Source organism: Streptomyces sp. M-16, from assembly GCF_052114405.1.
In the GTDB taxonomy this organism is placed as follows: Bacteria; Actinomycetota; Actinomycetes; order Streptomycetales; family Streptomycetaceae; genus Streptomyces.
Genome location: NZ_JBFRER010000004.1, coordinates 113,355 through 198,784 on the forward strand (window position 1 = coordinate 113,355; position 85,430 = coordinate 198,784).

74 protein-coding genes, 5 tRNA genes and 2 pseudogenes (1 of these 81 only partly in view) are annotated in these 85,430 nt (G+C 71.7%); 25 read left to right on the forward strand and 56 right to left on the reverse strand.

The genetic code is table 11. The annotated features are described in order from the left end of the window. Nucleotides 1–1,360, reverse strand: partial view of a proline--tRNA ligase gene (gene proS / locus AB4039_RS03225; protein WP_030227399.1) — the 5' portion only. 53 nt of this gene lie to the left of the window's left edge; 1,360 of the gene's 1,413 nt are visible here — the first part of the coding sequence; the start codon lies at nt 1,358–1,360; the stop codon falls past the left edge of the window. Between the two features lie 131 nt (nt 1,361–1,491). Between proS and AB4039_RS03230 the strand changes: the two genes are divergently transcribed. Next, entirely contained in the window at nt 1,492–2,172 is a 681-nt protein-coding gene (locus AB4039_RS03230) for a methyltransferase type 11 (protein WP_266842594.1), read from the forward strand. Nucleotides 2,173–2,206: 34 nt separating this feature from the next. Here AB4039_RS03230 and ftsH read toward each other — a convergent pair whose 3' ends face one another. The 6 genes from ftsH to nsdA form a co-directional block, all read right to left on the reverse strand. Continuing rightward, nucleotides 2,207–4,123 (reverse strand): ATP-dependent zinc metalloprotease FtsH, encoded by a 1,917-nt coding sequence (gene ftsH / locus AB4039_RS03235; protein ID WP_266842593.1) that lies wholly within the window; start codon nt 4,121–4,123, stop codon nt 2,207–2,209. A gap of 136 nt (nt 4,124–4,259) precedes the next feature. Continuing rightward, nucleotides 4,260–5,831: a signal recognition particle protein gene (gene ffh / locus AB4039_RS03240; RefSeq protein ID WP_266842592.1), complete on the reverse strand. Its 1,572-nt coding sequence runs from the start codon at nt 5,829–5,831 to the stop codon at nt 4,260–4,262. 229 nt (nt 5,832–6,060) lie between these two features. Continuing rightward, nucleotides 6,061–8,505: a [protein-PII] uridylyltransferase gene (locus AB4039_RS03245; protein ID WP_266842591.1), complete on the reverse strand. Its 2,445-nt coding sequence runs from the start codon at nt 8,503–8,505 to the stop codon at nt 6,061–6,063. Between the two features lie 17 nt (nt 8,506–8,522). Further along, nucleotides 8,523–8,861, reverse strand: a complete 339-nt coding sequence (locus tag AB4039_RS03250) for a P-II family nitrogen regulator (RefSeq protein WP_030227390.1) — start codon at nt 8,859–8,861, stop codon at nt 8,523–8,525. Then, nucleotides 8,858–10,204, reverse strand: coding sequence for an ammonium transporter (locus AB4039_RS03255; RefSeq protein ID WP_266842590.1), 1,347 nt, complete (start codon nt 10,202–10,204; stop codon nt 8,858–8,860). The genes AB4039_RS03250 and AB4039_RS03255 overlap by 4 nt, the downstream gene beginning before the upstream one ends. A gap of 229 nt (nt 10,205–10,433) precedes the next feature. Continuing rightward, nucleotides 10,434–11,930: a transcriptional repressor NsdA gene (gene nsdA, locus AB4039_RS03260; protein ID WP_266842588.1), complete on the reverse strand. Its 1,497-nt coding sequence runs from the start codon at nt 11,928–11,930 to the stop codon at nt 10,434–10,436. Nucleotides 11,931–12,338: 408 nt separating this feature from the next. On the opposite strand from nsdA, the gene AB4039_RS03265 reads away from it, so the two are divergent. Beyond that, entirely contained in the window at nt 12,339–13,007 is a 669-nt protein-coding gene (locus AB4039_RS03265) for a bifunctional DNA primase/polymerase (protein WP_266842586.1), read from the forward strand. A gap of 87 nt (nt 13,008–13,094) precedes the next feature. Here the strand turns inward: AB4039_RS03265 and ftsY are convergent, their stop codons facing one another. After that, nucleotides 13,095–14,312, reverse strand: a complete 1,218-nt coding sequence (gene ftsY / locus AB4039_RS03270) for a signal recognition particle-docking protein FtsY (protein WP_266842584.1) — start codon at nt 14,310–14,312, stop codon at nt 13,095–13,097. 144 nt (nt 14,313–14,456) lie between these two features. On the opposite strand from ftsY, the gene AB4039_RS03275 reads away from it, so the two are divergent. Both AB4039_RS03275 and AB4039_RS03280 read left to right on the forward strand, forming a co-directional pair. After that, nucleotides 14,457–15,908 (forward strand): cytosine permease, encoded by a 1,452-nt coding sequence (locus AB4039_RS03275; protein ID WP_266842582.1) that lies wholly within the window; start codon nt 14,457–14,459, stop codon nt 15,906–15,908. Nucleotides 15,909–15,971: 63 nt separating this feature from the next. Next, nucleotides 15,972–16,958 carry an LLM class flavin-dependent oxidoreductase gene (locus tag AB4039_RS03280; protein ID WP_442269919.1) on the forward strand — a complete coding sequence of 329 codons (987 nt, stop codon included), beginning with the start codon at nt 15,972–15,974 and terminating at the stop codon, nt 16,956–16,958. Between the two features lie 45 nt (nt 16,959–17,003). Here AB4039_RS03280 and AB4039_RS03285 read toward each other — a convergent pair whose 3' ends face one another. From AB4039_RS03285 to AB4039_RS03300, 4 genes are all read right to left on the reverse strand, one after another. Beyond that, a complete protein-coding gene (locus tag AB4039_RS03285) occupies nt 17,004–18,437 on the reverse strand; it encodes a sugar porter family MFS transporter (RefSeq protein WP_442269920.1) in 1,434 nt (477 codons plus the stop codon). A gap of 188 nt (nt 18,438–18,625) precedes the next feature. Further along, a complete protein-coding gene (locus AB4039_RS03290; RefSeq protein ID WP_442269921.1) occupies nt 18,626–22,504 on the reverse strand; it encodes an AAA family ATPase in 3,879 nt (1,292 codons plus the stop codon). A gap of 223 nt (nt 22,505–22,727) precedes the next feature. After that, a complete protein-coding gene (locus tag AB4039_RS03295) occupies nt 22,728–22,943 on the reverse strand; it encodes a hypothetical protein (protein ID WP_030227372.1) in 216 nt (71 codons plus the stop codon). A gap of 349 nt (nt 22,944–23,292) precedes the next feature. After that, complete coding sequence (locus AB4039_RS03300; protein ID WP_266842576.1) at nt 23,293–23,574, reverse strand: acylphosphatase; 282 nt, start codon at nt 23,572–23,574, stop codon at nt 23,293–23,295. Between the two features lie 130 nt (nt 23,575–23,704). On the opposite strand from AB4039_RS03300, the gene AB4039_RS03305 reads away from it, so the two are divergent. Beyond that, nucleotides 23,705–24,592 (forward strand): CAP domain-containing protein, encoded by an 888-nt coding sequence (locus AB4039_RS03305; protein ID WP_442269922.1) that lies wholly within the window; start codon nt 23,705–23,707, stop codon nt 24,590–24,592. Between the two features lie 60 nt (nt 24,593–24,652). On the opposite strand, the gene AB4039_RS03310 is transcribed toward AB4039_RS03305, so the two are convergent. Then, entirely contained in the window at nt 24,653–25,264 is a 612-nt protein-coding gene (locus AB4039_RS03310; RefSeq protein WP_266842573.1) for a flavodoxin family protein, read from the reverse strand. A 136-nt stretch (nt 25,265–25,400) separates the two neighbouring features. Here AB4039_RS03310 and AB4039_RS03315 point away from each other — a divergent pair, with 136 nt between their 5' ends. Next, the gene (locus AB4039_RS03315) at nt 25,401–25,805 is read left to right on the forward strand and encodes a winged helix-turn-helix transcriptional regulator (RefSeq protein ID WP_442269923.1); all 405 of its coding nucleotides are present in this window, start codon (nt 25,401–25,403) and stop codon (nt 25,803–25,805) included. On the opposite strand, the gene mutM is transcribed toward AB4039_RS03315, so the two are convergent. From mutM to AB4039_RS03360, 9 genes are all read right to left on the reverse strand, one after another. Next, nucleotides 25,778–26,647, reverse strand: a complete 870-nt coding sequence (gene mutM, locus AB4039_RS03320) for a bifunctional DNA-formamidopyrimidine glycosylase/DNA-(apurinic or apyrimidinic site) lyase (protein ID WP_266842570.1) — start codon at nt 26,645–26,647, stop codon at nt 25,778–25,780. The genes AB4039_RS03315 and mutM overlap by 28 nt on opposite strands. A 134-nt stretch (nt 26,648–26,781) precedes the next feature. Continuing rightward, nucleotides 26,782–27,633, reverse strand: coding sequence for a ribonuclease III (gene rnc / locus AB4039_RS03325; protein ID WP_266842568.1), 852 nt, complete (start codon nt 27,631–27,633; stop codon nt 26,782–26,784). Between the two features lie 19 nt (nt 27,634–27,652). Further along, the gene (gene rpmF / locus AB4039_RS03330) at nt 27,653–27,826 is read right to left on the reverse strand and encodes a 50S ribosomal protein L32 (protein ID WP_003965982.1); all 174 of its coding nucleotides are present in this window, start codon (nt 27,824–27,826) and stop codon (nt 27,653–27,655) included. Between the two features lie 2 nt (nt 27,827–27,828). Beyond that, nucleotides 27,829–28,476 carry a YceD family protein gene (locus AB4039_RS03335; protein ID WP_266844066.1) on the reverse strand — a complete coding sequence of 216 codons (648 nt, stop codon included), beginning with the start codon at nt 28,474–28,476 and terminating at the stop codon, nt 27,829–27,831. A 144-nt stretch (nt 28,477–28,620) separates the two neighbouring features. After that, the gene (locus AB4039_RS03340; RefSeq protein WP_442269924.1) at nt 28,621–29,688 is read right to left on the reverse strand and encodes a cell division initiation protein; all 1,068 of its coding nucleotides are present in this window, start codon (nt 29,686–29,688) and stop codon (nt 28,621–28,623) included. Between the two features lie 127 nt (nt 29,689–29,815). Next, nucleotides 29,816–30,295, reverse strand: a complete 480-nt coding sequence (coaD, locus tag AB4039_RS03345; RefSeq protein WP_030227352.1) for a pantetheine-phosphate adenylyltransferase — start codon at nt 30,293–30,295, stop codon at nt 29,816–29,818. A gap of 14 nt (nt 30,296–30,309) precedes the next feature. Further along, nucleotides 30,310–30,888 (reverse strand): 16S rRNA (guanine(966)-N(2))-methyltransferase RsmD, encoded by a 579-nt coding sequence (rsmD, locus tag AB4039_RS03350; RefSeq protein ID WP_266842565.1) that lies wholly within the window; start codon nt 30,886–30,888, stop codon nt 30,310–30,312. A gap of 46 nt (nt 30,889–30,934) precedes the next feature. Next, a complete protein-coding gene (recG, locus tag AB4039_RS03355) occupies nt 30,935–33,130 on the reverse strand; it encodes an ATP-dependent DNA helicase RecG (protein WP_266842564.1) in 2,196 nt (731 codons plus the stop codon). A 26-nt stretch (nt 33,131–33,156) separates the two neighbouring features. Beyond that, entirely contained in the window at nt 33,157–34,815 is a 1,659-nt protein-coding gene (locus AB4039_RS03360) for a DAK2 domain-containing protein (RefSeq protein ID WP_266842562.1), read from the reverse strand. A gap of 241 nt (nt 34,816–35,056) precedes the next feature. On the opposite strand from AB4039_RS03360, the gene rpmB reads away from it, so the two are divergent. After that, nucleotides 35,057–35,242: a 50S ribosomal protein L28 gene (rpmB, locus tag AB4039_RS03365; protein WP_007266795.1), complete on the forward strand. Its 186-nt coding sequence runs from the start codon at nt 35,057–35,059 to the stop codon at nt 35,240–35,242. Nucleotides 35,243–35,366: 124 nt separating this feature from the next. Here the strand turns inward: rpmB and thiD are convergent, their stop codons facing one another. Further along, entirely contained in the window at nt 35,367–36,176 is an 810-nt protein-coding gene (gene thiD / locus AB4039_RS03370; protein ID WP_266842560.1) for a bifunctional hydroxymethylpyrimidine kinase/phosphomethylpyrimidine kinase, read from the reverse strand. Continuing rightward, on the reverse strand, nt 36,173–37,156 hold the full coding sequence (locus AB4039_RS03375) for a thiamine-phosphate kinase (protein ID WP_266842558.1): 984 nt from the start codon (nt 37,154–37,156) through the stop codon (nt 36,173–36,175). The genes thiD and AB4039_RS03375 overlap by 4 nt, the downstream gene beginning before the upstream one ends. Nucleotides 37,157–37,398: 242 nt before the next feature. On the opposite strand from AB4039_RS03375, the gene AB4039_RS03380 reads away from it, so the two are divergent. Beyond that, nucleotides 37,399–37,632, forward strand: coding sequence for an Lrp/AsnC ligand binding domain-containing protein (locus tag AB4039_RS03380; RefSeq protein ID WP_030227340.1), 234 nt, complete (start codon nt 37,399–37,401; stop codon nt 37,630–37,632). Nucleotides 37,633–37,655: 23 nt separating this feature from the next. Further along, nucleotides 37,656–38,138, forward strand: coding sequence for a DUF3515 domain-containing protein (locus AB4039_RS03385; RefSeq protein ID WP_266844064.1), 483 nt, complete (start codon nt 37,656–37,658; stop codon nt 38,136–38,138). Between the two features lie 93 nt (nt 38,139–38,231). On the opposite strand, the gene AB4039_RS03390 is transcribed toward AB4039_RS03385, so the two are convergent. Genes AB4039_RS03390 through AB4039_RS03400 form a run of 3 tightly spaced genes read right to left on the reverse strand, consistent with a single transcriptional unit; the run spans nt 38,232 to nt 41,188 of the window. After that, nucleotides 38,232–39,389, reverse strand: coding sequence for a D-alanine--D-alanine ligase family protein (locus tag AB4039_RS03390; RefSeq protein ID WP_442269925.1), 1,158 nt, complete (start codon nt 39,387–39,389; stop codon nt 38,232–38,234). A 39-nt stretch (nt 39,390–39,428) separates the two neighbouring features. Further along, on the reverse strand, nt 39,429–40,439 hold the full coding sequence (locus tag AB4039_RS03395; protein WP_266842555.1) for an NAD(P)H-dependent glycerol-3-phosphate dehydrogenase: 1,011 nt from the start codon (nt 40,437–40,439) through the stop codon (nt 39,429–39,431). Then, nucleotides 40,436–41,188: a lysophospholipid acyltransferase family protein gene (locus tag AB4039_RS03400; protein WP_266842554.1), complete on the reverse strand. Its 753-nt coding sequence runs from the start codon at nt 41,186–41,188 to the stop codon at nt 40,436–40,438. Before AB4039_RS03400 ends, AB4039_RS03395 begins: the two co-directional genes overlap by 4 nt. Nucleotides 41,189–41,377: 189 nt before the next feature. Between AB4039_RS03400 and cofC the strand changes: the two are divergent. Beyond that, nucleotides 41,378–42,028, forward strand: a pseudogene (gene cofC, locus AB4039_RS03405) (2-phospho-L-lactate guanylyltransferase); the annotation flags it as partial. A gap of 304 nt (nt 42,029–42,332) precedes the next feature. On the opposite strand, the gene AB4039_RS03410 reads toward cofC, so the two are convergent. The 4 genes from AB4039_RS03410 to leuC all read right to left on the reverse strand — a co-directional run bounded on the left by AB4039_RS03410 (nt 42,333) and on the right by leuC (nt 45,559). Continuing rightward, a complete protein-coding gene (locus tag AB4039_RS03410; protein WP_266842552.1) occupies nt 42,333–43,028 on the reverse strand; it encodes an HU family DNA-binding protein in 696 nt (231 codons plus the stop codon). Between the two features lie 144 nt (nt 43,029–43,172). Next, nucleotides 43,173–43,400, reverse strand: a complete 228-nt coding sequence (locus AB4039_RS03415; RefSeq protein WP_030227330.1) for a hypothetical protein — start codon at nt 43,398–43,400, stop codon at nt 43,173–43,175. Between the two features lie 137 nt (nt 43,401–43,537). Then, nucleotides 43,538–44,131 carry a 3-isopropylmalate dehydratase small subunit gene (leuD, locus tag AB4039_RS03420; RefSeq protein WP_030227329.1) on the reverse strand — a complete coding sequence of 198 codons (594 nt, stop codon included), beginning with the start codon at nt 44,129–44,131 and terminating at the stop codon, nt 43,538–43,540. A 3-nt stretch (nt 44,132–44,134) separates the two neighbouring features. Further along, nucleotides 44,135–45,559, reverse strand: a complete 1,425-nt coding sequence (gene leuC / locus AB4039_RS03425; RefSeq protein ID WP_266842549.1) for a 3-isopropylmalate dehydratase large subunit — start codon at nt 45,557–45,559, stop codon at nt 44,135–44,137. Between the two features lie 186 nt (nt 45,560–45,745). Between leuC and ndgR the strand changes: the two genes are divergently transcribed. Beyond that, nucleotides 45,746–46,462 (forward strand): IclR family transcriptional regulator NdgR, encoded by a 717-nt coding sequence (gene ndgR / locus AB4039_RS03430; RefSeq protein ID WP_007266782.1) that lies wholly within the window; start codon nt 45,746–45,748, stop codon nt 46,460–46,462. A 179-nt stretch (nt 46,463–46,641) separates the two neighbouring features. Here the strand turns inward: ndgR and AB4039_RS03435 are convergent. From AB4039_RS03435 to AB4039_RS03480, 10 genes are all read right to left on the reverse strand, one after another. Further along, nucleotides 46,642–46,714: transfer RNA gene (locus AB4039_RS03435), tRNA-Glu, on the reverse strand. Nucleotides 46,715–46,735: 21 nt separating this feature from the next. Continuing rightward, a tRNA-Gln gene (locus tag AB4039_RS03440) sits at nt 46,736–46,807 on the reverse strand. Between the two features lie 24 nt (nt 46,808–46,831). After that, nucleotides 46,832–46,904 (reverse strand) — tRNA-Glu (locus tag AB4039_RS03445). Nucleotides 46,905–46,965: 61 nt separating this feature from the next. Next, nucleotides 46,966–47,038 (reverse strand) — tRNA-Glu (locus AB4039_RS03450). Between the two features lie 27 nt (nt 47,039–47,065). Further along, nucleotides 47,066–47,137, reverse strand: a tRNA-Gln gene (locus AB4039_RS03455). An 87-nt stretch (nt 47,138–47,224) separates the two neighbouring features. Beyond that, the gene (locus tag AB4039_RS03460; RefSeq protein WP_266842547.1) at nt 47,225–47,953 is read right to left on the reverse strand and encodes an HAD family hydrolase; all 729 of its coding nucleotides are present in this window, start codon (nt 47,951–47,953) and stop codon (nt 47,225–47,227) included. Nucleotides 47,954–47,963: 10 nt separating this feature from the next. Beyond that, nucleotides 47,964–48,635, reverse strand: coding sequence for a DUF4241 domain-containing protein (locus tag AB4039_RS03465; protein WP_266844063.1), 672 nt, complete (start codon nt 48,633–48,635; stop codon nt 47,964–47,966). A gap of 113 nt (nt 48,636–48,748) precedes the next feature. Further along, nucleotides 48,749–50,224 (reverse strand): glutamate--tRNA ligase, encoded by a 1,476-nt coding sequence (gltX, locus tag AB4039_RS03470; RefSeq protein ID WP_266842545.1) that lies wholly within the window; start codon nt 50,222–50,224, stop codon nt 48,749–48,751. Continuing rightward, entirely contained in the window at nt 50,217–51,017 is an 801-nt protein-coding gene (locus AB4039_RS03475; protein ID WP_266842543.1) for a fumarylacetoacetate hydrolase family protein, read from the reverse strand. The genes gltX and AB4039_RS03475 overlap by 8 nt, the downstream gene beginning before the upstream one ends. Nucleotides 51,018–51,115: 98 nt before the next feature. Then, nucleotides 51,116–51,301 carry a hypothetical protein gene (locus AB4039_RS03480; protein ID WP_266842541.1) on the reverse strand — a complete coding sequence of 62 codons (186 nt, stop codon included), beginning with the start codon at nt 51,299–51,301 and terminating at the stop codon, nt 51,116–51,118. Nucleotides 51,302–51,880: 579 nt separating this feature from the next. Between AB4039_RS03480 and AB4039_RS03485 the strand changes: the two genes are divergently transcribed. From AB4039_RS03485 to AB4039_RS03525, 9 genes are all read left to right on the forward strand, one after another. Then, nucleotides 51,881–55,654, forward strand: coding sequence for a nitrate- and nitrite sensing domain-containing protein (locus AB4039_RS03485; RefSeq protein WP_442269926.1), 3,774 nt, complete (start codon nt 51,881–51,883; stop codon nt 55,652–55,654). A 9-nt stretch (nt 55,655–55,663) separates the two neighbouring features. Next, the gene (locus AB4039_RS03490; protein ID WP_008739864.1) at nt 55,664–56,077 is read left to right on the forward strand and encodes a roadblock/LC7 domain-containing protein; all 414 of its coding nucleotides are present in this window, start codon (nt 55,664–55,666) and stop codon (nt 56,075–56,077) included. 151 nt (nt 56,078–56,228) lie between these two features. Continuing rightward, nucleotides 56,229–56,621 (forward strand): DUF742 domain-containing protein, encoded by a 393-nt coding sequence (locus AB4039_RS03495; protein ID WP_030227311.1) that lies wholly within the window; start codon nt 56,229–56,231, stop codon nt 56,619–56,621. Further along, entirely contained in the window at nt 56,602–57,186 is a 585-nt protein-coding gene (locus tag AB4039_RS03500; protein WP_100660867.1) for a GTP-binding protein, read from the forward strand. The genes AB4039_RS03495 and AB4039_RS03500 overlap by 20 nt, the downstream gene beginning before the upstream one ends. Before the next feature lie 291 nt (nt 57,187–57,477). After that, nucleotides 57,478–60,675 carry a nitrate- and nitrite sensing domain-containing protein gene (locus AB4039_RS03505; protein WP_266842536.1) on the forward strand — a complete coding sequence of 1,066 codons (3,198 nt, stop codon included), beginning with the start codon at nt 57,478–57,480 and terminating at the stop codon, nt 60,673–60,675. 10 nt (nt 60,676–60,685) lie between these two features. Beyond that, nucleotides 60,686–61,099 carry a roadblock/LC7 domain-containing protein gene (locus tag AB4039_RS03510; RefSeq protein ID WP_030037347.1) on the forward strand — a complete coding sequence of 138 codons (414 nt, stop codon included), beginning with the start codon at nt 60,686–60,688 and terminating at the stop codon, nt 61,097–61,099. 93 nt (nt 61,100–61,192) lie between these two features. Continuing rightward, nucleotides 61,193–61,750: a DUF742 domain-containing protein gene (locus AB4039_RS03515; RefSeq protein WP_442269927.1), complete on the forward strand. Its 558-nt coding sequence runs from the start codon at nt 61,193–61,195 to the stop codon at nt 61,748–61,750. Beyond that, complete coding sequence (locus AB4039_RS03520; protein ID WP_136214583.1) at nt 61,731–62,315, forward strand: GTP-binding protein; 585 nt, start codon at nt 61,731–61,733, stop codon at nt 62,313–62,315. The genes AB4039_RS03515 and AB4039_RS03520 overlap by 20 nt, the downstream gene beginning before the upstream one ends. A gap of 153 nt (nt 62,316–62,468) precedes the next feature. Then, a complete protein-coding gene (locus AB4039_RS03525) occupies nt 62,469–63,221 on the forward strand; it encodes a methyltransferase domain-containing protein (protein WP_442269928.1) in 753 nt (250 codons plus the stop codon). 7 nt (nt 63,222–63,228) lie between these two features. On the opposite strand, the gene AB4039_RS03530 is transcribed toward AB4039_RS03525, so the two are convergent. Beyond that, a complete protein-coding gene (locus AB4039_RS03530; RefSeq protein ID WP_442269929.1) occupies nt 63,229–64,317 on the reverse strand; it encodes a glycosyltransferase in 1,089 nt (362 codons plus the stop codon). A 198-nt stretch (nt 64,318–64,515) separates the two neighbouring features. Between AB4039_RS03530 and AB4039_RS03535 the strand changes: the two genes are divergently transcribed. After that, nucleotides 64,516–65,331, forward strand: coding sequence for a hypothetical protein (locus AB4039_RS03535; protein WP_442269930.1), 816 nt, complete (start codon nt 64,516–64,518; stop codon nt 65,329–65,331). 164 nt (nt 65,332–65,495) lie between these two features. Here AB4039_RS03535 and AB4039_RS03540 read toward each other — a convergent pair whose 3' ends face one another. After that, on the reverse strand, nt 65,496–65,696 hold the full coding sequence (locus AB4039_RS03540) for an acyl-CoA carboxylase subunit epsilon (protein WP_266842527.1): 201 nt from the start codon (nt 65,694–65,696) through the stop codon (nt 65,496–65,498). 23 nt (nt 65,697–65,719) lie between these two features. Then, entirely contained in the window at nt 65,720–67,303 is a 1,584-nt protein-coding gene (locus tag AB4039_RS03545; RefSeq protein ID WP_266842525.1) for an acyl-CoA carboxylase subunit beta, read from the reverse strand. 258 nt (nt 67,304–67,561) lie between these two features. Here AB4039_RS03545 and AB4039_RS03550 point away from each other — a divergent pair, with 258 nt between their 5' ends. Continuing rightward, nucleotides 67,562–68,164 (forward strand): YceI family protein, encoded by a 603-nt coding sequence (locus AB4039_RS03550; protein ID WP_266842523.1) that lies wholly within the window; start codon nt 67,562–67,564, stop codon nt 68,162–68,164. 31 nt (nt 68,165–68,195) lie between these two features. Here the strand turns inward: AB4039_RS03550 and AB4039_RS03555 are convergent, their stop codons facing one another. From AB4039_RS03555 to ureA, 6 genes are all read right to left on the reverse strand, one after another. Then, entirely contained in the window at nt 68,196–69,542 is a 1,347-nt protein-coding gene (locus tag AB4039_RS03555) for a hypothetical protein (RefSeq protein ID WP_266842521.1), read from the reverse strand. Nucleotides 69,543–69,654: 112 nt separating this feature from the next. Continuing rightward, nucleotides 69,655–71,277, reverse strand: coding sequence for a citramalate synthase (gene cimA / locus AB4039_RS03560; protein WP_266842519.1), 1,623 nt, complete (start codon nt 71,275–71,277; stop codon nt 69,655–69,657). A gap of 326 nt (nt 71,278–71,603) precedes the next feature. Then, entirely contained in the window at nt 71,604–72,224 is a 621-nt protein-coding gene (locus tag AB4039_RS03565) for a TetR/AcrR family transcriptional regulator (RefSeq protein ID WP_266842518.1), read from the reverse strand. Nucleotides 72,225–72,262: 38 nt separating this feature from the next. Continuing rightward, nucleotides 72,263–73,303: an agmatine deiminase family protein gene (locus AB4039_RS03570; RefSeq protein ID WP_442269931.1), complete on the reverse strand. Its 1,041-nt coding sequence runs from the start codon at nt 73,301–73,303 to the stop codon at nt 72,263–72,265. A gap of 20 nt (nt 73,304–73,323) precedes the next feature. After that, nucleotides 73,324–75,006, reverse strand: a complete 1,683-nt coding sequence (locus tag AB4039_RS03575; RefSeq protein WP_266844061.1) for an urease subunit alpha — start codon at nt 75,004–75,006, stop codon at nt 73,324–73,326. A gap of 56 nt (nt 75,007–75,062) precedes the next feature. Next, a complete protein-coding gene (gene ureA / locus AB4039_RS03580; protein ID WP_442269932.1) occupies nt 75,063–75,782 on the reverse strand; it encodes an urease subunit gamma in 720 nt (239 codons plus the stop codon). 157 nt (nt 75,783–75,939) lie between these two features. Between ureA and AB4039_RS03585 the strand changes: the two genes are divergently transcribed. Continuing rightward, complete coding sequence (locus AB4039_RS03585) at nt 75,940–77,370, forward strand: cytosine permease (protein WP_442269933.1); 1,431 nt, start codon at nt 75,940–75,942, stop codon at nt 77,368–77,370. A 92-nt stretch (nt 77,371–77,462) separates the two neighbouring features. Here AB4039_RS03585 and AB4039_RS03590 read toward each other — a convergent pair whose 3' ends face one another. The 4 genes from AB4039_RS03590 to AB4039_RS03605 form a co-directional block, all read right to left on the reverse strand. After that, on the reverse strand, nt 77,463–78,563 hold the full coding sequence (locus tag AB4039_RS03590) for a branched-chain amino acid aminotransferase (RefSeq protein WP_266842510.1): 1,101 nt from the start codon (nt 78,561–78,563) through the stop codon (nt 77,463–77,465). Between the two features lie 228 nt (nt 78,564–78,791). After that, on the reverse strand, nt 78,792–79,832 hold the full coding sequence (locus AB4039_RS03595) for a 3-isopropylmalate dehydrogenase (protein ID WP_266842508.1): 1,041 nt from the start codon (nt 79,830–79,832) through the stop codon (nt 78,792–78,794). Between the two features lie 253 nt (nt 79,833–80,085). Continuing rightward, nucleotides 80,086–80,217, reverse strand: coding sequence for a hypothetical protein (locus tag AB4039_RS03600; protein ID WP_256462237.1), 132 nt, complete (start codon nt 80,215–80,217; stop codon nt 80,086–80,088). 260 nt (nt 80,218–80,477) lie between these two features. Next, on the reverse strand, nt 80,478–81,446 hold the full coding sequence (locus AB4039_RS03605; protein ID WP_442269934.1) for a LysR family transcriptional regulator: 969 nt from the start codon (nt 81,444–81,446) through the stop codon (nt 80,478–80,480). Nucleotides 81,447–81,525: 79 nt separating this feature from the next. On the opposite strand from AB4039_RS03605, the gene AB4039_RS03610 reads away from it, so the two are divergent. Both AB4039_RS03610 and AB4039_RS03615 read left to right on the forward strand, forming a co-directional pair. Further along, nucleotides 81,526–82,539, forward strand: coding sequence for an MDR family NADP-dependent oxidoreductase (locus AB4039_RS03610; protein WP_266842505.1), 1,014 nt, complete (start codon nt 81,526–81,528; stop codon nt 82,537–82,539). 119 nt (nt 82,540–82,658) lie between these two features. Then, on the forward strand, nt 82,659–84,689 hold the full coding sequence (locus tag AB4039_RS03615; protein WP_442269935.1) for a phosphocholine-specific phospholipase C: 2,031 nt from the start codon (nt 82,659–82,661) through the stop codon (nt 84,687–84,689). A gap of 15 nt (nt 84,690–84,704) precedes the next feature. Here the strand turns inward: AB4039_RS03615 and AB4039_RS03620 are convergent, their stop codons facing one another. Together AB4039_RS03620 and AB4039_RS03625 are read right to left on the reverse strand one after the other, a co-directional pair. Then, nucleotides 84,705–85,241, reverse strand: coding sequence for a GNAT family N-acetyltransferase (locus AB4039_RS03620; RefSeq protein WP_442269936.1), 537 nt, complete (start codon nt 85,239–85,241; stop codon nt 84,705–84,707). Beyond that, a pseudogene (locus tag AB4039_RS03625) lies at nt 85,238–85,430 on the reverse strand (SMI1/KNR4 family protein); the annotation flags it as partial. The gene AB4039_RS03620 and the pseudogene AB4039_RS03625, both read right to left, overlap by 4 nt.

Here is an 85,430-nt window from a genome sequence, read left to right on the forward strand (position 1 = left end):
GAACCGACCCGTCCGCCGCGATCAGGCAGCGCACGGAGACGGCCTGCTCGGCCAGCTTCGCCTCGCCCTCGGGGCCCAGGTCGGCCCACGGGATGCGCGCCCAGCCGCCGGCGACGGCGGCCTCGGCGGCCTCCTCGATGGTCGAGACGTCCGACGTACGGGCCTCGCGGCGCTCGCGGGACTCGCGCAGCAGCTGCGCCTGGTCCTCGTCGAGGACCTTGGGCAGCAGGTCGGCGAGGGCGTCGATCTGCACCGGGGTCTTCCCGCCCGGGATCCGGCGGGCCAGCATCGCGGTGCCGGCCTCCAGGTCGCGGGGGCCGATCTCGATGCGGACCGGTACGCCCTTGAGCTCCCAGTCCACGGCGCGACGGCCGAAGGGGGTGTCGACGCGGTCGTCGACCTGGACGCGGATGCCGGCGGCCTTCAGCTGCGCGCCCAGCTCGCGGACCTTCGCCACGGCCTCGTCGCCCTTGATCGCCATGACGACGACCTGGACGTGCGCGAGGCGCGGCGGGACACGGAGGCCGTTGTCGTCGCCGTGGGACATGATCAGGCCGCCGACCATGCGGGTCGAGACGCCCCACGAGGTCTGCCAGACCAGCTCCTGCTTGCCTTCCTTCGACAGGTATTGGGTGTTGAAGGCCTTGGCGAAGTTGGTGCCGAGCTCGTGGCTCGTGCCCAGCTGGAGCGCCTTGCCGTCGCCCATCATGCCTTCGAGGGTGAGGGTGTTGATGGCGCCTGCGAAGCGCTCCTTGGCGGTCTTGCGGCCGAGCACGACGTCGATGCCGAGCACGTTCGTCATGAAGTCGCCGTAGACGTCGCGGTGGATGCGGGCGGCGTAGTCGCGGGCGTCCTCGTACGTCGCGTGGGCGGTGTGGCCCTCCTGCCAGAGGAACTCGCTCGTACGGAGGAACACGCGGGGGCGCATCTCCCAGCGGACCACGTTGGCCCACTGGTTGATCAGCAGGGGCAGGTCCCGGTAGCTCTGGACCCACTTGGAGAAGTAGTCGTTGATGATCGTCTCGGAGGTGGGCCGGACGACGACCGGCTCCTCCAGCTCCTTGCCGCCGCCGTGGGTGACGACCGCGAGCTCGGGGGCGAAGCCCTCGACGTGCTCGGCTTCCTTCGTCAGGTACGACTGCGGGATGAACAGCGGGAAGTACGCGTTCTGGGCACCCGCGTCCTTGATGCGGGCATCCATCTCCTGCTGCATCCGCTCCCACAGGCCGTAGCCGTACGGTCGGATGACCATCGTGCCGCGGACCGGACCGTTGTCGGCCAGCTCGGCCTTGTTGATCAGATCCTGGTACCAGCGGGGGAAATCCTCCGCCTGCGGGGTGAGAACGGGTGCCTTTGCCATGGCGCGAATGGTACGGCGCCGGGCGCACCGAGCGTGAATCGGGTGGCGCACTCCTCTGGACGCGGGGGCGAATGGGGAGTTCCCTGGCAACGGGGGCAAGGGGGCGAGACGGAATCAGGAGCGCTCTTTCGATGACACCGACGCCGACGGCGACGCTCGTCGCCCGGGACTGGGCGGAGATCCAGGAACGGATGCTGGTACCGCTGTACGAGGCGGTCTACGACCGGCTGGAGGTCGGGCCGGGCGACCGGCTGCTGGGCCTCGGCTGCGGGGCCGGGCTGCCCCTGCTGCTGGCCGCGGGCCGGGGCGCCGCGGCCACGGGCGTGGAGGCGGATCCGGCCCGCCGGGAGCTGGCCCGGGAGCGGCTGCTGGAGGTGGTGGCGACTCCCCCCGTGCCGGCGGCGCGGCCGTACGACGTGCTGCTGGCGCTCTCGCCGGGGCCGGGCGCCCTGGCGGCGGCCCTGCCGGCGGTCCGGCGGGGCGGCGCGGTGGTGCTGGCCGACTGGGGCCCGGCGGAGCGCTGCACGGTCCCGGCGGTGCTGGGCGGCGGCCCGGCGGCCCGGGACCTGGACGAGCTGGTGGCGGAGGCGGGCCTGGTGCCCGACGGGTCGGGGCGGGTGTTCTGCCCCTTCGGGTACGCGGACGTGGACAGCGCCGTACGGGGTCTGCTGTCCACGGGGCTCTACGACGCGGCGGCCGATCCCGCGCTGGCGGAGAAGGAGCTCTCCGAGGCGCTTCACCCGTACGAGCGGACCGACGGAGCCGTCTGGCTTCCGAACATCTTCCGCTACGTCGTCGCCCGGGTGGCGTGACGGCGGCCGCCGGGCGGCCGCGGGCCGCCCGGCGCTACTTCTCCAGACGGGGGATCCCGGCCGCGGCGTACGCCGCCTTCTCGTCCAGGGTCTCGTGGGCGAGCAGGGCCTCGGCCAGGGCGTCGAGCCGCGGGCGGTTCTCGCGCAGGACGCGGCAGGCCTCCTCGTAGCACTCGTCGACGATCCGGCGCATCTCGTGGTCGACGGCGTCGAGGGTGGCGGGTGCGGCGGCGAGGCCGTAGGGGCTCTGCCCGTCGGAGGGGATGGCGGTCAGACGTCCGACGCGCTCGCTCATGCCCCAGCGGCCGGCCATGCCGCGGGCGATGCCGGTGACCTGTTCCAGGTCGCTCTCGGAGCCCGTGGTGATGACGTCGTAGACGACGTGCTCGGCGGCCATGCCGCCCAGTGCGCCGATGATGCGGCCGCGGAGGTACTCCTCGGTGTAGGCGTACCGGTCGGCGTCCGGGGCCGAGAGGGTGACGCCGAGGGCGCGTCCGCGGGGGACGATGGTGATCTTGCGGACGGGGTCGGCGCCGGGGCGGAGCATGCCGAGCAGGGCGTGCCCGCTCTCGTGGTACGCGGTGCGGCGGCGCTCCTCGTCGGGCATCACCAGGGATCGCTCCGCACCCAGCTGGATCTTCTCCAGGGCCTCGGACAGGTCGGCCGGGGTGACCTGGTCGCGCCGTCGTTTGACGGCCAGCAGGGCGGCCTCGTTGGCGAGGTTGGCGAGTTCGGCGCCCGTCATGCCCGGGGTGGTCCGGGCCACCCGGATCAGGTCCACGTCGGGGGCGAGCGGGATGTCGCGGGTGTGGATGCGCAGGATGGCCGCCCGTCCGTCCCGGTCGGGCGGGGAGACGACCACCGTGCGGTCGAAGCGGCCGGGGCGGGTCAGTGCCGGGTCCAGGACGTCGGCCCGGTTGGTGGCGGCCAGCACGATCACGCCCTCGGCGCCGGAGAAGCCGTCCATCTCGGTGAGGATCTGGTTCAGGGTCTGTTCGCGTTCGTCGTGGCCGCCCATGCCGGCCCCCGCTCCCCGGGCCCGGCCGATGGTGTCGATCTCGTCGATGAAGATGATCGCGGGGGCCACCTTGCGCGCCTCCGCGAACAGTTCGCGCACCCGTGATGCGCCCACGCCGACGATCATCTCGATGAACTCGGAGGCGGAGGCGGAGAAGAAGGGCACGCCCGCCTCGCCGGCGACGGCCCGCGCCAGCAGGGTCTTGCCGGTGCCGGGCGGGCCGGACAGCAGGACGCCGCGCGGCATCCGGGCGCCCATCCGGCGGTACTGTCCGGGGTTCTTCAGGAAGTCGACGACATCGTTCAGCTCGCCCTCGACCTCGTCGATGCCCGCCACGTCCTCGAAGGTGGTGCGCTTGGCGCCCGCCAGCTCCACCGGCTTGGGCGGGGCCTTGCGGCCGAGGGCGCCCATGCCGCCCATCCCCGAGCCCATCCGCCGGGCGATGACCACCCACAGGAGGACCAGGAGCAGCATGGGGGCGAGGGAGAGCAGCAGATTGGCGAGGAAGCTGCGCTGTACGACGACCGGCGAGGCGGTCACGGTCACGTTGTGCTTGGTGAGGTTGGCCCACAGCTGGTCGTCGGCGAACGCGGGGCGCTGGGTGGTGAACTTGGTGTACTCGCCCTTGCCGTCGGGGAGCGGCTGCCCGGCCTTGAGCTCGCCCTGGATGGCGTCGCCCTTGGAGTAGATCTTCGAGACGTTGCCCGCGGCGACCTGCTTGCTGAACTCCGTGTACGAGACGACCGGCTCGTCGCCCTCGTTGAAGAAGGACAGGACCACGTTGGCGATCAGGTAGACGATCAGCGCGGTGAGGATCAGCCCGCGCCAGCCGCCGGGCATCCGCTTCCTGGGCGGCGGCGCGGGCGGGGCGCCTTCCGAACGCCAGGGGGTGTCGGCCCGGTCGCGCGGCGGTACGGGGGTGGGGCTGGGCACGGGTGCCTCCTTATGCCGTCCTCCCGGCCGACCTTAGGCGACAAACAGGACATATGCCCCCGCGGGAAACGGGAGGGCCCCGGCCGTGCGTGCACGGCCGGGGCCCTCTTCGCGTACCGGGTACGCCTGCCCGGTCCTACTTCATGAACTTCTTGAACTCGTCCGGCAGGTCGAAGTCCTGGCCGCCCTGGCCGCCCGCGGGAAGCCCGAACGGGTTGCCGGCGGCGGCGGGCTCGATCGCCTGCGGACCCTGCTCGCGCCGGGCCGCGGCCGCGGCCTCCTCTTCCTTGCGCTTCATCGGGTTGCCGCTCTTGCGCTTGCCCTTGGCCTGCTTGACCTGCTTCTTCTGCCGGCCGGGGCCGCCGCCCATCCCGGGGATGCCGGGCATGCCCGGCATGCCGCCGCCCTGGGCCATGCGGGACATCATCTTGCGGGCGTCGAAGAACCGCTCGACGAGGTTCTTGACGGCGCTGACCTCGACGCCGGAACCCTTGGCGATGCGGGCGCGGCGCGATCCGTTGATGATGTGCGGGTCCTGGCGCTCGGCCGGGGTCATCGACTTGATGATCGCGGCGGTGCGGTCCACGTCGCGCTCGTCGATGTTGTTGATCTGGTCCTTGATCTGCCCCATGCCCGGCAGCATGCCGAGGAGCTTGGAGATGGAGCCCATCTTGCGGACCTGCTCCATCTGGGCCAGGAAGTCGTCGAGCGTGAACTCCTTGGGGCCCTTGGCGAGCTTGGCCGCCATCTTCTCGGCCTCGGCCTGCGAGAAGGTCTTCTCGGCCTGCTCGATGAGGGTGAGCATGTCACCCATGTCGAGGATCCGGCCCGCCATGCGGTCGGGGTGGAAGGCGTCGAACTCGTCGAGCTTCTCGCCGTTCGAGGCGAACATGATCTGCTTGCCGGTGACGTGCGCGATGGAGAGCGCGGCGCCGCCGCGGGCGTCGCCGTCGAGCTTGGAGAGCACCACGCCGTCGAAGCCGACGCCGTCGCGGAAGGCCTCCGCGGTGTTGACCGCGTCCTGGCCGATCATGGCGTCGACGACGAAGAGGATCTCGTCGGGGCTGACGGCGTCGCGGATGTCCGCGGCCTGCTGCATCAGCTCCTGGTCGATGCCGAGGCGGCCGGCGGTGTCGACGATGACGATGTCGTGCTGCTTGGTGCGGGCGTACTCGACGGAGTCCTTGGCCACCTGGACCGGGTCTCCGACGCCGTTGCCGGGCTGGGGCGCGTAGACCGCGACACCGGCGCGCTCGGCGACCACGGAGAGCTGGTTGACGGCGTTGGGGCGCTGGAGGTCGCACGCGACGAGGAGCGGGGTGTGGCCCTGCCCCTTGAGCCAGAGGCCGAGCTTTCCGGCGAGGGTGGTCTTACCGGCACCCTGGAGACCGGCCAGCATGATCACGGTGGGCGCGGTCTTGGCGAAGCGCAGCCGGCGGGTCTCGCCGCCGAGGATGGAGACCAGCTCGTCATTGACGATCTTGAGGACCTGCTGGCCGGGGTTCAGCGCCTTGCTGACCTCCTCGCCACGGGCCCTCTCCTTGACGTTCGCGATGAAGGAGCGGACGACGGGAAGCGCGACGTCGGCCTCGAGGAGGGCGATACGGATTTCCCGCGCCGCAGCGTCGATGTCCTGCTCGGAGAGGCGGCCTTTGCCCCGGAGGGACTTGAAGGTCGCGCTGAGGCGGTCGGAAAGCGTATCGAACACGGTGGTCGCGATTCCTCGGGTCGGGGGCGTGGTGGTCGTCCCCCAGGGTATCGGGCCACGCCGCCTGTCCGGCCCTGCGGGAGGCAATCCCCTGCCCGCCCCCGCTCCGGCTCCCCGGGGGCGGAGCGGGGGCGGACCCCCGGGAAGCCCGACGGGACCCGGGCCGGGAGCCGGGACAGGGCCCGGGACGGGACCCGGACAGGGCCCGGGACCGGCCCGGGACAGGGACCTAGGACAGGGCCGTCTCCACCGCGGCGGCCAGGGCCGCGGCGTCCGCTCGGGACAGGGGCTTGCCGTCGGTGTCGACCACGTACAGGGTGTCCACCGCGTTGGCGCCCAGCGTCGAGACGTGGGCGCTGCGCACCCGGACCCCGAGGGACTCCAGGGCGTGCCCGATGCGGTGCAGCAGCCCCACCGCGTCGGGCGCCCGCACCTCCAGCACGGTGGCCAGCGAGGAGACGCCGGGGACGACGGTGACCCGGGGCGGCGGCGGGACCACCCCGCGCCGCCTCGGGTACGCCGCCTCGCGGTCGGCCAGCCGCGCCGGGACGTCCAGTGAGCCGTCCAGCGCCCGGACCAGGTCGGTCCGCAGCCGGGCGGCCTCCGGCAGGGCCCCGTACTCGGCGGCCACCCGCCAGCGCAGCACCAGGGCCTCCCCCAGCCGGTCCGGCAGCTCCAGGAAGCGCAGCTCGGCCGCCCGCACGGTCAGCCGGTGCAGCGCCAGGACCCCGGCCGCCGCCGGGAGCACCCCCGGCTGGTCGGGGACGGCGACGACGAGCTCGACCCCGACGGCTTCGTCCTCCTCCCGGCGCGCGTGCAGCGCGAGCACCGGCTCCCCGGTGCGCAGGGCCTCCACCGCCAGGCGTTCCTGTTCGGTGGTCGGGATGTCCAGCTCGGAGGCGTCGGGCGGGGAGCCGCTGAGGACGGCGGCGACCCGGGCCACGAGGTCGGCCACGAGGGAGCCCCGCCAGGTGCTCCAGGCGGCGGGGCCCGTCGCGAGCGCGTCGGCCTCGGTGAGGGCGTGCAGGATCTCCAGCGTGCCCGTCGAGCCGACGGCCGCCGCCACGGCCCTCACGGTGGCGGGGTCGTCGAGGTCGCGCCGGGTCGCGGTGTCGACCAGCAGCAGGTGATGGCGCACGAGGGTGCCGAGCACGGCGACGTCCTCGGGGTCGAAGCCCACCCGGGCGGCCATGTCGCGGGCGATGGTCTCGCCGGCCACCGAGTGGTCCCCCGGCCAGCCCTTGCCGATGTCGTGCAGCAGGGCCGCCATCAGCAGCAGGTCGGGCCGGCTCACCCGGCGGGTCAGCGCCGAGGCCCGCACGGCCGTCTCGATCAGGTGCCGGTCCACCGTCCAGGTGTGCACGGGATTGCGCTGGGGCCGGCAGCGCACCCGCTCCCAGTCGGGGAGCAGCCGGGTGATCAGCCCCTCGGCCTCCAGCGCCTCCCAGACGGCCACCGTGGGCTCCCCGGCACCCAGCAGGGTGAGCAGCTGTTCCCGGGCCTCCGCCGGCCAGGGCACGGGCAGCGGCCGGGCCCGGTCCGCGAGGCGGCGTACGGCGTGCAGCGAGACGGGCAGGCCCGCCTGGGCGGCTGCCGCACCGAAGCGCAGGGGCAGGACGGGGTCCCGCTCGGGCCGGGCGGCCAGGGCCAGCACGGCCTCCCCGTCGGACTCCACGACGCCCTCGGCCAGCGGTGCCCGTTCGGCGGCGGGCGCGCCACGGGTGCCGAGGAGTCCGCGCAGCCGGGGCCGGGCGGTCCGGGCCCGCAGCACCCGGCCGACCTCGCGCCAGGTGACGTCGCCCGCGTACGAGATCACCCGGGCGGCCTCGTACACCTCGCGGAGCAGGGCGTCGGCGTCGAGCAGCCCCAGCCGGGCGGCGACCTGGGGCTGCTCCTGGAGGGAGAGCCGGTCGGTGGCCCGGCCGGTGACCAGGTGCAGCGCGTCCCGGGCGTCGAGCAGCCGCCGCCGGGCGTCGGCCAGTCCCTCGCGCGGGGCGTCGGCCAGCCAGGACGCGGCGACGGCCCGCAGGGCGGTGACGTCGCGCAGTCCGCCGCGGGCCTCCTTCAGGTCGGGTTCCAGCAGGAAGCGCAGCTCCCCGGCCCGCTCGGCGCGTTCCCGGCACAGGTCGTGCAGCTGCGGGAGCCGTTTGACGGCCTGGTTGCGCCAGTCGGCCAGGACCGAGGTGCGCAGCCCCGCGAGCAGCCCGGCGTCCCCGGCGACGAGCCGTGCGTCCAGCAGGCCGAGGTGGGCCTTGAGGTCCTCGGCGGCGGTCTTCCGGGCCTCGCCCGGGGTGCGCACCGAGTGGTCCAGGGCCAGGCCGAGGTCCCACACGGGGTACCAGAGGCGATCGGCGAGCGCACCGAGCGCCCGGGGTTCCGCCTTGCCGTCGTGCAGCAGCAGCAGGTCGAGATCGCTGCGCGGGGAGAGTTCCGCCCGGCCGTAGCCGCCGACGGCGACGAGGGCGGCGCCCCGTACGCCGGTCTCCCGCGCGGCCGCCGCGAACAGCGCGGACAGCCAGTGGTCGGACAGCGCGGACAGCGCGGAACGCCGCGAGGGCCCGGACCGCGACTCCTCCTGGAGGAGTCGCAGCCGGGCCGCGGCGTACCCGCTGGGTCCCGAGCCGTCCGGGCGGTCGTCGCCGGTGCCGTCGGTGGTCTCTTCGACGCTCGTCACCCAGGAGCTCCCGTCACCTAGAGCGCGTCAGCGCCGCGCTCGCCGGTGCGGACCCGTACGACCGAGTCCACGGGGACGCTCCACACCTTTCCGTCGCCGATCTTGTCGGTGCGGGCCGCCCGTACGACGACGTCGATCACGTCCTCGGCATCCACGTCGTCGACGAGCACCTCGATGCGGATCTTCGGTACGAGGTCCACGGTGTACTCGGCGCCCCGGTAGACCTCGGTGTGGCCGCGCTGGCGGCCGTAGCCGCTGGCCTCGGAGACGGTGAGCCCCTGGACCCCGAAGGCCTGGAGGGCTTCCTTGATCTCGTCCAGCTTGTAGGGCTTGACGATCGCGGTGATCAGCTTCATGCGTCGACCTTCTTGCTCGCTGCGGCAACGGGGGCGGGGGACGCGGCGGCGCGGGAGGAGATCCCGCCGCCGGCCCCGCTGAAGTCGTAGGCGGTCTCGGCGTGCTCGCTCTGGTCGATGCCCGAGACCTCCACGTCCTCGGATACCCGCATCCCGATGGTCTTGTCGAGGAGGAAGGCCAGGACGGCGGAGACGACGAGGGAGTAGGCGAGGACGGAGAAGACGCCGACGGCCTGCTTGCCGAGCTGGGCCAGGCCCCCGCCGTAGAAGAGCCCGGCCGCGTCGGACTGGACCCCGCCGGTCGCGAAGAGGCCGACCAGGAGGGAGCCCGCGATGCCGCCGACGAGGTGGACGCCGACGACGTCGAGGGAGTCGTCGTAGCCGAACCGGTACTTCAGGCCCACGGCCATGGCGCACAGCACACCGGCGATGGCGCCGATGGCGATGGCGCCGAGCGGGGAGCAGGAACCGCCGGAGGGGGTGATGGCGACGAGGCCGGCGACCGCGCCGGAGGCGGCGCCGAGGGTGGTGAAGGAGCCGTGGCGCAGCTTCTCGTAGCCGAGCCAGGCGAGCATCGCGGCGGCGGTGGCGACCTGGGTGTTGACGAACATGACCGCGCCGACGCCGTCGTCGTTGCCGAGCCAGGATCCGGCGTTGAAGCCGAACCAGCCGAACCACAGCAGGCCGGCGCCGAGCATCACGAGGGGAAGGCTGTGGGGGCGCATCGGGTCCCGCTTGAAGCCGACGCGCTTGCCGATGACCAGGATGACGCCGAGGGCCGCGGCGCCGGCGTTGATGTGGACGGCGGTGCCGCCCGCGAAGTCGATGACGCCGAGCTCGAAGAGCCAGCCGCCGGCGCCCCAGACCCAGTGGGCGACGGGGAAGTAGACGACGGTGACCCACAGGGCGGAGAACAGCACCCAGGCGCTGAACTTCACGCGGTCGGCGAGGGCGCCGCTGATCAGGGCCGGGGTGATGACGGCGAACATCAGCTGGAAGACGGCGAAGACGTAGACCGGGATGGTGTAGCCGTCCCACAGCTCGGTGATGCCGATGCCGCTGAGGCCGACGTAGTCGGAGTTCCAGCCGATGAGCGAGCCGGAGTCGGTGCCGAAGGCGAGGCTGAAGCCGAAGAGGACCCACAGGATCGTGACGATCCCGAGGCTGATGAAGCTCATCATCAGCATGTTGAGGCTGCTCTTGACGCGGACCATGCCTCCGTAGAAGAAGGCGAGCCCCGGGGTCATCAGCATGACCAGGGCGGAGCAGATGAGCATGAACCCGGTGTTCGCGGCAGAGAGCGTCGGGGCGTCTGCCGCGAGGGTCGTGATGGCTGATGCCATCGGCGTCTCCTCGTCGTCGGTACGTTCGCGTGCGGGCGAGCGTGAAAACCTGAGCGGCGCAAGGCGTAGGCCGGGGGGCTGGCCTGGGGACTGGCCGGTTATTGGCCCTGAGATTCGCGCAGGCCGGTTTCCGGCGGCGCCGCTGGGTGTTTCGCCCCGATGACGAAGAGGTCGGGCGTGTTACGCGTCAATGAACAGAACTCGAAGGGTCCTGGATCGGTGGGGAGGGCTAGACCGCCTCGGCGGCCTCGGGAAGCCGGGACGCGAGCAGGTCGGTGAGCCGGACCACCTCGGCGACGTCGCCGTATTCACGGGCGGCGCTGTCCACGGTCTTGCGGAGCCGGGTGTTCACCCGTTCGGAGCGCACCTTTCGCGCCACGTCGAGGGCGCGGTCCACGAGGACGGTGGCCTGCTCGGGTTCCTTCTGGAGCAGGTGGACGGTGGCCATGCCGATGAGGTTCAGGGCGTACGAGCGCTGGTGTTCGTCGTCCTTGGAGAACAGCTCGACGGCCCGCGCCATGACCGGTTCGGCGAGGGAAGCGTAGGTGGGACTGCGTCCGGCGACGTAGGCCAGGTCCCGGAAGGAGTGGGAGTTCTCGCCGTTGAGCTCGGCCTCGGAGAAGAAGCGGATCCAGTCGGGCTCGGGCTCGCCGTCGAAGCCGACGTCGGAGAAGGCGTCCTCGGCCATCCGCACGGCCCGCTTGCAGCGGCTCGGCTGGCCCATGTTGGCGTAGGCGCGGGCCTCCATCGCATACAGCATCGCCTGGGTGCGCGGCCCGGCGCAGTCGCGGCTGCCGTACTGGGCGAGGTGGACGAGCTCCAGCGCGTCCTCGGGGCGGCCCAGGTGGATCATCTGGCGGCTCATGCTGGAGAGGATGTACGAGCCGAGCGGCTTGTCGCCGCCCTCCTTCGCGGCGTGCAGCGCGAGGACGAAGTACTTCTGGGCGGTCGGGTGCAGGCCGATGTCGTAGCTCATCCAGCCGGCGAGTTCGGAGAGTTCGGCAGCCACCTTGAAGAGCCGCTTCATGACCGGGGCCGGGTGGTTCTCCTGGAGCAGGTCGGTGACCTCGTGGAGCTGCCCGACCACGGCCTTGCGGCGCAGTCCGCCACCGCACTGGGCGTCCCACTGGCGGAACATCACGGTGGTGGCTTCGAGGAGGCCGAGTTCCGGTTCGGTCAGCCGGGGCGGCCGCTGCCCGGGGCCGCGGCCCGCGGTCCCGCCGTCGGCGCGCACGCCGGGGTCGGCGGCCGGGGAGGGGACGAGCCAGCGCTGCATGGGCTCGATGAGGGCGGGGCCGGCGGAGAGGGCGAGCGAGGTCCCGAGGAAGCCCCGGCGGGCCAGCATGAGGTCGCTGCGGGAGAACTCGCTGAGCAGTTCCACGGTCTGCGGGCCCGCCCAGGGCAGGTCGACACCGGAGACGGAGGGGGTCTGGTGGGCGGTGCGCAGGCCCAGCTGCTCGATGGCGACGACGGAGCCGAACCGCTCGGAGAACAGCTCGGAGAGGATGCGGGGCACGGGCTCGCGGGGCTGTTCGCCGTCGAGCCAGCGGCGCACCCGGGAGGTGTCGGTGCTGATGTGGTGGGCGCCCATCTGCCGGGCGCGGCGGTTCACCTGGCGGGCGAGTTCGCCCTTGGACCAGCCGCTGCGGACGAACCACGAGGTCAGCTGGACGTTCCTGTCCTCGGCGGCATCGCCACTCGTTCCGCTTGCGCCGCTGCCGCTCACTGGAACGCCCCCATCCGCATCGCTTTCTTCAGCACAAACCCTGGCCGGGGCGGGCGGCGCCGCCTGGGACCTTCACAGGTCCTCCACAGTTTGCCTCCGGCATACCCACGACTGGGCTCGCCTTCCGGGTTCGTGCACCGAAAGTAATCCTACGATCACCCCTGCCGCGAGGTCGACTCCGGAAACGCCACCATTCGCCACCCCTTCGAATGAACTCCCCACCGGCCAGGCGCGATTCACTTGACACCACGGCGAAACAGAACGGTTGGACGGGAGTGCGCAGGGGGCGCGCGCGGCGAGGAGTGCGCCGGGCGGCCCCGGTGGAAGGCGTACCGCACCCGCCCGGCCGACCGGTCCCGCCGACGTCGTAACCACCGGCGCGTCCGACCCGTTGGAGGGGGCATGGGCATGGGCTTCACGATCGGCGGCAGCCGCGGCACCAAGGAGTTCCGTTCCGGCGTCCGGCGCCGCGGCCGGACCTCGGAGTGCACGACCGTGGCGGAGTACACGGGACTGTGGGGGTGGGACGCCGTCCCCGGCGCCCGCGCCGCGGCTCCGGCCCGGGACTGCTCCTGCGGTCATGCGAACTGCGTCGCTCCGGGGGCGCATCCCCTGGACTTCGCTCCCACCGTCCCCGGGGGCGCCACCCTGGACGAGGTCACCGAGATCTGGGGCGAGTACCCCGGGGCGGCGATCCTGCTGCCCGTGGGCCGCGCCTTCGACCTGATCGAGGTCTCGGCCGAGGCCGGGCGGCGGGCACTGGTCCGGATGGAACGCATGGGCCTTCCGCTGGGGCCCGTCACGGTGACCCCGGACGGCCGCGCGCAGTTCTTCGTCGCCCCGGGCGCCGCCGCCGAGCTGCCGCAGCTGCTGTACCGGATGGGCTGGGACGACGCCGATCTGGACCTGCGCGCCCTGGGCCGCGGCTCCTTCCTGACCGCCCCGCCCAGCGACCACGCGGGCCTGGGCCCGGCCGGCTGGCTGCGCCGGCCCGCGCTGGACTGCGCGGGCGGTCCGCCGCAGGCCCGTCTGCTGCTGGGGACCCTGGCCTACACCTGCCACCGCTTCCGGCGCTGAGGCCCCCCTCGGACACCGGCGCCCCCGCATCCGGCGCGGATGCGGGGGCACTGGTACGCGTGACGGGGCCGGGCCCGGGGCCGGTCCTCAGTCGCCGATCAGGGCGTCCACGAAGGCTTCCGGCTCGAAGGGGGCCAGGTCGTCCGGGCCCTCGCCGAGGCCGACGAGCTTGACCGGGACGCCCAGCGCCCGCTGGACGGCGACGACGATGCCGCCCTTGGCGGTGCCGTCCAGCTTGGTCAGGACGATGCCGGTGATGTCCACGACCTCGGCGAAGACGCGCGCCTGGGTCAGACCGTTCTGGCCGGTGGTGGCGTCGAGGACCAGCAGGACCTCGTCCAGCGGGCCGTGCTTCTCGACGACGCGCTTGACCTTGCCGAGCTCGTCCATGAGACCGGTCTTGGTGTGCAGGCGGCCGGCGGTGTCGATGAGGACCACGTCCGCGCCCTCGGCGATGCCCTCCTTGACCGCGTCGTAGGCGATGGAGGCGGGGTCGCCGCCCTCGGGGCCGCGCACGGTGCGCGCCCCGACCCGCTCGCCCCAGGTCTGCAGCTGGTCGGCGGCGGCGGCGCGGAAGGTGTCGGCTGCGCCGAGCACCACGCTGCGGCCGTCGGCGACGAGCACGCGGGCCAGCTTGCCGGTGGTGGTGGTCTTGCCGGTGCCGTTGACACCGACGACCATGACGACGGCGGGGGTGTCCACGCCGCTCTCGGTCTTCACTGCGCGGTCGAAGTCCGTGCCGACCAGGGTCAGCAGCTCCTCCTTCAGCAGCGCGCGCAGATCGGCGGGGGTACGGGTGCCGAGCACCTTGACCCGCTCCCGGAGCCGGTCCACCAGCTCCTGGGTCGGCGCGACGCCGACGTCGGCGATGAGGAGGGTCTCCTCGATCTCCTCCCAGGTGTCCTCGTCGAGGTGCTCGCGCGAGAGCAGCGTGAGCAGCCCCTTGCCGAGCGAGTTCTGGGAACGGGCGAGCCGTGCGCGCAGCCGGACCAGGCGGCCGGCGGTGGGCTCGGGCACCTCGATCTCGGGTGCGGCCGGAGCCTCGGGCTCCGCCGCCGGCTCCTCGACCGGAGCCTCGGCCTCCGCCGTCGGGAGCCCGACCTCCTCGATGGTGCGGCGCGGTTCTTCCGCCGTCTCTACGGCGTCCTCCCCCACCTGCGGTTCGGCAGGCGGGGCAGTGATGGTCGGCGTGCTCTGCGGCGCCGTGGGGGGCAGCTGCTTCTTCTTGCGGCTGCTGACCACGAGCCCGCTGATCACACCGACCGCGACCAGGGCGATGACTACAGCAAGGATCAGGATTTCCATAACCCCCCCAGTATCGGCCACGGGTCGCCCCGGTCCCCGGACCTTGGACGTTCCCACCGGACCGAAAGCCGTCATTTGTGGTTTTAACGGCAGATCCATGATGATGAACGACTTGCCCCATGCCCCGCCCCCAGGGAGTACCGCGTGCCTGCCGAAGAGAACGCCGTCGACGGCGCAGTCGAGAGCCGGGGCCTGGAACCCGTACCCGACGCAGAACGCGGCGGCCGGGTCCGCGAGCTCTTCCCCACCTGGGTCGCCGCCAACATCAGCGTGCTGCTGCTCACCATGGGCGCGGGCCTGGTGATCTTCAACAAGCTCAACATCTGGCAGGTGCTGGTCGTCGCGGTCGCCGCGCCCGTCGTCTCGTACGGCATGGTCGGCTTGATATCCATCGCCGGGAAGCGCGGCGGGGCCCCCGGCATGGCGCTCTCGCGGGCCGTCTTCGGCCAGCGCGGCAACCTCTTCCCCGGCGCCCTGATCTGGGTGGCCCGGTGGGGCTGGGAGACCATCAACGCCGTCAGCGGCGCCTACGCCGTCCTGACCGTCCTCGACCTGCTCTTCGGCGTCAGGGCCAACACCCCGCTGATCGTGGTCACCCTGCTCTTCTTCGTGGGCTGCACCTTCGTGGTCTCGGGGCTCGGCATCAACGCCCTGCGCGTCTGCTCGAAGTGGTCGACGTACCTCTTCGGCGCGTTCAGCGTGCTGGTCCTGGGCTACCTGCTCTTCACCACCGACTGGGCCGCCGTCTTCGCCAAGCCGGCCGGCTCCACGACGATGATGGTCGCGGGCATCGGCACCATCGCGGCCGGCGGCATCAGCTGGGTCCCCTCGGGCCCCGACTTCACCCGCTACCTGCCCCGCGAAGCCTCCTCCAAGGGGCTGGTCGGCGCGACGATCGGCGGCGCGGGGGTGGTCGTGCTGCCGATGGTGCTGATGGGCGCGGTGATGGCCGTCGGCACCCCGGACCTGGCGGGCGCCCAGGACCCGGTCTCCTTCATCGGCGAGCTGCTGCCGACCTGGATCGCGGTCCCGTACCTGCTCATCGCCCTCGTCGGCATGCTGCTGATCAACTCGATGTCCATGTACTCCGCCGGCTTCACCGCGCAGACCCTGGGCATCAGGGTCCCGCGCGCCGCCGCGGTCAGCGTCAACGCCGTCATCAGCCTGGTCTTCGGCTTCCTGCTGATGGTGGTCGCGACCGGCTTCTTCGGCTCGTTCATCTCCTTCCTGACCCTGCTGGCCGTGGCCTTCTCCGCCTGGATCGGCGTGTTCGGCGTGGACATGCTGCGCCGCACCTCCTACGACGGGCCGGCACTGCTGGACACCACGCCGAGCAGCGCCTACTGGTACAGGGGCGGCTTCGCCTGGCAGGCCATGACGGCCTGGGGCGCGGCCCTGGTGGCCGGGCTGCTGTTCACCAGGGTGGACTGGTTCAGCGGGCCGCTCGCCTCCACCTGGATCGGGGAGAACGGCCTCGGCTGGGTGACCGGCATCCTGACCTCCGGCCTGCTCTACGCGGCCTTGCCCCGCACCCCGGCCCCGGCCGCGCGGGCCGCCGCCGAGGAGTCCGCGCCCGTCGGATCCCTGTCCAACTGACGCTGCGTCAGCTACCGTCCCCCTTCGCCCGCCCACCCACCTCCCGCGAAGGGGGACTCTTCCATGCCCATCACCGTGGTCCGGTTCAATCTCGTGGACCCGCACGGCACCCCCGAGACCCTCTCGGCCCGTTACCGGGCCGCCCTGGAGATGGCGAGGTACGCGGACGACCTCGGTATCGACACCGTCCAGACCGAGGAGCACCACGGCACCGCCAACAACTGGCTGCCCTCCCCCTTCGCCTTCGCGGGCGCCGTGTTCGGCGCCACCCGCCGGATCGCGGTCACGGTGTCGGCGATCATCGGCCCGCTCCACGACCCGCTCAAGGTCGCCGAGGACATCGCCGTACTGGACCTGCTCAGCGGCGGCCGGCTGGTGACGGTGGCGGGCATCGGGTACCGGCCCGAGGAGTACGAGCAGCACGGCGTGGAGTGGGGCCGGCGCGGCCGGCTCCAGGACGAGCTGCTGGAGACCCTGCTGAAGGCCTGGACCGGCGAGCCGTTCACCTTCCGCGGCCGGACCGTACGGGTGACCCCGCGCCCCTTCACCCGGCCGCACCCGCTGCTGCTGGTCGGGGGCAGTTCCGAGGCCGCGGCCCGGCGCGCGGCCCGGCTCGGGCTGCCGTTCTTCCCCAGCGCGCACCTGCCGGAGCTGGAGGAGTACTACCGGGCCCGGCTGGCGGAGTACGGCACGGAGGGGTTCTGCATGATGCCCGCCGCCGAGACCCCGCTGCTGCACGTCGCCGAGGACCCGGACCGGGTCTGGGCGGAGTACGGGCAGCACTTCCTGCACGAGGCGGCCACGTACGCCTCCTGGCAGTCCAAGGACATCCGCAGCGCGGTCAGGTCGGGCGCGCGCTCGGTTGAGGAGCTGCGCGCGGAGGGCGTGTACCGGGTCCTGACCCCGGACGAGGCGGTGGCGTACGCGAGGGGCGCGGGCGAGGCGGGGAACCTGGTGCTGCACCCGCTGTGCGGGGGGATGCCGCTGGACGAGGGCAGGCGCAGCCTGCGGCTGCTGTGCGAACGGGTACTGCCCCGGCTCAAGGGCTGAGCCGGGGCAGCGCCCGTGGAGGAGAGGGGTGGTGGCGGGGGATGGTTACCCCATCTCCTCCAACGCCTTGCCCTTGGTCTCCGGCACCCACTTGAGGATGAAGGGGATCGAGAGCAGGGCGAAGAACGTGTAGATCAGGTAGGCGCCGGACAGGTTCCAGTCCGAGAGGCTCGGGAACGACACCGTGATCACCCAGTTGGCGATCCACTGTGCGGACGCGGCCACGCCGAGGGCCGCGGCGCGGATGCGGCCCGGGAACATCTCGCCGAGCAGCACCCAGACGACCACGCCCCAGGACAGGGCGAAGAAGAGGACGAAGCAGTTGGCCGCGATGAGGGCGACCAGCCCCTGGGTGTGCGGCAGGGCGATCTGGCCGCCGCTGGTGTCCTTGTAGGAGAAGGCCCAGGCGGCGCACCCGAGGGAGATCGCCATGCCGGCGGAGCCGATGAGGGCCAGCGGCTTGCGGCCGATGCGGTCGACCAGCAGCATCGCGATCACCGTACCGATGATGTTCACGACGGAGGTCTCGAAGGAGTACAGGAACGAGGAGCTCGGGTCGATGCCGACCGACTGCCACAGCGACGAGCTGTAGTAGAAGATCACGTTGATGCCGACGAGCTGCTGGAAGACCGACAGGCCGATGCCGATCCAGACGATCGGCAGGAAGCCGAAGCGGCCGCCGAGCAGGTCCGTGAACCTCGGCTTGTGCTCCGAGTGGATGGCGCTGTCGATCTCGCGGACCCGGGCGTCGGCGTCGATCTTGTCGCCCTCCACCTCGCGCAGCACCGTCTTGGCCTTCTCCATGCGGCCGACCGAGACGAGGAAGCGCGGGGACTCGGGGATCGCGAAGGACAGCAGGCCGTAGAGGACGGCCGGGACCACCATGACGCCGAGCATCCACTGCCAGGCTTCCAGGCCGCCGATCTCGCCGCGCTGGTCGCCGTCGGCGAGGTTGAGGATGCCCCAGTTGACCAGCTGCGAGACGGCGATGCCGATGACGATCGCGGCCTGCTGGAAGGAGGCGAGCCGGCCGCGGTAGGCGGGGGGCGAGACCTCGGCGATGTAGGCGGGGCCGATGACCGAGGCCATGCCGATGCCGAAGCCGCCGATGATGCGCCACATGGCGAGGTCCCAGAGGGCGAACGGCAGGGCGGAACCGATGGCGCTCGCGGTGAAGAGGACCGAGGCGATCTGCATGCAGCGGATGCGGCCGATCCGGTCGGCGATGCGGCCGGCCGTGGCCGCGCCGAAGGCGCAGCCGATCAGCGCTGCCGCGATCACCTGGGCGAGGACGGCGGACCCGACGTCGAAGCGGTCCCGGATCGCCTCGACCGCGCCGTTGATGACGGAGCTGTCGTATCCGAAGAGGAATCCGCCCATGGCCGCGGCCGCGGTGATGAAGATGACGTGCCCGAGGTGCTCGGGGTGCGAGGGGCTCTGCCCGCCGGGCGCCGGTGTCTTCGCTGTGCTGCTGGTCAAGGTGTGCTCCGTGGGGGTTTCGTCCGTTCTCCTAGTGGCGCACAGGTCAAGATCGGGCACCACCCGAAGAGCGGGAGACAGCGGAGCGAGCCTATGCGTTCATTTCCTGAAGTCAATAGTTGGTGTGAAGGTTGGGTTAAGCGGCCTGTCAGACCATTGACTTCACTTCTTGAAGATTGAAGGGGGGTTCAGCGCAGCCGCTGACTGATCACCTTCGAGACGCCGTCGCCCTGCATCGAGACGCCGTAGAGCGCGTCCGCGACCTCCATCGTCCGCTTCTGGTGCGTGATGACGATCAGCTGCGAGCTCTCCTGGAGCTCCACCATGATCCGGATCAGCCGCTGGAGGTTGGTGTCGTCCAGAGCCGCCTCGACCTCGTCCATCACGTAGAACGGGCTGGGCCGCGCCTTGAAGATGGAGACCAGCAGCGCCACGGCCGTCAGCGAGCGCTCGCCGCCCGACAGCAGTGACAGCCGCTTGACCTTCTTGCCCGGCGGGCGGGCCTCGACGTCCACGCCGGTCGCCAGCATGTCGTCCGGGTCGGTGAGCACGAGCCGGCCCTCGCCGCCGGGGAACAGCCGCGAGAACACGCCCTCGAACTCGCGGGCGGTGTCGTGGTAGGCCTCGGTGAAGACCTGCTCCACCCGCCGGTCCACCTCCTTCACCACTTGAAGGAGATCGGCCCGCGTCTTGCGCAGGTCGTCGAGCTGCTCGCTGAGGAACTGGTGCCGCTCCTCCAGCGCCGCGAACTCCTCCAGCGCGAGCGGGTTGACCTTGCCGAGCTGCTGGTAGGCGCGCTCAGCCGCCTTCAGGCGCTTCTCCTGCTGCGCCCGGACGAACGGACCGGGACGGTTGCGGGGGTCCTGCGGATCCTCCGGAAGGACCTCGCCCTCGGCCGGCGGGGACGGCGGAACCGGCTGGTCCGGCCCGTACTCCGTAACCAGAGCGGCCGGCTCCACGCCCAGCTCCTCCAGCGCCCGGGTCTCCAGCTGCTCGATCCGCAGCCGCTTCTCGGCGCCCAGCACCTCTCCCCGGTGCACGGAGTCGGTGAGCTTGTCGAGCTCGGCCTTCAGGTCACGGCCCCGGCCGCGAGCCTCGCCGAGCTCCCGCTCGCGCAGCCCCTTGGCCTCCTCGGCCGCCGTGCGCTCCCGGTCCGCGCGGCCGATGGACACCGCCAGGTGGGCCAGCAGCTGCCGCGCGCCCTCGGCGACGGCCCGGCCCACCTCGGCCTCGTGGCGCAGCCGCTGCCGGCGCCGCTCGGCTCGGGTCCGGGCCTCGCGTTCCGCACGGGCCGCGCGGTCCAGCCCGTCCGCGCGCCCGGCCAGCGCCTTGACCCGCTCCTCGTGGGTACGCAGGTGCAGGCGGGCCTCCATCTCGGTCTGCCGGGCGTTCGCCCCGTCGGCCGCGAGCCGGTCCCGCGCCGAGGTGTCGGGTTCCCGCTCCACGGGCATCTCCTCCACCGCCGCGAGCCGCTCCGCGCACTCCGCCACCTCCACCCGGGCCCGTTCCAGCGCCTCCTCGGCCTTGGCCGCGGCCAGGGCGCTGCGTTCGGCTTCGCCGAGGGCCCCCTTCGCCTGACCGGCCAGCCGCCCGAGCTGCTGCGCGACCCCGGCACGGGCCTGCTCCCCGGCGCGGCGCCGCTCGGCGAGCTCCTCGGCGAGGGCGGCTGCCGCGTCGCGGCGGGCCCGGGCGTCCGCCTCGGCCCCGGTCAGCTCCCGGCACTCCCCGTCCAGCCGTTCCAGCTCCACCGCCGCCTCGTCGACGGCGGCCTGCACCTCGATCAGGCTGGGCGCGCCCGCGGAACCGCCGTGCGCGAGGTGCGCCCCGAGGACGTCCCCGTCGGCGGTCACCGCGACCAGGCCGGGGTGACCGGCCACCACCGCTTCGGCCTCCTCCAGGGTCCCGACCACGACGTGGTCCCGCAGCACCCAGGCCACGGCCCGGCGCACCTCGGCGTCCCCGCCCACCAGCGCGGCGGCCTCCCGCCACGCGGGCCCGCCCGCGGTCAGGACCGGAACGTGCGGCTCCCTCGCCCCTGCCTCGGTCCCATGGCCGACGGCAGCGGAGGGGGCCGGGTGGGTGACGTCGTACGGACCCCGGTCCTGCACGGGCAGGGCGGTACCGCCGCCCGGCGCGGGGGCGCGGTCCGGGACCGCTGCGTCCGGGGCCTGGCCCGGGACCGCTGCGTCCAGGCCCTCGCCGGGGACCACTGCGTCCAGGGCCTGACCCTGGACCGCTGCGTCCAGGGCCTGACCCTGGACCGCTGCGTCCAGGGCCTGGCCCGGAACGGCGGTCGCTCCGCCGCAGGCCCGCCCCGGACCCGGGATGACGGCCGCTGCCCGGCCCGGACCCGGGGCCGGTGCCACCAGGAACGTGGCGCGGCCCCCGTCGGCGGCCCGCAGGTGGCGGATGGCCAGAGCCGCCGCCGCCGGGGAGGCCACGGCCACCGCGTCGGCCGCGGCCCCGAGCGCCGCCGCCACCGCGACCTCGTACCCGGGAGCAACCGTCACCCGCTCGGCGGCCGGCCCCAGCAGTCCGGCCAGCCGTTCGCGCGCCGCGAGCAGCGCCCCCGTCCCGTCCTTGCGCCGCAGCCCCAGCGCGAGCGCCTCCCGCCGCGCCGACACGGCGGCCCGGGACCGTTCCGCCGAGGTCAGAGCCTCCCGGGCGGCGGCCAGCGCGGCCTGCGCCCCGGTCAACGCGGTCCGGGCCGCGTCGTACTCGGCCTCCACCGCCGGGTCTTCGAGCCCACCGACCTCCTCCGCCAGCGCCTCGTACTCCGCCCGGGCGGCCTCCGCCCGGACCCGCGCCTCGTCCCGGGCGGCCACGAGCCGGTCGATCTCGGCCTCGGCGGCTCCGGCCCGGGAGCGGGCCGCGCCCAGGCGCCCGTTCAGCCGGGCCAGTTCCTCCCGCCGGTCGGCGATGGCCCGGGCCGCGTCCCGCAGCCGCCGTTCCTCCTCGGCGAGGGCCCGCTCCAGCCCGGCCCGGTGCTCGGCGGTGTCCTCCAGCGCGCGCTCGGCGGCCTCCAGAGCGGCGGTCAGCTCCGCCTCCTGCTCCCGGATCCGGGTGGCCTCCCGTTCCAGTTCCTCGGGGTCGCGGCCGCGCCGCTCGTCCTCCACCGGCGCCGACGCGCTCCTGATCCGCGCCACCGCCAGGGATTCGGTCCCCCGCACCCGCTCGGCCAGCTGCGAGAGCTCGTGCCAGGTCTGCTGTGCCCGCTGAAGCCGGGGCGCGAGGCGGCGTACCGATTCCTCCAGGGCCGCCTCCTGCCGCAGCGCCCCGGCCAGGTCCCGTTCGGCGGACTCCTTGCGCTCCTTGAGCGCGGCCTCGTCGGCGATCTCCGCGTCGAGGGCGCCGCGCAGGGCCACCAGGTCGTCGGCGAGCAGCCGCAGCCGTGCGTCGCGCAGGTCGGCCTGGATCACGGCGGCCCGCCGGGCCACCGCGGCCTGCCGGCCCAGGGGCTTGAGCTGGCGCCGCAGTTCGTCCGTCAGGTCCTGCACCCGCGCGAGGTTGGCCTGCATCGCGTCGAGTTTGCGCAGCGCCTTCTCCTTGCGCTTGCGATGCTTGAGTACGCCCGCGGCTTCCTCGATGAAGGCGCGCCGGCCCATCGGGTCGGCGTGCAGGACGGAGTCGAGCCGGCCCTGCCCGACGATGACGTGCATCTCGCGGCCGATGCCGGAGTCGGAGAGCAGCTCCTGGATGTCGAGGAGCCGGCAGGTGTCCCCGTTGATCTGGTACTCGCTGCTGCCGCCGCGGAACATGATCCGCGTGATGGTGACCTCGGCGTACTCGATCGGCAGCGCGCCGTCGGAGTTGTCGATGGTGAGGGAGACCTCGGCCCGCCCGAGCGGGGGGCGGCCCGTGGTCCCGGCGAAGATGACGTCCTCCATCTTCCCGCCGCGCAGGGATTTGGCCCCCTGCTCCCCCATGACCCAGGACAGCGCGTCCACCACGTTGGACTTGCCCGATCCGTTCGGTCCCACCACGCAGGTGATGCCCGGTTCGAAGCGCAGGGTGGTCGCGGAGGCAAAGGATTTGAAGCCACGCAGGGTCAGGGACTTGAGGTGCACGCCGCCGGACTCTACCTTTCACGTTCGGTTTCGCCCATGAAGGTGCAGGGCACATCAGACGTTAAAGGAATGGGCCCCCCACCTGGCCCAATGCGGGCTCGCGGCGGGACGGCGGCGGAGAAGGGACGCGGAGCGGGGCGGCGCGTCGGTGAAAGAAAGAAGGGACGCCTGAGCGTCCCTTGCAGATCATGCGGGGCTGGAGTGGAACGACGAGTAGAGCGGATCAGGTGAGCGCAGGCTCCGCCTGGGGTACGTCGAGGTCAATGCTGTCCAGCAGCGAGTCTCCGTGCTGAGCGGCGGCAGCGTTCAGTGCGTCGTTCTCGGACTGGATCCGTCCGAGCTCGGACTCGAGGTCCTGGACGCGCTGCTGAAGCCGTCGCATCTCGGCGAGGAGTCGCGGGTCGGAACCGCCGACGTAACCGAGAAGCGCCTTTGCCATGATGGATGGTCCTCCACACTGAGTGACCGACCGAAGCGGTGTGGGTCGTGAGGGAATCGCACCCGCGGATGTCCGGCAGCGACTGTCAGTCACTGCGCTTACTACTGCCAGCACTGCCAAACAGCTCAGGTGCGCGGGGCTTCCAGCGTCTCACCAAAAAGTTTGACGGTCAACACGATCACGCCCCGTATCGGCGGGCGGTCCGGCCGGCTCGGGCGGCGGGGAGGTCGGCCTCCGTTCCGAGCCTTCCACGAATCGATCTCCCCGGCAACGCCGCGACGGTGAATGCGCAGTTCCGACCGTGTGCGGTCCATCCGGCGATGCGATCAGTCCATGATCGGTCGATCGGTCACCGGATCTCGAAGCCGTCGTAGCCACCGCGCGGTGTGCCCCAGATCTCTGTCACCCCGTCCACCCTCCCGGGCGTGTCGGCGGAGCGGAGCCAGTCCAGCAGCCGGTGGCAATTCTCACGTTGACCTTCCGCCACCACCTGCACTCGGCCGTCGTCGAGATTGAGCGCGAAGCCGACCATTCCTCCGACCTCCAGAGCATTGGCCCTGGTGAACCAGCGGAAGCCCACTCCCTGTACTCGGCCGCGTACCCAGGCGGTCAGCCGGACGTCTTCATTCATGCATGAACGCTAACGGGGCAAACGATTCCGGAGCACATCGCCCCCCTGGGCTCATCGGCTACAGTCCCCCACCAATGCTTCACCCGTTCGGGTGCGCAGGGTCGATCTTGTGAGGGAAGGCAAGCCGCCGATGGGACGCCACCGACTCCACGCCACGCCGCGCCGCGGCGTCCGGCGCCGCACCGTCGTGCTGGGCGGGGTGCTCGGCGTGTCCGTGGCGGTGGCCCTCGGCACGGCGGCCGTCACGACCGGCTTCGTGCCAGTCGGCGGCTCCTTCCCCTACGTGGGCACGGACTCCGGGAGCCGGACGGAGGCCGGGGCGCAGCCGTCGGCGAGCCCCGAGCGGCAGGCGCCGGAGCAGCAGGGCGGTCTGGCCAACCTGTCCGGCCGCGCCTCCTCCGCCCCCGAGACGGGCGCCCCCTCGGCCTCCCCCTCCCCTTCGGTCTCGGTTTCCCCGTCGGCCTCACCCTCGACGGCCCCCTCCCCGTCGGCCTCACCCTCGACGGCCCCCTCCCCTACGGCCCCGGCCAAGGAGCCGGAGAAGAGCGCCGCCCCGCAGACCACGAAGCCCGCGCCCCCGAAGACGACCGCGCCGAAGCCGCCGGCCCCCAAGCCCTCCGCGACGACGCCCGACGACGGGCACTCCGCGGAGGAGGCCGCCGTCCTCACGCTGGTGAACCAGGAGCGGGCCCAGGCCGGGTGCGTCCCGGTCCGCGCGAACCCGCCGCTGGCCTCGCTGGCCGCGGCCTTCAGCAAGGACATGGCCGTGCGGGGCTTCTTCGACCACACCGACCCGGACGGGAACACCCCCTGGAACCGGGCCGACAAGGCCGGGATCTCCGGCCTCGGCGGCGAGAACATCGCGCGCGGCCAGGGTGACGCCAAGTCCGTGATGGAGGCCTGGATGAACAGCCCGGGCCACAAGGCGAACATCCTCAATTGCGAATACCGGACCCTGGGCGTGGGCGTCCACTTCGGCGCCGGCGGCCCCTGGTGGACCCAGGACTTCGGCTTCTGACGGTCCCGCCCGCCCGGATTCCGGGCGGGCCTGCGGGCGGAGCGCCCTCCCCGGTGCCGGTCAGACGCCGGACGCCGCCAGCGCTGCCCGGCCGGCCAGGACCACGCGGGCGTGCTCGGCGACCCGGCGGCCGAGGTGCTCGGCGGTCGCGATGTCGGCCTTGTGCACGCCCTCCGGGCCCTCGTCGGAGTTGGTCTGGGCGGCCGCGCCGGAGGAGAAGCCGAGGCGGTTGAGGTCGAACTCGGTACCGGCGGTGGAGTTCCAGCCCGGCTTCAGGCCCAGGTTGACCCAGCTCATGCCGTGCTGGGAGGCCAGCATCTGGAAGAACTGCAGGGTGTTCAGCTTGTCTCCGGCCTTGGAGGCGGAGTTGGTGAAGCCCGCGGCGATCTTGTCCTGCCACACGTCGCCGAACCAGCGCTTCGAGGTGGCCTCGGCGAAGACGTGGAAGGCGCCGGAGGCGGTGCCCATGTAGGTCGGGGAGCCGAAGACGATCGCGTCGGAGCCGTCCAGCAGTTCCCACTCGGCGTCGGTGATCGCGTCGACCTTGATCAGGTGGACCGTGGCACCCGTGGCGGCGGCGCCCTCCCGCACGGCCTCGGCGACGACGGCGGTGTGCCCGTAGCCGGAGTGGTAGGCGATCGAGACGACGGGGGCGGACGCGGTGCTGGACATGGTGGTTCTCCTCAAGAGCGGGTGCGGGTGCACCGCCGTGCGCCGGGCACGGGGCGGTGCGACGAGAGAAAGAGAACCACTAACTTTTCGAAAGCGCAAGCCGACAGTTAGCGCTGCCTGGGAGTACGCTGTCCCCATGGAGACCCCTGTCTGTACCGACGCCACCACGGCCGACCTGCCGTTCGACGTCTTCGCGCGCGCCTGCCCGTCCCGGGAAACCCTGGAACACGTCACGGGCCGCTGGGGCAGCCTCACCGTCGGCGCCCTGCGCGACGGCCCCTGCCGCTTCAACGAGCTGCGCCGCCGGGTCGAGGGCGTGAGCGAGAAGATGCTCTCCCAGACCCTGCACGCCCTGGAGCGCGACGGCATCGTCCACCGCGAGGCCCAGCCCACCAACCCGCCCCGGGTCGACTACGAGCTCACCCCGCTCGGCTGCGAGGTCGCCGACCGCCTGCTCTCCTTGATCCACTTCCTGGAGGGCAGCATGGACGAGGTCCTCACCTCCCGGCAGTCCTACGACACCGCGCGCGGCGGCCGCTGACAGCGCGGACAGAAGTAGCTCGACCGGTTCATCCACGCCCGCCGCCGGATCGGTGTGCCGCAGCGCCGGCAGGGCTCGCCCTCGCGCCCGTACGCGTCGAGGGACCGGTCGAAGTAACCGGATTCGCCGTTCACGTTGACGTACAGGCTGTCGAAGCTGGTCCCGCCGACGTCCAGCGCGGCGTTCATGACCTCCCGCGCCCTGGCCAGGAGTTCCGCGCTCCGGGGGCGGGTGAGGGTGGCGGTGGGGCGCTCGTAGTGCAGCTTCGCGCGCCACAGGGCCTCGTCGGCGTAGATGTTGCCGACCCCGCTGATCAGGGACTGGTCCAGCAGCGCCCGCTTGAGCGTGGTGCGCTTGGCACGCAGCGCCAGGTGGTAGGCCCCCTCGTCGAAGAGCGGGTCGAGCGGGTCGCGGGCGATGTGCGCGATGACGTCGGGCAGCCCCTCGGCGCTGCCGGGGACGGTCTCGTGCAGCGAGAGCCCGCCGAAGGTCCGCTGGTCGACGAAGCGCAGCTCGGTCCCGGCGTCGTCGTCGAAGCGGATCCGGATCCGCAGGTGCTTCTCGTCGGGGGCGCCGGCCGGCTGCACCAGCAGCTGCCCGCTCATCCCGAGGTGCCCGAGGACGGACAGGTCCCCCTCCTGAAGCGGCAGCCAGAGGTACTTGCCGCGGCGCCTCGGCACACCGATGGTCTGCCCGGCCAGGCGCGCCGCGAAGTCGGCTCCGCCCGCCGGGTGGCGGCGTACGGCCCTGGGGTGGAGCACCTCCACGGACTCGACGGTCCGCCCGGCCACCCAGCGCTCCAGGCCGCGCCGTACCACTTCGACCTCGGGCAGCTCGGGCACGGTTCTCCTCCGGGTTCGACGCGGATCCGCTGGCTGCGGCCGAGCCTACCGGCCCTTGCCACGGCCCCCGGAAACGGGTCCGCCCCGCCCCCCGCCGAAGCGGAGGGCGGGGCGGGAACGTCCCGAAGGAAGGGTCAGGCGCCGGGCGCCGGGTCGACGGGCGTCGGCGCCCCGCCGTCCCCGGCCTCGGTCCCGGCCGGAGCCGGGTCCTGCGCCGGAGCGGCCGCGGCCACGGCCGCTGCCGCGATCCGCTCGTCCGCGGCGGCACGGATCCCGCGCCACGCGGACTCCGCCGCCTGCTGTTCCGCTTCCTTCTTGCTGCGGCCGGTGCCGGTGCCGTACGAGACACCACCGACGCGAGCGGCAGCGGTGAAGGTTTTCTCGTGGTCCGGTCCGGTCTCGGTGACCAGGTACTCGGGCACGCCGAGCCCTTCGGCCGCCGTGAGCTCCTGGAGACTGGTCTTCCAGTCCAGGCCGGCCCCGAGGTTGGAGGACTTCTCGATGAGCGGGTCGAAGAGCCGGTGGACCAGCTCCGAGGCCGCGTCGAGGCCCTGGTCGAGGTAGACCGCGCCGATCACCGCTTCAAGGGTGTCGGCGAGGATGGAGGCCTTGTCCCGGCCACCCGTGCCCTCTTCACCGCGGCCGAGCCGGATGAAGGAGCCGAGATCGAGGCCGCGCCCGACCTCCGCCAGTGCGCGAGAGTTGACCACCGCGGCCCGCAGTTTGGCCAGCTGGCCTTCCGGCAGATCGGGGTGGGTGGTGTACAGCGTGTCCGTGACCACCAGGCCCAGCACGGAGTCCCCGAGGAACTCCAGGCGTTCGTTGGTGGGCAGACCGCCGTTCTCGTACGCGTACGAACGGTGGGTCAGCGCACGCACCAGAAGGGCGGACTCGAGTCGATACCCGAGCCGCCCTTCCAGAAGCGTGTGGGACGAGGCCGCGTTGTTACTGTCTGCCTGCTTCTCAGCGTTGGACAGCTCAGACATTGCGCCTCTCACCAGCCGCTCAGACCTCGAGGACCTGGCGCTTGTTGTAGGTGCCGCAGCTCGGGCACGCAATGTGCTGGAGCTTCGGCTCCTGGCAACGCTCGCACGAAACCAGGGTGGGGACCGCAGCCTTCCACTGCGACCGGCGGTGGCGCGTGTTGCTGCGCGACATCTTCCGCTTCGGAACAGCCACGGCTACTTCTCCTGCTTCTCGGCGGCGCCCTGAACTCCGTCAGAGGCAGTGCCGCTCATGTTGTCCTTCTCATCGCCCTGATCGGTGACGAGTCCCTGCAGTGCCGCCCAACGGATGTCGACGGCGTCATGGTGGTGGTCCGGGTCGTCGTTCAGGCTGGTCCCGCAATCGGGGCACAGTCCGAGACAGTCCTCCCGGCACACCGGCTGCATCGGCAGTGCGAGCACCACCGCATCCCGCAGCACGGGTTCGAGGTCGAACAAACCGTCCTCGAGGAAAAGCGCGTCCTCGTCGTCCTCGGCGTCGTCGGCCGGCTCCGCCTTGGAGCGGGTCCGGTCGTCGGCGTCAGGGTACGAGAACATCTCCTGGAAGTCCGCCTTGAGCTCACGCTCGACGGCCTCCAGACACCTTACGCACTCCCCCACGGCCGATGCACGGGCGGTGCCTGTGACAAGCACCCCTTCCATGACCGACTCCAGGCGGAGGCTGAGCTTCAGCGGGGCGCCTTCCGGCACTCCGATGACTCCGACGAGACCGAAGTCCGCCGGGGTCTCGATCTCGCGGGAGAGCCGCTGCATGGCACCAGGACGCCGACCCAGCTCGTGCGTGTCGAACACGAGGGGGTTGCGGTGGTCGAGGCGGGTATTCAGGGCCGTTCCTGCTTTCACAGATCGCTGAAGATCGAGTTCCTGCCACGTGAGCGAAGAGACGCTTACGGGCAGCATGGATCGCGGTGCATACGCGCGACCGAAGAGCCAGGATACCCGGCGCTTCGCTCTGAGCCCAATCCGGGGCTAGCGCCCCTGTTCGTACTGGCGCAGCTGATCCAGATTGATCATGCTCGTGTCGAAGAAGCTGGTCTCGTCCAGAGCGGGCTGCTGCGGCACCTGCTGCTGGGGGTGGCGGTCCTGGGGCTGCTGGTAGGCGCCGTACGGGTCGGGCTGCTGTTGCTGCTGGTAGACCGCGTACGGGTCGGGCTGCTGCGGGACCCCGTAGGAGTGGCCCGTGTACGGGTCCTGGTAGGCGTACGCGTCCTGCTGCTGGGCGGCCGGCTGCTGCGGGTAGGGGTACGCGTCGTACTGCGGCGCGGGCTGTGCCTGCGGGGGGAGTTGCGCCCGCACCGGGCCGGGTTCCGGCTCGGCCAGGCCGGCCAGGAAGTCCGCGTCGCTCGACGGGCGGGCCCCGGTGAGGCCGGCCGCGTCCTGGGCGGCCATGTGCGCGCCGAGGTCGTCCGTCGGGACCCTGCCCAGCAGCTTCTGGCGGCCCCGGCCGACGGCATCCAGGGTCTTGGCCAGCACCGCCTCGAAGGTCGCCAGCTTGGTGTCCACGTACGCGTCCGCCTGCCGGCGCTGCTCCTGCGGGTCGTGGCTGCGCTCGGGGGCGTCCGCGTCGGCGAAGCCCTGCTCGTCGAGGCCCGGACCGCGCCCCAGGAGCTTCTCGCGGCCTCGGTCCACGGAGCCGATGGTCTTGCTGAGGACGACCTCGAAGTTGGCGAGCTTGCTGTCGACGTAGTCGTCCGCCTCGGCCCGGACCTCCTCGGCCTCGCGGCGCGCGTCCGCCAGGATCCGGTCCGCCTCGGCCTGCGAGCGGCGGGCGATCTCGGTGTCGGAGATCAGCGAACCCCGCTGGGCGTGCGCGGACTCGATGATCCGGTCCGCCTCCCGGCGGGCCTCCTCGACCATCTGCTCGCGCCCGCCGATCAGTTCGGCGGCCTGGGCGAGGGCGCCGGGCAGGGCCTGGCGCACCTCTTCGAGACGCTCCAGGAGCTCCGCACGGTTGATCACGCAGGACGCCGACATGGGCATGGACCGGGCGCCGCCGACGGCCGCGACGATCTCGTCGAGCTTCTTCTGTACGTCCATGGGGGCTCGCACTCTCTCTGCCTCGGACGGGTCCTGTGCCGGACGGGACCACTGACGGAGACGACTGTAGGGCCACCGGCCGGACGCGCGGCGCGGACCGGGGAAGCCCGGTCCGGCCGCCGCCGCCTCACTTCGCGCGCAGCCGCTCGATCAGCGCCGCGTGCACGTGCGCGGGGAGCAGGTGGGTGACGTCGCCGCCCCAGGTCGCGACCTCCTTGACCAGGGAGGACGACAGGAAGCTGTAGGTGGGGATGGTCGGGACGAACAGCGTCTCGACGCCCGACAGGCCGCGGTTCATCTGGGCCATCTGGAGTTCGTAGTCGAAGTCGCTGACCGCGCGCAGGCCCTTGACGATGGCCGGGATGTCCCGCTGCTTGCAGAAGTCGACGAGCAGGCCGTGGAAGGCCTCGACCTCGACGTTGCCGTAGTCGGCGGTCGCCTCGCGGATCAGCTCGATCCGCTCCTCCACGGTGAACAGGCCCTGCTTCGACTGGTTGATCATCACGGCGACGTGCACCACGTCGTACAGCCTGGCGGCGCGCCCGATGACGTCGAGGTGTCCGTTGTGGATGGGATCGAAGGACCCCGGACAGACCGCGCGGCGCAACTGAACTCCCTCGTTCATGAGTCTTCGCTGGTGGAGGCGGCGCGACCGTACCAAAGGGTGCCCTCGCCGTACTTCCGCGAACGGAGCGGCTCGAAGCCCTCGGGCCACGGGAACGCTCCGCTCCTCGTGCTCCGCTCCACGGTGACGAGCGCATCGTCGGTGAGCCAGCCATTGGACCGGAGTGTGAGGAGGATCTCCCCAAGATCGCCGTGCTCGACGGCGTACGGCGGGTCCAGGAAGACGATGTCGTACGGGTCCCCCTGCGCGGTCGCCGCCACGACCTGCTCGGCCTTGCCGGCCCGGAATTCGGCGCCGGGCAGGCCCAGCGTCCTGATGTTGTCCCGGATGGCCTTGGAGGCCTTGGCGTCGGCCTCGACCAGCAGGGCGTGGGCCGCGCCCCGGGAGAGGGCCTCCAGGCCCACGGCGCCGGAGCCGCCGTAGAGGTCGAGCACCCGGGAGCCCTCCACCCCGTGCAGGGACTCCCACGTGGAGAAGAGCCCTTCGCGCATCCGGTCGGAGGTCGGGCGGGTGCCGGTGCCGGGCGGCACGGCCAGCCTCCGCCCGCCGGCGGTGCCGGCGATCACGCGGGTCATCTGGGGTCCTTCGGTGCTCGGGGGTTCGTTCGACGCTCCCCCATTGTCAGCCCTTCTCCAGGTACTGCTCCCGCTCGGTGTCCAGCAGGGCGTCCAGGGCGGTGCGCAGGCCGGGGAGACCGGTCAGCTCGGGATCGCCGGCGACGACGCGGGTGGCCTCCTCGCGGGCCTGGGCGATGACCTCCTCGTCCTCGATGACGGCGAGCATGCGCAGCGAGGAGCGCACGCCCGACTGGGCCTGGCCGAGGACGTCGCCCTCGCGGCGCTGCTCCAGGTCGATCCGGGAGAGTTCGAAGCCGTCGAGGGTGGCGGCGACGGCGCCGAGCCGGGCACGCGCCGGGCTGGCCTCGTGCATCTCGCTGACCAGCAGGCACAGGCCCGGGGCGGAGCCGCGGCCGACGCGGCCGCGCAGCTGGTGGAGCTGGGAGACGCCGAAGCGGTCGGCGTCCATGATCACCATGACGGTGGAGTTGGGGACGTTGACGCCGACCTCGATGACGGTGGTGGCGACGAGCACCTTGACCTCGCCGGCGGCGAAGCGGCGCATGACGTCGTCCTTGTCGGCGGGGTCCATCCGCCCGTGCAGGACCTCGACGCGGAGCCCGGCGAGCGGTCCCTTCGCGAGCTGCTCGGCGATCTCCAGCACGGCGAGCGGGGGGCGCTTGTCGCCGTCCTCCTCGGCGGCCTTCTTCTTCTTGGGCTCGTCCTCGCCGTCCCCGATCCGGGGGCAGACCACGTAGGCCTGGTGGCCGTTCTCGACTTCCTCACGGACGCGTTCCCAGGCCCGGGTGAGGAAGTGGGGCTTGTCCTTGGCGGGCACGACGTGGGTGGCGATCGGGGAGCGGCCGGCGGGCAGCTGGTCGAGGACGGAGGTCTCCAGGTCGCCGAAGACGGTCATCGCGACGGTGCGCGGAATGGGGGTGGCGGTCATGACGAGCAGGTGCGGGGGCTGCTTGCCCTTCGACCGCAGCGCGTCGCGCTGTTCGACGCCGAAGCGGTGCTGTTCGTCGACCACGACGAGGCCGAGGTCGTGGAACTGGACCTTGTCCTCGATGAGCGCGTGGGTGCCGATGACGATGCCCGCCTCGCCGGTGACCAGGTCGAGCAGGGCCCGGCGGCGGGCGGGCACGCCCATGGAGCCGGTGAGCAGCACCACCTTGGTGCCCTGGTCGGAGCCGCCGAGCATGCCGCCCTCGGCGAGCTCGCCCATCATCTCGGTGATGGACCGGTGGTGCTGCTGGGCGAGCACTTCGGTGGGCGCGAGCATCGCGGCCTGCCCGCCGCTGTCGACCACGGCGAGCATGGCCCGCAGGGCGACCATTGTCTTCCCACTGCCGACCTCGCCCTGGAGGAGGCGGTGCATGGGGTGGCTGGTGGCGAGGTCGTCGAAGATCTCCCGGGACACGTTCTGCTGGCCGTCGGTGAGGGTGAAGGGGAGCTTCGCGTCGAAGGAGTCGAGGAGGCCGCCCGGGGCGGGGCGGCGGGGGACGGCGGGGAGCTGGGAGTCGGCGTGGCGGCGGCGGGCGAGGGCGACCTGGAGGACGAAGGCCTCGTCCCACTTCAGGCGTTGGCGCGCGTCCTCGATGTCGGCCTTGGTGGTGGGGCGGTGGATCTTGAGGAGGGCCTCGGTGAGCGGGACGAGCCCGCGGCCCTCGCGCAGGGCGGGCGGGAGGGGGTCCACGGTCTCCTGGGCGGCGGGCAGGACCGCGTCCACGCATTTGGCGATCTTCCAGGACTCCAGCTTGGCGCAGGCCGGGTAGATCGGGATGAGCCGGTTCGCGAAGGCGGTCGCCGCGTCCCCTTCGGAGGCGTCGGCGCCGAGGAGTTCGTAGGCGGGGTGCGAGAGCTGGAGCTTGCGGTTGAACATGCCGACCTTGCCCGCGAACATGGCGCGGGTGCCGGGCAGCAGGTCCTTGTGCGGTTTGTGGACGCCCGCTCCGAAGAAGACCAGCTGGAGCCGGCCGCTGCCGTCGGTGATGGTGACTTCGAGGCGTTTGCCGCGGCCGCCGTTGAAGGTCAGGATCCGGGCGTCGGCGACCTGGGCGACGACCGTCACGTGCTCGTCGAGCTGATCGGCGAGCTCGGTCAGCGGGGTCAGCTCGCCGCGCTCGGCGTACCGCCGGGGGTAGTGGTGGAGCAGGTCCAGGGCCGTGTGCAGGCCGAGCTGCTCGGCCAGCACCTTGGCGGTGGCGGGGCCGAGGGTCTTCTTGAGGTCTTCGTCGAGCGCGGGCACGTGTTCCATTGCACACCATCGCGCTGACAAGGCCGCTATTCCACCCCGATGAGCAGTGGCGCCGAGTACCGGCCGCCCCGGTAGGTGACCGTGTCGACGGCGAGGTGCCCGTGCTGCACGTACGCCTCCAGGCGTGCGGCGAGGGCGTCGGGGACCTCGGGGCCCAGGACCAGGGTGACCAGTTCGCCGCCGGAGCCGAGCATCCGCGCCAGGACCGCCTCGGCCGTCTCGGGCAGGCCGGCGCCGATGACGGCGACGTCGCCGTCGATCAGGCCGAGCACGTCGCCGGCCTGGCAGATGCCGGCGGAGGTGAAGGACTGCCGTTCGGCGACGGCCAGTTCTCCGTAGCGGGTGGCGCCGGCGGCGGCGGTCATGGCGACGACGTCCTCGTCGAAGCTGCCGTCCGGGTCGTGCACGGCGAGGGCGGCCAGGCCCTGGACCGCGGAGCGGGTGGGGATGACGGCGACCCGTACGCCGTCGGCGCGGGCCTGTTCGGCGGCGGCCGCGGCGGCGGCCCGCAGGTCGGCGGCGCCGGGCAGCAGGACCACCTCGCGGGCGTGGGCCCGGCGGATCGCGTCGAGCAGCACGGGGACGGCCGGCGGCTCGCCGGGGCGGGCCAGTACGGCGGTGGCGCCGGCCTCGCCGCACAGTCCGGCCAGCCCCTCGCCCTGGACGACGGCGACGACGGCCCGCTGGACGCGGGGGGCCCGCGCGAGGCGGCGCTCGTCGCCGAAGTGGGTGATGCGGATCCGGTAGGGCCGTCCGGCGACCACTCCCGCCTCTACGGCCGCGCCGGGGTCGTCGACGTGGACGTGGACGTTCCACAGCATGTCGCCGCCGACCACCACCAGGGAGTCGCCGAGCGCGTCGAGGGTCGCGCGCAGCTCCCCGACCGCCTCCTCGCCGGCCTCCAGCAGGTAGACCACCTCGTAGGCGGGTCCGCCCAGCTCCTCGGCGCACGGCCGGTCGTCCCGCGGGCCGGGCACGGCCCGGCCGCGTGCCGGTTCGGCCTCGGGTTCCTGTCCGGACAGCGCCTGCCACAGGGCTCCGAGTACGGCGACCAGCCCGCAGCCCCCGGCGTCGACGACTCCGGCCCGCCCCAGCGCGGCGAGCTGGCCCGGGGTCTCGGCGAGGGCCGCGCGGGCTCCCTCGTAGGCGGCCCGCGCCACGTCGGCGGCGGTCGCGGCGGCTGCTCCGGCGGTCGCCGCGGCCCGGGCGGCGGCTCCGGCGACGGTGAGCATGGTGCCCTCGACCGGGTGCGCGACGGCCTGGTAGGCCTCCTCGGCGGCCCGGGTCAGGGCGCGGGCCAGCAGCGGGCCGCCGTCGCGGCCGTCGGGCTCGGCGCCCAGGACGTCGGCGACCCCGCGCAGCAGCTGGGCGAGGATCGTCCCGGAGTTGCCCCGGGCGCCTATGAGGGCGCCGTACGCGTAGGCCCGTACGGCCTCGGGCAGGGAGGGGGTCGCGGGTGTGCCGTCGGTCACGCGGGCGGGGGGTTCGGCGAAGGCCTCGGTCAGGGCGCGGTCCGCGGACTCGGCGGTGAGGTAGAGGTTGGTGCCGGTGTCGGCGTCCGCGACCGGGTAGACGTTGATCGCGTCGATGTCCTCGCGGGCCCGGCCCAGTGCGGCCAGGGCCAGCGAGCTCCAGGTGCGCACCGCTTCGGCGTCGAGGGTGTGCGGGCCAGGCTCGTGCGCCACCGGGCGTTCCTCCTTGTGCGGGCCAGGGTTCACCGCAGGGTAACGAAGGACGGGCCCCGGCTCGGGACCCCGGGGCGGAGCCCGCCCCCGTCATGGTAGTTTTCTTGGACCCAAGCAGTCGTTGTATGCTGCTCAGGTTGCCCGTCGAGAGTCGGGTCATTCGTCCGGCAAGCCACTTCAGATCTCTGATTCCGGTGCGCCGGATTCCACCGTAATTGCATCTGAAGTCTTGGAGTGACCTGTGGCTGCCAACTGCGACGTTTGCGCCAAGGGGCCGAGCTTCGGCAACAACATCTCCCACTCGCACCGCCGCACCTCGCGTCGCTGGAACCCGAACATCCAGCGTGTCCGTGCCGTGGTCAATGGGACGCCGAAGCGCCTCAACGCCTGCACCTCGTGCATCAAGGCCGGCAAGGTCTCGCGCTGACGCCTCCCGTCGTCGTAGCGCAGCCCTTTCCGGTTGCCAAGAAGGCCGGTTCACCTCTGGTGAACCGGCCTTTTGTCTTTCCCGGGACGGTGCGGGGAAGGGGGCGGCGAGGGTGCGGGCGCGCTCAGCGCCACTGCCAGGCGTGGTCGACGGGACCGATGCCCGCGCCGAGCGCGAAGCCGGCCGCGATGGCGCCCGTGACGTACTCCTTGGCGGCCGTGACCGCCTCCGGGACGGCGATGCCCTTGGCCAGGCCCGCCGCGACGGCGCTGGCGAGGGTGCAGCCCGTGCCGTGCGTGTGCCGGTTGTCGAAGCGGGGCGCGCGCAGCCACAGCTCCTCGGAGCCGTCGGTGAGCAGGTCCACGGCCTCACCGCCGTGGGCCGCCAGGTGGCCGCCCTTGATCAGCGCCCAGCGGGGTCCGTAGCCGAGGACGGCGTCGGCGGCCCGGCGCATGCCGTCCTCGTCGGTGACGGTCACTCCCGTGAGCTGCGCCACCTCGTCCAGGTTCGGCGTCGCCACCGTGGCCCGCGGCAGCAGTTCCAGGCGCACGGCGTCCAGCGCGGACGCGGCGAGCAGCGCGTCCCCGTGCTTGGAGACCCCGACGGGATCGACCACCACCGGGGCGTCCGTTCCGGCCAGCAGCCCGGCCACCGTTTCCACCAGCACGGCGGAGGACAGCATCCCGGTCTTGACGGCCTGGACCCCGATGTCGTCCACCACGGCCCGGTACTGGGCGGTGACGGCCTCGGCGGGCAGCTCCCAGGCCCCCCGTACGCCGAGGGAGTTCTGCGCGGTCACCGCGGTGACGACGCTCATGCCGTGCACGCCGAGGGCGAGCATGGTCTTGAGGTCGGCCTGGATGCCCGCGCCGCCGCCGGAGTCGGATCCGGCGACGGTCAGGCACAAGGGCGGGTGCGGCGCCGGCCGGCTCACTGGGACGGTCCCTCGGCGTCCGGATCGGCGCCGAAGTGGTCCCAGCCGCCGGTGCTGGTCCAGGGGGCGCCGTCCACGGTCACCTGGGGCAGCGCGGAGCGGTGCTGGACCTCCCCGATCACCTTCCAGCGGGCCGGGAGCTTCACGTCGGACGGGAAGGTCGCCACGATGGCGTGGTCCTCGCCCCCGGTCAGCACCCACTGGAGCGGGTCCACGCCGACGGCCTGGCCGATGTCGTGCATCTGGGTCGGGATGTCCACGGCCCCCGAGCGCACGTCGATGCGCACCTTGCTGGCCTCGGCGATGTGTCCGAGGTCGGCGATCAGGCCGTCGCTGACGTCGGTCATGGCGGTGGCGCCGAGTCCGGCGGCCGCGGGGCCCGCGTGGTACGGGGGCTCGGGGCGCCGGTGCGCCTCGACGAAGGCCCGCGGGGAGCGGAAGCCGCGCGAGAGCACCGCGTAGCCGGCCGCGGACCAGCCGAGCCAGCCCGTGACGGCCACGACGTCCCCGGGCCGGGCGCCGGAGCGCAGGACGGGCTCGTGGTTGCGCAGGTCGCCGAGGGCGGTGATGGAGACGGTGATGGTGTCGCCGCGCACGACGTCGCCGCCGACCACGGCCGCGCCCGCGACCTGGCATTCGTCCCGGATGCCGTCCATCAGCTCGGTGGGCCAGGTGACCGGCAGTTCCGCCGGGACGACCAGGCCCAGGAGCAGCGCGGTCGGCACCGCTCCCATGGCGGCGATGTCGGCCAGGTTCTGCGCGGCGGCCTTGCGGCCGACGTCGTAGGCCGTGGACCAGTCGCGCCGGAAGTGCCTGCCCTCCAAGAGGATGTCCGTGCTCGCCACGACCCGACGGTCGGGGGCCGACACCACCGCGGCGTCGTCGCCGGGTCCGAGCCGGACCGCCGGGGTGGTGGTGAGCCGTGAGGTGAGCTCCCGAATGAGCCCGAACTCCCCCAGCTCGCCCACAGTGCCCTTCATCGCTGTGCCCCTTCTTGGCAAGTCCGCTTGCGGTCGCGAGCCGTCACAGCTCTGGGTACCGTCAACAGATACGTCAACTTCTGCTCTCCGTGCGCCCCGCTGTGCGTGGCGCCGGGCCCACGGGTCTCCCCGCGGCGCACGGCGACGCGGTACCGTGGCGTCTCTTCCCCGGGCCCGCCCGATCTCCCTGGGCCCATCCGAAGGTTAGGGGAAATGATCCTCGTGGCCGCCCTGGAGGTTCTGTGGTACAGGCGTACATCCTCATCCAGACCGAGGTGGGCAAGGCGTCGTTCGTCGCCGAGTCCATCGGAAAGATCGCGGGGGTGATCCAGGCCGAGGACGTGACGGGTCCGTACGACGTGATCGTGCGCGCCCAGGCCGACACGGTCGACGATCTCGGCCGCATGGTGGTCGCCAAGGTCCAGCAGGTGGAGGGGATCACCCGCACCTTGACCTGCCCCGTGGTCCATCTGTAGCCCCCGTCTACTCTTGGCCGGTGATGTCACTCCACCGCCGGCCGTTCCGTCTAGCCGCCCCACTGGCCCTGCTGGCCCTCGCGGGCTGCGCCCCGGGGGATTCCGGGGCCCGGGTGGATCCGCCGCCCGCGCCGCCGGCCGACGTCGCGGGGCTCTGTGCGTCGCTGCACAAGGAGCTCCCGGAGACGGTGGCGGGACTGGCCCGGACCGCCACCGAGCCGGTGTCGGATCTGACCGCCGCGTGGGGCGGCTCGGCGATCGTACTGCGGTGCGGTATCCCCAAGCCCCCCGCGATGGCCGATCCGAAGCAGGAGGGCGTCGAGGTCAACGGCGTCGGATGGCTGTTGGAGAAGATGTCCGACGGCGGCTTCCGGTTCACCACCGGGGCACGGCTGGCGTACACGGAGGTCCGGGTCGACAAGGAGCATGCCACGGACGCGGGGATGCTGGTCGGTCTGTCCACCGCCGTGGCCAAGTCGGTGCCGGTGGGCATCTCCTCCTACTGACCCCGCCGGGCCCGCTCCCGCTCACACCGCCGCCCGTCGGCCGCCCCTCTCGGGGCGGACGGCGGGCGGTCGGCTGTACGGGGCCGGGTGCGGCTAGCGCAGCCCGGTGGAGCGGCGCAGGGCCGCCTGGAGCAGGAGGTCCACCAGCTCCTGGTACTCGATGCCCGACTCCTGCCACATCCGCGGGTACATGGAGATCGGCGTGAACCCGGGCATGGTGTTGATCTCGTTGATGACGAAGGTGCCGTCCTCGGTGAGGAAGAAGTCGGCGCGCACCAGGCCCTCGCAGGACGCGGCCTCGAAGGCCTCGATCGCGAGCCGCTGCACCTCGGCGGTCTGCTCCGGGGTGAGCGGGGCGGGCACGAGTCCGGTGGCGGAGTCGATGTACTTCGCCTCGAAGTCGTAGAAGTCGTGGCTGGAGACCGGCGGGATCTCGGCCGGGACGCTCGCGCGCGGCCCGTCCTCGAACTCCAGCACGCCGCACTCGATCTCGCGGCCCCGCAGCAGCGCCTCCACGATGACCTTCGGGTCGTGGCGGCGGGCCTCGTGGACGGCCGCTTCCAGACCGGAGGGGTCGTCGACCTTGGTGATGCCGATGGAGGAGCCGGCGCGGGCGGGCTTGATGAACAGCGGCCAGCCGTGCTCGCCCGCGAAGTCCAGGATCTTCGCCGTGGCGGCGGCCGGGTCGGCCTCCCACTCACGGGGACGGATGGTCACGTACGGGCCGACCTTCAGCCCGAAGGAGGTGAACACCCGCTTCATGTAGTCCTTGTCCTGGCCGACGGCCGAGGCGAGGACGCCCGAACCGACGTAGGGGATCCCGGACAGCTCCAGGAGGCCCTGGAGGGTGCCGTCCTCGCCGTACGGACCGTGCAGGACGGGGAAGACGACGTCGACCTCGCCCAGCGCCTTGGGGACGGCACCCGGCTCGGTGTAGACGATCTCGCGGCTGGCGGGGTCCACGGAGAGCACGACGGTGCCGTCCGGGGACTCCGCCAGGGTGTCCACGCTCGGGAGGGCGCGGTCCGCGATGGCCATGCGCTCGGGGTCGTCGGCGGTCAGGGCCCACCGGCCGTCCGTGGTGATGCCGATGGGCAGCACCTCGTACTTGGCGCGGTCGATGGAGCGCAGCACCGCGCCCGCCGTGACGACCGAAATGGCGTGTTCCGAGCTGCGGCCGCCGAACACGACGGCCACGCGGGGCTTGCGGCCCTGCTGCTCAGGGGTCTGGGGGAGGTTCTCGCTGCTCATATCGCCACGAGGGTACCCGCTCACACGTCCGGAAAGGACTCAGCGGCGTTCCGGTTTCGCGCTGCGCCCCATCAGTTCCTTCAGCGCGACCAGCGGGGGCTTGCCGTGGTGCACGATGTCGACCACCGTGTCGGTGATCGGCATGTCCACCCCGTACCGGCCGGCCAGATCCGCCACGGACTGGCAGGACTTGACGCCCTCGGCGGTCTGCCTGGTGACCGCGATGGTCTCCTCCAGGGTCATCCCGCGGCCCAGGTTGGTGCCGAAGGTGTGGTTCCGGGAGAGCGGCGAGGAGCAGGTGGCGACCAGGTCGCCGAGGCCCGCGAGGCCGGAGAAGGTGAGCGGGTCGGCGCCCATGGCGTGGCCCAGGCGGGTGGCTTCGGCCAGGCCGCGGGTGATGAGGGAGCCCTTGGTGTTGTCGCCCAGGCCCATGCCGTCCGCGATCCCGACGGCGAGGCCGATGACGTTCTTGACGGCGCCGCCGAGCTCGCAGCCGATGACGTCGGTGCTCGTGTACGGGCGGAAGTACGCGGTGTGGCAGGCGGCCTGGAGGCGCCGGGCCACGGCCTCGTCCACGCAGGCGACGACCGAGGCGGCGGGCTGGCGGGCGACGATCTCGCGGGCCAGGTTGGGCCCGGTGACCACGGCGACGCGCTCGGCGGGGACCTTGGCCACCTCTTCGATGACCTCGCTCATCCGCTTGGCGGTGCCGAGTTCGATGCCCTTCATCAGGGAGACGAGCACGGCGTCGGCGGGCAGCAGCGGGGCCCACGCGGCGAGGTTGGCGCGAAGGGTCTGCGAGGGGATGGCCAGGACGGCGAAGTCCGCGTCGCGGGCGGCCTCGGCCGCGTCGGTGGTGGCGCGGAGGTTCGCGGGCAGTTCGACACCGGGGAAGTAGTCCGGGTTGGTCCGGCCGGTGTTGATGGCGTCGGCGAGCTCCTGGCGGCGGCCCCACAGGGTCACCTCGCAGCCGGCGTCGGCGAGCACCATGCCGAAGGCCGTGCCCCAGGAGCCCGTTCCGAAGACGGCCGCCTTCACGGGACGTGTCACTTGTCGCCCTCCCCCGCGGCGTTGCGCCGCTGCTCCGCCCTGGCCTTGCGGTGGTCGTACGGCTGCGCCGGCGCGTTCTGCCCGCGCAGTTCCTCCAGGAGCCCGGTGATGTCGGCCATGATGGCCTCGGTGGCCCCCTTGAGGACATCCGGAGTGGGTTCCCGGTCGTAGTAGGCCGAGAGGTCCACGGGCGGTCCCGCGAGCACCTGGAGGGTCTTGCGGGGGAACAGGCGGACCTTGTTCTCCTTGGCGTAGGGCGGCATCGCGAGGTTCGCGCCCCACTGGGCCACCGGAATGACCGGGGCCTTGGTGATCAGCGCCACGCGGGCGACACCGGTCTTGCCGGCCATCGGCCACATCTCGGGATCGCGGGTGAGGGTGCCCTCCGGGTAAAAGGCCACGCATTCACCGCGCTCGACGGCGTCGACGGCCGCCCGGAATGCGTCCAGGGCGTTCGTGGTCTCCCGGTAGACGGGGATCTGTCCGGAGCCGTGGAGGATCATGCCGACAAAAGGCACCTTGAAGAGTCCGGCCTTGGCGAGCAATCGGGGCACCCGGCCGGTGTTGTACTGGAAGTGCGCGTAGGAGAGCGGGTCCAGATACGAGTTGTGATTGACGGCGGTGATAAATCCGCCATCAGCCGGAATGTGCTCCATTCCCCGCCAGTCCCGCTTGAAGAGCACTACCAGCGGCGGTTTTGCGATGACCGCCGCCAGGCGGTACCAGAAGCCGATTCTGCGGCGGGACACTCGGACACCTTCCTCTAGGACCGGTGCGTGGCTTGGGCACCTTCTGGGCCGGACAAGTGTCGCTTCGGGTCCGGTCCCTGTCGAGGACACCGTACGCCCCGCTCGCACCACCGGGCCCCCCTGTGGCCGGTCGGGGGCGACAATGGGCCGACCGGGGGCCGGGCGACGGCCCGCCGATGGCCGGGGCGGGTGCGGGAGCGCACCGGAGGGAAGGGGTCGGTCACGAACGCCGTGTGGAGTCTGGTGGTGCCGCTGAAGCCCTTGGCACTGGCCAAGAGCCGTCTGGCGGCGGCCGTCGGCGCGTCCCGCCCGGGGCTGGCGCTGGCCTTCGCCCAGGACACCGTGGCCGGGGCCCTGGCCTGCGCCTCGGTCGCGGATGTGGTGGTCGTCACGGACGACGTCCTGGCGGGTGCGGAACTGGCCAGGCTGGGTGCGCGGATCCTTCCCGACGCCCCCGGGGCCGGGCTCAACGCCGCCCTGGACCACGGGGCGCGGGCGGTGCGCGCGGGGCGGCCCGGGACCGCGGTGGCGGCGATCAACGCGGACCTGCCCGCCCTGCGGCCACCGGAATTGCTACGCGTGCTCGATACGGCCACGGCATTTCCGCGGGCATTTCTGGCGGATGCGGCCGGAATCGGTACGACGCTGCTTTGCGCCGGCCCGGACGTGGAATTGGCACCCTCGTTCGGCGGCCCCTCCCGGGCCCGTCATTCGGCCTCGGGGGCGGTGGAGATCTCGCTGACGGACGTCGAGAGCGTCCGCCGGGACGTGGACACCGCGGCGGACCTGCGTACGGCCCTCGCCCTCGGCGTGGGCCGGCACACGGCCCGATACAGTGCCCGTATGCAGGCGACCGCGTACACGTACGACTCCCGGACCCACAGCGGCAGTGTGCTGCTGGACGACGGCACCCCGGTGCCCTTCGAGGCCGCGGCCTTCGAGGCGGGCGGCCTGCTGCTGCTGCGCCCGGGGCAGCGCGTACGGATCGAGACGGACGGCGAGGGCCCGGCCCTGCGCATCACCCTGGTCACCCTGCAGACCTTCTGACCTGCACAAACCCCGGGCGAGCGGCCCGGGACCACGCACCGCGGGCCGGCTTCCCCCCTGGTGGGGAAACCGGCCCGGCGTGTGTGACTCGTGCCCCTTACTTCTTGCGGGCGGTGGTCTTCTTCGCGGTGGTCTTGCGCGCCGTCGCCTTCTTCGTGGCGGGCGCCTTGGTCGCCGGTGCGGCCTTCTTGGCCGCCGGGGCGGTCTTCTTGGCGGCGGCCGTGGTCTTCTTCGCCGCGGTCGCCTTGACGGCGGTGGTCTTCTTGGCCGCCGGGGCGGCCTTCTTGGCCACCGCGGTCGTCTTCTTCGCCGTCGCGGTGGTCTTCTTGGCGGCGGCCGTGGTCTTCTTCGCGGTCGCCGTGGTCTTCTTCGCGACCGCGGTCTTGGCCGCCGCCTTCCTGGCGGTGGTGGCCTTCTTGGCCGCGGCCTTCTTGACCGTCGCGGACGCCGAGGCACCGCCCGACAGGCTGCCCTTCGGCGCCTTCTTCACCGACACCTCGCCGCCCTTGGGGAGCTTCTTGGTGCCGCTGACCAGGTCCTTGAAGCCCTGACCCGCACGGAAACGGGGAACCGAGGTCTTCTTGACCCGGACGCGCTCACCCGTCTGCGGGTTGCGGGCGTAGCGGGCGGGCCGCTCCACCTTCTCGAACGAGCCGAAGCCCGTGACCGAGACCCGGTCGCCCGCGACGACCGCGCGGACGATCGCGTCGAGTACCGCGTCGACAGCGTCCGCGGCCTGCTGGCGGCCGCCAACCTTGTCGGCAATCGCTTCTACGAGCTGCGCCTTGTTCACGTCTTCCCCTTCGGAGACTTCGCCAGAACGAATGTGTTCAAGCTTATTTCGCACGTTAGGCGGATATATACCGCAAATCAAACACGAAACGGGCTAATCACCCTAGTGCCGCAACGATGTAGGCCGTTACGGAGTTCCTTCGCATCAGTCGCCTTCAGGGAATCGACCCTCGTCGAGGTCCTTCATCAACCTGTCCAGGCGCCTTGCCGCATCGACGAGATCGTGCTTCGACGCCGCAGTGACGACCAACAGCTTCCGGGACAGCGCCATCCTTACGCCCTCCGGGACTTGCAGTGTGCGCACCCTTGCGTGTGCTTCTTTCAACCGGTCCGCGACGAGTTCGTAGAGGTGCAGTTGACTGTCGCGTTCCATGCACAGATTGTGCCATCTGGGGCGAGTTGTCGCCTCACGGGGCCTCAACATACGGCTGTGCCCCCCGCCGGAAGGCGGGGGGCACAGTGTTGCCGATGTGATCACCCAAGGGTGAATAAGCGCTGATCAGGCAGGAATCAAGCCCGAATCGTGCGCGGCTTGAAGGCCGGGCGGGTGCTTTCGTAAGCGTCGATGTCCGCTTCGTTCTGAAGGGTGAGCGAGATGTCGTCCAGCCCCTCCAGCAGACGCCAGCGGGCGTTGTCGTCGAGTTCGAACTCCGCCTCGACGCCCTCGGCTCGGACCTTGCGGTCCACCAGGTCGACGGTGATTTCGGCGGTGGGGTCGGCCTCGGTCAGCTCCCAGAGCCGCTCGACGGTCTCCTGGGGCAGGACGACCGTCAGCAGACCGTTCTTCAGCGAGTTGCCGCGGAAGATGTCGGCGAAGCGCGAGGAGATGACGGTCTTGAAGCCGAAGTTCTGCAGGGCCCAGACGGCGTGCTCGCGCGAGGAACCGGTGCCGAAGTCGGGACCGGCGACCAGCACCGTGGCGCCGGCGCGCTCCGGACGGTTCGTGACGAACTCCGGGTCCTTGCGCCAGGCCTCGAAGAGCCCGTCCTCGAACCCGTCGCGGGTGATCTTCTTCAGCCAGTGGGCCGGGATGATCTGGTCGGTGTCGACGTTGCTGCGGCGCAGCGGGACGGCCCGGCCGGTGTGGGTGGTGAAGGCTTCCATGGTTCAGACTCCGGCGGTCGCGGTGGCGTCGGACAGGTCGGCGGGCGAGGCCAGGTGGCCCAGCACCGCGGTGGCGGCGGCCACCTGCGGGGAGACCAGGTGGGTCCGTCCGCCCTTGCCCTGCCGGCCTTCGAAGTTGCGGTTGGAGGTGGACGCGGAACGCTCACCCGGAGCCAGTTGGTCGGGGTTCATGCCCAGGCACATCGAGCAGCCCGCGTGCCGCCATTCGGCGCCGGCGTCCTTGAAGACCTTGTCCAGGCCCTCTTCCACGGCCTGGAGGGCGACCCGGACCGAGCCCGGGACGACCAGCATCCGTACGCCGTCGGCGACTTTGCGGCCCTCGATGATCCCGGCGACGGCCCGCAGGTCCTCGATGCGGCCGTTGGTGCAGGAACCTACGAAGACCGTGTCGACACGGATCTCGCGCAGCGGCTGCCCGGCGGTCAACCCCATGTACTCCAGGGCCTTTTCGGCGGCCAGGCGCTCCGAAGCGTCCTCGTACGAAGCCGGGTCGGGGACGGTGGCCGACAGCGGCGCGCCCTGGCCCGGGTTGGTGCCCCAGGTGACGAACGGGGACAGCGAAGCGCCGTCGATGACGACCTCCGCGTCGAAGACCGCGTCGTCGTCGGTGCGCAGCGTCTTCCAGTACGCGACCGCCGCGTCCCAGTCCTCGCCCACGGGGGCGTGGTCACGGCCCTGGAGGTAGTCGAAGGTGGTCCGGTCGGGGGCGATCATGCCCGCGCGGGCGCCGGCCTCGATCGACATGTTGCAGATGGTCATGCGGGCTTCCATCGAGAGCTTCTCGACGGCCTCGCCCCGGTACTCCAGGATGTAGCCCTGGCCGCCGCCGGTGCCGATCTTGGCGATGATCGCCAGGATCAGGTCCTTCGCGGTGACGCCCTCGGCCAGCTCGCCGGTGACGGTGATCGCCATCGTCTTCGGGCGGGCCAGCGGCAGCGTCTGGGTGGCCAGCACGTGCTCGACCTGGCTGGTGCCGATGCCGAAGGCCAGCGCGCCGAAGGCGCCGTGGGTGGAGGTGTGCGAGTCGCCGCAGACCACCGTGGTGCCGGGCTGGGTCAGGCCCAGCTGCGGCCCCACGACGTGGACGACACCCTGCTCCACGTCACCCAGCGAGTGCAGACGGACACCGAACTCGGCGCAGTTCGCCCGCAGCGTCTCCAGCTGGGCGCGGGAGACCGGGTCCGCGATCGGCTTGTCGATGTCGAGCGTGGGGGTGTTGTGGTCCTCGGTCGCGATGGTGAGGTCGAGGCGTCGGACCTTGCGGCCGGCCTGGCGCAGGCCTTCGAAGGCCTGCGGGCTGGTCACCTCGTGCAGCAGGTGGAGATCAATGAAGAGGAGATCGGGCTCGCCCTCGGCGCGCCGGACGACATGGTCGTCCCAGACCTTCTCCGCGAGTGTCCTACCCATCGCTTTCCCTCCGGCCGGCCGGTTGTGCCGGCGCTTATTAGAGATCTGTAGCGCCTGATCGCCCGCTACCCCACAGTGCGGAACGACGGCTCGGACCCAGTGGTTCGTGGACCCGCACATACAGACTCGCTGGTTCTTGGAAAAATTGAACTTGCGTTTCACAGTGTGAGACGTGAATATCGTTTCATGGACAACTCTAGCGGCGTCGGCGTTCTCGACAAGGCAGCTCTGGTACTGAGCGCACTGGAGTCCGGTCCGGCCACCCTCGCCGGGCTGGTCGCGGCGACAGGGCTCGCACGACCCACGGCACATCGCCTCGCCGTGGCACTGGAACACCACCGGATGGTGGCGAGGGACATGCAGGGCCGGTTCATCCTCGGCCCGCGGCTGGCAGAGCTTGCCGCCGCGGCCGGCGAGGACCGCCTGCTGGCGACGGCCGGACCGGTGCTCACGCACCTCCGTGACGTGACGGGCGAGAGCGCGCAGCTCTACCGTCGTCAGGGCGACATGCGCATCTGCGTGGCGGCCGCCGAGCGGCTGTCGGGCCTGCGGGACACCGTCCCGGTGGGCTCCACGCTCCCCATGAAGGCCGGATCGGCCGCACAGATCCTGATGGCCTGGGAGGAGCCCGAACGGCTCCACCGGGGCCTGCAGGGCGCGCGCTTCACGGCCACGGCCCTGTCCGGCGTACGGCGCCGCGGCTGGGCCCAGTCGATCGGCGAGCGGGAGCCCGGCGTGGCCTCCGTCTCGGCACCGGTGCGCGGGCCGTCGAACCGCGTGGTGGCCTCCGTATCGGTCTCCGGGCCGATCGAGCGCCTGACCCGGCACCCCGGGCGCATGCACGCCCAGGCCGTCATCGACGCGGCCGCCCGTCTGACGGAGGCCCTGCGCCGCTCCGGCTGAGCACCTCCCCGGTCACAGACCTCCCACCACCCCCGGGGTCCGGGGGCGCGAACGACGCCGCACACGTCCGAACTCGCGCCTCCGGGCCCGTACTTGCATGCCGGGCCGGCCCACTCGGGCTCCGGCCGGAAACAGCGAAGAGGCCCTCCGCGATGAACGCGGAGGGCCTCTCCTGTACGTACCCCCGACCGGATTCGAACCGGCGCTACCGCCTTGAGAGGGCGGCGTGCTAGGCCGCTACACAACGGGGGCTAGCTTTACTGCGGTACTGCGCTGGGCTACCAGGACTCGAACCTAGAATAAGGGAACCAGAAACCCTCGTGTTGCCAATTACACTATAGCCCAAAGGTCTAGACCGGCTAGACACTGTACCCCCGACCGGATTCGAACCGGCGCTACCGCCTTGAGAGGGCGGCGTGCTAGGCCGCTACACAACGGGGGCCCTAGCGATCCTGCATCAAGACGTCCGGGTGCGACCCTGGAGATCTCGCGGGAAGGATCTGTACCCCCGACCGGATTCGAACCGGCGCTACCGCCTTGAGAGGGCGGCGTGCTAGGCCGCTACACAACGGGGGCAAAGCACTGCGTTACTGCTGCACTGCGCTGGGCTACCAGGACTCGAACCTAGAATAAGGGAACCAGAAACCCTCGTGTTGCCAATTACACTATAGCCCACCGAACTTCAACCCCCTGGGGGGCTTTCGTTTGGTTAGCGCCTCCGTTTCCGGCCTTTCGGCCCGCTCCGGCGGCGCAGAAAGAACATTACCGGATGCCTGACCGTGCTCCAAAACGGGTATCTGCTGCCAGCAACTCCGGCAGCCGGTCGAGTCCGGCGATCCGGTGCACGCCGGCCGGACCGGGCCCGCGCCCTCCGTCCCGGTCGAGCCAGACCGCCTTCAGACCCGCGTCACGGGCGCCCCGCGCGTCGATCTCCGGCTGGTCGCCCACGTACGCCACCTCGCCCGCCGGCAGCCCCAGGGCCGCGCAGGCGGCGAGGAAGGCGGCGGCGTCGGGCTTGCTGACGCCCAGCTCGGCGGCGCAGACGAGCACCTCGAAGCGGTCCCGCACCCCGAGGTGGCGCAGCTTGGGGTCCTGGTTGGCGGCGGAGGAGTTGGAGAGCACCCCGTGCCGGTAGTCACCGGCCAGGGCGTCCAGTACGGGCACGACGTCCGGGAACAGCATCCAGGCGGCCTTGTAGTGCTCGACGTAGCGGTCGAACCAGGCATCGGCCCGCTCGTCGCTCAGGCCGGGGGAATCGAGGAAGTCCCGCACCCGGTCCTGGCGCTGGCCCTGGAAGGTGACCTCGGCGGCCGCGAAGCGCGCCCAGTGCGCCTCCGTGACCCGCCGCCACAGGGCCAGGGCCTCCTCGGGGGTCCCGTAGCGCTCCCCCAGCCCCTCGTCGACGAGGTGCCGCGCCAGGCCCGCGGAATCGGCACCCGTGTAGTCGAAGAGGGTGTCGTCGATGTCCCACAGCACGGCGCGGATCGGCATGGGGGCGAGCCTACGCCGCGGCGTCCTCCCGCGTGGGCACGACGAAGAAGTCCGTCACGAAACAGGTGACCTCGCCGTCGGCGGCCCGGCCGACCCAGGTCGGGTAGTGGCCGTCGCCCCAGCCGGAGCCGAAGGCCACGATGTTGTGGCCGTGCTCACCCCCGACCAGGTACGGGCCGGGTCCGTGGCCGGCCCCTTCGAAGGCGTCCCAGAGGGGGCCCTCGTCGCCCTCGCACTCCGGGAAGGAGTCGTCGGCGGCCCTGTCGTAGAAGCAGCCGGCGCCCGCGTCCACGCCGTATCCGAAGAACTCCCCGTCACCGAGCCCCGACACGTCCTGCCCCTCGGTCACGGCCTGTTCCCAGCTCACCGTCGCCGTGTCCCGGATCACCAGCCGGGCGGCGGCCGTACGCAGGTGCGGGCGGCCGCCGGGGTCCGCGCCGGGAGTGACGAGGGTGGCTATCGCCGTCTCCGCGCGGTAGCGGCCGGGCGCCACCCGGGTGGTGAACGGCTTGATCCATCCCCCGCCGAGGCCGATGAAGGGGTCGCAGGCGATCACCTCTCCGCTCGGGAGCCACAGCTCGCCGGCCACGGCCACCGCGAGGGTGCCGCTCTCCCCGCTCTCGTAGACGAAGGAGTGGCCCGGGGTGAAGTAGCGGTCGAAGTCGGGAGCGGTCATCGGCATGGTGCGGCCTTCCGGGGAGTGCGTGATCAACTGCACGCACCTTAGGGCCGGCCGCCGACAACGCCGAAAGGGGCGGCGGCCGGAAGGCCACCGCCCCTTTCACGGGGTGCGGATCAGGCGGCGAGCTTCGCCAGCGCCGCGTCGATGCGCGCCAGCGAGCGCTCCCGGCCCAGGATCTCCAGGGACTCGAAGAGCGGCAGGCCGACCGTGCGGCCGGTGACGGCCACGCGGACGGGGGCCTGCGCCTTGCCGAGCTTGAGGCCGTGGGCCTCGCCGGCGGTCAGGACGGCCTGCTTGAGGGACTCCGGGTCCGACCAGTCGGCGCCGGCCAGGTTCTCGCGGGCGGTGGTCAGCAGGGCCGCGGGCTCGCCCTTCATGGCCTTGTCCCACGACGCCTGGTCCTCGACCGGGTCCTTCAGGAACAGGAAGTCGACGTTCGCGGTGATGTCCGACAGGACGGTCACGCGGGTCTGGGCGTGCGGGGCGATGCGCGCCCAGGCCTCGGCGTCGAAGTCCTCGGGGGCCCAGTTGGCGTGCGGGGCCGCGAGCCAGGGCGCGCAGGCGTCCGCGAAGGCCTTCGGGTCGAGGCGGCGGATGTGGTCGGCGTTGATCGCCTCGCACTTCTTGAGGTCGAAGCGCGCCGGGTTGGCGTTGACGTCCGGGATGTCGAACTTCGCCACCATCTCCTCGATGGAGAAGATGTCCTGGTCCTTGGAGAAGGACCAGCCCAGGAGCGAGAGGTAGTTCAGCAGGCCCTCGGGCAGGAAGCCGCGCTCGCGGTAGAGGTTGAGCGAGGACTCCGGGTCGCGCTTGGAGAGCTTCTTGTTGCCCTCGCCCATGACGTACGGCAGGTGGCCGAACTCGGGGACGGCCTTGGCGACGCCCAGCTCGATCAGCGCCTTGTAGAGGGCGATCTGGCGGGGGGTGGAGGACAGCAGGTCCTCGCCGCGCAGGACGTGCGTGATCTCCATCAGCGCGTCGTCGACCGGGTTGACCAGCGTGTACAGCGGGGCGCCGTTCGCGCGGACGATGCCGAAGTCCGGCACGTTCTCCGGAGTGAAGGAGAGCTCGCCGCGGACCAGGTCCGTGAAGGTGATGGTCTCGTCGGGCATCCGGAAGCGGACGATCGAGCTGCGGCCCTCGGCCTCGTACGCGGCCTTCTGCTCGGCGGAGAGGTCGCGGCACTGGCCGTCGTAGCCGGAGGGGCGGCCGGCCGCGCGGGCGGCGTCGCGGCGCGCGTCGAGCTCCTCGGTGGTGCAGTAGCAGTGGTAGGCGTAGCCGCCGTCCTGGAGCTTGCGCGCCACGTCCGCGTAGATGTCCATGCGCTGGGACTGGCGGTACGGGGCGTGCGGGCCGCCCACCTCGGGACCCTCGTCCCAGGTGAAGCCGAGCCAGCGCAGCGAGTCGAGCAGCTGGACGTACGACTCCTCGGAGTCGCGCGCCGCGTCGGTGTCCTCGATGCGGAAGACGAACGTACCGCCGTGGTGGCGGGCGAACGCCCAGTTGAAGAGGGCGGTGCGGACCAGGCCCACGTGGGGGTTGCCGGTCGGGGAGGGACAGAAACGTACGCGGACGTTCGCGTTAGCCACGCTTGATCACCTTGTTGGTGAGAGTGCCGATGCCTTCGATGGTGACGGCGACCTCGTCGCCGACGTTGAGGGGGCCGACTCCGGCCGGGGTCCCCGTGAGGATGACGTCGCCCGGGAGCAGGGTCATGGCCTCGCTGATGTGCACGATCAGGTCCTCGACGGAGCGGACCATGTCGCTGGTGCTGCCGAGCTGGCGCTGTTCGCCGTTGACGGTGCACTGGACGGCCAGGCCCGCGGCGATCGCCGCCGGGTCGAGGCCGGTCTCGATCCAGGGGCCGAGGGGGCAGGCGCTGTCGAAGCCCTTGGCCCGGGCCCACTGCTTCTCCCGCTGCTGGACGTCGCGCGCGGTGACGTCGTTGGCGCAGGTGTAGCCGAGGATCACGTCCTTGACGCGCTCCTTGGGGACCTCCCGGCACATGCGGCCGATGACCACGGCGAGCTCCGCCTCGTGGTGGAGGTCCTGGGAGAAGGAGGGGTACGTGATCGGGTCGCCCGGGCCGACCACCGAGGTGGAGGGCTTGAAGAAGGTGATCGGAGCCTCGGGCACCTCGTTGCCCAGCTCCGCCGCGTGCTCCGCGTAGTTGCGGCCGACGGCCACGACCTTGTTCGGGAGCACGGGCGGCAGCAGCCGGACCTTGCTCAGCGGGACCTTCGTGCCCGAGAGCTCGAAGTCCGCGAAGGGGATGCCCTTGATGATGTCGAGGACGAGCTCCGACCCGTCGCCGGGGGCGGCGTCGCCCTCGACCGCGCCGAAGGCGACGTTGCCGTCGATCGAGAACCTGGCGATGCGCACGTGTTGCGTCTGCCCCTCTTGTATTTCCGCTGGCTGGAGTCTGCGGACTCCAGGCTAACGCGGTGGGCGGCGGCGCTCCGCGTCCTCGCGCGGGGCCGCTACTGCGCGGCGGCGACCGGCGCGTCCATCAGGACGGTGCGGCGGGGGTTCGCGGTCTGGGCCGGCAGCTCGACGGAGTGCTCCGGGGTGGCCGGGGCCGCCTGCATTTCCTCGGCGTCCTTGAGGTGCGCGAGGGTCGTGCGGCGGGGGTTGGCTATGTTGCGGAACATCATCGTCGTCTTCATCGGAGTTTCGGGCCCTCGGCTCGCTCGTGGGGTGAGGGTTGTCGGATGCGCCGGGTGGGGCGCCAACCCTTTAAAAGGCAAGGCTAAACATCTGAATCCCCGACCGAACCAGGAAGTAATGGCCACCAGCGTGTGAGTTTCCTCACCAATGAAGGGGCATTCCGGGCATAATGGTCAGTCAATTCCGCCCGACGAAACGGACATTGCGCCACTGAATCTGCTATTCCGCTCCTGATCATCAGGACTGGGACACCTTGCCAGAGGCAAGCTTTGATTGGCGTAAGTCCGATTCATCCCGATAGCTGTTGTACGTCGCGTAGCCCGTCCATCACGTGCCGTGACCGGCTCGCCGGGGCGACACGCGCACCTTGTTGGAGATCCCCCACTGTGCTGGAATTCGCGGGACCGCCGCGGGTATCAGCCGGCGCGCAGGTGGCGCGAGAGAGCGCCGAGCGCGGTGGCAAGGAGAGGGAGACGCGCCGGTCACCGACGACCACCATGGGGCCGTCAGTGCCCCACGACTCGACACCGTCCCACCGCTCATCCGGCGGGACGCCTGGTCCAGAGGTTGCGACGCTAGTGCAGGGACGATTCAAGAGGGATGGCAGCGCTGCGGCGGAGCAGGAGCCGCGCGGCGGGACCGACCGTGGCTCCTCGCCCCAGCACGCCCAGAACCGCGGGCCGGCTGTCGAAGGAGCGGGCCCCGACGCCCCGGCTTCGGTGAAGGCGAAGGGCCGCGGCAAGTCCGGGAAGGCCGGCAAGGTCGCCAAGGCCGGCCGGGCCAAGGGCAAGAGCGAGTCCGCAGAGCCCGACGAGGCGATACCGAAGGCCCCGCCCGGGCCCGGTTCCCGTCTGGCCATGCAGAACTGGCGCATCAGCACGCGACTGGTGTCGCTGCTGACGCTGCCCGTCGTCGCCGCCACCACGCTCGGTGGTTTCCGCATCAACGACTCGATGAACGACATCGCGCAGCTGGAGCACATGCAGCTGCTGACGACGATGACCCGGCAGGCCACCAACCTGGCCGCCATGCTCCAGGAAGAGCGCGACAAGTCGGCCGGCCCGCTGTCGCAGACCAAGGACGGCAAGGCCAACAGCCTCGTCCAGGGCGTCCGCGACCAGACCGACGCCGCCGCCAAGTCCTTCGCCTCCGCGACCGACAAGGTCGACAACGCGCAGGACAAGGACGAGACCCTCAAGTCGATCCGCAACAACATCCTGCAGATCGGCCGCCAGCTCACCGGCATCGAGGACATCCGCAAGAAGGCGTACGTCAACGGCGCCCAGCAGACCGTCACCGAGTACAACTCGCTGATCGTCTCGCTGCTCTCGCTCTCGCAGGACATGGCCCAGGCCACCTCCAGCCCCGAGATGATCAAGCGCACCCGCGCCCTGGCCGCGTTCTCCGCCGCCAAGGAGTACGCCTCCATCCAGCGCGCGATCATCGCCGCCTCGCTCCCCGAGAGCGGCGACAAGCCGGGCAAGCTGGAGGAGAACGACCGCCTCTACGCCCTCTCCGCGCTGCGCGGCGAGAGCCAGCAGAAGAAGACCTTCGAGCTCGTCTACCAGGGCAAGCCCGAGGAACTCCTCGCGGCGCTCGGCGACGGCAACACGGAGATCGGCACCGCCGACCACTACGCCCGCCGCGTGCTGAGCACCCAGGGGCAGTTCGGCAAGGAGAAGAACCGGTCCTGGATGGACTGGTACGACGCCGACGACACCAAGCTCCAGGCGATGAAGGTCATCGAGCTCACCCTGCTCGAAGACATGGAGCAGAAGGCCCGCGAGCTCAAGAACGAGTCGCAGCAGGACGCCATCATCAACGGTGCCCTGATCCTCCTCGTCCTCGGCGTCTCGCTCGTCGGCGCCTTCATCATGGCCCGGTCCATGATCCGCTCGCTGCGCCGTCTGCAGGACACCGCGACGCGCGTCGCCCAGGACCGCCTGCCCGAGCTCGTCAAGCAGCTCTCGGAGTCGGACCCGCAGGACGTGGACACCTCCGTGGAGTCCGTCGGCCTCCACACCCGCGACGAGATCGGCCAGGTGGCCGCGGCCTTCGACGACGTGCACCGCGAGGCCGTCCGCCTCGCCGCCGAGCAGGCCCTCCTCCGGGGCAACGTCAACGCGATGTTCACCAACCTCTCGCGCCGCTCCCAGGGCCTCATCCAGCGTCAGCTCTCGCTCATCTCCGAACTGGAGTCGCGCGAGGCCGACCCGGACCAGCTGTCCTCCCTCTTCAAGCTCGACCACCTCGCGACCCGCATGCGCCGTAACGGCGAAAACCTCCTCGTCCTCGCGGGTGAGGAGCCGGGCCGCCGGTGGACCCGCCCCGTCCCGCTCGTCGACGTGCTCCGCGCCGCGGCGTCCGAGGTGGAGCAGTACGAGCGCATCGAACTCGCGTCGGTGCCCGGCACCGACGTCGCCGGCCGCGTCGTCAACGACCTCGTGCACCTCCTCGCCGAGCTGCTGGAGAACGCCACCTCGTTCTCCTCCCCGCAGACCAAGGTCAAGGTCACCGGTCACGCGCTGCCCGACGGGCGCGTGCTCGTCGAGATCCACGACACCGGCATCGGCCTCTCCCCCGAGGACCTCGCCGCGATCAACGAGCGGCTCGCGTCGCCGCCGACCGTGGACGTCTCCGTCTCCCGCCGCATGGGACTCTTCGTGGTCGGCCGCCTGTCCCTGCGACACGGCATCCGCATCCAGCTGCGCCCCTCCGACTCGGGCGGTACGACGGCCCTCGTCATGCTCCCGGTGGACGTCGCCCAGGGCGGCAAGAAGCCGGCTCCGATGCCGGGCCAGGGCGGCCCCACGGGCGCTCAGGGCGGTCCCGCGGGCGGTCAGGGCGGTCAGGGCGCTCCCGGTGGGCAGGCTTCCGTGCCCGGCGCGGGCGCACGTCCCGCCGTCGGCGCCGGCCAGCAGCGCGGCCAGGTCCAGGGCGGCGGCCAGCGTGCCGCCCTGCCCGGACGTGACGGCGCGCCGGGCCAGCAGCAGCGTCCGCAGCAGGGCGGCCCGGGGCAGCGTCCCCAGGGCGGTCCCGGCGGCGCGACGGGCCAGGGCCAGGGTGCCTTCGGCTCCGGGGCTCCGATGCCCGCCCGCGGTCAGGGCGGCAACCAGGGCGGCGGCCTCCTCTCGGGCGGCCCGCAGGCCCGTCCGGCCGGAATGCCGCAGCAGCCCGCGCCCGGCGGGTTCCCGCAGGGCAACGGTTTCGAGCGGCCGCAGCAGCCCCAGTCCCAGCAGCAGCCGGGCCAGTACGGGCAGCAGCCCCAGCAGGGCCAGCCCCAGCAGCCGGGCCAGTACGGGCAGCAGGGTCAGCAGGGTCAGCAGGGTCAGCAGCAGCCTGGGCAGCAGTCGGCCCAGAAGGCTCCGGTCCAGCGCCGCCGTCCGCAGCTGCCGCCGCGCGGCGGCGCCCCCCGCCCGGAGCTTCCGGGTGCCGGCGCCTCTCCGGCCGGGCTCCCGCAGACCACCAGCTGGGGTGTGGGGCAGAACGGCCAGGAGGTCCCGCGCGGTCACGACGAGCTGTCGGGCCCCGGCTCCACGGCCGAGTTCGCCCGTCCGGACTTCAACGCCCCGCGCCCGCAGGACGCCGGCCCGAACCAGACCGGCCAGTTCGAGCGCCCGCAGCAGGGCGGTCCGCTGGACCCGGCCTCCACCGGCCAGTTCGAGCGCCCGCAGCAGGGCGGTCCGCTGGACCCGGCCTCCACCGGCCAGTTCGCCCGCCCCGGCGGCCCCGGTGCCGGCGGCTACGGCGAACAGCGTCCGCCGGCGCAGCAGCAGGGCGGCTACGCCCCGGCCCCGCGCGCCGAGGCTCCGCAGCTGCCGCAGGCCCACCAGCCGGAGGCGCTGCCGCCGGCCCCCTCGCAGAACACCGGCGAGCTGCGCAGCCCGATCTTCGACACACTGGAGTCGAACTGGTTCCCGCAGGAGGCCGCGCAGTCCTCCGGGCAGGCGCCGGCCGTAACCCAGCAGCCCCGGCAGTCCGGGCCGCAGCACGGCCAGGAGCACGCGGCCGAGCCCGCCACGGCGGTCACCGGCAGCACGCCGACGGTCAGCTGGCGGTCCTCCCCCAACGACGAGCTGATGCGTCAGGCGGAGCGGGTGCGTCAGCCCGCCGCCGGCGGCATCACCACCTCGGGGCTGCCCCGCCGGGTGCCGCGGGCGAACCTCGTGGCCGGTACCGCCCAGCAGCAGGCCGAGGCCCAGGCGGGCCCGCAGGTCTCGCGTGCCCCGGACGACGTCCGCGGGCGCCTCACCAACCTCCGACGCGGTATCCAGCAGGGGCGTCAGGCCGGCACCGCCGGCCCCGCGACCGGCAGTTACCACGTCGACCCCACTTACCAGCAGGAGCGATAGTTGAGTTCGATGAGCCAGGCGGCACAGAACCTGAACTGGTTGATCACCAACTTCGTGGACAACACCCCTGGGGTGTCCCACACCGTGGTGGTCTCCGCCGACGGACTCCTTCTGGCGATGTCCGAAGGATTCCCCCGTGACCGCGCCGATCAGCTGGCGGCCGTGGCCTCCGGTCTGACCTCGCTGACCGCCGGGGCCTCCCGGATCTTCGAGGGCGGCGCCGTCAACCAGACCGTGGTCGAGATGGACCGGGGATTCCTCTTCCTCATGTCCGTCTCCGACGGATCCTCGCTGGCCGTTCTCGCGCACCCCGAGTGCGACATCGGCCTCGTGGGCTACGAGATGGCCCTCCTCGTGGACCGCGCCGGCAGCGTCCTCACCCCGGACCTGCGCGCGGAGCTTCAGGGAAGCCTGCTCATCTGACTCGCACACTCCCGGCCGGACGGTACTTCCGGCCGGGGGACCGGGACTCCGCTCCCGGAAACCAGTACCCCCGTCAGGCCGTCATCACGTCCCCCCACCGGCCGCCCCGTCAGACGGCACGCTGACCACTGCTGTCCAGCCCGGAGGATCAATGACCCCGCCCCCCGCCTATCCCGACGCGTACGGAGACTCGTACTCGGAAGGCGACCAGCCGCTGGTGCGTCCGTACGCGATGACCGGCGGCCGTACCCGGCCGCGCTACCAGCTCGCCATCGAGGCGCTGGTCAGCACCACGGCCGATCCGATGCACCTCTCCACCCTGCTCCCGGAGCACCAGCGCATCTGCACCTTGTGCCGTGAGGTGAAGTCGGTCGCGGAGGTCTCCGCACTGCTGTCGATGCCGCTCGGTGTCGCCCGGATCCTCGTGGCCGACCTGGCCGAGGCCGGAATGGTGGCCATCCACCAGCCGGGCAATGGAGAGGCCGGCGGAACGCCGGATGTAACGCTGCTCGAGAGGGTTCTCAGTGGACTTCGCAAGCTCTGACGCCGGAGCGGCTCCCCGCTCCACCACCTCCGCGAAGATCGTGGTGGCGGGCGGCTTCGGCGTGGGCAAGACCACGTTCGTCGGCGCGGTCTCCGAGATCAACCCGCTGCGCACCGAGGCCGTGATGACGTCCGCGAGCGCGGGCATCGACGACCTCACGCACACCGGTGACAAGACGACCACCACGGTCGCCATGGACTTCGGCCGCATCACCCTGGACCAGGACCTGATCCTGTACCTCTTCGGTACGCCCGGTCAGGACCGCTTCTGGTTCATGTGGGACGACCTGGTCCGCGGCGCGATCGGTGCCATCGTCCTCGTCGACACGCGCCGTCTCGCGGACTGCTTCCCGGCCGTGGACTACTTCGAGAACAGCGGCCTGCCGTTCGTCGTGGCGCTCAACGGCTTCGAGGGGCACCAGCCGTACACGCCGGAGGAGGTCCGCGAGGCCCTCCAGATCGGGCCCGACGCCCCGATCATCACCACCGACGCCCGCCACCGCGCGGACGCCAAGAGCGCGCTCATCACGCTCGTCGAGCACGCCCTGATGGCCCGGCTCAAGTAACACGGTTTCGAGGTCGATTCGCCAGGGCGGGCTGTGTCATCCGACACGGCCCGCCCCTGTCGTTCATAACGTTTCGACAGAGAATTGCCGCCAGTTGGGCACAGCACGCGTTCGGCTGGTACCGCTGCGCGCACGACTGTCCCGGCTTTTGCCGTAGCTCGCTCTTTATGTCCGGTTTATGCGGGACATAAAGCTCCGGGAATCGCGGATTTCAACTGTTTGGAACACGGCCGTTCATCGTGCTGGAATCAACGAACTAGCTAGTAGCACCGCCGAGAGGTTGTTGGTCGAGTGAGGCGAAGCAACTCGAGCCCCGCGGATGAACCCGCGCGCGGCAACTTCACCCCGCCGCCGCGCGCGGCCGCGTCACCTGTCGACGTACCCGTGGAACCACCCACCGGCGGCGGCAGCACCAGCAAGTTCTCCCCCCGCAACTGGCGCGTGCCGACGCGTCTGAACGCCATCCTCCTCGTACCGGCCCTCGTGGGCCTGGTCATGGGCGGCTTCCAGGTGAAGGGTTCGGTCGACAGCTGGAACGAGGCCAAGGACGCCGAGCAGACCGCGCGGATCGTCCAGGCCGCGGCCGAATACGGCCAGGCCCTCCTCAACGAGCGTGACCTCACCGCCGAGCCCCTCCTGAAGGGCGACCGCGCCAACCAGGCCGTGACGAAGGCCTACGCGGCCACCGACGCGGCCAAGGCCAAGTTCGCCGAAGCCGCGAAGAACCTGCCGCAGAAGCAGGGTCTGGAACGGCGCCTGGAGCTCTTCCGCCAGGAGGAGCCCAAGCTGGAGCAGGTCCGCAAGACGGCCTACGCCGTCCCCGAGACCCCCAAGAAGAACCTCCCCGCCGCGGCCGGCCCCATCCCGACCGAAGAGGGGTACGTGCTGGTCCAGCACTACCTCATGCAGTTCTCCAACGAACTGGGCCTCGGCACCGGCAACGTCACCAGCTACGGCCGCATGGTCTACGCGGTCGAGCTGGCCAAGGCCGCGAACTCGCTCCAGCGCTCCGTCGGTACGCACCTGCTGGTGCGCCCGAGCGAGGACGAGAACGTCCGCAAGGCCCAGCTCGTCGCCTTCTCCTCCTACGCCTACCTCGAAGAGATCGCCATCGGTGAGTACGTCGCCGCCGGCACCGACGAGGACACGAACCGGCTGAAGGAGGTCATGGGCAAGAAGTCCCAGGAGGGCGCCGCCAAGCTCGCGCAGGCCAAGCAGGCCGCCGAGCAGTCCGGCAGCACCACCTTCAAGGCTCCGCCCGTGGTCAACGGCTCCGCGCTCACCGGTATGACCGAGGCGATAGCCAGCGGCGACAAGCCCGCCAAGCTCGCCCTGAACGGCACCACCGCCCCCGCCTGGCAGGCCGCCGCCACCGCCAAGTTCGACGCCTACGCCGAGATCGAGAAGGACCTCCTCGACAAGGCCGTCAAGGACGCCGTCGCGGTCTCCGACAAGTCGCAGAGCGACGCCATCCTCACCGGCGCGATCGTGGTCGTGGCCATGCTCGCCGCGTTCATCCTGGCCGGCATGATGGCCCGCCAGATGAGCCGCGCGATGCTCCGCCTGCGCAGCTCCGCCTTCGACGTCGCCGAGCAGCGCCTGCCGATGCTCGTCGACCAGCTCTCGCGCACGGACCCGGGCAAGGTCGACACCCGCGTCCAGCCGATCCCGATCAACTCCCAGGACGAGATCGGCGAGGTCGCGCGCGCCTTCGACCAGGTCCACCGGGAAGCGGTCCGGCTCGCCGCCGAGCAGGCGCTCCTGCGAGGGAACGTCAACGCGATCTTCACGAACCTCTCCATGCGCAACCAGTCGCTGATCGAGGGCCAGCTGACCCTCATCACCGACCTGGAGAACAACGAGGCCGACCCGGACCAGCTGGAGAACCTCTTCCGCCTGGACCACCTGGCCACCCGTATGCGCCGCAACGGCGAGAACCTCCTCATCCTCGCGGGTGAGAACCCGGGCCGCCGCTGGGACCAGCCGGTCCCCCTCGTCGACGTGCTGCGCGCCGCCTCCTCCGAGGTGGAGCAGTACGAGCGCATCGAGCTCTCGGGCGTCTCCGAGGCCGAGATCCACGGCCAGGCCGTGACCGACCTCGTGCACCTGCTCGCCGAGCTGCTGGAGAACGCCACCACCTTCTCCTCCCCGCAGACCAAGGTCCGCGTCAACGCCACGCGTCTGCCCGACGGCCGCGTGATGGTCGAGATCCACGACAAGGGCATCGGCCTCACCGCCGAGGACTTCGCGGACATCAACCACAAGCTGGCCAACCCGCCGACCGTGGACGCCGCGATCTCCCAGCGCATGGGTCTGTTCGTGGTCGGCCGGCTGGCGGACCGCCACAGCATCCGCGTGCAGCTGCGCCCCTCGGGCGAGGCCGCGGGCACCACCTCGCTGGTCATGCTCCCCGACGCCATCACCCACGGTGGCGGTGGCGAGGGCATCCCGGAGGACGACTTCACCGTCTCCTCGATGATTCCGCAGCAGCAGAGCCAGCAGGCCGCCCCGCTGCGCACCGCCGCCGAACTCGGCTTCGACGACTCGCGCTACGACGCCCAGGGCGGGCAGGGCCCCGAGGGGGCGCCGGTCGACCCGGTCGTCCGGTCGCTGGGCCGCGAGGAGCGCCGGGCCCAGCTGGAGGCGCAGGTCGGCTTCCCGCAGGAGCAGCAGCCGGAAGGTGCCGCCCAGGAGTATCCGGAACCCCAGCCGGAGCACGCCTACCAGCCGTACCAGGGCTACGAGCAGCCGGCCGCGCCGGCCTACGAGGCCCCGTACGAGAACGCGCAGCAGCCCCAGGCCTACGAGGCGTACCCCGACCAGGGATATGCCTATGCGGAAGATGGCTACCCGGAGCAGCAGCAGCCCGCGCAGGCGTACGACGGCGGTTACGAAGAGCAGTCTCCGCAGGCGGCGTGGCCCGAGCAGAACACCTTCCCGGGCTCCTACCAGCAGGACTACGGGATCGAATCGGAATCCCCGCCCGTTCCCGAACCAGCTCGGGAACGCGTAGGCTTCGACCGTCCGGGCGCCGCTGCCGACACCGGTCACGAAATGACCGGAGCGGGCCTGCCGCGACGCGGCAGCCAGCAGCAGTGGCAGCCGGCACAGCAGGAAGCGGAGTCCGCCGGATCCCTCTTCGAGCAGCGCCCGCAGCGTCAGCAGCAGGCTGCCGCCGCGGAGAAGGCCCCGGCGCAGGAGACGGAAGACGGCGCCGCGTGGCGTTCGCGCAACGACGAGCGCTGGCAGCAGGCCGGCAAGCTCCGTGAGCCGAAGGCGGGCGGGGTCACCCCGTCCGGTCTCCCTCGGCGGGTACCCAAGGCCAACCTGGTCGAGGGCGCCGCGGAGACGACCCCGCAGGGCGGCCCGCAGGTCTCCCGCGCACCGGAGGACGTCCGTGGCAGGTTGAGCAACCTGCGACGCGGTGTCCAGCAGGGACGCAGCGCGGGTTCCGAGCAGTCAAGTAACAGCTATGACCAGGAGCGTTAGTGTGAGCCCGATGAGCCAGGCGGCACAGAACCTGAACTGGTTGATCACCAACTTCGTGGACAACACCCCTGGGGTGTCCCACACCGTGGTGGTCTCCGCCGACGGACTCCTTCTGGCGATGTCCGACGGGTTCCCGCGTGACCGCGCCGATCAGCTGGCGGCCGTGGCCTCCGGTCTGACCTCGCTGACCGCGGGAGCCTCCCGGATCTTCGAGGGCGGCGCCGTCAACCAGACCGTGGTCGAGATGGACCGGGGATTCCTTTTCCTCATGTCCGTCTCCGACGGGTCGTCCCTCGCGGTGCTCGCGCACCCCGAGTGCGACATCGGTCTCGTGGGCTACGAGATGGCCCTCCTTGTCGACCGCGCGGGCAGCGTCCTGACTCCGGATCTGCGCGCCGAGCTGCAGGGAAGTCTTCTCAACTAACAGACAGGCAGTGTGTTTCGCGTCATCGCACCGTAGGGTGCGGTGGCGCGGTTCCACAGGGAGTACTGCGTTCTTGGAGTCGGAGGAGGAAACGTGACAACACCCGGAGGACATCCTTATGGCGGCGCGCAGCAGCCGCAGGGTGGGCACGACCAGAACCGCTTCAACTTCCCCTCGGCTCCCAGCCGGCCCGTGCCGGAGCAGAACCCCTACGCGCACCAGCAGTACGGCCAGCCCCAGCAGCCCCCGCATTCCCAGCGCCCTTCGCAGCAGCCGTTGCGCGGCTCCCAGCCGCAGGCTCCGAAGGCGCACAACCCGCTGGTGCGTCCGTACGCGATGACCGGCGGCCGTACCCGGCCGCGCTACCAGCTCGCCATCGAGGCGCTGGTCAGTACCACGGCGGATCCCGCCCGGCTGCAAGGGCAGTTGCCCGAGCACCAGCGCATCTGCCGCCTGTGCCAGGAGATCAAATCCGTCGCGGAGATCTCGGCACTTCTCTCCATTCCTCTTGGTGTCGCCCGCATCCTCGTAGCCGACCTGGCGGAGGCGGGCCTTGTCGCCATTCACCAGCCCGGCGGCGACGAGTCCGCCGGCGGCCAGCCAGATGTGACACTGCTCGAAAGGGTGCTCAGTGGACTTCGCAAGCTCTAACGGCGGAGCGGCTCCCCGCTCCACCACCTCCGCGAAGATCGTGGTGGCGGGCGGCTTCGGCGTGGGCAAGACCACGTTCGTCGGCGCGGTCTCCGAGATCAACCCCCTGCGCACCGAAGCCGTCATGACCAGCGCCTCGGCCGGCATCGACGACCTCACCCACACCGGTGACAAGACGACCACCACGGTCGCCATGGACTTCGGCCGCATCACCCTGGACCAGGACCTGATCCTGTACCTCTTCGGTACGCCCGGTCAGGACCGCTTCTGGTTCATGTGGGACGACCTGGTGCGCGGTGCGATCGGTGCCGTCGTCCTCGTCGACACACGCCGTCTCGCGGACTGCTTCCCGGCCGTGGACTACTTCGAGAACAGCGGCCTGCCGTTCGTGATCGCGCTGAACGGCTTCGACGGCCACCAGCCGTACACGCCGGAGGAGGTCCGCGAGGCCCTCCAGATCGGGCCCGACGCCCCGATCATCACCACCGACGCCCGCCACCGCGGCGACGCCAAGAGCGCGCTCATCACGCTCGTCGAGCACGCCCTGATGGCCCGTCTGCGGTAGCCGTCCCCCGTACGCGCGGAGCGCCGGTATCCCGATGCGGGGTACCGGCGCTCCGTCTTTCCTCCCCCGCGCGTGGCACGCCCCGGCCCGCTCCCCGTTGTGGGATCGTCGCGTCGACCGGATCGGCGAGCGGCGAGTTTCGAGGTGATGTGGATGTCCGTGTCCCGCAGCGACGCGTACGGCACGTGGTTCTACGAGAGTCAACAGGACGGCTCGGCGCGCTCCGCCGAGCGGGTGCTGCCGCTGGTCTTCGATCTGGTCCGGCCCTCCAGCGTGGTCGACCTGGGCTGCGGTACGGGGTCCTGGCTGGCGGCGGCCGGCCGGCTGGGGGCGCAGACGCTCCTGGGGGTCGACGGGGACTGGGTCGCCGAGTCCGCCCTGCGGATCCGGCCGGAGTCCTTCCTGCGGTGGGACCTCTCCGTGCCGCTGCGGCTGGACGACCGGCGCTTCGACCTGGCCATGTCCCTGGAGGCGGCCGAGCACCTGGACCCGGGCCGGGCGGACTCGCTGGTCGCCGATCTCTGCGCGCTGTCGGACGTGGTGCTCTTCTCCGCCGCGATTCCCGGTCAGACCGGCAGCGACCACCGCAACGAGCAGTGGCCGAACTACTGGCGCGACCACTTCGGCCGGTGGGGCTACGAACTCGTCGACTGCCTGCGCACCCGCCTGTGGGACGACCCGGAGATCGAACCCTGGTACGCGCAGAACGCCTACCTGTACGTGAGCGCGGACCGCCTGGCGGGCGACGAACGGCTGCGGGAGGCCGCGGCGGAGACGGGACGCATGCCGCTGTGCGCGGTGCACCCGGGGCTGCTGGCCCTCTTCTCGAAGCCCTTCGCCCCGGAGGTGCCCGTACCGCCCGTGCGGCGTCCCGCTCCCCTGCGCTTCACCTCGGCCGCCCGCTAGCCGTCCGTCAGGCCTGGGCGGGCACGGACAGCCGCTGGAGGGCGAAGCCGCGGTTGAGTTCGGTCTGCCTGCGGTAGGAGGCGGGCAGGTCGGGCAGGGCGAGGAGCCGGTCGCAGGCCTGGAGGGAGGCCGTCAGGTCGCCCACCCAGTACGCGGTGATGGAGTACTCGAACAGCAGCCCCCAGCGGTAGACCCAGGGCTGGATGAACAGGACGTCGTCCGGGACCGGCCGGTCCAGGCAGGCCCGGACGATGGCGTGCGCCGCGTGGTACCGGCCGAGGAGCCGCAGCCGCGAGACGAGTTCGTAGCAGGCCTCCATCCGCTCCGGCCGGGACTCCCAGGCGCGGCCGAACGCGTCCATCGCGGCGGGCCAGTCGGCTGGGTCCCCGCTGTCGCCGTGCAGCACGCCGACCTGGAGGAGGGACTGGTACACCTCCTCCACCCAGCCGCCCATGGCCGCCCGCCGCTCGTAGAGGCGGAGGGCCTCGGCGCGTTCGCCCATGTCCCGCATGGTGTTGGCGAGGTAGAAGACGGTCCGGCCGTTGTCCGGGTCGCGTGCCATCTCGGCGCTCAGCAGCCGGGCGTCGCGCTCGAACTTGTCGTGCTTGGAGCCGCCGTCGCCGTGGTCCTCGATGACCAGGGCGTCCAGGTGGGCCACGCTGTCGTTGAGGTCGCAGGTGATGTACTCGTGGGTGACCCCCTCGTACCGCCACGGCAGCCGGCCGCTCACCAGGCGCTTGATGCGGTACTCGGTGTCGCCCTCGTGGCGCAGCATGTACGAATCGGCCACCAGCGGCGGCAGGGGTGCGTCGGCGCGCAGGACGAGGTCCGCGTCGAGGAGGAGCAGGTAGTCGGCCTTGCCGCGGGCGTGGGCGATGTTGAGGCTCCGGTTGTGCCCGAAGTCGGTCCAGGGCTCCTCGTGGAGTTCGCCGGGGATCCCGTCGAGCGCGGTGCGGATCAGCTGCTGGGTGCCGTCGGTGGATCCGGTGTCGGAGATGACCCAGGTGTCGATGTGGTCCCGTACCGAGGCCAGGCAGCGCTCGATCACGGCGGACTCGTTCTTCACGATCATGCAGAGGCAGATGGTCGGCTTCACGGCCGGGACCTTAGGGACGGCCGGGCCCGTACGCTCCGCAGCGCGCCGCGAGGCTGACCCGGGTGGGTGGGGGCACTGGGCCGAACCACTGAATCACCGGCGCGGCGCCCGGCTGCGTGCGTCGGGTGCTCCCCAGGATGTCGGCGGATCACCGGACGATCCGGTGATCATCCGATCCGTTTTTCCGAGGAGCGGCACATGCGTCACGAGGACAGCAGCAGATCCAAGCTGGGCCCGCTGCCCAGGCGAGCCGGCTGGCTCACCGGTGGAGCGTTCGCCTCCATCGCACTGGTGCTGGGTGGCATCGCCTCCCCCGCCGTTGCGGCGGCGCCCGGGGCGGATGCGCTGGGCGGTGGGGACCACTGCCAGTCGTCCGACTCACGGTCGAAGGCGACGCCGTCCGGCGGCGGTGGCGACGACGATGACTGCCGCGGCCCGCAGGGCCCGAGGGGCCCCCGCGGCCCGAAGGGCAACCCGGGCCCTCCCGGCCCCACCGGCCCGACGGGCCCGACGGGTGCCACGGGAACGACCGGAGCCACGGGAACGACCGGAGCCACGGGAGCGACGGGAGCGACCGGAGCGACCGGAGCCACGGGAGCCACGGGAGCGACCGGCGCGACCGGTCCGTGCACCGACATCGACAGCTACTCCCGCTCCAACAGCGAGTCGTTCAGTGCCGCCGTGCGCAACGGCATCGTCTCCGCCGGCCGCGCACCGGCCACGGGTGCCCCGGTGATCTGGCAGAACCTCTCGGGCATCACCGGCTACCCCAACACCGCCGAGGCGGGCGTCCCGTGCGGCGTCTCGATCGAGGCCGCGGGCAACGACGCCTACGTCAAGACGCTGACCACCACCGGCCGGGTCTATCAGCTGCACATCGCCACCAACGGGGCGAACTTCACCCCCGACACCATGACGGGATGGGTGCTCCAGGTCGGCCCGGCCCTGCGCCGGGGCAAGAGCATCCCCTTCCAGGGAGAGGTCTCCTACGGCTTCTCGCCGAACAAGGCCTGACCCGGGCCCGACCGCCCGGCATGCCGACGCCCGGCCCCGCCCCCACCCCGGGGCGGGGCCCTTCGGCGTCCGGGCGGCGAACGCCGGACGGCCGCCCACCGCACCCCGGGTTCGGGTGCGGACGGGCGGCCGTCGGACGGAGCGGTGGCGCGGTGGCGGGCCGACTAGCCCTGCCAGCTGTGCGGGGCCTGGAAGCCGCGGCTGCGCTCCAGGCGGCGCCAGCCGGCCTGGGAGCGGGGGCTGGTGGCGGACTCCTCGGGCGTGGCGGCGGCGCGGGCGAGCAGGATCGCGGTGATCGCGGCCAGCTCCTCGGGCGCGGCGTTGCCCTTCTCGACCTTCAGCAGGGTGTCGGTGGCGGTGCTCATCGGTGGCAGGTCTCCTTCGCTCGTTACTGCGGCGGGTTGCCGTGCTTGCGGGACGGCAGATCGGCGTGCTTCGTGCGGAGCATCGCGAGGGCGCTCACGAGCACCTCGCGGGTCTCGGCGGGGTCGATGACGTCGTCCACGAGGCCGCGCTCGGCCGCGTAGTACGGGTGCATCAGCTCGGCCTTGTATTCCTTGACCATCCGGGCGCGCATCGCCTCGGGGTCCTCGGCGTCCGCGATCTGCTTGCGGAAGATGACGTTGGCCGCGCCCTCGGCGCCCATGACGGCGATCTCGTTGGTCGGCCAGGCGTAGGTGAGGTCGGCGCCGATGGACTGGGAGTCCATGACGATGTACGCGCCGCCGTAGGCCTTGCGCAGGATCAGCGAGATGCGCGGCACGGTGGCGTTGCAGTACGCGTACAGCAGCTTGGCGCCGTGGCGGATGATGCCGCCGTGCTCCTGGTCGACGCCCGGGAGGAAGCCGGGGACGTCCAGCAGCGTGACGATCGGGATGTTGAAGGCGTCACAGAGCTGGACGAACCGCGCGGCCTTCTCGGAGGCGTGGATGTCCAGGACGCCGGCGAGGTGGCCGGGCTGGTTGGCGACGATGCCGACGACCTGGCCGTCCAGCCGCGCGAGGGCGCAGATGATGTTGCGGGCCCAGCGCTCGTGGATCTCCAGGACGTCGCCGTCGTCGACGAGCTCCTCGATGACCTTGAGCATGTCGTACGGGCGGTTGCCGTCGGCCGGGACCAGGTCCAGCAGGACGTCGGAGCGACGGTCCTTCGGGTCGTCGGTCTCGTGGACCGGCGGGTTCTCGCGGTTGTTGGAGGGCAGCATCGTGATGAGGTAGCGGACCTCGGAGATGCAGGTCTCCTCGTCGTCGTACGCGAAGTGCGCGACGCCCGAGGTCTCGGCGTGCACGTCCGCGCCGCCGAGGCCGTTCTGGGTGATCTCCTCGCCGGTCACCGCGCGGACCACGTCCGGGCCGGTGATGAACATCTGCGAGGTGTCGCGGACCATGAAGACGAAGTCCGTGAGCGCCGGGGAGTACGCGGCGCCGCCGGCGCAGGGGCCGAGCATGACCGAGATCTGCGGGATGACGCCCGAGGCCTTGGTGTTGCGCTGGAAGATGCCGCCGTACCCGGCGAGCGCGGAGACGCCCTCCTGGATGCGGGCGCCCGCGCCGTCGTTGAGGGAGACCAGCGGGGCGCCGGCCGCGATGGCCATGTCCATGATCTTGTGGATCTTCGTGGCGTGGGCCTCGCCCAGCGCGCCGCCGAAGATGCGGAAGTCGTGGGCGTAGACGAAGACCGTGCGGCCCTCGACGGTGCCCCAGCCGGTGATGACGCCGTCGGTGTAGGGCTTCTTGGCCTCCAGGCCGAAGCCGGTGGCCCGGTGCCTGCGGAGCTGCTCGACCTCCTTGAAGGAACCCTCGTCGAGCAGGAGCGCGATGCGCTCGCGCGCGGTCAGCTTGCCCTTGGCGTGCTGCGCTTCGGTCGCCCGGTCGCTGGGGCCGCGCCGGGCGTCCTCGCGGAGGGAGTGCAGCTCGGCCACGCGCCCGCGGGCGTCCGTCGGCTCGCTCGGAGTCTGGTCCACAACGGTCATGTACCGACCTTACGAAGCCCGGCCATGAAAACCCTCCGTTGGTTCTACACAGTCTCGGGCCCCATCCGCTGTACGGGCCGGACAGAACCTCCGAAGGATGTACGGACTCCCCCAGCGGGAACCGTTGGCCTTTGTGGGAGTCGCACAAAACCGCCCCCTTCGGCGGCAGGAAGTTGAAATTTAAACGGAATGCCTCTAGCCTCGCTCTAGTTGAACTTTCAAGCAATTCCGTCGCAGAACCTTTCCGAGGAGGAAGCCATGGGTCTCTTCACCCGCCGCAGCCAGACCACCCCCGTCGCCACGCTCGACGTGGACCCGGCGCTCGCCGCCCTCACCGGCGACTACACGATCGACGCCGGCCACAGCAGCATCGGCTTCACCGTGCGCCACGCCATGGTGACCAACGTCCGCGGCAGCTTCACCGAGCACGAGGGCACGCTGCACCTCGACGGTGCGGACCCGTCCCGGTCCACGGCCGCCATCGACGTCACGATCGCCTCCGTCGGCACGGGCATCGCCGACCGCGACGCGCACCTGCGGGGCGCCGACTTCTTCGACGCCGAACGCTTTCCCCTGATGCGCTTCCGCTCCACCTCGGCGCAGGCCGTCGGCGGCGACACGTACCGGATCACCGGCGAGCTGACGATCAAGGACGTCACGCGCCCGCTCTCCATCGACCTGGAGTTCGCGGGCAGCGCGACCGACGTCTACGGCAACGAGCGCGTCGGCTTCGAGGGCTCGGCCGAGATCCTCCGCTCCGACTGGGGTCTGACCTGGAACGCGGCGCTGGAGGCCGGCGGTGTGATGGTCAGCGACAAGGTGAAGCTGACCTTCGACATCTCGGCGATCAAGCAGGCCTAGGTCCTGCCGGACGGCTCCGGGCCGGGGGCGGCTACCAGTCGCCCCCTCCGCCGAAGCCCCCTCCGCCGTCGAAGCCGCCCCCTCCGCCGAAGTCCCCGCCGCCGAAGTCGGACGGGTTGAAGTCCGCCCCGGAGACGTCGCCTCCCTCGAACCCGGAGCCCATGCCACCGCCGAAGTCGGAGGCGTAGGCGGGAGAGGACATCATCGAACCGAGCATCGTGCCCACCAGCAGGCCGGGCAGGATGCCGCCGCCGAAGTAGCCGCCGGCCCAGGGGCCGTACGCCGGGCCGGCGTCGTAGTACGGGCGCGGCCCGTGCTCGGTGTCGACGGTGCGGACCGCCGGGTCCAGGCCGTCGCGCAGCCGTACGGCGTCCGCCGCGCAGACCGGAACCGTACGCGGTGCCCCGCCGGCCGGCGCCCAGGCGGCGTCCTCGGTGCTCGGGCCGTGGCGCGGGTCGAAGAAGCAGGGCGAACGCCGCTCCGGCAGGGGCCGGCCCTGGCGGCGCGCGTCCAGGCGGGCCAGCGCGAAGCGGCCGTCCTCCAGCGCCTGGGTCACGCCCTGCACCTCCTCCGGGTGCTGCACGGAGGCCATGATCTGCTTGGCCTTCTCGTAGGAGTCCAGGCCCTGCTCGTAGTCCGCCCGCATCGCGTCGTCGGCGCCGGGCTCGCCCGGGTGGAAGTCGAGGCGGTCGAGTTCCTCGCCGAAGGCGGTGATGTCCTCGTCCACGACCACGCTCAGGCGGGCGATGGCCTCGCGGCGGGCCTCTTCCTTCTGCCGGCGGTTGCGCTTCACCAGCGCGTACGCACCGCCGCCGCCGACCAGCGCGACGGCGCCGAGGCCGATCAGCGCGCCGGTGGGAAAGGCGTCGTCCGCGGCGGCGCCGCCCCAGGAGGCCGGGGCTCCGCCCTTGACCTGGGTGAGGGCCTGGTCGACGAAGTTGTTGAGCTGGGTGTTCGCGTCCACCGGGGTACCGGTCTTGACGGCGTCGGTGAGGTTGCGGACGGCGTTGCCGGGCATCACGGTCCGGTCGGCGCCGGCGTTGAAGCCGTCGCCGAGGCGGATCGCGTACAGGCCGGTGATCCCGGTCTCGGCGCGGACGGCTCCGAGCACCTTGTCCTGCGGGAACTCGGCCGTGTTCGGGAGCACGGCGACGAACACCGGCTTCCCGGCGTCCTTGATCTTCTTGGCCAGCGCGTCGGCCTGGCTCGGGGACAGCTGCGCCCGCGCCCCGGGGTCGACGTAGACGGGCCCCTCCTTCAGGGCCTCCCCGACTGCGGAAACCCCGGTGGCCGCCGACGCCTGCGGGGCGACCACGAGAGCGGTCGCCGACAGGGCCAGCAGCAGGCCGGAAAACACGGAAATCAGCCTGGTCCTCATGCCCAAGACGCTACCCGAACAGGACGTTTCCTGTGTGAGCTGGACATAAGGGAAGCCCTGCGACCCCGCAACCCGGCATCCGGCCCCGGGGGCGCCTCCTCCGCCGGTTCGACTACTCCGCCGGTTCGACGCCCGCGTGCAGGAGGCCGAAGGTGAAGGCGTCCTCCAGGGCCTGCCAGGACGCGGCGATCACGTTCTCGGCGACGCCGACCGTGGACCACTCCCGGATGCCGTCCGTCGTGGAGATCAGGACCCGGGTCGTGGACTCCGTGCCGTGCTTGCCCTCCAGGATGCGGACCTTGTAGTCGATGAGCTCGAACTTGGCGAGCTGCGGGTAGAAGCGTTCCAGGGCCACGCGCAGGGCCCGGTCCAGGGCGTTGACGGGACCGTTTCCCTCCGCCGTGGCGACGATCCGCTCGCCCTTGGCCCACAGCTTGACCGTGGCCTCGTTGGCGTGGGTGCCGTCGGGGCGGTCCTCGACGATCGCCCGCCAGGACTCCGTACGGAAGTACTTGCGGGCCCGGCCCTCGACCTCGGCGCGCAGCAGCAGTTCGAAGGAGGCGTCGGCGGCCTCGTAGGTGTAGCCCTGGAGCTCCCGCTCCTTGACCCGCTCGACGACCCGGGAGATCAGCGCGCGGTCCCCTCCGAGGTCGACGCCGAGCTCCTTGCCCTTGAGCTCGATGGAGGCCCGTCCGGCCATGTCGGAGACCAACATCCGCATGGTGTTGCCGACCCGCTCCGGGTCGATGTGCTGGTAGAGGTCGGGGTCGACCTTGATGGCCGAGGCGTGCAGGCCCGCCTTGTGCGCGAAGGCCGAGACGCCCACGTAGGGCTGGTGCGTGGAGGGGGTGAGGTTGACGACCTCGGCGATGGCGTGCGAGATGCGGGTCATCTCGGCCAGGGCGCCCTCGGGGAGCACCGTGCGGCCGTACTTGATCTCCAGCGCGGCGACGACGGGGAAGAGGTTGGCGTTGCCGACGCGCTCGCCGTAGCCGTTCGCGGTGCACTGCACGTGCGTGGCGCCCGCGTCGACGGCGGCCAGGGTGTTGGCGACGGCGCAGCCGGTGTCGTCCTGCGCGTGGATGCCGAGGCGGGCCCCGGTGTCCGCGATGACCGTCGCCACGACGGCGGTGACCTGGGCGGGGAGCATGCCGCCGTTGGTGTCGCAGAGGATGACGACGTCGGCCCCGGCCTCGTGCGCGGTGCGGACCACGGACTTGGCGTACTCCGCGTTGGCGCGGTAGCCGTCGAAGAAGTGCTCGCAGTCGACGAAGACGCGGCGGCCCTGGGCGACGAGGTGGGAGACGGTGTCCCGGACCATCTCCAGGTTCTCTTCGAGGGTGGTGCGCAGCGCGAGTTCGACGTGCCGGTCGTGGGACTTGGCGACCAGGGTGATCACCGGGGCGCCGGATTCCAGGAGGGCGCGGACCTGCGGGTCCGCGGCGGCGGAGCCGCCGGCCCGGCGGGTGGCGCCGAAGGCGACGAGCTGGGCGTTCTTGAAATCGATCTCGGCGCGGGCGCGGGCGAAGAACTCGGTGTCGCGGGGGTTGGCGCCGGGCCAGCCGCCCTCGATGAAGCCCACGCCGAAGTCGTCCAGGTGCCGTGCGATGGTCAGCTTGTCCGCGACCGTGAGGTTGATGCCCTCACGCTGGGCGCCGTCGCGCAGGGTGGTGTCGAAGACGTGGAAGCTGTCATCGAGGGCCGCTGTCGGCTCCGTCGCCTCTGTCGTCGTCATGCTGATCTGACTCCTGTCGGATGAGTGGTTCCGGAAGCCCGGGATCCACTGCCCCCATCATCGCGCGCTGCCGGCCCGGCGTGGTTTGGAGCCGGGAAACGAAAAGACCCCTCGCGGGTGCGAGAGGTCTGCGCGCGGGTCTGAGGCACGGTGGCCGCTGCCGCGAAGGTCTTCCACGGTTTCAGCGGTCACAGAGGACCGGCGCGCTGCTGTCCATAATCATGAGCTGAGCAGGCACGCTCGCAGTGTGCCACACAGCCCGTCGCCCGTGGACGCCGGTCTCAGCATCCGGGCAGCGCCGTCCGGCAGCCGGGCCGGCCGCCCGGTCAGACCTGCGCCACCAGGGCCTCCGTGAGGTACTCGGCCACGTGTTCGAGGATGTCCCCGCGTCCGATCCCCGGCAGTCCGACGGCCAGCTGGATGCTGAAGCCGTCGAGCAGGGCCCGCAGGCGGGCCGCGAAGCGTTCGGCGTCCACGGGGCGGAACTCGCCGCGCGAGATGCCCTCGGCGAGGAGGGCGACCAGGTCGCGGTGCCAGGCGCCCTCGATGGCGGCCTGCCGTTCGCGTTCCTGGGGCCCGGCGTTCTGGGAACGGTTCCAGACCTCCAGCCACAGGGTCCAGTGCGGGTCCCGGGGCCCGTCGGGTACGTAGAGGTCCACGTAGGCCCCGATGCGGGCGCGTGCCGTGCCGGGACGGGACAGCAGGGCCCGCCGCTCGGTGCCCAGCGCCGCCTCGCTCCACTCCAGGGTCCGCAGCAGGAGTTCGTCCTTGCTGCCGAAGTAGTAGAGGAGGTGGCCGCTGCTCATGCCGACCTGGCGGCCGAGGCCGGCCATGGTCAGGCCGTCCAGTCCGCGCTCGGCGATCGTGGCCATGGCGGCGACGAGTACGTCCTCGCGCGGGGGCGCGTTCTTGCGCGCCGCCCGTACCGGTACTCCACCCGCCACCATGGGCCACTCCTTCACGAGGTTCGCCGGCGGTCCGTGGGTCAGACCTTCGGCTGCTGCTGGGTGATGCAGTGGATACCGCCACCCCCGGCGAAAATCGTACGTGCGTCAACGAGCGTCACGGTCCGCTCCGGGAACAGACCGCGGAAGATTTCGGCGGCCTCCTCGTCGCGGGGGTCGTCGAAGGAGCACAGCACCACGCCGCCGTTGCAGAGGTAGTGGTTGATGTACGAGTAGTCCACCCACTCGCCGTCCTCCTCCAGCACGGTCGGCGCGGGGATCTCCACGACCTCCAGCTGCCTGCCGCGGGCGTCGGTGGAGGCGCGCAGGATCGCGGCGATGGTCTTGCAGCGCTCGTGGTCCGGGTGGGCGGGGTCGGGCTGGGTGTGGACCATGACCACGCCGGGGCGGGCGAAGGCGGCGACGATGTCCACGTGGCCCTGGGTGCCGTAGGTGCCGTAGTCGCCGGCCAGGCCGTACGGGAGCCAGATGGCCTTGGTGGTGCCGAGGTGTGCGTGGATCTCGGCCTCGACCTGCTGGCGGGTCCAGCCGGGGTTGCGTCCCTCGCCGAGCTGCACGGTGTCGGTCAGGAGCACGGTGCCCTCGCCGTCGACGTGGATCGCGCCGCCCTCGTTGACCAGGCGGGTGCTGTACGTACGGGTGCCCGCGAGGTCGGAGACGTGCCGGGCGATCTTCTCGTCGTGGTCCCAGCGGGCCCACTCCTGCGCGCCCCAGCCGTTGAAGGTCCAGTCGACGGCGGCCAGCTCGCCGGCGTCGTTGGTGACGAAGGTCGGGCCGATGTCGCGCATCCAGGCGTCGTCGAGCTCCCGCTCGACCAGCTGGACGTCCTCGCCGACGATCGCGCGCGCCGACTCGGCGTCGCCCGGGGCGACGACGAGGGTCACGGGCTCGTACGAGCGCACCGCGCGGGCGACGGCGCCCCAGGCCTCACGGGCCTCGGCGAGCTCCCGTTCGTTGGTGAACGTGGGGTTGGGGCTGGGCCACGCCATCCAGGTGCGCTTGTGGGGGGTCCACTCGGCGGGCATCCGGAATCCGTCGGCGGTGGGCTTGTTCGTGGTCATGACAGGCGTCCTTACGGGCTTCACAGGAAGTACAGGCGGTTGAGGGAGACCGACTCGGCGGCTTCGGAGCGCAGCGGTTCCCCGTCGAGGGAGACCAGTCCGCTGCGCGCGTCCACATCGACCGCGCCCATCCGGGAGTTGAGGAGGAGGTCCCGCGGGCCGATGCCGCGGGTGCCGCGGACGGCGACCCGGCGGCGGCGCGTGGGCATCTCGTCGGAGCCGAGCGCGGCCGCCGCGGCGGAGACGAAGGCGACGGAGATGTCGGCGGCGGTGGCCCCGTAGGAGCCGAACTGCGGGCCGAGGACGAGTGGTTCGCAGGTGTCGGTGGCGGCGTTGGGGTCGCCGGTGACGCCGTAGGCGGGGAAGCCGGACTTGAGGACCAGCTGGGGCTTGGCGCCGAAGAAGGCCGGGCGCCACAGGACGATGTCGGCGAGCTTGCCGACCTCGATGGAGCCGATCTCGTGGGCCAGGCCGTGGGCGATGGCCGGGTTGATGGTGAGCTTGGCCATGTAGCGCAGGACGCGGGCGTTGTCGTCGCCCTCGCCGTCGCCGTCCAGCGGGCCGAGCTCGCCCTTCATCTTCGCGGCCATGGCGAAGGTGCGCCGGACCGTCTCGCCGGCCCGGCCCATGCCCTGGGCGTCGGAGGAGGTGATGCCGATCGCGCCCAGGTCGTGCAGGACGTCCTCGGCCCCCATGGTCCCGGCGCGGATGCGGTCGCGGGCCATCGCGGCGTCGCCGGGGAGGTCCGGCTTGAGGTCGTGGACGGAGACGATCATGCCGTAGTGCTCGGCCACCGCGTCCCGCCCGAAGGGCAGGGTCGGGTTGGTGGAAGAGCCGATGACGTTCGCCACGCCCGCCATCTTGAGCACGTTGGGGACGTGCCCGCCGCCGCAGCCCTCGATGTGGAAGGCGTGGATGGTCCGCCCGTCCAGGACGCGCAGGGTGTCCTCGACGGAGAGGCACTCGTTGAGGCCGTCGCTGTGCAGGGCGACCTGCACGTCGTGCTCCTCGGCCACCCGCAGCGCGGTGTCCAGGGCGCGGGTGTGCGCGCCCATGTCCTCGTGGACCTTGAACCCGCACGCACCGCCCTCGGCGAGCGCCTCGACCAGCGGGGCCGCGTCCGAGGAGGACCCGCGGGCCAGGAAGCCGATGTTGACGGGCCACGCGTCGAAGGCGTTGAAGGCGTGCCTGAGCGCCCACGGCGAGTTGACGCCGACGCCCCAGACCGGGCCGAACTCCTGCCCGATGACCGTGGTCACCCCGCTCGCGAGGGAGGCCTCCATGATGCGCGGGGAGAGCAGGTGGACGTGGGTGTCGACGGCTCCGGCCGTGGCGATCATGCCCTCGCCGGAGACGATGCTCGTGCCGGTGCCGACGACCACGTCGACCCCGTCGAGGGTGTCGGGGTTGCCGGCCCGGCCGATCGCGTGGATACGGCCCTCACGGATGCCGATGGAGACCTTGCGGATGCCCAGCACCGCGTCGATCACCAGGACGTTGCTGATCACCACGTCACAGGTCTCGCGGACGGCGGCGGCCTTCAGGTGCAGCCCGTCACGGGCGGTCTTGCCGAAACCGGCCAGGAACTCGTCACCCGGCCTCTGGGAGTCGGACTCCACCCGGACGGTCAGCCCCGAGTCCCCCAGCCGGACCCGGTCCCCGGCGCGGGGACCGAAGACGGACGCGTACTCGTGCGGGTCGATGTGCCGGCTGCCGGGTGCGCAGTGCGCGCTGTGGTCGGTGTGGGGGGTCTGACGGCTCACGCCTGGTCTCCTTCAGGGGCGCCGGCGGTGGTGTCGGCCACGCCCAGGTAGCCGCAGGCGGCGGCCCGGCGCAGGGCCTCCGCCTTCGCGCCGGGGGCGTCCAGCGGACCGTCGACCAGGCCCGCGAAACCGATCGCGATCCGGTCCCCGCCGATCGGTACCAGGCCGACCTCGCCCTCGCCGTGCGGGTCGAAGCGCACCGAGGACCCGGCCGGGACGCACAGCCGCATGCCGTAGGCCGCAGCGCGGTCGAAGTCGAGGCGCGGGTTCGCCTCGAAGAAATGGAAGTGGGAGGTGACGCTCACCGGAACGGGGGCGGTGTTGCGCACCCGCAGGTGCAGGGCCGGCTCGGGCTGGGGGGCGCCGGGGCCCGGTACGACCGCACCCGGTGCGTCCTCGCCGAGCGAGGCCGCACCCCGGATCGGGGACGAGACCACCGCGAGGCGGGACCCGTCGTCGAAGACGGCCTCCACGTGCACCTCGGTGACCACGTCGGCCACGCCGGGCAGCACGTCGTCGGGGCCCAGGACGCTCCGGGCCTCCTCGATGGCCTCCGCCAGGCGCTTTCCGTCGCGCGCGGCCTCGCAGACCGTGTCCGCGATCAGCGCCGTCGCCTCGGGGACGTTGAGCCGCAGGCCCCGGCCCCGCCGGGCCCTGGCCAGTTCCGCGGCGCTGCGCAGCAGCAGCCGGTCGCGCTCCGTAGGGGTCAGCCGCACGCCGATCCACCACCTTTTGAGTCGATGGGTTAGAGCATCACTCTAACTCTTCATTTCCTCGCTGGGAATCATTGACCTGAGGGCAGGGCCTGAGTCACATTGAGTGTCGCTCAAACACCTGCGTAACCACCCCCCGCCCTGCCAAGGGAGTCCCCCCATGCCCATCGAACAGCGCGGAGTCGACACCATCCCGGAGGAGGAGCGGACGAGCGGTCCCCGTGACCTGATCTCGATCCTCCTCGGCTCCAACCTCTGCCTCGGTGTGATCGTCTTCGGCTGGCTGCCCCCGTCCTTCGGACTGGGACTGTGGCCCTCGCTCACCGCCATCGTGACCGGCACCGTCGTCGGAATCGCGGTGACCGCGCCGCTGGCACTGGTGTCCCTGCGCACGGCGACCAACCTCTCCACGTCCAGCGGCGCCCAGTTCGGCGTCCGCGGGCGGCTCGTCGGCTCGATCGTGGGCCTGCTGCTCTCCCTCGGCTACACCGCGCTCACCCTGTGGATCGGCGGCGACGTGATGGTCGGCGCCCTGTCCCGGCTCATCGGGCTGCCGGAGAACGGCCTCACGCGGGCCGCGATGTACGGCGTACTCGCCGCGTGTACCGTCGTCGGGGCCGTGTTCGGCTACCGGCTGCTACTGCGGATGAGCAAGATCCTTTCCATCGGCATGGTGATCCTGCTGGCCATCGGCGTCTACGCCTACGCCCCCGACTTCACCACCGCCGCGCCGGAGGCCTCGTACCTCCTCGGCTCCTTCCGGCCGACCTGGCTGCTCGCCGCCGTCGCCGCCGGACTCAGCGGCCCCGTCGCCTTCATCACCCTGCTCGGCGACTACACCCGCTACGTCTCCCCCACCAGGCACAACCCCCGCAAGGTGTTCTGGGCCACCTCCTTCGGCCTGCTGATCGGCCTGCTCGTACCGCAGCTGTTCGGCACCTACACCGCGCTCGCCGCCAGGGCCGGCTCCACCGACTACGCCGGGCCGCTCGTCGCCGCCTCGCCGTTCTGGTACCTGATCCCGCTGCTCGCCGCGGCCGCGGCGGGTTCCGTGGGCAACGCCGGGCTGATGCTGTACTCCATGGGCCTCGACCTCGACGCGATCGTCCCCAAGGCCACCCGTACGAAGGCCACCGTGATCGCCGCCGCCGTCGCCACCGCCTTCGTCTTCATCGGCTCCTTCGAGTGGAACGTGCAGTCCGCGATGACCTCCTTCGTGCTGCTGCTGACCGCCGTCGGCACCCCGTGGGCCGTGATCACGCTGATCGGCTTCGTGCGCTGCCGCGGGCAGTACGACGCCGACGCCCTCCAGGTCTTCAACCGCCGCTCGGTGGGCGGGATCTACTGGTACCGCGGCGGCTGGAACCCGCGCGCCACCGCCTCCTGGGCGATCGGAGCCGGTGTCGGCCTGCTCGCCGTGAGCACCCCCTTCTACGAGGGCCCGCTGCTCGCCCTGACCGGCGGGGTGGACTGCTCCTTCATCTTCTCCGGCCTGGCCGGCGGCCTCGTCTACACGGCGCTGACCGCCCGCACCGCGCCCGCCGTCGCCCCCGCCGCGGCGCCCGCCACGGAGGAACCCGCCACCGTGTGAGGCCCTTCCCGCCGCGCGACGCACGAAGGCCCGCGCCCCCGGATGGGGGGGCGCGGGCCTTCGTACGCCGGGCGGCGGGGACTTCGCGGTGCCTAGCCGAGCGGGTGCATCCAGCCGTGGGTGTCGGCGGTGCGGCCCGTCTGGAGGTCGAGGAGCGCCTTGCGGAGCTTCATGGTGACCTCGCCGGGCTCGCCGTCGCCCTGGATCCAGTTGGCGCGCTCGGACTTGACCGAGCCGACCGGGGTGATGACGGCGGCGGTGCCGCAGGCGAACACCTCGGTGAGGGTGCCGTTCTCGTTGTCGCGCTTCCAGTCCTCGGTGGAGATGCGGCCCTCCTCGGCGGTGTAGCCGAGGTCGCGGGCGATGGTGAGGAGGGAGTCGCGGGTGATGCCCGGCAGGAGCGAGCCGGTCAGCTCCGGGGTGACGATCCGCTGCGTCCCGTCCTCCTGGCCGTACACGAAGTACAGGTTCATGCCGCCCATCTCCTCGATCCAGCGGTGCTCGACGGCGTCCAGCCAGACGACCTGGTCGCAGCCGTGCGAGGCGGCCTGGGCCTGGGCGACGAGGGAGGCCGCGTAGTTGCCGCCGGTCTTGGCGGCGCCGGTGCCGCCCTTGACTGCGCGGACGTACTCCTCGGAGAGCCAGACGGAGACGGGCTTGACGCCACCGGGGAAGTACGCGCCGGCGGGCGAGGCGATGACCATGAAGAGGAACTCGTTGGCCGGGCGGACGCCCAGGCCGACCTCGGACGCGAACATGAACGGCCGCAGGTACAGGGAGGCCTCGCCGGAGTCCGGCACCCAGGCGCTGTCCTGCTTGATGAGGGCGTCACAGGCCTCGATGAACAGCTCGGCCGGCAGCTCCGGCATCGCCATGCGGCGGGCGGAGGCCTGGAAGCGTTCGGCGTTGGCCTGCGGGCGGAAGGTGGCGACGGTGCCGTCGGGCTGCTTGTAGGCCTTGAGGCCCTCGAAGATCGTCTGCGCGTAGTGCAGGGTCATGTTCGCCGGGTCCATCGACAGCGGCGCGTAGGGGACCAGCTCGGCGTCGTGCCAGCCGCGGCCCTCCGTCCACTTGATCGTCACCATGTGATCGGTGAAGTGGCGGCCGAAGCCGGGGCTGGCCAGGATCGCCTCGCGCTCCGCGTCGGACAGCGGGTTCGAGGAGGGCTTGAGCTCGATCGTGGGCGTCGTCATGAGTGCTTGTCCTTCACCGTTGTGTATGGCGGACCGCGCTCATGCGTACCAGGACGTCCGAGCTTCCCCGTTTTCCGCGGCCTCGCGTTCGATTATCGCGCGCGAGGGGGCTCCGGTGAAACGGGGTGATTGCGGCCCAGGGGAGATGGTGGCACCCGGGGCCGCACAGGAGAAGCCGCCGGGTCCGGTGGTCGCGACCCTGCGGCTTCCTGAGGTGGAGCTGCCGGGTCAGCCGGCTACGCGTGCGGCGAGGGCGTCGCCGATCGCGTCGGTGGAGCGGAAGGTCCCGTCGCGCTCGGCCAGATCGGCGGAGACGGCGTCCTCGATGCGGACGGCCTCGGCCTCGTGGCCGAGGTGGCGCAGCAGGAGGGCGACGGAGAGGATCGTCGCGGTCGGGTCGGCCTTGCCGGTGCCCGCGATGTCGGGGGCCGAGCCGTGGACGGGCTCGAACATCGACGGGAAGGCGCCGGTCGGGTTGATGTTCCCGGAGGCGGCCAGGCCGATCCCGCCGGTCACGGCGGCGGCCAGGTCGGTGAGGATGTCACCGAAGAGGTTGTCCGTGACGATGACGTCGAAGCGCTCGGGCTGGGTGACGAAGAAGATCGTCGCGGCGTCGACGTGCAGGTAGTCGGTGGTGACCTCGGGGTACTCCTGGCCCACCGTGTCGAAGATGTTCTTCCACATGTGGCCCGCGTACACGAGGACGTTGTTCTTGTGAACCAGCGTCAGCTTCTTGCGCGGGCGGGCGTTGGCCCGCTCGTACGCGTCACGGACGACGCGCTCCACGCCGTACGCGGTGTTGATGCTGACCTCGGTGGCCACCTCGGCGGGGGTGCCGGTGCGCAGGCTGCCGCCGTTGCCGGTGTACGGGCCCTCGGTGCCCTCGCGGACCACGACGAAGTCGATCTCCGGACGGCCGGCGAGCGGGGTGGCCGTGTTGGGGAAGAGCTTCGAGGGGCGCAGGTTGATGAAGTGGTCGAAGGCGAAGCGGAGTTTCAGCAGCAGACCGCGCTCCAGGACGCCGGACGGGACCGAGGGGTCACCGATGGCTCCGAGCAGGATCGCGTCGTGGTGCTTGAGCGCTTCGAGCTCCGCGTCCGGGAGGGTCTCACCGGTGCGGTGCCAGCGCTGGGCGCCGAGGTCGTACTCCTTGGTCACCAGCTTCGCATCCTGGGGCAGGACCGCGGTAAGGACCTTGAGGCCCTGAGCCACGACTTCCTGGCCGATGCCATCACCGGGGATCACTGCGAGATTGATGCTGGTCGACATGACGGAACCGTACTCCGTGTCCCAGCCCTCAGACATATCGCGTCCACCATGTGGACCAATGGTCCACCGTGGACGCGACGTGCCGCGGGCGGCCGGTGTGGCCGCGGGCCGGTGGGATCAGTGGGCGGGATCTGCGAGATCCGCGGGATCGGTGGGTCCGCGGGATCGGTGGGTCCGCGGGATCGGTTGGATCCGCGGGATCGGTTGGATCCGCGGGATCGGTTGGATCCGCGGATCTGCGAGATCCGCGGAATCAGTGGCCGGTCGAGCCGCCGTTGTCGCGGCGGTCCAGCGCGCGCTGGAGGGCGGCCGCGGCGTTCTTGCGGTCCGCGTCGGCCGGGGAGGAGTGGCGGACGCGACGGGTGGCGGCGGAGGTGGGGGTCATGGTGATCGACTCCTTGAGATCACGGCGTGGCGGGGCCACGGATGAGGGGTTCCTTCAAGGCGCCGGAAGAGGCGGGAAGCGGCGCGGCAGGGGTTGCCTGCCCAGGGGCGCGCGCTATCGACCGCCATTCGCTGGATCAGCGAGACGTTCGGCTTCTACAAAGCTAGGCCAGGTGCGGCTGTATGTCTCGGCAATTACTCGGACTTCCTACTATCTGAGACGCCCGAGCCCCCGGAAGACCCCTTCCGGAGGCTCCGTTTTCAGCTCTTGTCGGCCCTGAGTTCCCTGATCAGAGCCCTGACGGCGACAGTGGACGCCAATTCCGGTGTGGTGACGTATCCCACGCGCCTCACCGGCCCCGCAGGGCCCAATCCGGCGATCTCGACGGCGTCCGTGGCCTCGCGCAGCGACAGCTCCGGCAGGATCGCCATACCCAGCCCCCGGCCGACCATGGTCAGCACCATGGCGTCGTCCTCGGCCTTCACGGTGGCCCGGGGGATCCAGTCCTGGGCCCGCCACCAGTCCCGGGTGTAGGAGCCGCAGTTCTCGTCCCAGTCCAGCAGCGGCAGCGCCTTCGGATCGGGGTGCCCGACCGGATGGACGAGGGAGTAGGCCTCCCGGGTGAGCTCCCCGCTCAGCAGGCCGTCCGGCAGACCGGAAGGCAGACCGGAAGGCAGACCGGTGGACGGCCCGGCGGACCCCCCGGCCGGCGGTACGTCGCCAGACGCGCCCAGGGTCGCGATGGCGAGGTCCGCCCGCCCCGCCGCCACCTCCCCCGCGGTCCCGGCGCCGAGTTCGCGCACCACCCTGACCTCGGGCCGGATCCCGGGGTGCCGTGCGGTGAGCCGTTCCAGCGCGGGCGGCAGCAGGTGCAGGGCCGCGCTGCGGAAGGCGGCGATGCGCAGGACCCCGTCCACCGCCCCCGGCCCGGCGGGGGCCCGGCCGGCGGCGCGGGCCTCCGCGCCCAGCACCTCGTAGAGCCGCAGGATGCGCCGGCCCAGCGCCACGGCCCGCTCCCCCGCCGGGGTGGGCGAGGCGCCGGCGCGCCCTCGGTCGAAGAGCACCGCGCCGACCTTGGCCTCGCTGCCGCGCACCGAGTGGGAGACGGCCGACTGGGTGATGCCGAGCCGGTTCGCGGCGGCGGAGAAGCCACCCGTCTCGGCGACGGCGACCAGCACCCTCAGTTCCTGCGGGGCGAGCTCGGTCACGGGGTTCCCACCTCGGTGCATGAGCCGCGTTCATGGGTGCGCGGCTTCCATGAGGCCAACCCCCTGCCCGGCCACGGGATTCCTTCCTACGGTCGTCCCCATGACAACGCAGACCGCTTCCTCCGTCCACCTGACCGCCCGCCCCGCCGGTTTCCCCTCCCCCTCCGGGTTCGCCCACGTCTCCCATCCCGTTCCCGAACCCGCCCCGGGCACCGCCCTGGTGGAGAACCTGCTGCTGTCGGTGGACCCGTACCACCGCGGGATGATGGACGGCGGCGAGGGCGGCTTCGACCTCCACTCCCCCCTCGAAGGCCGCTCGGTGGGCCGGGTGACCGCCTCCCGCGATCCGGGCCTGGCCGAGGGCGACCTGGTCTTCCACCGCTCGGGCTGGCGCACCCACGCCCTGGTCACCCTGGGGGTGGACGGCACGCGCAAGCTGCGCGGCCACGCGGGCGTCCCCCTGGAGGCGTACCTGTCCGTCCTGGGCGGGACCGGCCTGACCGCGTACGCCGCCCTCACCCGGACGGCGGCCCTGCGCGAGGGCGAGGACCTCTTCGTATCGGCCGCCGCGGGCGGGGTCGGGACGGCCACCGGGCACATCGCCAGGCTCCTCGGCGCCCGCCGGATCATCGGCAGCGCGGGCTCGGCGGCGAAGGTCCGCCACCTCACCGAGGTCCTCGGCTTCGACGCGGCCTTCGACTACCACGACGGGCCGGTCGGCGAGCAGCTGGCGCAGGCCGCCCCGGAGGGCATCGACGTCTACGTGGACAACGTGGGCGGGGACCACCTCGAAGGCGCGATCGACGTCCTGCGGGAGTACGGGCGGATCGCCTGGGTCGGCGGGATCTCGATGTACAACGGCGACCGTTCCCCGGCCGCACCCCGCAACCTCTTCGAGGTCGTACACAAATCGCTGCGCCTGGAAGGGGTATTGGTTCGAAATCACACCAATCTGCAGGATGAGCTGGAGGACTTCCTGGTCCCCCACCTGCGCAGCGGGCGGGTGAGCACCGACACCACCGTTGTGCAGGGATTCGACCGGACCGTGGAGGCCTTCCTGGGCGTACTGCGCGGGGAGAACCTGGGCAAGATGCTGGTCCGTCTCAAGGACTGAATCCGGTCAGCCGGATGTTCACCGAGTTCTTACCGCACGGATGTAGACCTTTGCGGTGGCTGCCGTCACTCTTGCGGTCAATGTGCCAGCGGGGCACTTGAGTTGGAGGCGAGCAGCCAGTGACACCGATCAGCCGCAGAGGTTTCGTGGGAATCGGCGCCGGGCTCGTGGCAGGGGCGACCCTGCCCGCGATCACGCCGACGACGGCGGCCGCGGCCGCCGCGACCGGCACGATCACCGACGTGAAGCACGTGGTGATCCTCATGCAGGAGAACCGCAGCTTCGACCACTACTTCGGCAGGCTGAAGGGCGTCCGCGGCTTCGGCGACCGCGCCGCCGGCAACATCCCGGGCGGCTGGGGCACGTTCAACCAGCCCAACTGGGGCGGACGCCAGTACCCGTGGAAGCTCTCCGCCACCCCGGCGGCCGGCGGCGCCGACAGCGAGACGCTGGCCCAGTGCACCGGCGACCTCCCGCACAGCTGGACCTCGCAGCACGCGGCCTGGAACAAGGGCCGGATGGACAACTGGGTCCTCGGCGTCGGCAAGACGCACACCCTCGGCTACCTGGACCGCGGGGACATACCCTTCCACTACGGGCTCGCCGACAACTACACGATCTGCGACGCCTACTTCTGCTCCACCCTCAGCGCCACCGGCCCCAACCGCACCTTCCTGTGGAGCGGCAAGGTCGACGCGGGCAGCAAGGACGGCGGCGAGGAGTCCGGGCTGACCTGGGAGACGTACGCAGAGGCCCTCCAGCGGGCCGGCATGACCTGGAAGGTCTACCAGAACGCGCAGGACAACTACGGGGACAACGGCCTCGCCTACTTCAAGAAGTTCACCGACTCCAAGCCCGGCGACCCGCTGTGGGACCGGGGCATGGCCTCGGTCCCCAGGGTCACCGGCTCCACCCCGGACGACATCGCCGCCGCCATCCGCGCGGACGTCGTCGCCGGCACCCTGCCGCAGGTGTCCTGGGTGGTCGCGAACGAGGCCTTCTCCGAGCACCCGTACGCCCCGCCCGGCGACGGCGCGCACTTCGTGGACCTGGTCTACCGGGCGCTCGCCGCGAACCCGGAGGTCTTCGACTCCACCGTCCTGTTCCTCAACTACGACGAGAACGACGGCTTCTTCGACCACGTCCCGCCGCCGGTCGCCCCGCCCGGCACCGCCGACGAGTACCTCGACGGCGTCCCGATCGGCCTCGGTTTCCGCGTCCCGATGCTCGTGATGTCGCCGTGGACCCGGGGCGGCTGGGTCAGCTCCGAGGTCTTCGACCACACCTCGGTGCTCCGCTTCATGGAGACCTGGACGACGGCCCTGGGCACTCCGGCCGCCTGTCCCAACATCAGCCCCTGGCGCCGCAAGGTGGTCGGCGACCTGACCGGCGTCTTCGACTTCGCGCACCCCGTCTACGGGGTCCCCTCGGGCCTGCCGTCGACCGCCAAGGTGATCGGGCAGGCGACCTGCGGCCCGCTGCCCAACCCGGCCCCCCAGGACAACGCCCTCCCGGCGCAGGAGCCCGGAACGCGCCCGGCGCGGGCGCTCCCGTACCAGGTCAACGGCAACCTGGACCGCTTCGAGTTCGGGACGCTCGGCCAGATCACGGCCTGGTTCTCGATGACCAACCAGGGCGGCCCGGCGAAGCAGGCGGCGCACTTCTCCATCCACCCGCACCAGTACCGGGACACCACCGCCTGGCAGTACACGGTCGACCCCGGCACCACCGCCACGGACTGGTTCAGCATCGGCATCGGCAACGGCTCCGGAAAGTACGACATCTCCATGTACGGACCCAACCGCTTCCTGCGCCGCTTCATCGGCGACGCGACCAAGGCGGGCAAGTCCCTGGAGGTCGCCGCCCGCTTCGCGGTCGAGTCCGGCACCGGCAAGATGGCCATCTGGTTCAAGATGACGAACGCGTCCGCCTCGCCGGTCACCTTCACCGTCCGCTCGAACGCCTACCGCACGGACGGGCCGTGGACCTACACCGTCCCGGCGAACTCCTCGCGCGAGGACTTCTTCAACGCGGTCGCGTACAGCAAGGGCTGGTACGACTTCACGATCCTGACCGACGCCGACGGCACCTGGTCGCGCCGCTACACCGGCCACATCGAGACGGGCGCCGCGAGCGTCTCCGGGTCCTAGCCGGCCCCGTCGGGACTAGAGCACGTCGCCGTTGCGCCAGTCGAAGTCGAGCCGCCCGGCGGGGTCCAGCACGGCCCCGCCGGGCGGCGTCCACACGTACGTCGAGCCCTCCTCGTCGGGGAGCCGCTCGGGACCGTCCGGGCCGAGCACTCCGACCGGCCCGGGGTGGGGGCGCCAGCCGCGGCCCGCGTACAGGGCGGCCCCGGCCTCGGAGGCGGACAGGGCGCCGAGCGGGTAGGCCCGCCCGATCACCCCCTCCAGGCCGGCCATCACCGCCCCGCCCAGCCCGGCGCGCCGCAGACCGGGCCGTACCGCCACGGCCTCCACGTACCCGGTGCGCAGGGCGCGGCCGCGGTGCAGCACCCGGCGCTGGACGACGCTGCCGTGCGCGACGAGCTCCCCGTCCCGGTGGAGCAGGGCGTGCACGCCCCCCAGGGCGTGCTCGAAGTCCTCGTCGCCGAAGTCCCCCTCGAAGGCGCGGTCGAGCAGCTCGCGGATCGCGCGCAGCTCCCCGGCGCGCAGTTCGGCGGTGTGGACGAGGCGTACGGTCACGGCTTCTCCAGCCAGTCGGCGTACCAGGTACGGAAGTCGGGGGCGGCGGGGACGAATCCGCCCCAGTCCGGGTCCAGCCACCACACCTGTCCGGCGTACGGGCCGTTCAGGACCAGCCGGAGGTACATCCCGCAGCCCTCCTCGGCGAGGGTGAGCGTGCCCGCGGTCAGCTCCTCGGCCGCGCGGCCG

What these genes read in the sequence shown, in the direction of transcription:
- AB4039_RS03230 (WP_266842594.1), top strand. Translation starts at nt 1,492, where the DNA reads ATGACACCGACGCCGACGGCGACGCTCGTCGCCCGGGACTGGGCGGAG.
- AB4039_RS03250 (WP_030227390.1), bottom strand. Translation starts at nt 8,861, where the DNA reads ATGAAGCTGATCACCGCGATCGTCAAGCCCTACAAGCTGGACGAGATC.
- AB4039_RS03255 (WP_266842590.1), bottom strand. Translation starts at nt 10,204, where the DNA reads ATGGCATCAGCCATCACGACCCTCGCGGCAGACGCCCCGACGCTCTCT.
- AB4039_RS03265 (WP_266842586.1), top strand. Translation starts at nt 12,339, where the DNA reads ATGGGCTTCACGATCGGCGGCAGCCGCGGCACCAAGGAGTTCCGTTCC.
- ftsY (WP_266842584.1), bottom strand. Translation starts at nt 14,312, where the DNA reads ATGGAAATCCTGATCCTTGCTGTAGTCATCGCCCTGGTCGCGGTCGGT.
- AB4039_RS03280 (WP_442269919.1), top strand. Translation starts at nt 15,972, where the DNA reads ATGCCCATCACCGTGGTCCGGTTCAATCTCGTGGACCCGCACGGCACC.
- AB4039_RS03295 (WP_030227372.1), bottom strand. Translation starts at nt 22,943, where the DNA reads ATGGCAAAGGCGCTTCTCGGTTACGTCGGCGGTTCCGACCCGCGACTC.
- AB4039_RS03300 (WP_266842576.1), bottom strand. Translation starts at nt 23,574, where the DNA reads ATGAATGAAGACGTCCGGCTGACCGCCTGGGTACGCGGCCGAGTACAG.
- AB4039_RS03305 (WP_442269922.1), top strand. Translation starts at nt 23,705, where the DNA reads ATGGGACGCCACCGACTCCACGCCACGCCGCGCCGCGGCGTCCGGCGC.
- AB4039_RS03310 (WP_266842573.1), bottom strand. Translation starts at nt 25,264, where the DNA reads ATGTCCAGCACCGCGTCCGCCCCCGTCGTCTCGATCGCCTACCACTCC.
- AB4039_RS03315 (WP_442269923.1), top strand. Translation starts at nt 25,401, where the DNA reads ATGGAGACCCCTGTCTGTACCGACGCCACCACGGCCGACCTGCCGTTC.
- rnc (WP_266842568.1), bottom strand. Translation starts at nt 27,633, where the DNA reads ATGTCTGAGCTGTCCAACGCTGAGAAGCAGGCAGACAGTAACAACGCG.
- AB4039_RS03340 (WP_442269924.1), bottom strand. Translation starts at nt 29,688, where the DNA reads ATGGACGTACAGAAGAAGCTCGACGAGATCGTCGCGGCCGTCGGCGGC.
- rsmD (WP_266842565.1), bottom strand. Translation starts at nt 30,888, where the DNA reads ATGACCCGCGTGATCGCCGGCACCGCCGGCGGGCGGAGGCTGGCCGTG.
- recG (WP_266842564.1), bottom strand. Translation starts at nt 33,130, where the DNA reads ATGGAACACGTGCCCGCGCTCGACGAAGACCTCAAGAAGACCCTCGGC.
- AB4039_RS03375 (WP_266842558.1), bottom strand. Translation starts at nt 37,156, where the DNA reads ATGAAGGGCACTGTGGGCGAGCTGGGGGAGTTCGGGCTCATTCGGGAG.
- AB4039_RS03385 (WP_266844064.1), top strand. Translation starts at nt 37,656, where the DNA reads ATGTCACTCCACCGCCGGCCGTTCCGTCTAGCCGCCCCACTGGCCCTG.
- AB4039_RS03390 (WP_442269925.1), bottom strand. Translation starts at nt 39,389, where the DNA reads ATGAGCAGCGAGAACCTCCCCCAGACCCCTGAGCAGCAGGGCCGCAAG.
- AB4039_RS03415 (WP_030227330.1), bottom strand. Translation starts at nt 43,400, where the DNA reads ATGGAACGCGACAGTCAACTGCACCTCTACGAACTCGTCGCGGACCGG.
- leuD (WP_030227329.1), bottom strand. Translation starts at nt 44,131, where the DNA reads ATGGAAGCCTTCACCACCCACACCGGCCGGGCCGTCCCGCTGCGCCGC.
- leuC (WP_266842549.1), bottom strand. Translation starts at nt 45,559, where the DNA reads ATGGGTAGGACACTCGCGGAGAAGGTCTGGGACGACCATGTCGTCCGG.
- ndgR (WP_007266782.1), top strand. Translation starts at nt 45,746, where the DNA reads ATGGACAACTCTAGCGGCGTCGGCGTTCTCGACAAGGCAGCTCTGGTA.
- AB4039_RS03460 (WP_266842547.1), bottom strand. Translation starts at nt 47,953, where the DNA reads ATGCCGATCCGCGCCGTGCTGTGGGACATCGACGACACCCTCTTCGAC.
- AB4039_RS03465 (WP_266844063.1), bottom strand. Translation starts at nt 48,635, where the DNA reads ATGCCGATGACCGCTCCCGACTTCGACCGCTACTTCACCCCGGGCCAC.
- AB4039_RS03480 (WP_266842541.1), bottom strand. Translation starts at nt 51,301, where the DNA reads ATGAAGACGACGATGATGTTCCGCAACATAGCCAACCCCCGCCGCACG.
- AB4039_RS03490 (WP_008739864.1), top strand. Translation starts at nt 55,664, where the DNA reads ATGAGCCAGGCGGCACAGAACCTGAACTGGTTGATCACCAACTTCGTG.
- AB4039_RS03495 (WP_030227311.1), top strand. Translation starts at nt 56,229, where the DNA reads ATGACCCCGCCCCCCGCCTATCCCGACGCGTACGGAGACTCGTACTCG.
- AB4039_RS03510 (WP_030037347.1), top strand. Translation starts at nt 60,686, where the DNA reads ATGAGCCAGGCGGCACAGAACCTGAACTGGTTGATCACCAACTTCGTG.
- AB4039_RS03525 (WP_442269928.1), top strand. Translation starts at nt 62,469, where the DNA reads ATGTCCGTGTCCCGCAGCGACGCGTACGGCACGTGGTTCTACGAGAGT.
- AB4039_RS03535 (WP_442269930.1), top strand. Translation starts at nt 64,516, where the DNA reads ATGCGTCACGAGGACAGCAGCAGATCCAAGCTGGGCCCGCTGCCCAGG.
- AB4039_RS03540 (WP_266842527.1), bottom strand. Translation starts at nt 65,696, where the DNA reads ATGAGCACCGCCACCGACACCCTGCTGAAGGTCGAGAAGGGCAACGCC.
- AB4039_RS03545 (WP_266842525.1), bottom strand. Translation starts at nt 67,303, where the DNA reads ATGACCGTTGTGGACCAGACTCCGAGCGAGCCGACGGACGCCCGCGGG.
- AB4039_RS03550 (WP_266842523.1), top strand. Translation starts at nt 67,562, where the DNA reads ATGGGTCTCTTCACCCGCCGCAGCCAGACCACCCCCGTCGCCACGCTC.
- AB4039_RS03555 (WP_266842521.1), bottom strand. Translation starts at nt 69,542, where the DNA reads ATGAGGACCAGGCTGATTTCCGTGTTTTCCGGCCTGCTGCTGGCCCTG.
- cimA (WP_266842519.1), bottom strand. Translation starts at nt 71,277, where the DNA reads ATGACGACGACAGAGGCGACGGAGCCGACAGCGGCCCTCGATGACAGC.
- AB4039_RS03565 (WP_266842518.1), bottom strand. Translation starts at nt 72,224, where the DNA reads ATGGTGGCGGGTGGAGTACCGGTACGGGCGGCGCGCAAGAACGCGCCC.
- AB4039_RS03570 (WP_442269931.1), bottom strand. Translation starts at nt 73,303, where the DNA reads ATGACCACGAACAAGCCCACCGCCGACGGATTCCGGATGCCCGCCGAG.
- AB4039_RS03585 (WP_442269933.1), top strand. Translation starts at nt 75,940, where the DNA reads ATGCCCATCGAACAGCGCGGAGTCGACACCATCCCGGAGGAGGAGCGG.
- AB4039_RS03590 (WP_266842510.1), bottom strand. Translation starts at nt 78,563, where the DNA reads ATGACGACGCCCACGATCGAGCTCAAGCCCTCCTCGAACCCGCTGTCC.
- AB4039_RS03595 (WP_266842508.1), bottom strand. Translation starts at nt 79,832, where the DNA reads ATGTCGACCAGCATCAATCTCGCAGTGATCCCCGGTGATGGCATCGGC.
- AB4039_RS03600 (WP_256462237.1), bottom strand. Translation starts at nt 80,217, where the DNA reads ATGACCCCCACCTCCGCCGCCACCCGTCGCGTCCGCCACTCCTCCCCG.
- AB4039_RS03605 (WP_442269934.1), bottom strand. Translation starts at nt 81,446, where the DNA reads ATGCACCGAGGTGGGAACCCCGTGACCGAGCTCGCCCCGCAGGAACTG.
- AB4039_RS03610 (WP_266842505.1), top strand. Translation starts at nt 81,526, where the DNA reads ATGACAACGCAGACCGCTTCCTCCGTCCACCTGACCGCCCGCCCCGCC.